At 71.9% G+C, this 111,768-nt stretch carries 108 protein-coding genes (1 of these 108 cut by a window edge); 53 read left to right on the top strand and 55 right to left on the bottom strand.

Annotation, left to right across the window (positions count from 1 at the left end; all coding sequences use genetic code 11):
• On the top strand, positions 1-686 hold the 3' portion of the coding sequence (locus ACIRL2_RS14465; protein ID WP_402232240.1) for a lactonase family protein. 364 nt of this gene lie to the left of the window's left edge; 686 of the gene's 1,050 nt are visible here — the last part of the coding sequence; its start codon lies beyond the left edge, outside the window; its stop codon occupies positions 684-686.
• Between the two features lie 67 nt (positions 687-753).
• Here ACIRL2_RS14465 and ACIRL2_RS14460 read toward each other — a convergent pair whose 3' ends face one another.
• Positions 754-1,200, bottom strand: coding sequence for a MarR family winged helix-turn-helix transcriptional regulator (locus ACIRL2_RS14460; RefSeq protein WP_395865647.1), 447 nt, complete (start codon positions 1,198-1,200; stop codon positions 754-756).
• 170 nt (positions 1,201-1,370) lie between these two features.
• Between ACIRL2_RS14460 and ACIRL2_RS14455 the strand changes: the two genes are divergently transcribed.
• Positions 1,371-2,642: an MFS transporter gene (locus ACIRL2_RS14455; RefSeq protein WP_402232238.1), complete on the top strand. Its 1,272-nt coding sequence runs from the start codon at positions 1,371-1,373 to the stop codon at positions 2,640-2,642.
• 64 nt (positions 2,643-2,706) lie between these two features.
• On the top strand, positions 2,707-3,540 hold the full coding sequence (locus tag ACIRL2_RS14450) for an aldo/keto reductase (RefSeq protein WP_395865642.1): 834 nt from the start codon (positions 2,707-2,709) through the stop codon (positions 3,538-3,540).
• A gap of 8 nt (positions 3,541-3,548) precedes the next feature.
• On the opposite strand, the gene ACIRL2_RS14445 is transcribed toward ACIRL2_RS14450, so the two are convergent.
• The 4 genes from ACIRL2_RS14445 to ACIRL2_RS14430 form a co-directional block, all read right to left on the bottom strand.
• Positions 3,549-4,190, bottom strand: a complete 642-nt coding sequence (locus tag ACIRL2_RS14445; protein WP_395865640.1) for a uridine kinase — start codon at positions 4,188-4,190, stop codon at positions 3,549-3,551.
• Between the two features lie 68 nt (positions 4,191-4,258).
• Positions 4,259-4,714, bottom strand: coding sequence for a nuclear transport factor 2 family protein (locus ACIRL2_RS14440; RefSeq protein WP_395865639.1), 456 nt, complete (start codon positions 4,712-4,714; stop codon positions 4,259-4,261).
• Between the two features lie 68 nt (positions 4,715-4,782).
• Positions 4,783-5,058: a hypothetical protein gene (locus ACIRL2_RS14435; RefSeq protein WP_402232236.1), complete on the bottom strand. Its 276-nt coding sequence runs from the start codon at positions 5,056-5,058 to the stop codon at positions 4,783-4,785.
• A gap of 123 nt (positions 5,059-5,181) precedes the next feature.
• Entirely contained in the window at positions 5,182-6,234 is a 1,053-nt protein-coding gene (locus ACIRL2_RS14430) for a hypothetical protein (protein ID WP_395865635.1), read from the bottom strand.
• 138 nt (positions 6,235-6,372) lie between these two features.
• Here ACIRL2_RS14430 and ACIRL2_RS14425 point away from each other — a divergent pair, with 138 nt between their 5' ends.
• The 3 genes from ACIRL2_RS14425 to ACIRL2_RS14415 all read left to right on the top strand — a co-directional run bounded on the left by ACIRL2_RS14425 (position 6,373) and on the right by ACIRL2_RS14415 (position 9,009).
• Positions 6,373-6,981: a superoxide dismutase gene (locus tag ACIRL2_RS14425; RefSeq protein ID WP_020549884.1), complete on the top strand. Its 609-nt coding sequence runs from the start codon at positions 6,373-6,375 to the stop codon at positions 6,979-6,981.
• Between the two features lie 133 nt (positions 6,982-7,114).
• On the top strand, positions 7,115-7,762 hold the full coding sequence (locus ACIRL2_RS14420; protein WP_395865633.1) for a helix-turn-helix transcriptional regulator: 648 nt from the start codon (positions 7,115-7,117) through the stop codon (positions 7,760-7,762).
• A gap of 278 nt (positions 7,763-8,040) precedes the next feature.
• Positions 8,041-9,009 carry an NADP-dependent oxidoreductase gene (locus ACIRL2_RS14415; RefSeq protein ID WP_402232233.1) on the top strand — a complete coding sequence of 323 codons (969 nt, stop codon included), beginning with the start codon at positions 8,041-8,043 and terminating at the stop codon, positions 9,007-9,009.
• 19 nt (positions 9,010-9,028) lie between these two features.
• On the opposite strand, the gene ACIRL2_RS14410 is transcribed toward ACIRL2_RS14415, so the two are convergent.
• Entirely contained in the window at positions 9,029-10,567 is a 1,539-nt protein-coding gene (locus ACIRL2_RS14410; protein WP_402232231.1) for a class I adenylate-forming enzyme family protein, read from the bottom strand.
• 181 nt (positions 10,568-10,748) lie between these two features.
• On the opposite strand from ACIRL2_RS14410, the gene ACIRL2_RS14405 reads away from it, so the two are divergent.
• From ACIRL2_RS14405 to ACIRL2_RS14380, 6 genes are all read left to right on the top strand, one after another.
• Positions 10,749-11,576: an isocitrate lyase/phosphoenolpyruvate mutase family protein gene (locus ACIRL2_RS14405; RefSeq protein WP_395865626.1), complete on the top strand. Its 828-nt coding sequence runs from the start codon at positions 10,749-10,751 to the stop codon at positions 11,574-11,576.
• A gap of 132 nt (positions 11,577-11,708) precedes the next feature.
• Entirely contained in the window at positions 11,709-12,110 is a 402-nt protein-coding gene (locus ACIRL2_RS14400; RefSeq protein WP_395865915.1) for a pyridoxamine 5'-phosphate oxidase family protein, read from the top strand.
• Between the two features lie 103 nt (positions 12,111-12,213).
• Positions 12,214-12,828 (top strand): DJ-1/PfpI family protein, encoded by a 615-nt coding sequence (locus ACIRL2_RS14395; RefSeq protein ID WP_395865624.1) that lies wholly within the window; start codon positions 12,214-12,216, stop codon positions 12,826-12,828.
• Between the two features lie 577 nt (positions 12,829-13,405).
• Positions 13,406-13,798, top strand: a complete 393-nt coding sequence (locus tag ACIRL2_RS14390) for a hypothetical protein (RefSeq protein ID WP_402232229.1) — start codon at positions 13,406-13,408, stop codon at positions 13,796-13,798.
• 55 nt (positions 13,799-13,853) lie between these two features.
• Positions 13,854-14,915 (top strand): biotin synthase BioB, encoded by a 1,062-nt coding sequence (bioB, locus tag ACIRL2_RS14385; RefSeq protein ID WP_395865622.1) that lies wholly within the window; start codon positions 13,854-13,856, stop codon positions 14,913-14,915.
• 167 nt (positions 14,916-15,082) lie between these two features.
• On the top strand, positions 15,083-16,303 hold the full coding sequence (locus ACIRL2_RS14380; RefSeq protein WP_402232382.1) for an adenosylmethionine--8-amino-7-oxononanoate transaminase: 1,221 nt from the start codon (positions 15,083-15,085) through the stop codon (positions 16,301-16,303).
• Positions 16,304-16,415: 112 nt separating this feature from the next.
• Here ACIRL2_RS14380 and ACIRL2_RS14375 read toward each other — a convergent pair whose 3' ends face one another.
• Complete coding sequence (locus ACIRL2_RS14375) at positions 16,416-17,123, bottom strand: FadR/GntR family transcriptional regulator (RefSeq protein WP_402232227.1); 708 nt, start codon at positions 17,121-17,123, stop codon at positions 16,416-16,418.
• A 144-nt stretch (positions 17,124-17,267) separates the two neighbouring features.
• Between ACIRL2_RS14375 and ACIRL2_RS14370 the strand changes: the two genes are divergently transcribed.
• Positions 17,268-18,536: an MFS transporter gene (locus ACIRL2_RS14370; protein ID WP_402232225.1), complete on the top strand. Its 1,269-nt coding sequence runs from the start codon at positions 17,268-17,270 to the stop codon at positions 18,534-18,536.
• A 74-nt stretch (positions 18,537-18,610) separates the two neighbouring features.
• Here the strand turns inward: ACIRL2_RS14370 and ACIRL2_RS14365 are convergent, their stop codons facing one another.
• The 8 genes from ACIRL2_RS14365 to ACIRL2_RS14330 form a co-directional block, all read right to left on the bottom strand.
• A complete protein-coding gene (locus ACIRL2_RS14365) occupies positions 18,611-20,506 on the bottom strand; it encodes an ABC transporter ATP-binding protein (RefSeq protein WP_395865616.1) in 1,896 nt (631 codons plus the stop codon).
• Positions 20,503-22,236 carry an ABC transporter ATP-binding protein gene (locus tag ACIRL2_RS14360; protein WP_395865614.1) on the bottom strand — a complete coding sequence of 578 codons (1,734 nt, stop codon included), beginning with the start codon at positions 22,234-22,236 and terminating at the stop codon, positions 20,503-20,505. Before ACIRL2_RS14360 ends, ACIRL2_RS14365 begins: the two co-directional genes overlap by 4 nt.
• A gap of 456 nt (positions 22,237-22,692) precedes the next feature.
• Positions 22,693-22,902, bottom strand: coding sequence for a hypothetical protein (locus ACIRL2_RS14355; protein ID WP_402232223.1), 210 nt, complete (start codon positions 22,900-22,902; stop codon positions 22,693-22,695).
• Positions 22,903-23,028: 126 nt separating this feature from the next.
• Positions 23,029-23,949, bottom strand: coding sequence for a branched-chain amino acid transaminase (locus ACIRL2_RS14350; RefSeq protein ID WP_395865609.1), 921 nt, complete (start codon positions 23,947-23,949; stop codon positions 23,029-23,031).
• Between the two features lie 297 nt (positions 23,950-24,246).
• Positions 24,247-25,629, bottom strand: coding sequence for a PLP-dependent aminotransferase family protein (locus ACIRL2_RS14345; RefSeq protein ID WP_402232221.1), 1,383 nt, complete (start codon positions 25,627-25,629; stop codon positions 24,247-24,249).
• Between the two features lie 73 nt (positions 25,630-25,702).
• Positions 25,703-25,987 (bottom strand): SDR family oxidoreductase, encoded by a 285-nt coding sequence (locus ACIRL2_RS14340; RefSeq protein ID WP_402232219.1) that lies wholly within the window; start codon positions 25,985-25,987, stop codon positions 25,703-25,705.
• Between the two features lie 428 nt (positions 25,988-26,415).
• A complete protein-coding gene (locus ACIRL2_RS14335; RefSeq protein WP_395865605.1) occupies positions 26,416-27,288 on the bottom strand; it encodes a PaaX family transcriptional regulator C-terminal domain-containing protein in 873 nt (290 codons plus the stop codon).
• Between the two features lie 38 nt (positions 27,289-27,326).
• Entirely contained in the window at positions 27,327-27,989 is a 663-nt protein-coding gene (locus tag ACIRL2_RS14330) for a GNAT family N-acetyltransferase (RefSeq protein WP_395865603.1), read from the bottom strand.
• A 161-nt stretch (positions 27,990-28,150) separates the two neighbouring features.
• Between ACIRL2_RS14330 and ACIRL2_RS14325 the strand changes: the two genes are divergently transcribed.
• Complete coding sequence (locus ACIRL2_RS14325) at positions 28,151-29,191, top strand: alpha/beta hydrolase family protein (protein ID WP_402232217.1); 1,041 nt, start codon at positions 28,151-28,153, stop codon at positions 29,189-29,191.
• A gap of 13 nt (positions 29,192-29,204) precedes the next feature.
• Here the strand turns inward: ACIRL2_RS14325 and ACIRL2_RS14320 are convergent, their stop codons facing one another.
• A complete protein-coding gene (locus ACIRL2_RS14320; protein ID WP_402232215.1) occupies positions 29,205-29,627 on the bottom strand; it encodes a MarR family winged helix-turn-helix transcriptional regulator in 423 nt (140 codons plus the stop codon).
• Positions 29,628-29,881: 254 nt separating this feature from the next.
• Between ACIRL2_RS14320 and ACIRL2_RS14315 the strand changes: the two genes are divergently transcribed.
• Positions 29,882-30,982, top strand: a complete 1,101-nt coding sequence (locus ACIRL2_RS14315; RefSeq protein WP_402232213.1) for an alkene reductase — start codon at positions 29,882-29,884, stop codon at positions 30,980-30,982.
• An 11-nt stretch (positions 30,983-30,993) separates the two neighbouring features.
• Here the strand turns inward: ACIRL2_RS14315 and ACIRL2_RS14310 are convergent, their stop codons facing one another.
• The 3 genes from ACIRL2_RS14310 to ACIRL2_RS14300 all read right to left on the bottom strand — a co-directional run bounded on the left by ACIRL2_RS14310 (position 30,994) and on the right by ACIRL2_RS14300 (position 34,987).
• A complete protein-coding gene (locus ACIRL2_RS14310; protein ID WP_402232211.1) occupies positions 30,994-31,431 on the bottom strand; it encodes a CBS domain-containing protein in 438 nt (145 codons plus the stop codon).
• Between the two features lie 616 nt (positions 31,432-32,047).
• Positions 32,048-33,829, bottom strand: a complete 1,782-nt coding sequence (locus ACIRL2_RS14305) for an LCP family protein (protein WP_402232209.1) — start codon at positions 33,827-33,829, stop codon at positions 32,048-32,050.
• Between the two features lie 465 nt (positions 33,830-34,294).
• Complete coding sequence (locus ACIRL2_RS14300) at positions 34,295-34,987, bottom strand: TetR/AcrR family transcriptional regulator C-terminal domain-containing protein (protein ID WP_402232207.1); 693 nt, start codon at positions 34,985-34,987, stop codon at positions 34,295-34,297.
• 147 nt (positions 34,988-35,134) lie between these two features.
• On the opposite strand from ACIRL2_RS14300, the gene ACIRL2_RS14295 reads away from it, so the two are divergent.
• The 3 genes from ACIRL2_RS14295 to ACIRL2_RS14285 all read left to right on the top strand — a co-directional run bounded on the left by ACIRL2_RS14295 (position 35,135) and on the right by ACIRL2_RS14285 (position 38,117).
• Positions 35,135-35,551: a cupin domain-containing protein gene (locus ACIRL2_RS14295; RefSeq protein WP_395865589.1), complete on the top strand. Its 417-nt coding sequence runs from the start codon at positions 35,135-35,137 to the stop codon at positions 35,549-35,551.
• Positions 35,548-36,996, top strand: coding sequence for an MFS transporter (locus ACIRL2_RS14290; RefSeq protein WP_402232206.1), 1,449 nt, complete (start codon positions 35,548-35,550; stop codon positions 36,994-36,996). Before ACIRL2_RS14295 ends, ACIRL2_RS14290 begins: the two co-directional genes overlap by 4 nt.
• A gap of 437 nt (positions 36,997-37,433) precedes the next feature.
• Positions 37,434-38,117 (top strand): L,D-transpeptidase, encoded by a 684-nt coding sequence (locus tag ACIRL2_RS14285; RefSeq protein WP_395865585.1) that lies wholly within the window; start codon positions 37,434-37,436, stop codon positions 38,115-38,117.
• A gap of 71 nt (positions 38,118-38,188) precedes the next feature.
• Here the strand turns inward: ACIRL2_RS14285 and ACIRL2_RS14280 are convergent, their stop codons facing one another.
• Positions 38,189-39,037, bottom strand: a complete 849-nt coding sequence (locus ACIRL2_RS14280) for a helix-turn-helix domain-containing protein (protein WP_395865583.1) — start codon at positions 39,035-39,037, stop codon at positions 38,189-38,191.
• Positions 39,038-39,190: 153 nt separating this feature from the next.
• Entirely contained in the window at positions 39,191-39,523 is a 333-nt protein-coding gene (locus tag ACIRL2_RS14275) for a TetR-like C-terminal domain-containing protein (protein WP_395865911.1), read from the bottom strand.
• Here ACIRL2_RS14275 and ACIRL2_RS14270 point away from each other — a divergent pair.
• Entirely contained in the window at positions 39,517-40,470 is a 954-nt protein-coding gene (locus tag ACIRL2_RS14270; RefSeq protein ID WP_402232204.1) for a helix-turn-helix transcriptional regulator, read from the top strand. The genes ACIRL2_RS14275 and ACIRL2_RS14270 overlap by 7 nt on opposite strands.
• 232 nt (positions 40,471-40,702) lie before the next feature.
• On the top strand, positions 40,703-42,253 hold the full coding sequence (locus ACIRL2_RS14265; protein WP_402232202.1) for a PucR family transcriptional regulator: 1,551 nt from the start codon (positions 40,703-40,705) through the stop codon (positions 42,251-42,253).
• A gap of 795 nt (positions 42,254-43,048) precedes the next feature.
• On the opposite strand, the gene ACIRL2_RS14260 is transcribed toward ACIRL2_RS14265, so the two are convergent.
• Both ACIRL2_RS14260 and ACIRL2_RS14255 read right to left on the bottom strand, forming a co-directional pair.
• Positions 43,049-43,273, bottom strand: a complete 225-nt coding sequence (locus ACIRL2_RS14260) for a hypothetical protein (protein ID WP_078974137.1) — start codon at positions 43,271-43,273, stop codon at positions 43,049-43,051.
• A 475-nt stretch (positions 43,274-43,748) separates the two neighbouring features.
• Complete coding sequence (locus ACIRL2_RS14255; protein WP_395865577.1) at positions 43,749-44,876, bottom strand: uroporphyrinogen-III synthase; 1,128 nt, start codon at positions 44,874-44,876, stop codon at positions 43,749-43,751.
• Positions 44,877-45,192: 316 nt separating this feature from the next.
• Between ACIRL2_RS14255 and nirB the strand changes: the two genes are divergently transcribed.
• Positions 45,193-47,703, top strand: a complete 2,511-nt coding sequence (gene nirB / locus ACIRL2_RS14250; RefSeq protein WP_402232380.1) for a nitrite reductase large subunit NirB — start codon at positions 45,193-45,195, stop codon at positions 47,701-47,703.
• Positions 47,700-48,107 carry a nitrite reductase small subunit NirD gene (gene nirD / locus ACIRL2_RS14245; RefSeq protein WP_402232199.1) on the top strand — a complete coding sequence of 136 codons (408 nt, stop codon included), beginning with the start codon at positions 47,700-47,702 and terminating at the stop codon, positions 48,105-48,107. Before nirB ends, nirD begins: the two co-directional genes overlap by 4 nt.
• Before the next feature lie 58 nt (positions 48,108-48,165).
• Here nirD and ACIRL2_RS14240 read toward each other — a convergent pair whose 3' ends face one another.
• Positions 48,166-49,605, bottom strand: a complete 1,440-nt coding sequence (locus tag ACIRL2_RS14240) for an FAD-binding oxidoreductase (RefSeq protein ID WP_402232197.1) — start codon at positions 49,603-49,605, stop codon at positions 48,166-48,168.
• Positions 49,606-49,896: 291 nt separating this feature from the next.
• Between ACIRL2_RS14240 and ACIRL2_RS14235 the strand changes: the two genes are divergently transcribed.
• The 3 genes from ACIRL2_RS14235 to ACIRL2_RS14225 all read left to right on the top strand — a co-directional run bounded on the left by ACIRL2_RS14235 (position 49,897) and on the right by ACIRL2_RS14225 (position 53,532).
• A complete protein-coding gene (locus ACIRL2_RS14235) occupies positions 49,897-51,219 on the top strand; it encodes a nitrate/nitrite transporter (protein WP_395865569.1) in 1,323 nt (440 codons plus the stop codon).
• Positions 51,220-51,612: 393 nt separating this feature from the next.
• Positions 51,613-52,500 (top strand): TIGR03854 family LLM class F420-dependent oxidoreductase, encoded by an 888-nt coding sequence (locus ACIRL2_RS14230; protein ID WP_395865568.1) that lies wholly within the window; start codon positions 51,613-51,615, stop codon positions 52,498-52,500.
• Positions 52,501-52,875: 375 nt separating this feature from the next.
• Positions 52,876-53,532 (top strand): ester cyclase, encoded by a 657-nt coding sequence (locus ACIRL2_RS14225; RefSeq protein ID WP_395865566.1) that lies wholly within the window; start codon positions 52,876-52,878, stop codon positions 53,530-53,532.
• A gap of 181 nt (positions 53,533-53,713) precedes the next feature.
• On the opposite strand, the gene ACIRL2_RS14220 is transcribed toward ACIRL2_RS14225, so the two are convergent.
• From ACIRL2_RS14220 to ACIRL2_RS14210, 3 genes are all read right to left on the bottom strand, one after another.
• Positions 53,714-54,136, bottom strand: coding sequence for a hypothetical protein (locus tag ACIRL2_RS14220; RefSeq protein WP_395865563.1), 423 nt, complete (start codon positions 54,134-54,136; stop codon positions 53,714-53,716).
• 264 nt (positions 54,137-54,400) lie between these two features.
• Positions 54,401-55,072 (bottom strand): response regulator, encoded by a 672-nt coding sequence (locus ACIRL2_RS14215; protein ID WP_395865561.1) that lies wholly within the window; start codon positions 55,070-55,072, stop codon positions 54,401-54,403.
• Positions 55,072-56,295, bottom strand: a complete 1,224-nt coding sequence (locus ACIRL2_RS14210; RefSeq protein WP_402232195.1) for a sensor histidine kinase — start codon at positions 56,293-56,295, stop codon at positions 55,072-55,074. Before ACIRL2_RS14210 ends, ACIRL2_RS14215 begins: the two co-directional genes overlap by 1 nt.
• Before the next feature lie 434 nt (positions 56,296-56,729).
• On the opposite strand from ACIRL2_RS14210, the gene ACIRL2_RS14205 reads away from it, so the two are divergent.
• Positions 56,730-57,047 carry a type II toxin-antitoxin system PemK/MazF family toxin gene (locus ACIRL2_RS14205; protein ID WP_395865557.1) on the top strand — a complete coding sequence of 106 codons (318 nt, stop codon included), beginning with the start codon at positions 56,730-56,732 and terminating at the stop codon, positions 57,045-57,047.
• Positions 57,048-57,116: 69 nt separating this feature from the next.
• Here the strand turns inward: ACIRL2_RS14205 and ACIRL2_RS14200 are convergent, their stop codons facing one another.
• The 4 genes from ACIRL2_RS14200 to ACIRL2_RS14185 form a co-directional block, all read right to left on the bottom strand.
• Positions 57,117-58,538 (bottom strand): ATP-binding protein, encoded by a 1,422-nt coding sequence (locus ACIRL2_RS14200; RefSeq protein ID WP_402232193.1) that lies wholly within the window; start codon positions 58,536-58,538, stop codon positions 57,117-57,119.
• Positions 58,535-60,244 carry an FAD-dependent oxidoreductase gene (locus ACIRL2_RS14195; protein WP_395865554.1) on the bottom strand — a complete coding sequence of 570 codons (1,710 nt, stop codon included), beginning with the start codon at positions 60,242-60,244 and terminating at the stop codon, positions 58,535-58,537. The genes ACIRL2_RS14200 and ACIRL2_RS14195 overlap by 4 nt, the downstream gene beginning before the upstream one ends.
• Positions 60,245-60,437: 193 nt before the next feature.
• The gene (locus ACIRL2_RS14190) at positions 60,438-61,115 is read right to left on the bottom strand and encodes a response regulator (protein WP_395865552.1); all 678 of its coding nucleotides are present in this window, start codon (positions 61,113-61,115) and stop codon (positions 60,438-60,440) included.
• 79 nt (positions 61,116-61,194) lie between these two features.
• A complete protein-coding gene (locus ACIRL2_RS14185) occupies positions 61,195-62,700 on the bottom strand; it encodes a sensor histidine kinase (RefSeq protein WP_395865550.1) in 1,506 nt (501 codons plus the stop codon).
• 96 nt (positions 62,701-62,796) lie between these two features.
• Between ACIRL2_RS14185 and ACIRL2_RS14180 the strand changes: the two genes are divergently transcribed.
• The 3 genes from ACIRL2_RS14180 (at position 62,797) to ACIRL2_RS14170 (ending at position 65,052) form a co-directional block, all read left to right on the top strand.
• Entirely contained in the window at positions 62,797-63,066 is a 270-nt protein-coding gene (locus ACIRL2_RS14180; protein ID WP_395865548.1) for a hypothetical protein, read from the top strand.
• Between the two features lie 112 nt (positions 63,067-63,178).
• Positions 63,179-63,751, top strand: coding sequence for an ArsR/SmtB family transcription factor (locus ACIRL2_RS14175; RefSeq protein WP_395865546.1), 573 nt, complete (start codon positions 63,179-63,181; stop codon positions 63,749-63,751).
• Entirely contained in the window at positions 63,748-65,052 is a 1,305-nt protein-coding gene (locus ACIRL2_RS14170; protein WP_402232190.1) for an MFS transporter, read from the top strand. Before ACIRL2_RS14175 ends, ACIRL2_RS14170 begins: the two co-directional genes overlap by 4 nt.
• A 574-nt stretch (positions 65,053-65,626) precedes the next feature.
• Here the strand turns inward: ACIRL2_RS14170 and ACIRL2_RS14165 are convergent.
• Complete coding sequence (locus ACIRL2_RS14165; RefSeq protein ID WP_395865542.1) at positions 65,627-66,415, bottom strand: phosphotransferase family protein; 789 nt, start codon at positions 66,413-66,415, stop codon at positions 65,627-65,629.
• Between the two features lie 241 nt (positions 66,416-66,656).
• Entirely contained in the window at positions 66,657-66,947 is a 291-nt protein-coding gene (locus tag ACIRL2_RS14160) for a hypothetical protein (protein WP_402232188.1), read from the bottom strand.
• A 395-nt stretch (positions 66,948-67,342) separates the two neighbouring features.
• Between ACIRL2_RS14160 and ACIRL2_RS14155 the strand changes: the two genes are divergently transcribed.
• From ACIRL2_RS14155 to ACIRL2_RS14145, 3 genes are read left to right on the top strand one after another with little or no spacing between them, the layout of a single operon-like run.
• Positions 67,343-68,230: a helix-turn-helix domain-containing protein gene (locus ACIRL2_RS14155; protein ID WP_402232186.1), complete on the top strand. Its 888-nt coding sequence runs from the start codon at positions 67,343-67,345 to the stop codon at positions 68,228-68,230.
• Positions 68,231-68,249: 19 nt separating this feature from the next.
• Entirely contained in the window at positions 68,250-68,435 is a 186-nt protein-coding gene (locus ACIRL2_RS14150) for a DUF397 domain-containing protein (RefSeq protein WP_402232184.1), read from the top strand.
• 57 nt (positions 68,436-68,492) lie between these two features.
• On the top strand, positions 68,493-68,837 hold the full coding sequence (locus ACIRL2_RS14145) for a DUF397 domain-containing protein (protein WP_402232378.1): 345 nt from the start codon (positions 68,493-68,495) through the stop codon (positions 68,835-68,837).
• 71 nt (positions 68,838-68,908) lie between these two features.
• Here ACIRL2_RS14145 and ACIRL2_RS14140 read toward each other — a convergent pair whose 3' ends face one another.
• Both ACIRL2_RS14140 and ACIRL2_RS14135 read right to left on the bottom strand, forming a co-directional pair.
• Complete coding sequence (locus tag ACIRL2_RS14140; protein ID WP_402232182.1) at positions 68,909-69,403, bottom strand: GNAT family N-acetyltransferase; 495 nt, start codon at positions 69,401-69,403, stop codon at positions 68,909-68,911.
• A gap of 18 nt (positions 69,404-69,421) precedes the next feature.
• A complete protein-coding gene (locus ACIRL2_RS14135) occupies positions 69,422-70,318 on the bottom strand; it encodes a helix-turn-helix domain-containing protein (protein ID WP_395865530.1) in 897 nt (298 codons plus the stop codon).
• A gap of 135 nt (positions 70,319-70,453) precedes the next feature.
• On the opposite strand from ACIRL2_RS14135, the gene ACIRL2_RS14130 reads away from it, so the two are divergent.
• Positions 70,454-71,671, top strand: coding sequence for a cytochrome P450 (locus tag ACIRL2_RS14130; protein ID WP_402232180.1), 1,218 nt, complete (start codon positions 70,454-70,456; stop codon positions 71,669-71,671).
• Between the two features lie 135 nt (positions 71,672-71,806).
• On the opposite strand, the gene ACIRL2_RS14125 is transcribed toward ACIRL2_RS14130, so the two are convergent.
• Positions 71,807-72,391, bottom strand: coding sequence for a hypothetical protein (locus ACIRL2_RS14125; protein ID WP_402232178.1), 585 nt, complete (start codon positions 72,389-72,391; stop codon positions 71,807-71,809).
• A gap of 225 nt (positions 72,392-72,616) precedes the next feature.
• Between ACIRL2_RS14125 and ACIRL2_RS14120 the strand changes: the two genes are divergently transcribed.
• Together ACIRL2_RS14120 and ACIRL2_RS14115 are read left to right on the top strand one after the other, a co-directional pair.
• The gene (locus tag ACIRL2_RS14120; RefSeq protein ID WP_395865524.1) at positions 72,617-73,150 is read left to right on the top strand and encodes a DUF6817 domain-containing protein; all 534 of its coding nucleotides are present in this window, start codon (positions 72,617-72,619) and stop codon (positions 73,148-73,150) included.
• 88 nt (positions 73,151-73,238) lie between these two features.
• Positions 73,239-73,646, top strand: a complete 408-nt coding sequence (locus ACIRL2_RS14115) for a VOC family protein (protein WP_395865522.1) — start codon at positions 73,239-73,241, stop codon at positions 73,644-73,646.
• Positions 73,647-73,703: 57 nt separating this feature from the next.
• On the opposite strand, the gene ACIRL2_RS14110 is transcribed toward ACIRL2_RS14115, so the two are convergent.
• Complete coding sequence (locus ACIRL2_RS14110) at positions 73,704-74,249, bottom strand: VOC family protein (RefSeq protein WP_402232176.1); 546 nt, start codon at positions 74,247-74,249, stop codon at positions 73,704-73,706.
• A gap of 139 nt (positions 74,250-74,388) precedes the next feature.
• Between ACIRL2_RS14110 and ACIRL2_RS14105 the strand changes: the two genes are divergently transcribed.
• Positions 74,389-75,378 (top strand): helix-turn-helix domain-containing protein, encoded by a 990-nt coding sequence (locus tag ACIRL2_RS14105; RefSeq protein ID WP_402232174.1) that lies wholly within the window; start codon positions 74,389-74,391, stop codon positions 75,376-75,378.
• 52 nt (positions 75,379-75,430) lie between these two features.
• On the opposite strand, the gene ACIRL2_RS14100 is transcribed toward ACIRL2_RS14105, so the two are convergent.
• Positions 75,431-76,057 carry a MarR family winged helix-turn-helix transcriptional regulator gene (locus ACIRL2_RS14100; RefSeq protein ID WP_402232172.1) on the bottom strand — a complete coding sequence of 209 codons (627 nt, stop codon included), beginning with the start codon at positions 76,055-76,057 and terminating at the stop codon, positions 75,431-75,433.
• Positions 76,058-76,125: 68 nt separating this feature from the next.
• Here ACIRL2_RS14100 and ACIRL2_RS14095 point away from each other — a divergent pair, with 68 nt between their 5' ends.
• Positions 76,126-76,845: an SDR family NAD(P)-dependent oxidoreductase gene (locus tag ACIRL2_RS14095; protein WP_402232170.1), complete on the top strand. Its 720-nt coding sequence runs from the start codon at positions 76,126-76,128 to the stop codon at positions 76,843-76,845.
• Between the two features lie 329 nt (positions 76,846-77,174).
• Positions 77,175-77,999: an alpha/beta fold hydrolase gene (locus ACIRL2_RS14090; RefSeq protein WP_395865512.1), complete on the top strand. Its 825-nt coding sequence runs from the start codon at positions 77,175-77,177 to the stop codon at positions 77,997-77,999.
• Between the two features lie 128 nt (positions 78,000-78,127).
• On the opposite strand, the gene ACIRL2_RS14085 is transcribed toward ACIRL2_RS14090, so the two are convergent.
• Positions 78,128-79,063 (bottom strand): zinc-binding dehydrogenase, encoded by a 936-nt coding sequence (locus tag ACIRL2_RS14085; RefSeq protein WP_402232168.1) that lies wholly within the window; start codon positions 79,061-79,063, stop codon positions 78,128-78,130.
• A 112-nt stretch (positions 79,064-79,175) separates the two neighbouring features.
• Here ACIRL2_RS14085 and ACIRL2_RS14080 point away from each other — a divergent pair, with 112 nt between their 5' ends.
• Positions 79,176-79,793 carry a TetR family transcriptional regulator gene (locus tag ACIRL2_RS14080; RefSeq protein WP_395865508.1) on the top strand — a complete coding sequence of 206 codons (618 nt, stop codon included), beginning with the start codon at positions 79,176-79,178 and terminating at the stop codon, positions 79,791-79,793.
• A gap of 296 nt (positions 79,794-80,089) precedes the next feature.
• On the opposite strand, the gene ACIRL2_RS14075 is transcribed toward ACIRL2_RS14080, so the two are convergent.
• The 3 genes from ACIRL2_RS14075 to ACIRL2_RS14065 all read right to left on the bottom strand — a co-directional run bounded on the left by ACIRL2_RS14075 (position 80,090) and on the right by ACIRL2_RS14065 (position 83,244).
• Positions 80,090-80,851, bottom strand: a complete 762-nt coding sequence (locus tag ACIRL2_RS14075; protein ID WP_395865507.1) for an SDR family NAD(P)-dependent oxidoreductase — start codon at positions 80,849-80,851, stop codon at positions 80,090-80,092.
• Between the two features lie 77 nt (positions 80,852-80,928).
• Positions 80,929-82,509: an MFS transporter gene (locus ACIRL2_RS14070; RefSeq protein ID WP_402232166.1), complete on the bottom strand. Its 1,581-nt coding sequence runs from the start codon at positions 82,507-82,509 to the stop codon at positions 80,929-80,931.
• A 150-nt stretch (positions 82,510-82,659) separates the two neighbouring features.
• The gene (locus ACIRL2_RS14065) at positions 82,660-83,244 is read right to left on the bottom strand and encodes a TetR/AcrR family transcriptional regulator (protein ID WP_395865503.1); all 585 of its coding nucleotides are present in this window, start codon (positions 83,242-83,244) and stop codon (positions 82,660-82,662) included.
• A 227-nt stretch (positions 83,245-83,471) separates the two neighbouring features.
• Here ACIRL2_RS14065 and ACIRL2_RS14060 point away from each other — a divergent pair, with 227 nt between their 5' ends.
• Entirely contained in the window at positions 83,472-83,831 is a 360-nt protein-coding gene (locus ACIRL2_RS14060) for an MmcQ/YjbR family DNA-binding protein (RefSeq protein ID WP_395865501.1), read from the top strand.
• Between the two features lie 113 nt (positions 83,832-83,944).
• On the opposite strand, the gene ACIRL2_RS14055 is transcribed toward ACIRL2_RS14060, so the two are convergent.
• On the bottom strand, positions 83,945-84,973 hold the full coding sequence (locus ACIRL2_RS14055) for a helix-turn-helix transcriptional regulator (RefSeq protein ID WP_395865499.1): 1,029 nt from the start codon (positions 84,971-84,973) through the stop codon (positions 83,945-83,947).
• Between the two features lie 61 nt (positions 84,974-85,034).
• Between ACIRL2_RS14055 and ACIRL2_RS14050 the strand changes: the two genes are divergently transcribed.
• Positions 85,035-86,180: a winged helix DNA-binding domain-containing protein gene (locus ACIRL2_RS14050; protein ID WP_402232163.1), complete on the top strand. Its 1,146-nt coding sequence runs from the start codon at positions 85,035-85,037 to the stop codon at positions 86,178-86,180.
• 239 nt (positions 86,181-86,419) lie between these two features.
• On the opposite strand, the gene ACIRL2_RS14045 is transcribed toward ACIRL2_RS14050, so the two are convergent.
• Positions 86,420-87,529, bottom strand: a complete 1,110-nt coding sequence (locus ACIRL2_RS14045; RefSeq protein ID WP_395865495.1) for a hypothetical protein — start codon at positions 87,527-87,529, stop codon at positions 86,420-86,422.
• A gap of 140 nt (positions 87,530-87,669) precedes the next feature.
• Between ACIRL2_RS14045 and ACIRL2_RS14040 the strand changes: the two genes are divergently transcribed.
• Together ACIRL2_RS14040 and ACIRL2_RS14035 are read left to right on the top strand one after the other, a co-directional pair.
• On the top strand, positions 87,670-88,341 hold the full coding sequence (locus ACIRL2_RS14040; RefSeq protein WP_395865493.1) for a helix-turn-helix domain-containing protein: 672 nt from the start codon (positions 87,670-87,672) through the stop codon (positions 88,339-88,341).
• A 6-nt stretch (positions 88,342-88,347) separates the two neighbouring features.
• A complete protein-coding gene (locus tag ACIRL2_RS14035; protein ID WP_402232162.1) occupies positions 88,348-89,004 on the top strand; it encodes an enoyl-CoA hydratase-related protein in 657 nt (218 codons plus the stop codon).
• A 54-nt stretch (positions 89,005-89,058) separates the two neighbouring features.
• Here the strand turns inward: ACIRL2_RS14035 and ACIRL2_RS14030 are convergent, their stop codons facing one another.
• Positions 89,059-89,718, bottom strand: coding sequence for an MBL fold metallo-hydrolase (locus ACIRL2_RS14030; protein ID WP_395865489.1), 660 nt, complete (start codon positions 89,716-89,718; stop codon positions 89,059-89,061).
• A gap of 144 nt (positions 89,719-89,862) precedes the next feature.
• Between ACIRL2_RS14030 and ACIRL2_RS14025 the strand changes: the two genes are divergently transcribed.
• Positions 89,863-90,750 (top strand): spermidine synthase, encoded by an 888-nt coding sequence (locus ACIRL2_RS14025; RefSeq protein ID WP_395865487.1) that lies wholly within the window; start codon positions 89,863-89,865, stop codon positions 90,748-90,750.
• 132 nt (positions 90,751-90,882) lie between these two features.
• Here the strand turns inward: ACIRL2_RS14025 and ACIRL2_RS14020 are convergent, their stop codons facing one another.
• Positions 90,883-91,278, bottom strand: a complete 396-nt coding sequence (locus ACIRL2_RS14020) for a nuclear transport factor 2 family protein (protein ID WP_395865485.1) — start codon at positions 91,276-91,278, stop codon at positions 90,883-90,885.
• A gap of 108 nt (positions 91,279-91,386) precedes the next feature.
• Positions 91,387-92,544 carry a GlxA family transcriptional regulator gene (locus tag ACIRL2_RS14015; protein ID WP_402232160.1) on the bottom strand — a complete coding sequence of 386 codons (1,158 nt, stop codon included), beginning with the start codon at positions 92,542-92,544 and terminating at the stop codon, positions 91,387-91,389.
• Between the two features lie 155 nt (positions 92,545-92,699).
• Between ACIRL2_RS14015 and ACIRL2_RS14010 the strand changes: the two genes are divergently transcribed.
• Positions 92,700-93,599, top strand: coding sequence for an NAD(P)-dependent oxidoreductase (locus ACIRL2_RS14010; protein WP_395865481.1), 900 nt, complete (start codon positions 92,700-92,702; stop codon positions 93,597-93,599).
• Between the two features lie 74 nt (positions 93,600-93,673).
• A complete protein-coding gene (locus ACIRL2_RS14005; RefSeq protein WP_395865479.1) occupies positions 93,674-94,390 on the top strand; it encodes a hypothetical protein in 717 nt (238 codons plus the stop codon).
• A 138-nt stretch (positions 94,391-94,528) separates the two neighbouring features.
• On the opposite strand, the gene ACIRL2_RS14000 is transcribed toward ACIRL2_RS14005, so the two are convergent.
• Positions 94,529-95,293: a lysophospholipid acyltransferase family protein gene (locus tag ACIRL2_RS14000; protein WP_402232158.1), complete on the bottom strand. Its 765-nt coding sequence runs from the start codon at positions 95,291-95,293 to the stop codon at positions 94,529-94,531.
• Positions 95,294-95,363: 70 nt separating this feature from the next.
• Positions 95,364-96,092: a TetR/AcrR family transcriptional regulator gene (locus tag ACIRL2_RS13995; RefSeq protein WP_402232376.1), complete on the bottom strand. Its 729-nt coding sequence runs from the start codon at positions 96,090-96,092 to the stop codon at positions 95,364-95,366.
• Between the two features lie 217 nt (positions 96,093-96,309).
• Between ACIRL2_RS13995 and ACIRL2_RS13990 the strand changes: the two genes are divergently transcribed.
• Together ACIRL2_RS13990 and ACIRL2_RS13985 are read left to right on the top strand one after the other, a co-directional pair.
• Entirely contained in the window at positions 96,310-97,851 is a 1,542-nt protein-coding gene (locus ACIRL2_RS13990) for an APC family permease (RefSeq protein ID WP_395865474.1), read from the top strand.
• Positions 97,848-99,605 (top strand): amidohydrolase, encoded by a 1,758-nt coding sequence (locus ACIRL2_RS13985; protein ID WP_402232156.1) that lies wholly within the window; start codon positions 97,848-97,850, stop codon positions 99,603-99,605. The genes ACIRL2_RS13990 and ACIRL2_RS13985 overlap by 4 nt, the downstream gene beginning before the upstream one ends.
• Before the next feature lie 166 nt (positions 99,606-99,771).
• Here ACIRL2_RS13985 and ACIRL2_RS13980 read toward each other — a convergent pair whose 3' ends face one another.
• A complete protein-coding gene (locus tag ACIRL2_RS13980; RefSeq protein ID WP_402232155.1) occupies positions 99,772-100,713 on the bottom strand; it encodes a helix-turn-helix transcriptional regulator in 942 nt (313 codons plus the stop codon).
• A gap of 226 nt (positions 100,714-100,939) precedes the next feature.
• On the opposite strand from ACIRL2_RS13980, the gene ACIRL2_RS13975 reads away from it, so the two are divergent.
• Positions 100,940-101,698, top strand: a complete 759-nt coding sequence (locus tag ACIRL2_RS13975) for a dienelactone hydrolase family protein (protein WP_402232153.1) — start codon at positions 100,940-100,942, stop codon at positions 101,696-101,698.
• A 137-nt stretch (positions 101,699-101,835) separates the two neighbouring features.
• On the opposite strand, the gene ACIRL2_RS13970 is transcribed toward ACIRL2_RS13975, so the two are convergent.
• Positions 101,836-102,363, bottom strand: a complete 528-nt coding sequence (locus ACIRL2_RS13970; RefSeq protein ID WP_402232374.1) for a nuclear transport factor 2 family protein — start codon at positions 102,361-102,363, stop codon at positions 101,836-101,838.
• Positions 102,364-102,908: 545 nt separating this feature from the next.
• Here ACIRL2_RS13970 and ACIRL2_RS13965 point away from each other — a divergent pair.
• Positions 102,909-103,931, top strand: a complete 1,023-nt coding sequence (locus ACIRL2_RS13965) for a helix-turn-helix transcriptional regulator (protein WP_402232151.1) — start codon at positions 102,909-102,911, stop codon at positions 103,929-103,931.
• 602 nt (positions 103,932-104,533) lie between these two features.
• On the opposite strand, the gene ACIRL2_RS13960 is transcribed toward ACIRL2_RS13965, so the two are convergent.
• The 3 genes from ACIRL2_RS13960 to ACIRL2_RS13950 all read right to left on the bottom strand — a co-directional run bounded on the left by ACIRL2_RS13960 (position 104,534) and on the right by ACIRL2_RS13950 (position 105,964).
• Complete coding sequence (locus tag ACIRL2_RS13960; RefSeq protein ID WP_395865463.1) at positions 104,534-105,046, bottom strand: GNAT family N-acetyltransferase; 513 nt, start codon at positions 105,044-105,046, stop codon at positions 104,534-104,536.
• Positions 105,043-105,414, bottom strand: coding sequence for a VOC family protein (locus ACIRL2_RS13955; protein ID WP_395865461.1), 372 nt, complete (start codon positions 105,412-105,414; stop codon positions 105,043-105,045). Before ACIRL2_RS13955 ends, ACIRL2_RS13960 begins: the two co-directional genes overlap by 4 nt.
• 82 nt (positions 105,415-105,496) lie before the next feature.
• Positions 105,497-105,964 (bottom strand): MarR family winged helix-turn-helix transcriptional regulator, encoded by a 468-nt coding sequence (locus tag ACIRL2_RS13950; RefSeq protein WP_395865460.1) that lies wholly within the window; start codon positions 105,962-105,964, stop codon positions 105,497-105,499.
• Between the two features lie 650 nt (positions 105,965-106,614).
• On the opposite strand from ACIRL2_RS13950, the gene ACIRL2_RS13945 reads away from it, so the two are divergent.
• Complete coding sequence (locus ACIRL2_RS13945) at positions 106,615-107,262, top strand: nitroreductase family protein (protein WP_395865459.1); 648 nt, start codon at positions 106,615-106,617, stop codon at positions 107,260-107,262.
• A 49-nt stretch (positions 107,263-107,311) separates the two neighbouring features.
• Here the strand turns inward: ACIRL2_RS13945 and ACIRL2_RS13940 are convergent, their stop codons facing one another.
• Positions 107,312-107,911: a TetR/AcrR family transcriptional regulator gene (locus tag ACIRL2_RS13940; RefSeq protein WP_395865458.1), complete on the bottom strand. Its 600-nt coding sequence runs from the start codon at positions 107,909-107,911 to the stop codon at positions 107,312-107,314.
• A 242-nt stretch (positions 107,912-108,153) separates the two neighbouring features.
• Here ACIRL2_RS13940 and ACIRL2_RS13935 point away from each other — a divergent pair, with 242 nt between their 5' ends.
• A complete protein-coding gene (locus tag ACIRL2_RS13935; RefSeq protein ID WP_402232148.1) occupies positions 108,154-109,080 on the top strand; it encodes a zinc-binding dehydrogenase in 927 nt (308 codons plus the stop codon).
• Between the two features lie 1,775 nt (positions 109,081-110,855).
• Positions 110,856-111,617: a group II truncated hemoglobin gene (locus ACIRL2_RS13930; protein WP_395865454.1), complete on the top strand. Its 762-nt coding sequence runs from the start codon at positions 110,856-110,858 to the stop codon at positions 111,615-111,617.
• Positions 111,618-111,768: the final 151 nt, after the last annotated feature.

Genomic DNA, 111,768 nt, shown 5'->3' with positions numbered 1-111,768 from the left:
GCGTCACCGTGCACCCGATCGCCGACGACGGCACGCTGGGCGAGGCGGCGACGCACGTACGGCTGACCGGATCCGGGCCGGTGCGCGACCGGCAGGCGTCCTCGCACGCGCACCAGGTGACCTTCGCGGCCGGCGGCGAGTGGCTCGTGGTCTGCGACCTGGGCTCGGACACCGTGTACCACCTGCGCTTCGACGCCGAGGCGGGCACCATCGCCGAGGGTCCGAAGGTGACCCTGCCGCCCGGCACCGGGCCCCGGAACATCGCCTACGGGCCCAACGATCTCGCGTGGCTGGCGGGGGAGTTGAACGCGACGGTCACGCCGCTGCGCAGCGACCCGCGCACGGGCGCGCTCACCGTCGCGGGCAAGCCGTTCGAGCTCTCCGCGGGCGAGGGCGCGCCGTCCGGGATCGTCGCGGCGGCGGACGGGCGCTTCGTGTACGTGGCGAACCGGGGGCCGGACACCGTGTCGGTGCTCGCCGTGGACGGTGCGGAGTCGACCCTGGTCGAAGAGGTGCCGACGGGCGGTGCCTGGCCGCGGGACCTGGCGCTGGTGGGCGACGTGCTCTACGTGGCGAACCAGCGCGGCGACACGGTCACCGGGTTCCGCCGCGACCCGGAGTCGGGACGGCTCACGGCGCTGGGTGTCGCGCTCGGGACCGGGAGCCCGACGAGCGTGCTGGTCTAGCCGCTCACGAGACGATCCCGTACGCCGGACGGACCGAGCTCTCGGCCCGTCCGGCGCGCGGACCCGACTACAGGCCCAGGGACTTGACCGCCGCGACCAGGGGGGCCAGGTCGGAGCGCTGTTCGGCGTCCGCGAGGGATTCGCGCAGCGCCTTGTCGTGGGTGGGGCGCGCGGCGCCGAGTAGATCGCAGCCGGTCGTGGTGACCTCGGTGTAGATGCCCCGACGGTCGGTGTCGCACAGGTAGCGCGAGAGCAGGCCGCGCTCCTCCAGGCGGGTGACCAGGCGCGTGGTGGCGCTCTGGCTCAGCACCACCGCGTCCGAGAGTTCGTTCATCCGCAGGTGGTAGCCGTCCTGCCGGTTCAACACGTCCAGGACCGAGAACTCGCGCACGCTCAGGTCGTGTTCGGCCTGGAGCGCGCGCTCGATGTGCGCCTCGATCCGATTGTGCAGCGCCGCGAGCGCGCACCAGCCCTGCGCGAGCGGCGGTTCGACGGCCTGCCTTTGTTGTCCCATGCGCTCAGGATACCCCCGAAGCGAAATAGCCCGCGTTTGCATTGATCGGCGTCTGCAAATATTGTCGACGCTTGTAGTCATCGGGAACGCGGCGTTCGCGCCTGCCGTCCGCGCCGGCTCCGCACCGGCTCGTTCCCACCACTCGCAGCACTCCTCGAAAGGGGTACTCCGTGCCTCTCGCACTGCTGGCCCTCGCCATCGGGGCCTTCGGCATCGGGACCACCGAATTCGTCATCCTCGGCCTGTTGCCCGAGGTCGCGGGCACCTTCGACGTCTCGATCACCACCGCCGGGCTCCTGGTCAGCGGCTACGCGGTCGGTGTGCTCGTGGGCGCCCCGCTGATGACCGTCCTGGGCACCCGGGTCTCGCGCAAGCGCATGCTGATCCTGCTGATGGCGCTGTTCGTGCTGGGCAACGCGCTGACCGCGCTGGCCCCCGCGTTCGGGGTGATCATGCTCGGGCGCGTGGTCGCCTCCTTCACCCACGGCGCGTTCTTCGGGATCGGCTCGGTGGTGGCCGCCGACCTGGTCGCACCGGAGAAGAAGGCCGCCGCGATCTCCACCATGTTCGCCGGCCTGACCCTGGCCAACGTGCTCGGTGTGCCGCTGGGCACGCTGATCGGCCAGTCGGTGAGCTGGCGGCTGACCTTCCTGCTGGTCGCCGCGCTCGGCGTACTGGGCGCGGTGGGCATCGCCCGGCTGGTCCCCGAGCAGCCCAAGCCCGAAGGTGTGCACCTGCGGCACGAACTCGCGGTGTTCCGCAACGCGCAGGTGCTGCTCGCGATGGGCATGACGGTGCTCGGCTTCGGCGGCGTGTTCGCCGCGCTGACCTACGTCAAGCCGATGATGACCGACGTCGCGGGGTTCTCCGAGGGCGCGGTCACCTGGCTGCTCGCGGTGGTCGGCCTGGGCATGCTGGTCGGCAACTGGGTCGGCGGCCGGCTGGCCGACCGACACCTGATGCCGTTGCTGTACGGCTCGCTGCTCGCGCTCGCGGGCGTGCTGGCGCTGTTCACCGTGACCGCGCACGACAAGGCAGCGTCGGTGATCACGCTGTTCCTGATCGGCGCGCTCGGCTTCGCCACCGTGCCGCCGCTGCAGAAGCGGGTGATGGACAACGCCGCCGGCGCGCCGACGCTGGCCGCCGCGGTCAACATCGGCGCGTTCAACCTCGGCAACGCGATCGCCGCGTGGCTGGGCGGCCTGGTGATCGACGCGGGCCACGGCTACGAGTCGGCGAACTGGGTCGGTGCCGGTCTGGCGCTGGGCGCACTGGCCCTGGCGGTGGTGGCACACGGCCTGGAACGGCGTGCGCCGACCCGCTCGCGCGTGCCGGCCGCGCACGTCCCCGGTGTGCGGACCGCGCTCAGCGGGCAGAGCGGGCAGGGTGACTCCGTCGTCGCGGATCGAGCGGCCGAGCGACCCGCTCGACTCCCCGGTTGACGCGCACCGCGCACCCCCGCCCCCACCCCCGCACCCCGCCCCCTGACGAAGGACGATTCGAACCATGAGCGCCACCCCCGTGCCCGACATCACCCTGAACAACGGCGTCACCATCCCGCAGCTCGGCTTCGGGGTCTTCCAGGTCGAGAACGACGAGGCCGGCGAGGCCGTGGCGACCGCCCTGGAGGTGGGCTACCGGAGCATCGACACCGCCGCGGTCTACGGCAACGAGGCGGGCGTCGGGCGGGCCCTGGCCGCCTCCTCGGTGCCGCGCGAGGAGGTGTTCGTGACGACGAAATTGTGGAACACCGCCCAGGGATACGACTCGACCCTGGTCGCGTTCGACGAGAGCGTGGGCAAGCTCGGCCTGGACTACGTGGACCTGTACCTGATCCACTGGCCGACCCCGAACCGGGACCGCTACCTGGACACGTGGCGGGCGTTCGAGAAGCTGCTCTCCGACGGCCGGGTGCGCGCGATCGGCGTGTCCAACTTCCAGCCCGACCACCTGACCCGACTGCTCGAACACACCGCCCTGTTGCCCGCGGTCAACCAGGTCGAGCTGCACCCCTACCTCCAGCAGGGCAAGGTGCGCGGCTACGACCGGGCGCACGGGATCGCGACCGAGGCGTGGAGCCCGCTGGGCCAGGGCGGCGACCTGCTCGAGGACCCGGTGATCGCCGAGGTCGCCGGCGCGCACGGCAAGTCGGCCGCCCAGGTGGTGCTGCGCTGGCACCTGCAACTGGGGAACATCGTGATCCCCAAGTCGGTCACGCCCTCGCGGATCCGGGAGAACTTCGAGGTGTTCGACTTCGAGCTGACCGCGGACGAGCTGACCGCGATCAACGCCCTGGACCGGGGCGGGCGGATGGGACCGGACCCGGACACCCTCAACTGAGCCGCGGCTCAGCGGCGTTCCGGCTCCACCAGTGCCGGGTGCGCGGGATGGTCGTAACGCACCAGCAGGTCGGCCTCGGTCGCGGGCGCGATCTCCTCGGCGTAGCGGGCCAGCGCCGGCAGTGTCCACGCCTGCTCGTCGGGAGTGCGCCGGCGCAGCGCGCCCGGGGACAACCACAGGTGCACGCTCAGGTCCAACGGCAGCCCCTTGCCCAGCAGCAGCGGCCCGTCCAGGAGCAACACCCCGCCCTCGGGCAGCGTGGTGTACGCGGCCCGGGTGGCCCGGTCCCGGGCCGCGTCCCACAGGCTCGGCAGGACCCGACCGGTACCGCCCGCACCCAGCGGGTCCAACACCTCCCGGCGCAACCCGGCGTCGTCCAGCCAGCCCCACAGGTAGGACTCCGCGTCGGTGTGCCCGTACTCCAGGCGCACCGACGCGGGGCGCAGGAAGTCGCGGGCCCGCACCCGCAACACCGGCCGGCCGAGCAGCCGCAGCGGGTCGACCAGCGCGTCGGCCAGGACGCCGGGTTCGGCCGCGTCCGCGCCGTCGACGGCGACCCGCGTCCACGGGCGGTCGCCCGCGCGACGGGTGATCGCGTCGACGAGTTCGTCCACCAGGCCGGCCGGAGTGACCGGTCGCGCGCTCACCATCGGCGGACCCGCCGCGGCCCGTTCGGTTCGATCATGGTCACATTCTCGGCCGACCCGGGTGCGCGCCCTCAGTCGCCCCGCGGCTCGCGCTCGAGCGTCGCGTCGACGGTGATCCAGTCCGGCGGCATGTACGGGGGCGTCTTCCAGAAGATGTCCAGTCGGACGATCAGGCCCTCGTCGTTCAGTTCGAGGTAGTTCGCGAACCGCATCACCAGCAGGTCGTCCTCGGGGGCCGGGCGGATCGACTCGACCGCCTCGTTGAACGCGTACCGGCCGTCCTCGCTGAGGAAGGTGAACCGGGAGCGCAGTTCGTGCTGCGCCATGCGGCCGGTGACGGTGGAGACGAAGCGCAGGTAGGCCTCCTTGCCCTCACAGGTGTCCTCGGCGTTGTCGCGCATCCCCACACGTACGAAGTCGTCGGCGAGCGTGGACGCCACCAGGTCCCAGTCGTGCGTGTCCACGCCCTGCCAGAAGTTCTCGACGGTGCGCCTGCGGGCTTCCAGGTCGTGCTGTTTCTCGGTCATGGGCGGACGGTAGTGCGGGTCGTGATCGAGATCCAGAGATATCTGACGGTCCGTCAGTACGAAAGGGGCTACCCGACGGGCAGCGCCGGCATCCGCGGCGCCGGTACGTCGGGCATCTGCACGTTCGGCGGCGGGACCTCGACGAAGCCGCCGGAGATGCCCTGGTGCACGCCGACCACGGCGGGTCGCAGTTCGCCCAGGACGAAGTCCTCGTCGACCTGCCCGAACCGGCTGGTCTCGCTGGTCAGGGTGTCCGCGCGGCCGTCCGCGAGCGCGGGCGCGGCAGCCGCGAGCGCGAGCAGGCCGGCGGTCGCGGCGGTGGCGAGGAGTGTGGTGACGCGCATGGGATCTCCGTTGGTCGGTGCCCGTACGCGGTGTGCGTACGGGCACCAGCGAACGGAACCCGATGCTCCAGGTGGGGGAACCTCACTCGAACGAGGGCGTGTCGCGGGCCGTGGCCCGCCCGGTCACCCGCGCGGCGGCGTCACCAGGCCGGCCGCGAGCACGCCGGCGGACAACGCGCGCGAGTCGCCGGAGCGCGCGTACACGTCCACCGCGGTGTCCACGAGCTTGATCACGTGTTCGTCGCCGTGCGCGTGCGCGAGGTCCATCGCGTCGACCGGATCGCCGGCCGGCGCGGGCGTGCCGGGCGCGTCCTCGCGGGCCATGTACACCGCGAAGACCGCGCCGGCGGTGGCCCACGCGGCCTGGTACGAGGGGATCCACAACTCGGGCGGCAGCGCGGGCAACACGCGCAGCACCGCACTGGGGGCGGTCACGCCGTGCACGTTCATCACCGCGTTGCCGTGTCCTCGACGCAGGTAGCGCAGGGTGGCCGCGTGCACCGTGTCGGCGAGCAGCGCGCGGGCCTCCTCGGGGGTGCCGGCCGGGCGCACCGACAGGGTCGCGGTCAGCCACTCGTCCCAGCCGGCCAGGAAGGTCAGCCGCCGGCTGATGTGGTCCTTCTCGCCCACCGGCAGCGGCGGCACCGCGTCCAGCGCCTCGAACGGCGTGCGGCCCCCCGCGAGCCGCGGCAGTTCGGGCAGGGCCAGGTTGCTCGAGGCGAAGTACGCCATCGCATGCGCGAACTCGGCGAGCCGGACCGGGCTCTCGCCCGCGTCCAGCAGCGCGCGGACCGCGTGTCCGACCCGGATCACACCGTGCGTGGCGCCGCCGGGCAGCCCCGGGAGCAGTCGCGGCCACCACAGCGCGAGCACCTCGCGCCACGGCCGTTCGGCGATCTCGTCGACGAACAGCGCGATCCAGTCCCCGTCGCGGGCGTGGTCGCCCAGCGCCTCACGCCACGCGTCCTTGGCGATCCGCTCGGTCGGGCGGGTCGGCGGTTCCAGCCGACGGGTGTAAACGTCCAGCCAAGCGGGCACGGCTTCCCACTGGCCCGAGTGCACGAGCGCCTCGACGGCCATCGGTCCGTGATTGGACAACTTGTCGTCGAACTCGGAACCGGTGCGATGCAGACGTTCGAACGCTTCGTCCAAGGTTTCGGCGGCCTGCTGATGCATCGTCGACTCCTTCGGTGTGTTTCGAGTGGACCGGGGGGCTCCGGTTAGGACAGTTAAGTCTTGCCTAACTTGCCCGACCTCCGGCGAGAAGCATAGGGTCGAGTACGTCACCGCAACCACTGCGCAGGAGGAACTCCCGTGGCCGACACGGTCTACACGCTCCCCGACCTCACCTACGACTACGCCGCCCTGGAGCCGCACATCAGCGGCGCCATCATGGAGCTGCACCACGACAAGCACCACGCTGCGTATGTGACCGGCGCCAACACCGCCCTCGAGCAGATCGCCGAGGCGCGTGACAAGGAGGCCTACGGCACCATCTCCAAGCTGGAGAAGGACCTGGCCTTCCACGTCTCGGGTCACGTGCTGCACAGCCTGTTCTGGACCAACCTCGGCCCGACCGGCAACGGCGAGCCCACCGGTGACCTCGCCGAGCAGATCGGTGTCGACTTCGGCGGCTTCGAGCAGTTCCGCGCGCACATGACGCAGACCGCGATGACCGTGCAGGGCTCGGGCTGGTCCGTCGCCGCGTGGGAGCCGCTCTCGCAGCGCATCGTGGTCACCCAGGTCTACGACCACCAGGGCAACATCCCGCAGGGCACCGTGCCGCTGCTGGCGATCGACGCGTGGGAGCACGCCTTCTACCTCCAGTACAAGAACGTGAAGGCGGACTTCTTCAAGGCCGTGTGGAACGTCTTCAACTGGGACGACGTCGCGACCCGCCTCGCCGCCGCCAAGGGCGCCTGAGGAACGGCGTTCGGTCCAGGGTCGCGCGGGTGTTCCCCGTGCGGCCCTGTCCGACGTCGGCGAGCGTGCCGGCGCCGCCGGCACGCGTGGGAGTACGCACTCGGGGACTCGGGGTGGACGAGAGGGGCGAGCGGTGACCGAGCAGGACGCGTTCGCACTGTTGCCCGAGACCCGGCGCGAGATATTGCGGCGCCTCAAGGGCGCGGGCGAACTGCGCGCGGAGGAATTGGCCGACGCGGTCGGGATGACCGCGAGCGGCATGCGCCAGCAACTGGCCGGACTGGTCGCCGAGGGCTACGTGACGCACCGGCAGGTCCGACTCGGACCGGGCCGGCCCAAGCACGTGTACCGGCTGACCGCGGCCGGTGAGAATCTGTTCCCCCGGCGCTACGGCGACCTGGTGGGAGACCTCCTGGAGACCGCGCAGGCCGAGGAACCGGGTTTCGTGGACCGGCTGTTCGACCGCCGACGCGAGCGGCGCCTGGACCGGGCCCGGGCCCGGACGACCGCGCCGGAGCTGGCCGACCGGGTGGCCGCGATAGCCGCGATCCTGGACGAGGACGGCTACCTGGCCGCCGCGGAGCCGTTGCCGGACGGCGGCGGATGGCTGATCGTCGAGCAGAACTGCGCGATCTTCGACGTGGCGGTGCGGTGCGGCACCGCGTGCTCCTCGGAACTGGCCTTCCTGCGGGAGGCGTTGCCGGACACCGAGGTGCGGCGGGTCAGCCACATGGTGGCGGGTGCGCCGCATTGCGCGTACGAGATCCGTCCGGTCGAGTAGCGGGCGAGTTCGGTCGATCGGGGCACGGCGGGCTCTCGACGCCCTTCGGTTGCGGCTCTCGGTCGGTTCTCGGTCGCCACTCCCGGTTGTCCCTCGGCCGGCCCTCGATCGCAGCTCTCGGGCGCCTTCGGGTGCTGGCCTCGGTTGGCCCGATCCTTGCGGTGATTGGCTGTCCGGCCGGTAGGTGGGCGGTCGTCGGATCGGCACGCTGGGAGCGCGTCGCCGATCGCCGGCGGCCGAGGCGGGGCCGACCCGTCGAGAGGGTGAGGAGCACGGCCATGACCGAGACCACCGACGCGCCGCGGATGCGGGCGATCAGCCAGGACGTCGCCGGCGGGCCGGATGTGTTGCGGCTGGTCGAGGTGGCTCGGCCGGAGCCGGGAGCGACCGAGGTGCTCGTGCGGGTACAGGCCACGAGCGTGAATCCGGCCGACTGGAAGACCCGCGAGCGGGGTGTGTTCCGAGACGGCACCGAGCCGCCGTTCACCCTCGGCTTCGACGTCGCCGGGGTGGTCGAGGCGGTCGGCGCGGGGGTGACCGTACTCGCCCCGGGCGACGAGGTGTTCGGCATGCCGCGTTTCCCGCACCCGGCCGGCGCGTACGCCGAGTACGTCACCGCGCCCGCCCGGCACTTCGCGCTCCGTCCGGCCGGTCTGGACCCGGTACGGGCCGCGGCGCTGCCGCTCGCGGCGCTGACCGCGTGGCAGGCGCTGGTGGACACCGCGCATCTGCGGTCCGGGCAGCGGGTGCTGATCCACGCGGCGGCCGGCGGCGTCGGGCACCTGGCCGCCCAGATCGCCAAGGCGTGCGGCGCGTACGTGCTGGGCACCGCGAGCGCGGCCAAGCACGAGTTCCTGCGCGGGCTGGGTGTGGACGAGCCGATCGACTACACCCGGGTGGACTTCGCCGAGACGGTGCGGGACGTGGACGTGGTGCTGGATCCGATCGGCGGCGCGTACGCGGCGCGTTCGTTGGCGACCCTGCGCACGGGCGGCACGCTGGTCTCGATCGTGCCGCCGGACGACACGTTCCCGGTCGCGCGGGCCCGGGAAGCAGGCGTGCGGGCGGTGTTCATGCTGGTCGAACCGGACCTCGCGGGGCTGCGCGAGATCGCCGCGCTGGTGGCCGCGGGTCGGCTGCGGGTCGAGGTCGCCGCGACATTGCCGCTGGCCGACGCGGCGAAGGCGCACGAACTCGGCGAGCGAGGGCGCACAGTCGGGAAGATCGTGCTGACGGTGGCCGACTGATCCGCGTGCCGAGGTCGGGTCAGCGGCCCGTCGGGGTGTCCTCGGCGAGTCGTGCGCGCAGGGTGGGCTTGCTGACCTTGCCGGTGCCGGTGACCGGGAGGGCGTCGGTGAATACGACGCGCCGCGGGACCTTGAAGCCCGCCAGGTGTGCGCGGCACAGGTCGACGAGGGTGTCGGGATCGATCGAGCGTCCCGACACCGGGACGACGACCGCGACCACGCGCTCGCCCCACCGGGTGTCCGGTTCGCCGACCACCGCGACGTCGCGGACGTCCGGGTGCGCGCGCAGCACCGCCTCCACCTCGCGTGCGCTGACGTTCTCGCCGCCGGTGATGATCACGTCCTTCTTGCGGTCCAGGACGTACAGGTAGCCCTCGGCGTCGAGCCGGCCCAGGTCGCCGGTGCGGAACCAGCCGTTCGCGAATTCGCCGGTGTCCGTCTGCCAGTAACCGTCCGCGACCTGCTCGGACCGGACCGAGATCTCGCCGGTGGCGCCGGTCGGCAGCGGCCGGCCGGCGTCGTCGACGATCCGGATCTTCACGCCCGGGCCGGGTCGACCGGCGGCGGCGAACAGCTCGGGCCGGTGGTCGGCGGCGCTCAGGAACACCGCGTTGCCGGAGAGTTCGGTCATGCCGTATCCCTGGCCCAGAGCGCAGCCGAGCAGGCGGTCCACCCGGCGGATCAGCTCGGGGGTGATCGGCGAGGCGCCGTAGCTGATCGCGCGGATCCGCTCGCGCAGCCCGTCGCCGGTGCGGACGTGATCCAGCAGGGCGTCGATCATGGTCGGCGCCAGCGACAGGTTGGTGACGTCGAACTCGCTGACCACCGAAGCCAGTTCGGCCGGGTCCCAGCGGTGCAGGACAACCACCGGGCGGCGCGCGATGTGGTGGGCGGGTACCTGGTAGCCGGCCACGTGGGCGAGCGGGAAGGGGGTCAGCACGACGGTGTCGGACTCGACCGGTCGGCATGCGAGCGAGCCGCGCATCGCCGCGATCAGGCTGCGGTGGGTCAGCCGCACACCCTTGGGCCGGCCGGTGGTGCCCGAGGTGAACAGCAGCCACGTCAGTGCGGTCTCGTCGCCGGCGGCGGTGAACTCGGCCCCGTCCGTGGCGGTGTCCGCGACGGCTTCGCCCAGTTCCAGGGTCGAGCCCTCGGGCCGGTCGAGCCGGGCGGTCAGGTCGGCGTCGCCGAGCAGCAGTTCCGCGCCCGAGCGGGCCAACTGGTCGGCCCACTCGCGCGGGTGCAGCCGGGGATTGAGCGGGACCAGCACCCGGCCGGCCCATGGGACGCCGTAGTAGGCGGCCACATACTCGGCCCGATTGTGCGCGAGGATCCCGACCCGGGCACCGGGTGAGGTCCGCCGCGCGACGCGGGCGGCGAGCGCGCGGGAGCGGTCGGCCAGCTCGGCGAATGTCCACACGGTGTGCGCGCCGGCGGGCGCGTGGGAGGTGGGCGCGCCGGATGCGCCGGGCGTGCGGGGGGTGTGCGCGGGGACGATCAGGGCGATGCGATCGGGCACCTCCCGAGCCGCGTCGACCAGGATCTCGTGCAGCAGCATCGGGCCTCCCTCGTTCTCGCGGGGACGCTATCGCAGGCGCGGAGCCGGAACTCGAACGGGTGACCGGGCGATGGGCGTGCCGATCGGGCATGTCGCCCGCCCGGACGTCGCGAATGCGGCAGGATCGGTGGGGTTCGGCCGCGTTCGGCGCGGTCGCCGTCGACTCGGAGGGGCACGCTCGATGAGCACTACGCACCAGGCCGCCAACGCCGATCGCTTCGCGGAGTTCCGGGCCCTGCACCAGGCCGAGGCACCGCTGCTGTTGCCCAACGCGTGGGACCACGCCACCGCGGCCGCGCTGGTCGAGCGCGGGTTCGCGGCGATCGGGACGACGAGCCTGGGGGTGGCGATCGCGGCCGGCAAGCCGGACGGCGTCGGCGGGACGCGGGAGGAGACGGTACGCCTCGGGGTGGGCATCGCGCGGCTGCCGGTGCCGGTCAGCGTCGACATCGAGGGCGGCTTCGCCGAGCGCCCGGAGCACGTCGCGGCGTTGGGCGTCGAGCTGGTGCGGGCCGGGGTGGCCGGCGTCAATATCGAGGACGGGCGGGCCGACGGCTCGCTGACCGACGCGGACCACCAGGTCGCGGTGATCGCCGCACTCAAGGAGGCCGCACCGACGCTGTTCGTCAACGCGCGCACCGACACGTACTGGGCAGGCGGTCCGGGCGCCTCGCTCGACGAGACGACGCGGCGGATCCGGGCGTACCGGGCGGCGGGCGCGGACGGCGTGTTCGTACCCGGGCTCCAGGACGAGGCCGCGATCGAGACCCTGGTGGGCGCCACCGACGCGCCGCTGAACATCCTGTACAGCCCGACCGGCCTGTCCCGGGCCCGGCTCGCGAAGCTGGGGGTGCGGCGGATCAGCACGGGTTCGCTGCTGTTCCGGGTCGCGGTGCAAAGCGCGGTGGATCTGGCCTGGGCGGTCGCGCACGACGAGGAGGCGGCACCCGCCGGTGCGCCGACGTACGCGCAGGCGCAGGCGATGTCGGAGGTCTATCGGGCCGACTGAGCGCTCGGCCGGGGCGGGCCGGCCGATCGCGGAGTGCGTGGGTCGCGGGCGGTGGACGTCATACTGCTGGTCGGCGGGCCGGGAGCGGCCCGGCTCGACCCGGCAGGCCCGATCGTGAAAGACCTGATCTCGATGACGCTGCACGTTCCGCCGTCCACCACCCCGGATTTCCAGGCCTTTTGGCAGGAACGACACCTGTGCCTGCTGGTCACCCACCGTCCCGACGGCACGCCGCACCTGGTGCCGGTCGGCGCCACGTACGACCACGTGTCCGGGATCGCGCGGGTCATCTCGGACGGCGCGAGCAGGAAGGTCCGCAACGTGCTGGCGGCGGGTCCGGGTGCCCGGGTCGCGATCTCCCAGGTGGACGGGAGGCGCTGGTCCACGCTCGAGGGCGGCGCGAGGATCGCCGGTGACGCCGAGGCCGTCGCCGAGGCGGTCCGGCGGTACACCGAGCGCTATCGGGAGCCGCGGGTGAATCCGAATCGTGTGGTGATCGAGATCGTGGTGACGAGGCGGATGGGGACGGTGTAGCTCGCACACGCATCGGGGCGCCCGGCCGTCGGGGCGTAGCCTGCCGGGGAGTGCGGACGTGCCGATGGAGTGCGGACGTACCGATCCGAACGGGGATGCACCGATGATTCAGGTTGCCGTGGTCACCTTCGACGGCTTCAACGAACTGGACAGCTTCGTGGCGGCGGCCATCGTCAACCGCTGCCGCAAGGACGGCCTGACGGCGTACATCACCACGCCCGCCCCGACCGTCACCTCGATGAACGGCGTCGAGATCACCGGGCAACGCCCGCTCGACTTCATCCCCGAAGCCGACGTCGTGCTGATCGGCAGTGGCATCAGGACGCGTGACGTGGTCGCCGACGACGCGCTCCTCGCGGCGCTGCCCCTGGACCCGACCCGTCAGCTCATCGGCTCCCAGTGCTCGGGCGCCCTGGTCCTGGCCCGCCTCGGCCTGCTGACCGACCTGCCCGCCTGTACGGACGCGACCTCCCGCCCCTGGGTCGAGGCGGCCGGAGTCGAGGTCCTGGACGCCCCGTTCCACGCGTCCGGCAACATCGCCACGGCCGGCGGCTGCCTGGCCTCCCAATACCTGGGCGCCTGGGCCATCACCCGCACCCTGGGCGAGTCCCACGCCCGCGCCGCAATCGACTACGTGGCGCCCGTCGGCGAAAAACAGACCACGGTCGACCACATCTTCACCGTCCTCACCGCAGCCGAACCCCTGACCACCACCTGACGGCCCCCGCGCCCCGAGCGCGGTCGGCCACGCTCCCGCGCCCCGCGCGTAGTCGGCCGTCGTGCCGCGCTCGCCCTGCGGGCACCCAGCCGCGCTCGGGCGACTCGCGCGTTCCGGCGACCCACGCGTGGTCTGCCTCCGGGCCGGCCCCGCGCGTGCCCAGCCGCGCCCCGCGACTCGCGCGTAGTCGGCCACCGGGCCGCGACCCGTGCGTGCGTACCTTGCCGCTCCTGCCGCCGCGCCCGTCCCCGGCGGCCCGTTCCCGCCCCGCCTGTCCCGGGCCCGTCCGTCCCCGGCCCGTGCGTCCTCGCTCGCTTGTCCTCGACTCGCGCGTCCGGCCCGTCCGACCTCGATTCGGTCGTCTCGGGCCGCCCGTTCCCGAGCACTGGTTCCGGCCCGCGCGTGGCCGCCCGGCCATCCCCGATCCCTTGTCCCGGTTCGCTCTTCCCCGGTCCGTGCGCCCCGGGCCGTCTGACCGCGACCGCCCCTCCCGCCCAGCGGCCCGCCCGGTTTCGACTTCCGCGCCTCCAACCGCTCGTCCCCGATTTTTGCCCGGCCCGGGCTCGCGCGTGGTCGGGTGCGCGTCCTCGCTCTGCGCGACCCACCCAGCCCGACCCCGGCCGCGCGTTCCCGATTGATCGACCCCGGCCGCGACCCGTGTGCTCGGCCGACCGGACCCGACCCGTGCCCGCTCCCCGCGTTCCCCGCGTCCGCCGCGTTCGCCGCGTTCGCCGCGTTCGCCGCGTTCGCCGCGTTCGCCGCGTTCGCCGCGTTCGCCGCGTCCGCCGCGTTCCCCGCGTCCGCCGCGTCCGCCGCGTCCGCCGTGTTCCCCGTGTTCGCCGTGTTCGCCGCGTCCGCCGTGTTCCCCGTGTTCGCCGCGTTCGCCGCGTCCGCCGCGTCCGCGGTCTCCGTGCATACCAGGTATGGGTGGGTGGGGTTTGGGGGAGTCGGGACAAATGCTTGGGGGTGATCTTGTGGGGTCGGGGGATTGGGGTGGGTGCCGGGGGCGGGCGAGGGTGGGGCGTATGGACTTGGATCTCGATGAGTTGACGGCGAAGGCATTGCGGCGGGAAGTACCCTCCCGGGACGAGGCGTTGGCCGTTCTGGGCGGAGCGCACGAGGTACTGGACGTGGTGGCCGCCGGGGCACGCGTGCGCCGGCACTTCTTCGGCCGGCGGGTGAAGCTGAACACGATCATCAACATGAAGAGCGGGCTGTGCCCGGAGGATTGCTCGTACTGCTCACAACGGCTCGGGTCGGCGGCGGAGATCCTCAAGTACTCGTGGATCACCCCGGAGGAGGCCGCCAGGACGGCCGATCAGGCGGTTCAGGCGGGGGCGAAGCGGGTGTGCCTGGTGGCCAGCGGGCGAGGGCCCGGCAACCGGGACATCACCCGGATCGAGGACACCATCGCCGCGGTCAAGGAGGGCAGCCCGGACGTGGAGATCTGCGTCTGCCTGGGTCTGCTCGCCGACGGCCAGGCCGAACGCCTCGCTGCGGCCGGGGCGCACGCGTACAGCCACAACCTCAACACGAGTGAGGCGCGGTACTCCGACATCTGCTCCACGCACACCTTCACCGATCGCACGGACACCCTCCGACGCGCCGGTACGGCGGGTCTGTCGCCGTGTTCCGGGGCCATCTTCGGGATGGGTGAGTCGGATTCCGATATCGTCGATCTGGCCTTCGCGCTGCGCGAGTTGGATCCGGATTCGGTTCCGGTGAACTTCCTCATCCCGTTCAAGGGCACGCCGCTGGCGGAGAACTGGGAGCTGACCCCCGAGCGTTGCCTGCGCATCCTGGCGTTGTTCCGCTTCTTCTTCCCCGATGTCGAGGTGCGGTTGGCGGGTGGACGGGAGATCCATCTGCGGAGCATGCAGCCGCTCGCGCTGCATCTGGCCAACTCGATGTTCCTGGGCGACTACCTGACCAGCGAGGGCCAACCGGGCGCGGACGACCGGCAGATGATCGCCGACGCGGGCTTCGTGATCGAAGGTGCCGACGAGCAGACCCTGCCGGACGCCCGGCACGACCTGGTGGCGATCCGCCGCCGGGGCGCGGGCAGCGACCTTCCGCCGAACGCGTGAGGGCCGACAGCGGGGGCGGCCCGGACGCGATGGCGGGCGTCGGTGGGCAGGCCGCATCGGGGACCGAGTACCCGGACCCGGCGCCGAACCGAGCCGGGCGGGCGGACCTGACCCCCGGTGAACTGCTCGACCTCGACCGTGAACACGTGTGGCATCCGTACGCGCCGATGCCCGGCACCGGACGCCCGCTGCTCGTCGAGTCGGCTGCGGGAGTTCGCCTGCGGTTGGCCGAACCGGTGGGTGGCGTCGGCGAGTTGGTGGACGGCATGTCGTCGTGGTGGGCGGCCGTGCACGGCTACGCGCATCCGGTGATCGACGCGGCGATCCGCGAGCAGATGGGGCGCATGAGTCACGTCATGTTCGGCGGCCTCACCCACGAGCCCGCGATTCGACTGGCACGCACCCTGGTCGAGATCACCCCGGAGCCGCTGCGGCACGTCTTCCTGGCCGACTCCGGATCCATCTCGGTGGAGGTCGCGATGAAGATGTGCCTCCAGTACTGGCGGGCCCGAGGTCGCGGCGACAAGCGGCGCCTGCTCACGTGGCGCGGCGGGTACCACGGCGACACGTGGCATCCGATGTCGGTGTGCGACCCGGAGGGCGGGATGCACCGGTTGTGGCAGGGGAGGTTGGCCGAGCAGGTGTTCGCCGACGCCCCGCCGAGCGGGTTCGACCCGGCCTACGTCGAGCACCTGGACGCGCTGCTGACCCGTCACCGGGACGAGGTCGCGGCGGTGATCGTCGAGCCGATCGTGCAGAACGCGGGTGGCATGCGCTTCCATCCCCCGGAGTACCTGCGCGCGCTGCGCGACCTGTGCACCGCCCACGACGTGCTGCTGATCTTCGACGAGATCGCCACCGGATTCGGCCGCACGGGCGAGCTGTTCGCCGCCGACCACGCCGGCGTCAGCCCCGATGTGATGTGCCTCGGCAAGGCGTTGACCGGCGGCTACCTGAGCATGGCCGCGACGTTGTGTACGGAGGAGGTGGCGGCCGGCATCGCCGCCGGCGAGTCCCCGGTCCTGGCCCACGGGCCCACCTTCATGGGCAACCCGCTGGCCGCCGCGGCCGCGAACGCCGCGCTGGGCCTGCTGCTCGACCAGGACTGGCGGGCGAACGTCGGCCGCATCGAAGCCGGTCTCGCCGAGGGCCTGGCCCCGGCCCGCGCGCTCCCGAGGGTCGCGGACGTGCGGGTCCTGGGTGCCATCGGCGTCGTCCAGCTCGACCATGAGGTCGACATGGCGACGGCTACCCGGGTGGCGGTCGAACACGGCGTCTGGCTCCGGCCGTTCCGCGATCTCGTCTACACGATGCCGCCGTACATCACCTCGGACGCCGACCTGCGACGGATCACCGCCGCCGCCACCGCCGTTGCCGCGGTGGCCTGATCCGATCCCGATCCCGATTCCGAGCGCGTGCGGGGCATCCACGTCCCAGGCCCCACCGGGTCGCCCCGCACGCGCGACCCACCCCGCGCGGATCGGCAGGTGCCCATCGAGCCTACGAGCCGGTTCCCCTCGGTGGCCGCACCGCGTGCCAGTCGTGGGTGTCGGTCAGGTTGGCGTCCGCCTGCCGGGCGGCCTCGACCGGGTCGCGCTCGCGCAGCGCCCGCAACAGATCCTCGTGGCCGCCCGGATTCGCGCCCTGGTAGTCGGGGTCGGTCCAGGAACCGGCCACCGACTCGCGCACCGGCCCGGACAGGTTCCGGTACAGCTCGGCCAGCAGGGGATTGTGCGCCGCGTCGGCAACACCGAGATGGAACTCCCAGTCGGCGGCCAGCCACGCCTCGAAGTCGCGCTCGTCCCACGCGGCCCGGCGCCGGCGCAGCGCGCCCTGGAGCACGGTCAGGTCGGCCTCCTCGGCGCGGATCGCGGCGAGTCGGGCGGCCTGGAGGTCGAGCGCCTGGCGCACCTCCAGGACCTGCCCGATGTCGCTGCCGCCGTACAGCCGCTCGACGGCGCCGGAAAGCTCGCTGACCGCGCGCACGTAGGTGCCGTCGCCCTGGCGCACGTCGAGCAGGCCCGCGTGCGCGAGTGCGCGGACCGCCTCGCGGACCGTGCCCCGGGCCACCTGGAGTCGGGTCATCAACTCCGGCTCGGGCGGGATGCGGCTGCCCACCGGCCAGTCGCCGGAGGTGATGCGCTCCCGCAGCCGGGCGATCACCTCGGCGGACAGCGCCGGTCGGCGCACCGATTCGAGGCTGCTCATCGGGCGGGCTCCTGACCTGGGACGTCGACGCGACCTGCGACGTCGAACCGAAACAGGACCAGGATACATCCGATGATCGGACGTCACTCGATGTCAACTCTCCGTCACCTAGACAGGATTCATCAGACGTCTTACCTTTGATCCATGACTTCCGCAGCCTCCGTAGCCGCCGGCGCGCCCCTGGCTTCGACCACCGATCCGGCCGGTCGTACCCGTGCCGCGTGGCTGGCCGGCGTGGGCATCGTGCTGATCGCGTTCAACCTGCGGCTGGGCATCAGCAGCGCCGCCGCGCTCCTGGAGGCGCTGCGCGACACGCTCGGCTTCGGCTCGGTGACCGCGTCGCTGCTGCCGACCCTGCCGACATTGTGCTTCGCCGCCGCCGGGCTGACCGCGGCACCGCTGGCCCGCCGGTTCGGCACCGAACGAGCGGTCCTGGTGGCGCTGTTCGCGCTGGCCGCCGGGCTGGGCATCCGGGTCGTGCCGACCACCTGGGCGCTGCTGACCGGAACCGTACTGGGCATGTCCGGCCTGGCCGTGGGCAACGTGTTGCTGCCCGCGTTGCTGCGCGCGCACTACCCGCACCGCGTGTCGGTGCTGACCGGGGTGTACACCACGGTGATGGCGCTGGGCGCGACGCTGGCCGCCGCGATCGCGGTGCCGGTGGCGGACGGCCTGGACTCGCCGTCGCTGGGGCTCGCGGTGTGGGCGCTGCCGGCCGTCGCCGCGCTGCTGGTGTGGTCGCTGGTCCGGGCGCCGCACGCGCTCACCGCCGAGGCCGGCCCCGCAGCGTACGTGTCGCCGTGGACGATGGCGCGCACCCGGCTGGGCCGACTGGTCACGGCCTACTTCGCGCTCCAGGCGCTGAACTGCTATGCCCTGGTCGGCTGGTTGCCGACGCTGCTCTCGGACGAGGGGATGAGCAGCGGCAAGGCGGGCGCGATGCTCGCGATCACCCAGGGGGCGGGCATCCCGGCGACCTTCGCGCTGCTCGCGTTCGTGCGGGCCACCGGGCGGCTGCGGCCCGCGTTCGTGGTGGTGTCGGTGAGCATGCTGATCGGCTTCGTCGGCCTGCTCGTGGCCCCCGTCGCGCTGCCCGCGGTCTGGGCGGCGGCGGTCGGCCTGGGCTTTTGCTCGTTCCCGCTGGTGCTTTCCGTGATCGGCGGCAGCGGCACCGGCGCCGCCGAGACGACCGCGCTGTCCACGCTGGCCCAGTCCCTGGGCTACGCGGTCGCCGCGACCGGCCCGTTCGCACTGGGCCTGATGCACGGCGCCACCGGCGGCTGGACGGTGCCGATGGCCGCACTCGTGGTCACCGCCGTCGGCCAACTCCTGGTCGGCCTGGTCCTGTCCGGCAACCGCGGCGCGCACGCCGCGCCCGAACCGGCGCCACGATCCGCCCGATCCGCCGGCTGACCGCGGAACCGCAGGAAGCGCGCGGATGCCCGAGGTACGCGACCTCGGGCACCCGCGTGGCGGGTTCGGCCGATCTAGAGGATCTCCGCCGCCGGCTGGGCGAACTGCGAGGCGTACAGCCGCGCGTACGCCCCCTCGGCCGCCAACAGCGTCTCGTGCGTGCCCTGTTCGACGATCGAGCCGGACTCCATCACCAGGATCACGTCCGCGTCCCGGATCGTGGACAACCGGTGGGCGATCACGAAGCTGGTCCGGCCCCGGCGCAGCGAGTTCATCGCCTTCTGGATCAGCACCTCGGTGCGGGTGTCCACCGAACTGGTCGCCTCGTCCAGCACCAGGATCTGCGGTTCGGTCAGGAACGCCCGTGCGATGGTGAGCAGTTGCTTCTCGCCCGCGCTGAGGTTGCCGGCCTCGTCGTCGAGCACGGTGTCGTACCCGTCCGGCAGGGTGCGCACGAAGCGGTCGGCGTGGGTGGCCCGGGCCGCCGCGACCACCTGCTCGCGCGAGACGTCGCCGACGCCGTACGCGATGTTGTCCGCGATCGTGCCGCCGATCAGCCAGGTGTCCTGGAGCACCATGCCGATCGGGGCGCGCAGATCCTCGCGGGCCATCGTGGCGATGTCCACGCCGTCCACGGTGATCCGACCGCCGGTCACCTCGTAGAACCGCATCAGCAGGTTGACCAGGGTGGTCTTGCCCGCGCCGGTGGGACCGACGATGGCCACCGTCTGGCCCGGGTGCACCTCCAGGTCCAGGTCCTCGATCAGCGGCTTGGCCGGGTCGTACCGGAACGAGACGCCCTCGAAGGCGACGTGCCCGGTCACCTTCTCGATCCGGGCGGGCGGCTCCGGGTCGGGGGACTGCTCCTTGGCGTCGAGCAGCGCGAACACCCGCTCGGCCGAGGCGACGCCGGACTGGAGCAGGTTGGCCATCGAGGCGACCTGCGTGACCGGACCGTTGAACTCGTACGAGTACTGGATGAACGCCTGGATGTCGCCGAGCGTCATCGCGCCGGAGGACACCCGCAGGCCGCCGATCACCGCGATCAGCACGTAGTTGAGGTTGCCGACGAAGGCCATCGCGGGCTGGATCAGGCCGGAGATGAACTGCGCCTTGAAACCGGCCGCGTACAGCGCCTCGTTGTGCTTGTCGAAGACCTCGGCGGACTCCTTCTGCCGACCGAACACCTTCACCAGCGCGTGTCCGGTGTACATCTCCTCGATGTGCGCGTTGAGCTTGCCGGTACTGGACCACTGCTTGACGAACTGCGGCTGTGCGCGCTTGCCGATCAGCATCGTGACCAGGATCGAGGTGGGCACGCTGATCAGCGCGACGAGCGCGAGCAGCGGCGAGATCCAGAACATCATCACCAGCACACCGACGATGGTCAGCACCGAGCGCACGATCTGGCCCATCGCCTGCTGGAGGGTCTGCGCGATGTTGTCGATGTCGTTGGTGGTGCGCGAGAGCACCTCGCCGCGCGGCTGCTTGTCGAAGTAGTTCAGCGGCAGCCGGGACAGTTTGGTCTCGGCTTCCTCGCGCAGCCGGTAGGTGGTGCGCTGGACGATCGTCGCGGTCAGCCGGCCCTGCACGAAGGCGAACAGCACCGAGCCGACCACGACCGCGAAGGTGGCCAGCAGGATGGTCCGCACGTGCCCGAAGTCGATGCCGTCGCCGGCGACGCCGGTGAAGATCGCGTCGGTGGCCTTGCCGAGCAGCCGCGGGGTGAGCACGGCGAGGCCGACGCCCGCTATGCCGCACATGAGCAGGGCGTACAGCCGGGCGCGCTCGGGGGCCATCATGCCCAGCAGGCGGCGACCGGACGCCTTGAAGTGCATCGACTTCTCGGTCGGCGCGCCGCCCATCATCCGCGCGGCCGGTCCGCCGCCGGGCGGCGGACCGGGGCGGCGTTGCGGGACGGCGGCCTCGGTCGAGTCGCCGGATTCGGTGGTCTCCTCGGTGGTGGTCACGCCGCCTCCTCCTCGGTGAGCTGGGACAGCACGATCTCGCGGTAGGTGTCGTTGCCGGCCATCAACTCGCGGTGCGTGCCGGTGCCGACCACGCGGCCCTCGTCGAGTACCACGATCCGGTCCGCGTGCCGGATGGTGGCCACGCGCTGCGCGACGATCACCACGGTGGCCTCGGCGGTCTCCTCGACCAACGCCGCGCGCAACGCCGCGTCGGTGGAGTAGTCGAGTGCGGAGAACGAGTCGTCGAACAGGTAGATCTCCGGCTTGACCACCAACAGCCGGGCGATGGCCAGGCGTTGTCGCTGGCCGCCGGAGACGTTGCCGCCGCCCTGGGCGATCGGCGCGTCCAGTTGCTCGGGCAGTGCCTCGACGAACGCGCGGGCCTGTGCGATCTCCAGGGCCCGCCACAGGTCCTCGTCGGTGGCGTCCGGGTTCCCGTAGCGCAGGTTGGAGGCGATGGTGCCGGAGAACAGGTACGGCTTCTGCGGCACCAGCCCCACCGTGCGGGACAACAGCGCGGGGTCCAACTCGCGGGTGTCCACGCCGCCGACCAGGACCGCGCCGCCGGTCACGTCGAGCAGGCGCGGGATCAGGCTCAGCAGCGTGGTCTTGCCGGCGCCGGTGCTGCCGATCACCGCGGTGGTCTCACCGGGACGGGCGATCAGGTCGATGCCACGCAGTACCGGCTCCTCGGCGCCGGGGTAGCAAAAGCTCACGTCGCGCAGTTCGAGCCGGCCGTGCGCGTGCAGCGCGGTCACCGGCGCCTCGGCCACGGTCAGGCTGGTCTCGGTGTCCAGCACCTCGGCGATCCGGTCCGCGCAGACCGACGCGCGCGGGATCATCATGGTCATGAAGGTGGCCATCATCACCGACATCAGGATTTGCGCGAGGTAGCTGAGGAAGGCGACCAGCGCGCCGATGTCCATCGAGTCGGCGCCGATCCGGTGGCCGCCGATCCACACGATCACGATCGCCGAGGTCTCCCACACCAGCAGGACCGACGGGTACATGAAGGCCATCAGCCGGCCGAGCGAGAGCGACACGTCGCGGATCTCGGCGTTGGCGTCCGCGTACCTGGCCTGTTCGTGGCCGTCCCGGCCGAACGCGCGGATCACCCGGATCCCGGTGATCTGCTCGCGCATGATCCGGTTCACGTTGTCGATCCGGCCCTGCAGGACGCGGAACAGCGGCGGCATCGCACGCACGATCCAGCCCACGGCCAGGACCAGCGCGGGCACGATGATCAGGAACAACAAGGACATCGGGACGTCCTGGTTGACCGCCATCAGGATGCCGCCGAAGCACATGATCGGCGCGGACACCATCAGGGTCAGCGCGAGCAGGGCCAACATCTGGACCTGCTGCACGTCGTTGGTGGTGCGGGTGATCAAGGATGGCGCGCCGAACTCGCCGACCTCGCGCGCGGAGAAGGTCTGCACCCGGTTGAACACCGCCGCGCGGATGTCGCGCCCCACGCCCATCGCGATCCGCGCGCCGAAGTACACCGCGATCGCCGCGCAGACGATCTGGACCAGGGTCACCCCGATCATCGCGGCGCCGACCCGCAGGATGTAGCCGGTGTCGCCCTTGACCACGCCGTTGTTGATGACGTCGGCGTTGAGGGTGGGCAGATACAGGGTGGCGAGCGTCTGCACGAGTTGCAGCAGCACCACCAAGGCGATCGGTTTGGCGTACGGGCGCAGGTGCGCGCGCAGCAGGCGGATCAGCACGAGGTCCTCTTCGGGTCGGAGGAGTACAGCCGACCTGGGGCACGAGCCGTACACGGGCGCGGGGTGGGCCCCGTGCGGGGCACCGGACCCGGGTGCGGGTCGAGGGCGCGGCGCCGAGGCGGATTCCGTCCTCGACCGTAGTGCCCATCGATGGGGTGGTCGATCGGATTGTGCCGACCGGTCGGTCGATGCCGCGCCGAGTCGGCGGCTGCGATCGAAGAGGTGTGCATGGTGGTTCTCCCCGAGTGCGATCCAAGGTGGCGAACACGGCCCGTCGGCGGTGGTTCGGGCGGCGTAAGAACACCCTAGAATTTCAAGTTGACTTGAGGTCAAGGTCGACGATCCGGACGTGTCGATGCCCTCGGACCGTCGACGACCCGTTCGGAACCGTACACAGCGAAACGGCCCGTCCACCCCGAGGGGTGGACGGGCCGTTTCGGTGCGAGTCGCGAAACGTCAGTCGATCGCGACGAACGAGTTCGTGGAGTGCCACACGGCGAAGTCGCCGCCGTGGTGGCCGCAGCCGTCCGAGAACTTCACGCCGGAGCTGGTGTGGTGACCGACCACGAGGCCGTCGTCGTGGTCGCCCGCCTGAGCGGTGCCGGCACCGGCGAAGGCGAAGAGCGCGGCGCCGGCAACGGCGATCAGCGAGGTACGGAGGCGCATTGTCATCTCCCATGAAATGTGGGTGAGCGGGACGTAAATCCTGATATCCACAAAATCACAGCAATATGGGTAAGTTCGCCCATTAGGGGCGTGTCGTGCGCTCGTTACGACCCGTTCGGCCCGTCGTCACTGGTGCACGAGGGTGAGCCAGTGCGCGTACCGCTCGTCCGTGCCGGTGATCGCCGCGGTGTAGGCGTCCTGGATCTTCCGGGTGATCGGCCCGGTGGCTACCTCGCGGTCGTCCAGCGAGGCCACCGCGACCACGCCCGCGGCCGTGCCGCAGACCATGATCTCCTCGGCGGTGTACAGATCCGAGCGGAGCAGGTTCTCGGTACGGACCGCCAGACCCAGATCCGCGGCCAGGGTGAGCACGGTGTCCTGGGTGATCCCGCGCAGCGCGCCGGCGCTCGGCGGCGGGGTGAACAGCACGCCGTCGCGCACCGCGAAGACGTTGGCCGCGCTGCACTCGCTGACGTAGCCGTCCGCGTTGAGCAGCAGCGCCTCGTCGTAGCCCGCCCGCAGCGCCGCGGTCTTGGCCAGCGCCGCGTTGAGGTAGCCCGCGGTGGCCTTGGCCGCGGGCGGCAGCGCGTTGGGGTCGTTGCGCCGCCACGAACTGGTGGCCAGGCGGATGCCGCGCTCGGCCGGCGCGTCGCCGAGGTAGGCGTGCCACTCCCACCCGGCGATGCTCACCTCGACCGCCATCTCGGGCCGCAGGGCCGGACCCATCTCGCCGTAGCCGATGTGCGCGAGATGGCGCAGGTAGCACTCGGAGTGCCCGTTGGCCGCGATCAGTTCCAGCGTCGCGGCGCGCAGTGTGGGCAGGTCGTAGGGCAGTTCGAAGCCCACGATGTGGGCGCTCTCGCGGAACCGCCGCAGGTGGTCGTCGAGCCGGAACACCGCGGGGCCGCGCGGGGTGAGGTGGGCCCGGGTGCCCTCCAGTACGCCGGTGCCGTAGTGCAGTCCGTGACTGAGGACGTGCACCTTCGCGTCCGCCCACGGCACGAGCGTGCCGCCCATCCAGATCCGGTCCGCTTCGGTCAGTGCCATTGCTGCTCCCGCCCTCGTGCGCTCGTGCGTGGTCGCCTTCGGCCGCGGGCGCCGTGCGGCGCCGCCGTCGGGCGTGCTCGACAAGTGGATCACCGAGAGACACTTCGATGGGCCACTTGATGAGTGGCACATTAGCCCGATCGCTATTGGTCCACTAGTGCCGATCCGCCATCCGGACACGCCCGAGCCGCCCCTCGGCGCGGGCCGGGGGTGCGGGCCGGGGTGCGGGCGGGCGGCTTACCGGACAAGGGAGTTCATCACCGCCCGGAACGGACCCGGGCCCGCCCTGGTGCGGCACTAGCGGACCCGACGGGCCTCGCGCCAGGCCGCGGACAGGAGTTCGACGGCCTGGGACAGCACCGGTTCGGGCCACGCGAAGCTCAGGCGGATGTGCTCGGCGGCGGTGTCCGGGTCCGGCGCGAAGACGGCGCCGGGGGAGACCGCGACGCCGTGGCGAAGGGCGCCGGCGACGAAGTCCTCGCCGTCCACGCCGGGCAACCGGGCCCACAGGGACAGGCCGCCGCTTGGCAGGGTCCACTCCCACTCGGGCAGGTGCCGGGTGAGTTCGGCGGCGAAGTGGTCCCGGCGGGCGGCGAGCGTGTCGGCCCAAGCGCGGACCCGCCTCGGCCGGTCGGGGTCGCGCAGCAGGTGGATCGCGAGTTGCTGGTCCAGCGTGGAACAGGCCAGGTCGGTACGCTGCTTGGCCTCGATCAGCAGGGTCCGCACGGAGGTCGGCGCAGCCACCCAACCCAGCCGCAGACCGCCCCACGTGGTCTTGGACAGCGAACCCAGGCACACCGTGCGCTCGGGCAGGTGTTCGGCCGCCGAGGCGACCGGCCCGTCGGCGAGCTCGGCGAGGGTGCGGTCCTCCACCAGCAGCGCGCCCTCCTCGGCGGCCACCCGGGCGACCGCCTTCGCCCGCCGGGCCGAGACCATGGCTCCGGTCGGGTTGTGCACGGGCAGCGAGAACGCGTACGCGGGTCGATGCCGGCGGATCGCCGCCCGCAACTCGTCCGGATCGAAGCCGTGCCGATCGCCCGGCACCGGGATCGCCTCGGCGCCGAAGCGGTACGCCGCGGCGAGCATCCCGGGATAGGTGGTCGGCTCGACCAGGATCCGGTCGCCGGGCGCGAGCAGCGCGTCGGCGACCAGGTGGATCGCCTGCTGTGCGCCCGAGGTCACCACGATGTCCTCCGCGCCGAACCCCGCGGGCAACGCGTGCGCCGCGACCAGCGCGCGCAGTCGCGGGTCGCCGGCCGGCGCGTACCCGTCCTGTGGTCGGGCGTCGAGCAGGTCCTCCACGCGCAGCGCGGTGTCCGGCAGCAGCGAGGCGTCGGGTACGACCGCCTTGGCCAAGTCGACCACGATGGCGCCCTCGCGCAGCCAGCGGGAGAAGGTCGGCCGACCGCCGGGACGCACGTACGAGCCGCTGCCGTGGCGCCGTTCGACCAGGCCGATCCGGTTCAGCGAGAGGTAGGCCGAGGCGACCGTGCCGCGACTGAGCCCGAGCGCCTCGGCGAGCGCGCGCTCGGACGGCAGCCGGGTCTCGGCGAGCAGGTCGCCGCCCTCCACCAACTCGCGCAGCGCGTCGAACAGCCGCTCGCCGCGCGAGCGGCGCTCGTTGCGCCGGGGGCGCCCCATGCGCTCGGCGACCACGACCGCGAACTGCTCGACCTCCACGACCACTCCCTCGACCCACGTTCCGTCGGATGGCTCGACGATATGGGGTCGCGCGGGCTCGGCACGCCGCCCGCTACCACGGCAGCGGGTGGGTGTCCCGGAAGAAGCCGCCGGTAGGGCCGTTGTCGGGAAGGGTCGCCGCCCAGACGATGCCCGCCGCGCCCGCCGCGACCGGGCGCCCGCCCGGGCCGCCCATCTCGGTGGCCACCCAGCCCGGGCAGATCGCCTTGACCAGGACGCGGTCCGGGCGCGGTTCGGCCGCGAGCATCCGGGTGAGCGCGTTGAGACCGACCTTGGAGATCGTGTACGCGGGCGTGCCGCCGCCCATGTTGGTCAGCGACGCGGCCTCGCTGCTCACGTTGAACCACCCTGGGATGGGCCGAGCGGCGCGGCAGCGGCAGGAACGCCTGCACCGTGCGCCAGGGCCCGTACAGGTTGGTCTCGCCGGCCTCGGCCACCACGTCCAGGTCCGCGTCGGTCGCGCGCTGCCAGGTGTCTTAGGTGATCGCGGTGTTGTCGACCTAGCTTCGCGGCGCGTGGGTTCCTTTTGTCCTCAAACGCCGGACAGGCTGATTGTGGCTGGGCTTGGTGAGTTTGCTGGACTTTTGGGGTGTCCTGGGTGTCCTCAAGCGCCGGACGGGCCGGAGGGGTTGGGTGAGCTTCATGGATGCGCTGCGGTTTTCGGGTGCCCTCAAGTGCCGGGCGGGTTGAGTTTGGGTCGGCTTGGGGCGTGTGCTGGGGTTTTGGGGTGACTTCGAGCGGGGGTGGGGGCGAGTTTCGGGTTGGTTAGAGGGGGTGGGGGTCGGGTTCGTATAGGCGGTATAGGCGGCGGGTTGTGTGGGTGTGGTCTCGGGCCGTTACCGCGTTCCAGGCTCGGGAGAGGAGGTTGCGGGCCTGGTGGCCGGGCCAGGGGGTGGGGAGGAGTTCCGGGGGGAGCAGGGGGTCGGGTTCCATTGCTCGGCTGAATTCGACGGTCAACTCGACGCCGATGGTGAGTAGTTCGACGTCGTCGATGTCGGCGTTCGATTCCAGGCGGGCCAGTCTGGGGCGGGTGGTCTCGATCAGGCGCTCGTAGCGCTCGGCCAATTCGGTGAGCGGCCACAGGTGGGCGGCCAGTTCCGTCGGGCGATCGAGCGGGCCGATGCGCAGGTCCCGGCTGGTGAGCAGGGTTACCGCGTCCGATACGCCCAGGCGGCCCGCCTCGGCCGAGACCAGGTCGGTCCACTCGTTCGCGGACACGTACAGGCCGCCGTGCAGCGCCGCGCCGCCCAGTCGCAGGATCGCGTCGCGCAGCGCGTCGCGCGCGGATCGCGCGGACTCCGGGATCGCGAACGCGACCAGTCGCCACGTGCCGTCCCACGGTTCCAGGCCGCGATCCTGGCGGAACGCGTAGCGGACGAACTCGACGTTGGGTTCGATGGTGCGCAGGGTGTCCTCGGACGCGCTCAGCACCGCCTTGCGACCACGACCGTGATGGGTGAACCGCCCCTCGGCGATCAGGCGTTTGACGCACAGCCGCACCTGCTGGTCGGTCATCCCGAGCTCGCCCGCGACGGTGTACAGCTCGCCCGCGTCCACGCTGCCGTCCGGCCGCACCAGCGCGTACACGAGGGTGCGGGTCGGGATCTCGACCGGGTCGACTCCTGGCGTTCCTGGCATGGCCCGAGCATACGAGCGCGCGGGGCGGCCCATCCCGCTCACCCGCGCGCGGGCGTCGAGGCGGGCCCGATCCTGCGGATCATGGTGGTCACGGCCCCGAAGCCCAGCAATGGGCGCAGGTAGGGCGTGTGCTCGGTCCTGGTCGCGACGAAGCCGTGTCGTTCGTAGAGCGCGCGGGCACGCGGGTTCACGTCGATCACGTCGAGCCGGATCCGTCGGCAGCCGAGTTCGCGGGCGAGCACGGCCACCTCGTCCAGCAGCAGGCTGCCGATGCCCGTGCCGCGCTGCGACGGGTCGACGGCGATCCCGTCCATGACCAACTCCGATGACCCGGGCCTGCGTTCGAGCAGGGCCAGGATGGCGACGCGGTGCAGGCCGCCGAGTCGGCCGTACGCCCGCAGCACATCGCGCGCCGTGCCGCCGGTGAGGCCATGGCCACCGTGCGTGTAGCCGGCCAGGCCGACCAGTACGCCGTCCCGGGTCGCGGCGATCGCGCGGTCCGCGTGCAGGTGCTCGGCGATGAACGCCGTCCCGGCCTCGGCCGGGCCCAGCGCGGTGCCCAGCTTGCGCCCGAACGCCTCCCAGTACAGCTCGGCCGCCCGCCGGCGCGCGTCGGGCGGCAGGCCGCGGCGGATCAGCAGCGCGCCCGGGTGCCGGTGATCCGAACCGCGTCGATCGTTCGGCTCGCTCGCCTGGTCCATCGCTGCCTCCGGGTGGTGGGTCGTCCTCGGCGTCGTGGTCGATCATGCCGGGCATCCGGAGACAGCATACTTGAAACGTTCGTTTGACAGACGAGCGTTTGCAATTCGATAGTTATTGCGGATGAGGGTGCGATACGCAGCCGGATGAAGGAGACGAAGGCATGAAGCTCGGATCGGTTGTTCGACGCCATCGCGGGCTCACGATCGGCGCCGCGATCGTCGCGCTGCTCCTGTTGGTCGGCCTGGGCGCGGTGGTGTACGCGGACCGTGCGAACACCTACGACCTCGACGAGGAGCGGATCTCCTTCCGGGACGGCGCGCAACGGCTGGACGGTGTGCTGGCCAAGCCCACGCGCGGGCGCGGTCCGTACGGGCTGGTCGTGTTGGTGCACGGCGACGGGCCGAAGAACACCACCAACGACGGGTTCTACCGGCCGCAGATGGAGGCGTACGCGCGGGCGGGCTACGCGACGTTGTCCTGGACCAAGCCCGGAGTGGACGGCGCGCCGGGGAACTGGCTCGACCAGAGCATGGAGGACCGCGCCCGGGAGACCGAGGCGGCGATCGCGTGGAGTCGCTCCCGGCCGGACGTGGACCACGCGCGGGTGGGCCTGTGGGGTGCCAGTCAGGCGGGTTGGGTGTTGCCGAAGGTGGCCGCGCGCACGCCGGACGTACGGTTCCTGATCGCCGTCTCGCCCGCGATCAACTGGTTGCGTCAGGGCCGCTACAACCTGCTCGCCGAACTGCGCGCCGAGCACGCCTCGGCGGAGCGGATCGAGACCGAGGTGCGGCGCAGCGACGAGACCCGACGGCTGCTCCAGGAGGGGGCGAGCCACGAGCGGTACCGCGCGGCCCTGGGGGACGCCGCGGACATGCCGGCCGACCGGTGGGCGTTCGCGCGCAGGAACTTCGCCGCCGACGCGAGCGCGGACCTGGCCGGGGTGCGGGTGCCGGTGTTGTTGATGCTCGCCGGGCACGACGTGAACGTGGACGTCGCGGAGACCGAGGCGGAGTATCGCCGACTGCTGGGCGGGCGGGCCGAGTTGACGGTCCGGCACTACCCGGGCGCGGCGCACTCGATGGTGGAGAAGGACATCGAGGACTCGCGGATCGACACCTGGTTCACGGCGGTCTTCGCGCCGCGTGACCTGTTCGCCGCCGGGTACCTCGGCGACCAGCGACGCTTCCTGGCCGGGCGCTGAGCACCGCTCCGGGTCAGAGGGCGACCGGGATCGCGCCCAGGGCCGTCGTCGCCTCCGCCAGGTGCGGATCGGCGGCGGCCTTGGCCAGTGCGGCGGTCAGCGCCTCCGCGTAGGTGGCGTCGGCCTGGGCCAGCCGGGTGCGCCCGTCGTCGGTGATCACCGTGTATACGCCTCGGCGGTCCTTGGGACACAGGTCGCGTCGGGTGAGTCCGTCGGTTTCCAGGCGGACCGCGAGGCGGCTGACCGAACTCTGGTTCAGACCGATCGAATCGGCGAGTTCCTGCATGCGCAGCTCGCCGTCGGGCGCGACCGAGAGCCGGGAGAGCGCGCGGTACTCGGACAGGCCGATTCCGTGCCGCCGTTGCAGCGTCCTGCCGAGGTCGTGCTCGACGCGCGCGTGCAGTACGACGACCTGTTCCCAGAGTTTCGCGTCCATGGCCCGTCCCCTTTCGCCGTGTGGGCGAGTCGCCCGTGCGGGCGGGTCGCCGGTTCGGTGGAGTCCCGGCGGCCGGTCCGGCGGAGCGTACGACCGCTGTTGACAGCAGGTTACATGCAGTGCCAGATTATGCATGCACAAGCAAACAATGTATGAGCATACACCTTCCTGGTGTACGCAGATCGAGGTCACCGTGCTCGACCGCCGGCCCCGATCCCACCGGAACCGATCGACCCGATGAAACGGATGACGCGTTGACCTCTCCCACCGCCACCGCGAACCCGCTGCTGACCCCGCACCGGCGCGGCCTCCTGGACCTGCCCAACCGGATCGCGATGGCCCCGATGACCCGGGGCCGCGCCGACGACACCACCGGTGTGCCGAGCGAGCACGCCGTTGCCTACTACACCCAGCGCGCCGGCGCCGGGCTACTGATCACCGAGGGCATCTCGATCCACCCGCTCGGCAAGTCCGGCCCCGGCATCCCGGGACTGCGCACCGACGAACAGGTCGCGCGCTGGCGCGAGATCACCACCGCCGTGCACGACGCGGGCGGCCGGATCTTCGCCCAGCTGTGGCACGTGGGCCGGATGACGCACCCGGTGACCCTGGACGGCACGACGCCGACCGCGCCCTCGGCGGTGCCGATCACCGAGGCGCCGATCTTCACTCGGGACGGCCTGCTGCCGCACGTGACCCCGCGCGCACTGACCCTCGCCGAGATCGAGGAGGTGATCGCGGCGTTCGCGCGCGGTGCGCGGCGGGCGATCGAGGCCGGGTTCGACGGCATCGAGATCCACGGCGCCAACGGCTATCTGTTCCAGCAATTCCTGGCCGAGAACACCAACCTGCGCACCGACCGCTACGGCGGGTCGCGGGAGAACCGGCTGCGCTTCGTACTGGAGGTGGTGGCCGCGGTCACCGCCGAGATCGGCGCGGATCGGGTGGGCCTGCGCATCTCGCCGGACAACCCGGAGAACCAGATCCGCGAGGCGGACGCGCGCGGGACCTACCGGGCCCTGGTCGACGCGCTCGACCCGCTCGGCCTGGCCTACCTGCACGTGCTGGAGCGTGGCGACTACGCCGCCCTCGCGGATCTGCGCCCGCGCTGGACCGGCACGCTGATCGCGAACCACAACGGCCCGACGCCGGTCGACCCGGCGACGGCCGAGCGGTTGCTGGCCGCCGAACTGGCCGACGTGGTGGCCTTCGGCCGGCTGTTCATCAGCAATCCGGACCTGACCGCGCGGATCGCCGAGGGGCTGCCGTTGGCCCCGCCGCCGGTGGCGGACGTGTACGGCGGGGGCGCGCGCGGCTACGTGGACTACCCGGCGGCCTCGGGCGCGGCCGGTTAGGCGTCCGGGCTTCAGGCAGCAGCGTCGAGCGGGCCGCGCTCGCCGGTGAGCACGGTGCGCAGCGCGTCCGGGGTGAGCAGGCCGACGGCGCGACCGGCCTCGTCGGTCACCGCCCACACCCGCATGCCCCGGGCACGCATGGTGGCCAGCGCCTCGCCGGCGGGCATCTCCGGCCGGGCGAACGGGCCGCCGTCGTGCGTGATGTTCCCGATCGGCGTGCGCGCGGTGTACCACGAGCGGTTCTGGTACGGCGCGAGCTGCGCCCGGCGCACGACGCCGAGGCAGCGGCCGTCCTCGGCGTGCAGGATCACGTGGTCGGCGTCGGCCACCCGGATGATGTCGACGGCCTTGTCGACCATGGTGTTCACGTCGATCCGCAGCTCGGCCGGCCGCATGGCCTGCGCGACGGTGAGCGGACCGACGGGGCGATGGTGGGGTATGGCGGTCATCGTGGGCACCTGGTTTCCAGTCGTCCGGATCCGGGGTTCGCACCCGGGTCGCCGGTGGTTCGGGTCATGGGGGACCGCGGCCGGTGGGGACCGGTCGCGGGTCGGACCGTGCGCGCACCGTCTTCGGACGACACGCCCCGGCGGGGCGGCGGAAGTTCGGCGCTGAAGCCACCCGGGACGCGGCCGGCGCGCGACGTCGAACCTGCCGGGAACGGGCCGGGAAATACCGGCGTGCCGGGGCTCGACGCGGGCGTGACCGCCTGCGGTGGATGGCGACGCGAGAGTCGCGATGGCGCTGTGCGCTCGGTCGGCGGGCGAACCGCGGTCGCCGGAAACCCGGTTCACCAGTCCTGCGGATCCGGCCGCAATGGCCGACGTCCTCGCCCACCGAGGACGGCGTCGGCGCGCAGGCCGACGTACGACATGTCTTCGGTAGGGCCACCTTACCGTCTTTTTGACGTCTTTCCGACGGGCGGTCGACCCGGCGTCGGGACGATTGGGGGCGAACCGGCTTAATCCGCCCCACAGTTCGGGCGTGCCGGCGCCGCCGAGTCGGGTACCGGCGCCGGCCGAGGCCCCGAATCGCTCGGCCTGGGCCGGTGCTCCCCGGCGGTTGCTACCAGGTGTAGATCGGTTTGCCGTTGCGGTCCTTGGCCTCGGTGTAGACCTTCATGCACGCGCCCTCTTCGGAAGCGTTCAGGGCGGAGGAGCCCTTGGGGAGTTCACCGGCCGGCGGGGGCGGCGGGGCGGACGGCGGTGCCGAGGGGGTGCTGCTCTTGCCCGCGCCCTTGAAGGTGGCGCCGGAGCCCCAGTCCGCGCCGATCTGCACCGTCACGTGGGTCGCGTTCGGCTGGGGGGACAACGCGGTGGCGGGCAGGCCGAGCGCGTCGGCGACGGCCTGCGCCTGGACCCGGTCCTTGGCCGGGAAGATCACCGCGCTGGTCTGTCGCTTGATCGGGTTCGGGTCCTTCGTGGTCTTCGTGAAGCCCTGTGCGATCAGGCCCTCCGTGACAGCGGAGGGCAGGCTCGTCCTGGTCGTGCCGTTGACCACGGTGATCCGGATCGCGGCCTTGTCCACCGCGGGCGGCGGGGGCGGTTGCGGTGCCGAGGGCGGCGCGGTGGTCTCGGTGCCCGGCGGCGGGCCGTTCTTGTCGAACGCGACGTCGGAGCGGACCATCTTGAACAACGTCTCGGCGGACGCGGCCGGGACCAGATGCTGATCGGGGGCCTGCGGATCCGCGTCGTGCGGCATCGTGGTCATGGTGATCCGGTTGGTGTTCACCTTGTTCAGCGTGGTCGCCAACGAGGTGAGTTTCTGGATCCCGTTGAGGCCGTCGTCGACGGTCAGCGACCTGGTCGCGGCGTCGGCGACCTTGAACAGTTTGATCGGGTTGGTGATGGTGCTGTTCGACTTGAGCGTGCGCACCATCGAGTTGAGGTACATGTGCTGCGCGTGGGTGCGCCCGACGTCGCTGCCGTCCTCGAAGGCGTGCCGCGTACGCAGCCACTTGAGCGCGTCCTCGCCCTGGATCTTGTGCGTGCCGGCGGTCAGCCGCAGGTGCGAACCGATCACGTGCCGTTCGCCGTTGACGTACTCGACCGCCTCGTCCTGGATGTTCGACTGCACGCACACGTCGACCCCGCCGACCGCGTCGGCCATCGAGACCACGCCGGAGAAGGTGACCATCATGAAGTGATCGATGTGGACCTTGGTGAGCAACTGCCACGTGCCGACCACACAGCCGGGCCCGCCGCGACCGAGGCTCTCGTTGATCGTGGCGTTGATCGGCGGGAACTTCTGCTTGGTCTTCGGGTCGGTGCAGGCCGGTATCGCCACGCGGGTGTCGCGCGGGATGCTGATCACCGAGGCGTTGCTGCGGTCCGCCGAGACGTGCAGCAACATCTGCACGTCCGCCCGCGGCGCGCCGCCGTCGCAGGCGCCACCGAGCTTGCAGTCGGTCGGGTCGTTCCGGCCGTCCGAGCCGATCATCAGGATGTTCATCGGGGTGCGGCCGAACTCGTCGGGCGCCTCCTTGGGCACGTCCACGTCGCTGGTGTTGAGCTTGCTGTGCTTGATGTTGGCGTTGAGCTTTTGATAGATCACGTAGCCGGTGATCCCGAGCGCGACCAGCACCAGCGACATCACCAGCGCGGTGATCTTGAGCTTGCGGAAGCGGCGCGGCTTGCCGTGCCCGGTGCCCTTGGCCCGTCGGGCGGCCCGACCGCCCGAGGCGTCCTCGCCTCGGCGGGCGCGCGGTACGGCGGGCGCTTCGTCGGCGGGCTCGGCACCGAGTTCCTCGCCGTCCGCCGCGGGAGCGGTCGAGACCGCGTCGGAGGAGGGTGGTCGCGACGCGTTCGCGCGCCGACGGCGACCACCGGACTCCGGTGCGGAACTCAAAACGACCCCCGAGAAAGATGTCGTCGAACCGATGCCGCGTTGCCGCGGACTGGCTCGACACCGTACCGGGCGGCCGGAACGGACCGAACAGGTGCCGGCCGCACGTCGTCGTGACGGCGGCCTCCTCGGAAACGGACGGCTTCGCGCACAGGTTGGTTGCGGCGCGGACGATCGGTTCGGGTATGGCATGGGTCACGGCGCGGCGCGCGTGCCGCGCGGGGCGGGAAGCGGTGGCGAACGACAAGGACGACGCCGCCCTCGGGGGGAGGGGGCGGCGCCGTCGTTCAGGCGTCGGTGAGCGGGATCACCTCTCGGCGGGGGGCACGCCGCGACTCCAGCCGAACGGTAATTCGCGGCGGCAAAGGTTGGGCCCGGGGACACCCGTTCACCGACTGTTCGGTACAACGAGCGAACGCCGGCCACCATTCCCGGACATAGCGGTTGATCTTCCGATCACGTCTTCGATCACGTCCCCTCCGGCCCCGAAGACGGGTTCGGGCGCGGGCCGGCCGGGTGCGCGTCCAGGCCCGCGATCAGCAGGTCGAGACCGGCGTGGAACTCGGTCTCGGGCGTGCTCTCGGCGGCGGCCCCGGCGATCTCGATCAGGTACGGGAAACGGTCGGTGGGCAGCGCGCGGGCCCGGTCGGTGATCGCCCGGACGTCCTCGTCCGGCGCGATCGAGAGCGGGCCGGCAAGTTCGGCCTGGGCGAAGCCGGTGACGAAGCCGGTCACGGCGCGGAACGCGTACAGCAGGTCGGCCCCGCGCCGGCCGCTGCGGGCGAGCGCGCGCAGCAACGCCTCGCCGTGCGCCAGCGTGGACCCGTCGGTGATCCGGCGGGTGAGGATGAGCGGGATGACGTCCGGATGGGCGCGTACGGCACGCCAGTTCGCTTCGGCGAGCCGGCGGGTGTCGACCCGCCAGTCGTCGTCCTCGGCGTGCTGCTCGTCGAGAGCCGGCAGCGCGTCCGCCATCACCGCCTCGACGAGCAGCCCCTCCAGGCCCTCGCGCCCGTCCACGTAGTTGTAGATCGTCATCGCCCCGGTGCCCAGCGCCGCGGCCAGGCTGCGCATGGTCAGCGCACCCAGGCCGTGTGCGTCCACCAGGGTCAGGGCCGCCGTGCGCAGTTGCTCGCGGCTGAACTTTCGGGGCGCGGGCACGATGCTCCTCCTTGACTTACGTACAACGTACGTGTTCGATGGGTGTTGTTCACGTACAGAGTACGTCAACGCGGCTCCGGCGGCTCGCGCCGAGCCGGACGGGCGCGCCCGGATGCGCCCGATTCCCTTTTGTGGCAAGGAGCTTCGATGACTCACATCGATGTGTTCGAGGACGCCCTCCGGTTGGCCGAAGGCGGCCGGATCAGCGCCGGGGAGCGCCGGATGAGCGGCGCCGACGGTGCCGACGGCGTCGATCAGGGGTGGCAGTTGGCCGCCTTCCATGTCGAGACCGACGCCGACCTGCACGCCGACCACTGGGAGATGCATCCCGAGTCCGACGAGGTGGTGTGCGTGTGGACGGGCGCGCTGCGGATCGTGCTGCGCGCCGAGGAGGGCGCCGGTGAGGAGTCGCCGGTCACCCTGCGGGCCGGCGGCGCGTTCGTGGTGCCGCGCGGGCGTTGGCATCGACTCGAGATCGAGGAGCCCGCCGATCTGATGTCGATCTCCCGGCGCTCCGGCACCCGCCTGGAGCGGCGGGCCGGGCGGGCGGGGGAGCGGGCATGACCGGGACGATCGAATCGGCGGCCGTTCCGGTCCGGATGCCGCGTGCGACCCGGATGTTGCTGGTCGTGGTGCTGACCGTGCAGTTCACCGTCGCGCTGGACATGTCCGTGGTCAACGTGGCCCTGCCGGACATCCGCGACGATCTGGGCTTCGGCGCGGACGGGCTGCCGTGGGTGGTGAACGCGTACGCGCTGAGCTTCGGTGGGCTGCTGATGCTCGGCGGCCGGATCGGTGACCTGGTCGGGCGCCGTCGCACACTCCTCGCGGGCCTGGCCGTGTTCGGCCTGGCCGGTCTGGGCGGCGGCCTGGCCACCACGCCCGGCGCGCTGATCGCCGCCCGCGCGGTGCAGGGGATCGGTGCCGCCGCGCTCGCGCCGGTGGCGTTCGCGCTGATCACGGTGACCTTCCCGGCCGGGCCCGCGCGGTCCAGGGCGCTGGGGTTGTGGGGTGCGACGGCCGCGGCGGGCGGTGCCTTCGGAGTGCTGATCGGCGGGCTGCTCACCGAGTCGGTGGGCTGGCAGGCGGTCATGTTCATCAACGTGCCGATCGTCGCGTTCGCCATGTTCGCCGCGCGCGGACTGCCGGCGGATCGACCCGTGCCCGGCGCCACGCCCAGGCTCGACCCGGTCGGCGCGCTCTTGGTCACCGCGGGTGCGACCACATTGGTGCTGGGCGTGGTGCGGGCCGAGCGGCAGGGCTGGGGATCGGCCGTGACGATCGGTACGCTCGCCGCCGCCGCGGTCCTGCTGGCCGCCTTCGTTCTGGTCGAACTGCGGGTCGCCGAGCCGCTGTTGCGGATGGGGTTGTTGACCCATCGGCCGGTGCTGGGCGCGAACCTGTTCATGATGCTGCTGTTCTCCGGCCAGTTCGCGGCGTTCTACTTCACGTCGTTGTATCTCCAGCAGGTGCTCGACTACGGACCGGCCGCCGCCGGCGCGGCCTTCGTGCCCTTCTCCGGCGGGATCGTGATCGGCTCGGTGCTCGCCACCCGGACGATGGCCCGGATCGGCCCGGGACGGCTGCTCGCACTGGGCGCCGTGCTCGCGGCGGTGGGCTTCGGCTGGTTCGGGCTCGCGTTCGACGTCGACGGCACCTTCCTGCGCTCGATCCTGGGTCCCTCGCTGGTCGCGAGCATCGGTGCGGGGCTGTGCTTCGTGCCGCTGGGCACCGCCGCGACCGCGGGAGTCGCCGCGCACGAGGCCGGGATGGCCGGCGGACTGATCAACAGCTCGCGACAGATCGGCGGTTCGATCGGCCTGGCCGGGCTGGTCACGCTGGCCGCGTCGGTGATCGGACCGGACGGCGGCGGGTCCGAGCGCGAACTCGCACACGGGTACGCGGTCGCGCTGGAGACGGCGGGCGGGCTGCTCGTGTTGGCCGCAGTGGTCGCGCTGGTCCTGGTGCCGGCCAAACTCGGGGGTGCGCCCGCCGGCGAGCGGGGATAGCCGCCGGGGCGGGAGCAGAGCCGGGCGCCCGGTGGTGTGTCGGTGGCGGCTTCGCTCGGCTCCCGGCCGGGGTCACGAGGGGGCCTCGGCGTTCGGCCCCGCCCCGGGCCTGTCAAGTGGACTCCATGGACGCCTTGTTGCGTCGGTCACAGGCGAACCAGTCGGCTGCATAACGTCTTTCGGGCGGGGTCGGCCGCGCCGCGCGATGCTCGTCGGTGCCGGCCGGCCGCGAACTCGACGGCCCTCCCACGTATATCGCTGCTTTCCACCGGGTAGCGTCGGGTCGTCGTGACCAACCGGTACGGCGACAAGCGTGCGTCGTTGTCGACTCCGCGCCGGACCGACCGAGTGTGGAAGCCTGCGTACCCGCCGGCGACCGGCGTACGGGCGTGCCGCACCAGGCTGCGGGCGAGCGTACGACGCGAAGGGGAGAGCCGATGAGTGTATTCACACGTACGTGCCGGCGAGCGGGGGCGGTGGCGGCCGCAACCGCCGTGGCGGTTCCGCTGACCGTCGCCCTGGCCGCGCCCGCGAGCGCGGCCCCCTCCGCGTGTACCGCGCGGACCGGGCCGTATCAAAGCCAGGTGGAGAAGGCGTTGGGGCTCAAGGTGGACGGCCGGCAGTCCACCGCCGACTGCCGCGCCATCCGTACCTATCAGGCGCAGAACGGCATCCGCCCGGCGGCCGGCTACGCCGGGCCCGTCACCTACGGCGTGATCAAGCGCAAGGCCGGCGGCGGGGAGGGCGGTTGCCCGACCGATGTCGGTCGGATCGCGTGCGTGGACCTCGGCCGGCAGGTCAGTTGGATCCAGGACGGCGCCAAGCAGGTCTACGGCCCGGTCGCCATCCGCTCCGGGCGGGACGGCTTCGAGACCCGCACCGGCCTGCACAAGGTCTACTACCGCGCGATGAACCACTGGTCGACGCTGTACGACGTGGCGATGCCGTACAGCCAGTTCTTCGACGGCGGCATCGCGTTCCACGCGATCGACGGTTCGGTCACGTCGCCGCCCGGCTCGCACGGCTGCGTCAACATGCGGCCGGCGGACGCCCAGGCGTACTGGGGACTGCTGCACACCGGCGACGAGGTGTACGTGTACGGGAACAAACCCGGTACCTGACGGGCCGGTTCGGGTCGTCGGCCCCGGTCGCCGGTCGGCCGGGCGGGTGTGCCCGGTCCCGGCGGGCGCGGTCAGACCGCGCGCAACGCGCCCGGATGCCGGCCGGTGAGGTGGTCCAGGGCCGCGGAGGTGGGCTCGTCGAACGGGAGGTAGACGACCAGGGTCTGGTCGACGTCGGCCAGGTCGAGGATCTCGCGTTCCAGGCGTAGTTCGCCCGCCTCGGGGTGGGCCAGGTGCTCCACGCCCACCCGGCGCGGCGGCGTGGCGGGCGCGGCCAACCGCTCGGTGAACGCGGTGCCCGCGGTGACGGCCATGCCGTCGAGGAAGTCCTGCACGTGGGGATCGCCGAACGAGGACGCGAACCGCAGGATCGCGGCGTGCTCGTCGGCTATCCGCTCCCAGTTCGGGTAGGCCGCGCGTGCTCGCGGATCGGTGAACACGTAGCGCGCGAGGTTGGGTTCCTCCTCGTCCAGGATGCCCAACGGACGGGCGAGCCGCTCGTACCCGTTGGTGAAGGCAAGCACGTCGCCGAGCCGGTTGACCAGCAGCGCGGGGGCCGGTTCGAGCCGGTCCAGGAGCGCGCGCACCGTGGATCGCACGGTCCGGGCGGGCGGTTCGCCGCCCGTGCACGGGAACATCTCGCCGGTGGCGGCCTTGGCCAAAAGGCGCACGTGCACGCGCTCGTCCGCGGTCAGCCGCAGCGCGTCGGCCAGCGCCGCCAGCACGTGGCCGGACGGGCGGCGGTCGCGGCCCTGCTCCAGCCGCGCGAGGTACTCGGCGCTGACTCCGGCGAGGGTCGCCAACTCCGACCGGCGCAGGCCCGGGGTACGCCGCCGGGCACCGTCGGGAAGCCCGACGTCGGCGGGCTTGACCGCCTCGCGGCGGTCGCGGAGGTAGGTACCAAGTTCGTTCTCGCTCACGGCCCGCAGTCTAGGGCGCGCGCAAGCCCCGATCGTGGCCCCGGTGCTGCCCGTCTGGGAACGGGCTTCCTCGGCCCCGGCCGACCGAGCACGGTGGGCGGGGTGTCGGCCGCGTCCCGGTCGGACGATCGGCGGACGCGCGCGGGCCGGTGGTCAGTTCGGGTCCGCCGCCGGTGTGGCCGAGCCGATCAGGGCCGCGGTGGTCGCCGAGGTCAGTCGGTCCAGGTGGTCGTCGGTGAGCGGGGTGCGGGTGACCGCCAGGCGCCAGTAGAGCGGCCCGACGATCAGGTCCAGTGCCAGGTCGACGTCGACGCCCGGCGGGAGTTCGCCGCGTGCGCCCGCGGCCCGCAGCACGGCGGTGCCGATCCGGCGCTGGGTGCCGTGCAGCACGGTGTCCAGGCGCCTCGCGGGGTGAGCGACCCGCGCCGCACGGGGTGCGCCGGCCGCGGGCGAGCGGGTGAGGGAGCATCCTGGGTGGTGTGAAATCCGATCGACTGCTCTCCATCCTGTTGCTCCTGCAGACTCGTGGCCGGGTACCGGCGGCCGAGTTGGCCGAGCGGTTGGAGGTGTCGACGCGGACCATCTACCGCGACGTCGAGGCGCTGTCCACGGCCGGTGTGCCGGTCTACGCCGAGCGCGGTCGGCACGGCGGGATCTCGCTGCTGCCCGGGTTCCGGACCGACGTCACCGGGCTGACCTCGGACGAGGCGCGTGCCCTGTTCGTGCTCGCCGAGCAGGGCACGCACGCGGCACTGGGCCTGGACGGCGCGCTCGGCTCGGCGCTGCGCAAGGTGATGGTCGCGCTGCCCGCGCCACATCGGCCCGCCGCCGAGGAGATGACCCGCCGGGTGCTGATCGATCCACAGCGGTGGATGTCCGGGCCGAGTCCGGCGGTGGACGTGGCCGCGTTGCAGGACGCGGTGTTCGCGGACCGGCGGCTGCGGATCCGCTATCGACGCAGCGGCTCGACCACGCCGCGCACATACACCGTCGACCCCTACGGGCTGGTCGCCAAGGCGGGTACGTGGTACCTGGTCGCGGATCGCGGTGGGACGCCGCGGCTGTTCCACACCGATCGGCTCACCGGGCTGACCGTCACCGAGGACCCGGTGCGCCGTCGGCCCGGGGTCGAACTGGCCGAGGTGTGGCACGCGTTGCGCCGAGGCATCGACGAGCAGCCGGTGGCGGTGCGGATCCGGGCCCGGGTGCGGCGGACCCGGGTCGACATGTTCGTCCGGATCGTCGGGGCCTGGCTGACCGGGCCGCCGGCGGATTACGACGACGAGTGGGTGACGGTCGAGTTGGGGTACCCGGCACTGAGCGCTGTGCGCCAACTGCTCCAGTTCGGCACCGACGTGGAGGTCCTGGATCCGCCGCAGGCGCGCACGGCGATGGTCGAGACGGCGGCGGCGATCGTCGGCGCGTACGGATGAGATCCGCGCGCGCGTCCCGGGCGCGGGCCGGTCCCGGAGGAGGCCCTGTACGCCTCGCGCGCGCTTCGGTCGGCGGGGGTGCGGGCCCTTCGGGTCGGCGCCTTTTCGGGGGCGGAGGTGTGGGGAACCGGCGGAAGCGCCGTGTCCGCATCGCTCCGTGTTCATACGATCATCGGAACACGATGAACGAAGGCTTGGGGGCACGGCGGTGCGGGTCGAGGATCTGTTGGGCATGCCCGAGCTGCGATTGGCCCTGTTGGCGGGTACGGAGGGACTCGCTCGCGAGGTGCTTCGGGTGTCGGCCGCCGATCCGGTCGACCCCGGCGGGGGCACGATCGCCGGCGAACTCGTGGTGCTGCGCGCGGACGGATACGGGGTCGACGGCGCGGTACCGGTGCGGGCGCTCGTGGCGGGCGGTGCGGCGGCGGTCGTGGTGTTGCCGGAGGCGCGGGGTGGGGTGGATCGGGTCGAACCGGCTCCGGACGAGGTGCCGTACGCGCTGGTCGAGGTCTGTGGGCAAGCCGGCCTCCCGCTGTTCCTGGCCCCGATCGGGGTCACGGCGGTGCGGATCGCCGAGGTGGTCGCGCACCGGGTCGCGGTCGAACGCGGGCCGACCACGGGACACCTGTCCGGTCGCCAGCGCCGGCTGATCACGGCGCTGGCCGAGGGGGCCGACACCCAGGACCTGCTGGATCTGCTCGCCCGCGAACTCGGCGCACCCTGCCGGGTGTCGACGCCGGCCGGCCGCGTCCTGGCGAGCGCGACGGGAAGTGGGCCGGCGCGGGGGCCGGCCGTGGCGGGCGACGTGGTGGACGCGGTCGAGACGGTGCGCGGCGCGCTCGCGGCGGAGCGGCTGCCGGCACTGATCGAGGGCGAGACGGTGTTCGCGCTAGGTCGGGGGCCGGCGTTCGCGGGATACCTCGTGTGTGCCGGGGACCGTACCGGCGACGAGGCCCTCGCGCAGGCCGCCGACCTGCTGCTGCTCGGCGGCGCCCGGCGTGCGGAGCGGCTCGCCGTGGAGCGCGCGCACGCGTGGGAACTCGTCGACCTGGTCGAGTCGGACACGGCCCCGGACGCGGTCCGGGCCCGACTGGGCGCGGCGGGGATCGGACCGGACGCGGCGCCGATCGTGTGTTGTGCCGCGGGCGACGGGGCCGACCCGGCGATCGGGCGGCTGGTCGTGGACCTGATCGAGCGGGTGTTCGCGGCGGATCCGGCGACGCGGTGGGTGGTGGCCTGCGGCAAGGCCGAGTCGGTCGTCTTCGCGTCGGCCGGGACCGGGGCGGGCGCGGCGGCCCGGATCGCCGAAGAGTTGGAGCGGGCGGCGCACTGGTGGGAACCACTGCTCGGGTCCGAGCGGGTCGCGATCGGCATTGCCGGGACGTCACCCACGTGGGCGACGGCCTTGGCCGAGGCCAGGGGCGCGCGGGACATCGCGTGGGCGCGCCCCGGCCGGCTCACGGTGGCCGCGGGCCCGGGGATCGACGCGTACCCGGCGCTGTTGGCGGCCGTACCCGGGCCCGTGCGCAGCGCGTTCGCCGATCGGGTCCTGGGCGGCCTGCGGGCGTACGACGCCGAACACGGCACCGACCTGATCGGCACGCTCGCCGCCTTCCTGGCCGCCAACGGGGCCTGGCAGCGCTGCGCGGCGATGCTGGACGTGCATGTCAGCGCGCTGCACCAGCGGATGGGCCGGGTCCGGGACCTGACCGGCCGGGACCTGTTCTCGGCCCGGGACCGGGTGGATCTGCTCCTGGCCCTGGAGAGCGACCCCGGCTGCTGAGACCGGCCCCGGGACGAGGGCGGCGGCGCGGTCGGGAGTGGGACGGGTGCGGTGGGACCGCGGGGACCGGGCGGGCGTGGCGGTGCTGTCGGGGCCGGGGCGAGTGCGGTGGCACGGTCGGGAGTGGGACGGGTGCGGTGGGACCGCGGGGACCGGGCGGGCGTGGCGGTGCTGTCGGGGCCGGGGCGAGTGCGGTGGCACGGTCGGGAGTGGGACGGGTGCGGTGGGACCGCGGGGACCGGGCGGGCGTGGCGGTGCTGCCGGGCCGGGGCGAGTGCGGCGGCACGGTCGGGAGTGGGACGGGTGCGGTGGGACCGCGGGGACCGGGGGGCGTGGCGGTGCTGCCGGGCCGGGGCGAGTGCGGTGGCACGGCGGGGGCTGGGACGAGGGTCGCGGTCCCTGCCGGGGCCGGGGCGAGCGTGGTTGCACGGCGGGGGCCGGGGCGGGTGCGGCGGTACTGCCGGGGCCAGGGCGGGTGTGGCGGTGCTGCCGGGGCCAGGGGCGAGTGCGGTGCTACTGCCGGGATCGGGGGCGAGTGCGCTGGTACGGCGGGGGCCGGGACGGGGCTGCGGTACCGCCGGGGCCGGGGCGAGCGTGGTTGCACGGCGGGGGTCGGGGCGGGCGTCGCGATGCTGCCGGGGGCAGGGCGAGTGGGGCTGCACGGCGGGGGCGGGGCGGGCGTCGCGGTGTTGCCGGGGTCGGGGCGAGTGCGGTGGCTCTGCCGGGCCTGGGCGCGGACCCGTGCGGTGGCTCCGTTCGGCCGGGCGCGGGTCCGCGTGGATGTGGCGTCGGGGGTTACTTGGCGCCGCTGTCCTGGAGGTCGGCGAGCGACGCGGCCCAGCGGAAGTACTTGTTGCGGCCCAGGTCGCCGATGGTGGTGATCTTCAGCGAAGCCAGGTGCTCCGCGTGCGCGTCGGTGATCCCGGCCAGTCCGGCGACGGGGGCGGCGAGGACTTCGCTCAGGGTCTTGTTCTCGTAGGCCTTGTCGAGCAACTTGTCGAGATCGGCGGTCACGGGCATGCGTGCTCCCTGTGGGATCGAGGCGGCTGACATCCGCGTTCGGCACCCATGCTGCGTCGGGCTTGTCATGAATTCCGACATTTGCCGCGTTGTGCGTGTCGCCCGCCGCGGGACGCGTCGACGCTCGACGGTCCGGCGTCGGAGCCGGCGCTCCAGGGGTGCGAGCGCGGCCAGGATCAGCACCGCGCACAACAGCGGCAGCGGTACCGGATGCGGCAACGGCCAGATGCCACCGGACATTTCGGGTGCGGCCCATGGCGTCACGTCCATGACGCCATCATGGCGCCATAGTTACGCCATGGCAAGCCTGGTTGACTCCATTCGTGACGTCATGTGACCCGGTTGGTCTCATCGGCGGTAGGGACGCCGGCCGGATTCGAGGTGCGATCGGTGGCGCCGTGGATGGCCGTGGACGGCGGTGGATGGCGCACGATCGCACGGACGCGACGGTGTGCCCGCCGGGTGCGAGGCGCGCTCAGCCGGTGACGCTGAGCCGGTAGCCGCGCTTGGTAACCGTCTTGATCAGGCCCTTGTGCGGGCCCAGCGCGGTCCGCAGGCGGGCCACGGCGGCCTCGACCGCGTGCTCGTCGGCGCCGGCCCCGCGCCAGACGCGACGCAGCAACTCCGCGCGGCTCAACACCCAGCCGGGCTTCTCGGCCAGCGCGCGCAGGACCGCGGCCGGAACCGGGGACAGCGAGATCACGCCGCCGCGCACCAGCACCGCGTTGCCCTGGATGATCAGCCGTTCGGTACCGGTGTCCAACTCGCGCCGGACCCGTGGGGGCAGCGTCTCGGTGACCGTGCGCACCAGCGAGCCCAGCCGTCCGCGTTCCGGCCAGACCGCGGGCACACCCTCGTCCAGCAGCGGCTTCGCGCAGATCGAACCGATGCACACCGGCAACACGTCGGTCCGCAGCGCCGCCAACACCTCCTCACGCCGCCCGAGTTCGCCGGCCGTCTCCAGGAACGCGCCGATCGCCGGCGCGCTGGTGAAGGTCAGCGCGTGCAGATCGCCGCGGATCACCTGCTCGACCAGGCGCCGGACCGCGGCCGGGTCCTCCGGCGGGCCCCACCGGTACACCGGCAACTCGATCACCTCGGCGCCACGCTCGCGCAGCGCCGAGGCGAAACCCTCCAGCGGCGCGCCGTGCTCCTGGATCGCGATCCGCCGCCCGCGCAGGTCCCGGGCCAGCAGCCAGTGCAGCAACTCGTCGTTGGCCTCCGAACCCGGCGAGTACATCTCGCGCAGCCCGGACGCGCGGACCGCCCCGGTGGCCTTGGGCCCCCGGCTGATCACCGTCGCCGCCGCGCAGGCCTGCCCCACCGCGTCCGCCCGCCCCCACCCCTCGGCCGCGTTCATCCAACCGCGCCAGCCCAGGCCGGTGGTGGCCACCACATAGTCCAGCGGCTCGACCAGACAGCGCTCGGTGGCCCGGCGCAACGCCTGGTCCTCGCGCAACGGGACGATGCTCATCGTCGGAGTGCCCACGACCTTCGCGCCCCGACGTTCCAGCAGCGCGACGAGTTCGTCGCGACGCCGGGCGGCCGTGACGCCGACCGTGAGCCCGACGAGGGGTTCGGCCGCGCCTGTACGAGTAACCATGTCGTGAGGTTGCCGGGTCGGCGTTACGGCGATGTTGCCGGGCGATCACCTCGGGGTAAGGCCTCGAACCGGGATGGGGCCCGATCGTGTCGCATTGCTCACCGCGTCAGCGGCGCCGAGTGAGCCGGCCGTACCGCTCGCGCAACATCGGGGACCAGGCTGCGTAACAGCGGCTCGGGAGGCTTCGGTGACGCGGTCGCCGGCCGGCGCGTCGGGCACGGCGACCCGCCGACCGTGCCCGCACCCTCGCCCCACCCCGAAGGAGTCCCTCGTGACCGACGCCAAGCAGACGCACGTGGTCCTGGTCGGCCACGGGATGGTCGGGCAGCGCTTCCTGGAGGCGCTCACCACGACCGGATCCGGACCACCGGGACCACGGATCACGGTGCTGGCGGAGGAGCCGCGGCGGGCCTACGACCGGGTGCACCTGACCTCGTGGTTCTCCGGGACCAGCGCGGAGGACCTGTCCATGTGCAGTGCGGAGTTCGCCGCCGAGCACGGGATCGACATCCGACTCGGCGACCCGGTGGAGACTCTCGACCGCGCCGCGCGCACCGTGACCACCCGGGCCGGTCACACCGTCGACTACGACACGCTCGTGCTCGCCACCGGGTCCTATCCGTTCGTACCGCCGGTGCCGGGCCACGACACGCCGGGTTGTTTCGTGTACCGCACGATCGAGGACCTCGAGGCGATCAACGCCGCCGCCGAGACCGCTCGGATCGGTGTGGTGGTCGGCGGCGGACTGCTCGGCCTGGAGGCCGCCGGCGCGCTCGTCGCGATGGGCCTGGACACCCACGTGGTCGAGTTCGCGCCGCGCCTGATGGCGCTGCAGATCGACGAGGGCGGCGGCAAGGTGCTGCGCCGTAAGATCCAGGACCTGGGCGTGACGGTGCACACCGACGCGGGCACCCGGGAGATCCTCGACCGGGACGGCCGGGTCGCCGGCATGGTGCTGTCGGACGGCACGGAACTGGCCGCCGACCTGGTGGTCTTCTCCGCGGGGGTGCGCCCGCGCGACGAGCTCGCCCGCGCGGCCGGGCTGGAGATCGGCGAGCGCGGCGGGATCGTGGTGGACGAGTACTGCCGCACCGGCGACCCGCACGTGCTGGCCATCGGCGAATGCGCGCGCACGGTGGACGGCCGGGTGTACGGGCTGGTCGCGCCCGGCTACGCGATGGCCGAGGTGGCCGCGCGCGGGATCCTGGACGAGGTGCCCGACCCGACCGTGTGCTTCACCGGCGCCGACCTGTCCACCAGCCTGAAACTGCTCGGCGTGGACGTGGCGGGCTTCGGCGACGCGCACGGCACCGCCGAGGACTGCGTGGAGGTGCTCTACTCCGACGCGCAGGCGGGCGTGTACAAGAAGCTGGTGATCGGCGCCGACGGCAGCCTGCTGGGCGGCGTCCTGGTCGGCGACCCGGACGCGTACGGCGTGCTGCGCCCGCTCACCGGCGCCCCGCTGCCGGTGCCGCCCGAGCAACTGCTGATGCCCGCCGCGATCGGCGCGCCGGTGAAGTTCGCGCTGCCGGACACGGCCGTGGTGTGCTCGTGCCACGCGGTCACCAAGGGCAGCATCCGCGCCGCGGTGTGCGCGCCGGACCGGCTCGACCCGGCCGCCGTGCGCCGACACACCAAGGCCGGTACCGGTTGCGGCAGTTGCGTCAAGCTGGTGGGCACCATCGTCACCGAGGAACTGGCCGCCGCCGGCATCGAGACCGCGCGCGGCCTGTGCGAGCACTTCGACCGGTACACGCGCGCCGAGTTGTACGAGATCGTCCGGGTCAAGGGCATCACCACGTTCGCCCGCCTGATCGACGAACACGGCAGCAACCGAGGGCCGGACGCGGACGGCTGCGACGTGTGCAAGCCCACCGTCGGCTCGATCCTGGCGAGCCTGTCCGGCGGGCACATCCTGGACGGCGAACAGGCCGCGCTCCAGGACACCAACGACCACTTCCTGGCCAACATCCAGCGCAACGGCTCGTATTCGGTGGTACCGCGCGTCCCGGGCGGCGAGATCACCCCGGACGGCCTGATCACGATCGGCGAGATCGCCCGCGACTTCGGCCTCTACACCAAGATCACCGGCGGCCAGCGGATCGACATGTTCGGCGCCACCGTCGACCAACTCCCGCTCATCTGGCAGCGGTTGGTGGAGGCCGGCTTCGAGTCCGGGCACGCGTACGGCAAGGCGCTGCGCACCGTGAAGTCGTGTGTCGGGCAGACCTGGTGCCGCTACGGCGTGCAGGACTCGGTCGCCCTGGCGATCGAGCTCGAACTGCGCTACCGGGGCCTGCGTTCGCCGCACAAGCTCAAGTCCGCGGTGAGCGGATGCGCCCGCGAGTGCGCCGAGGCGCAGAGCAAGGACTTCGGGGTGATCGCCACCTCCGAGGGCTGGAACCTGTACGTCGGCGGCAACGGCGGGATGACCCCGCGGCACGCGGACCTGCTCGCGAGCGACTTGGACCACGACACGCTGATCCGCACGATCGACCGCTTCCTGATGTTCTACATCCGCACCGCCGACCGCCTGGAGCGCACCGCGCCGTGGCTGGAGCGGATCGAGGGCGGACTCGACCACGTGCGCGCGGTGATCATGGACGACTCGCTGGGGATCTGCGCCGAACTGGACGAGTTGATGGGTCGGCATGTGGCGACCTACGCGGACGAGTGGGCCGCGACCCTGGCCGACCCCGACCGGGTGCGCCGCTTCGTGTCCTTCGCCAACGCGCCCGGCACCCCAGACCCGACCGTGCGGTTCACCGCCGAGCGGGACCAGATCAAGCCCGTGCTGCTCGGGCCCTTGGAGGTACGCGGCCGATGACCGTCACCGAGACCATCACCCAGACCACCACCGAGACCGACATCGCCCGAACGGGCACGCGGACCATGGTGGAGATCGCATGCGGCACCGGCTGGGTCGCGGTCTGCCCGTACGACCGACTGATCCCGGGCCGAGGCGTCGCGGCGCTGATCGACGGCGAGCAGGTCGCGATCTTCCGGGACCGCACCGGCGCGCTGTACGCGCTCGCCAACCGGGACCCGTTCAGCGGCGCGTACGTGATGTCGCGCGGCATCGTCGGCCGTCGGGGAGAGGTGCCGACCGTGGCGTCGCCGATGTACAAACAGGTCTTCGACCTGCGCACGGGGGAGTGCCTGGACGAGAGCACCGCCCCGGACGGCACCCCCGCGGTGCTGCGCACGTGGCCCGTCCGCGCCCACGGGTGACCGACGACCGGTGGGATCACGGCCGGGCATCAGCCGCGATCCCACCGGCGTCGGAGGTTCAGCGCGAGGCGGGGTCCGGGTCGACGCCGCCGAGGTTGTGATTGCCGGCGAACAGGTTGCCCGGATCGTACGCCGCCTTGAGTTCGGCCAGGCGCGCCCGGGTCGACGGGTCGTACACCTCGGCGACCCGGTCCGGACCGGGCGCGACGCCGTCGCCGTAGACGAAGTTGAGGTTGCGGCCGAGGGACAGCGGCTTCAGGACGGCCTGGACGTCGGCCTGGAGCGCGCGGGCCGCGTCGAGATCGGCGCCGTCGATCATCGCCACGACCCGGACGATGTAGCGCGCGTCGCGCCCGCCGACCGCGTTGGGCACCGCCGGCTGCCGGGACAGCGCGCCGCCGAGGTGACGCACCTCGTGCATGACCATCATCGGCGCGCTCGGACCGGCGAGTTCGTACACCGCGCGCAACGCCTCCGGATCCAGGTCGCGGACCAGGACGTTGTCGCCGAGGTAGGCGTGCGGGTGGGCCGGGTCGTTGTGGATGGTGTGCGACCGGGCGTACGGCAGATCGGCCAGGTCGTCGACCAGGCGTGGTCCGACCGCGCGCAGCGGGGCCACCAGGCGCTCGCCGTCGGCGGCATCGCCGGTGTACACGATCTTGATGCTCGCGGTGTGTCGCCCGCGCAGCGGCGCCGGCACCTGCTCGATGTCGGGCAGGCCGATGAACGAGATCGACGAGGTGACCTGCTCCGGCACGTTCTCGGTCCAGGCCAGGTAGGCCGCGGTGGCGGCCTCCACCAGATCGGTGTCGAAGACCAGTGAGCCGCCGTAGACCCGGGCCACCGGCATCAGGTCGAACTCGATCGAGGTGACGATGCCGAAGTTGTCCCGGCCGCCGCGCAACGCCCAGAACAGGTCGGCGTCACCGTCGGCGGTGACCCGCCGCAGGGTCGCGTCGGCGGTGACCACCTCGATGGCCCGGACGTGGTCGGCCGCGTAGCCGAACTCGCGGGCCAGCAGGCCCAGTCCGCCGCCGAGCGTGTACGCGACCACGCCCACGTGCGGAGCCGAGCCGTTGAGCGGGGCCAGGCCGTGCGGCGTACTCTCGGCGACCACCCGCTCCCAGCGGGCACCGGCCTGGGCCCACGCGGTGCGCGCCGCGGGGTCGACCCGGACCTCGGCCATCCGCCGGGTGGAGATCAGCACGCCGCCGGGGGACGCGTCCGCCGGGGCGTGTCCGGTGGCCCGCACCGACATGGACAGGCCGTGCGCGCGGGCGAATTCGACCGCGAGCCGGACGTCCTCGGCGTTTGCCGCGCCCACGATCACGTCCGGGCTCGGTCGAAACGCGGTCTGGAACCCGGACCGCTCGTCGTCGTAACCGGGGTCGCCCGGTGCGTACACGACCCCCTGGACCCGCGCGCCCAACTCGGCGAGCGCGGCGGCCCGGGACGCGTGGTCGTCTTCCGGCTTCCCGGCGGCGTTGTTCGCGGTCATCGGTGTCTCCCATCCTCGGGGACGCCACATGTGCGTCCCGTGTTCGCTCTCTCGCCTTCCGTGGGACCCACTCTCGCTCGATAACTTGACATCCGCCGTCAAGTTTTCCGGCCGGTTCGCGGGGCCTCGGGTCGCCCGGTGGGTACCTGACGCCCGATTCCTCACATCACCCGATCGCCGGATTGAGCGAGATGTAGCCCGACCGACCGGGACGACGCACCGGGCGGAAATCTGGCATTCCTAGCGTGACGGAACGTCAGCAAGCACGCCCTCCCGGACAGGCAGGTCCCCGTGACGACAACCGTCAGCGCACCGACCCAGGCCACGCGCCCCCTCGACGACTGGCAGCCCGAGGACGAGATCTTCTGGGAGCAGGCGGGCGCCAGGATCGCCCGACGCAATCTGATCTTCTCGGTGCTCTCCGAGCACATCGGCTTCTCGGTGTGGAGCCTGTGGTCGGTCATCGTGCTCTTCCTCGGCCCGGCGTACGGGTTCGACCCGGCGCAGAAGTTCACCCTGACCGCCGTGCCGACCCTGGTCGGCGCCGCGATGCGGATCCCCTACACCTTCGCCGTGGCCCGCTTCGGCGGTCGGAACTGGACCGTGGTCAGCGCGCTGCTGCTCCTGCTGCCCACGGCGCTGATCGCGATCGTGCTGGAGCCGGGCGTCTCCTACAACACGCTGCTGCTCGTCGCGGCGGTCGCCGGAGTCGGCGGCGGCAACTTCGCCTCGTCGATGGCCAACATCAACGCCTTCTACCCGCAGCGGCTCAAGGGCTGGGCGCTGGGCATCAACGCGGGCGGCGGCAACCTGGGCGTACCGGCCGTGCAACTGGTCGGCCTCGCGGTGCTCGCGACCGCCGGCGCCGCGCATCCTCGGCTGCTGATCGCGGTGTACATCCCGCTGATCGTGATCGCCGCGCTGCTGTCCGCGCGGTACATGGACAACCTCCCCGGGTTGCGCAACGACAAGGGCGCGATGCGCGAGGTCGCCCGGGAGCCGCACACGTGGGTGATGTCGCTGCTGTACATCGGCACGTTCGGGTCGTTCATCGGCTTCGGGTTCGCCTTCGGTCAGGTGCTCCAGGTGCAGTTCCACGCGGAGTTCGCCACGCCCGTCAAGGCCGCCTACCTGACCTTCCTGGGGCCGCTGCTCGGCTCGCTGGTACGTCCGATCGGCGGCCTGCTCGCGGACCGCTGGGGCGGCGCGCGGGTCACCTTCTGGAACTTCGTCGCGATGGCCGGCGCCGCGCTCGTGGTCTACCTGGCGTCGCGGCAGGAGTCGCTCGGCCTGTTCCTGACCGGCTTCGTGCTGCTGTTCGTGTTCAGCGGCGTGGGCAACGGCTCGGCGTACAAGATGATCCCGGCGATCTTCGCGGCCAAACTCGGCCCGGGCCCGGCCGCGCGGCGCAAGTCCGGCGCGCTGATGGGCATCGCGGGCGCGATCGGCGCGCTGGGCGGAGTCCTGGTCAACATCGCGTTCCGCGAGTCCTTCCTGAACTCGGGCCGCGGCGACGCCGCCTACCTCGCCTTCCTCGCATTCTACGGCCTGTGCCTGGTGGTCACCTGGGCGGTCTACCTGCGGCCTTCGGCACGGCACCTGACCGGGGTGTAACGCCCCCGCCCCAGCCCCCGACCCCTCCCACACTCGCCCCCAAGCCCCGCTCGGCCCCCGGCACCAGCCCTGTGCCGAGCGGGGCTCCCCCGACCCACGTCCTTGCCCACCCCGACTCATCGGCAGCCCCACCCGGACCACCCTCGGCGCGTCAGCGCCCCCGACCCCAGCCCACCCCAGTGATCGACGCGCGAAGCGCGGAGAGCGGCGGAGCCGCAGAACTTGGGCTTCGTGACCCGGAGCGAAGCGGAGGGACACGAAGCCCCGAGCGAGGCACCGCTTTTTCTTGGAGGAGCGAAGCGGAGGAAAGAAAAAGCGGCGCCTCGCGAGCCGGCGACGAAGTCGCCCAACAAAAGCGGAGCCGGCGACGAAGTCGCCCAACAGACTTACTCCATGAAACTCCGTATCGGCGTAGGCATGAGCCCGCGCAACCCCGCCGACCCCGCGACGTTCGGCGAACTCGTCCGGCACATGGAGGACATCGGCGTCGACTCGCTCTGGCTGCCCGATCTGATCGGCGGCGACCTGCCCGACCCCCTCGTCGGCATCGGCTACGCGGCCGGTCGTACCGAGCGGCTCAAGCTCGGCAGCGGCGTCACCGTGCTGCCCGGCCGCAACCCGGTCGCCGTGGCCAAGGAGCTCGCCACCCTGGCCGCGCTCGCGCCGGGCCGCATCCTGCCGGTGTTCGGCGTGCAACACGCCACCGCGCGCGAACGGCCGCTGTTCCCGATTCCGGGCCCGCGCGGCGAGGTGATGGACGAGGCGCTCACCGTGGTCCGCCTCCTGCTCGAAAACGACGACGTCTCCTTCGAGGGCAAGTACCACAGTTACGAACACGCCACCGTGCGCCCGCGACCCACCCGGCCACTGGACCTGTGGCTCGGCGGCAGCGGCCCGAAGTCGCTGCGCCGGGTGGGTCGGCTCGCCGACGGCTGGCTGGGCGCCGCGCTCACCCCCGACGAGGCAGGCGCGGCCCGGCGCGCGATCGAGGCCGCCGCGGCCGAGGCCGGGCGTACCGTCGACGACGACCACTACGGGATGAGCCTGGTGGTCGCGTTCGACGGGGCTCCGGGCCGCGAGTTCGGGGCCTTGCGGCGGCAACGACCGGACGTGGACCCCGCCGAGCTGGTGCCCACCGGTTGGGCCGCCGCGCGCGAGCTGATCCGGCAGTACGCCGATGTCGGGGTGAGCAAGTTCGTGGTGCGGCCGGCCGGTCCACCGCTCTCGTGGACCGCGTTCCTGAACGAGTTCGCCACCGAGCTGTTGCCGCTGGAGACGTGAACGATCTTGCCGTACCCGCGAACTGACGCTCCGTAAGCAAAATATTGCGCACACTCGGGCCTGCCGGAATCGTACGGCCGGCCGAGCGGTCGGGAACCCCGGACCGCCGACCGGCCGCCCTTGCTCCTCGCGCCCACCTGCACCGCAGCGTCGGTCGACACGTGAACAGTCCCCGTATGCCCGGGAGTCGGTCCTGCCCTCCGATTGGCCGGATTCCGTACCTCGACACCGATCGAATCCGGCCGGCCGTCGCGCGGCGGCCGCCGCGACGGAGGGTTGCGCCCGGTCTGACAGTCAGTCAGGATCGCCCCCGTTCCCCTCCGGACGGCGCGCGCCACCGAGCGCTGCCGCCGGCAACGAAGGATGGAAATACACGTGTCGACTTCCCCCGCGACTCCGCTCTGGCTTCAGGGACGGGACGCCGTCGTTGCCGCCGCGGCACCCGGCGACTGGCGCGAAGAGGCCCCCGACTACCACCTCTCGCACACTGTGATGCCGGGCCAGCGCAGCACACGGCACGCCCCCGACTCGCTGGAGGCGATCGTCGAGAGCATCGTGCAGGTCTTCGAAATGGAGGTCTCGCACAAGAAGGACCCCAAGACCTGGGTCTCCATGGTTACCGAGCGATTCCGCACGAACGTCAACGGCGGCCCGTGGGCGAGCGCGCAGGACATCGTGGACCGAGGCAGCTACAACATCCTGATCGGCGACAGCATCTTCTACTCGCCGGGCGGGGAGAGCTTCGAGTCCTCGCACCACATCTTCCACACCGCGTTCCCCGAGGGCTTCTACTGGGAGGTCCTCGAAGTCCTGTCCCCGCCGCCCGTGGTTGCCTTCAAATGGCGGCACTGGGGCAGCTACACCGGCGAGTACAAGGGCTTCCGGCCGAACGGCGAGACCATCGAGATGTTCGGCATGAGCGTGGCCAAGGTCAGCGACGACCTCAAACTCGTCGAGGTCGAGCACTACTACGACCCCAACAGCTTCCTCGCCCAACTCACCGGCGGCTGCCCGGTCGCCCACGGAAGCTGACCCCACCCGACCCGCCGGACACCGAAGCCGAAGCACACCCCACCAGCGCCCGGGTGCCGAGCCCCTCCCCAACCCCCACCCGGCACCCGAGCCTGGGCTCTCGCCCCCTCGGCCCGACGCGTCGCGAATTCGCGCCCGGGTTCGAGCGTGTGGTCGATCGTCGGTGGGCTCGTCTGGCGGGTTACAGGCGGGGGGTGCGCATGCGGGTGAGGCGGCCGCCCTCGGTGGGGGTGGTGTCGCCGGTGTCGACCGTCAGGGAGCGGTAGGTGCCGGGGACGGTGGCCACCCAGAAGCGTTCGGCGAAGATCGTTGCCGGGGCCGGGAGTGTGAACCGGCCACGCCGGAACTCGACTCGCGGCGGTACGCCGTCGTTCGGCAGCACACCCCACGCGAGTGCCCACGACGGCTCGCCGCGCCCGGAACGCAGCGCGCCGCGCAGCAGCGTGCGACCCAGTGTGGTCCCGGCCACGGCCACGTCGATCAGCCGGTACCCCGTGTAGACCTCGAGCGCCGGTCGCCCGCGCGACCCCTTGCCCACGCGCATCGTGCAGTCGCTCAACCGCAGGTAGAGCTCGGTACTCGACTGCTGTAGGACATCGCTCATGGCGCGCTCCCCCGTTCGAAGCGCCCGATGGGACAGTCCCTCGGGCCCCACCAGGATTCGCTGTGGGGGCGGTCCCGCGCATCCACTGAACGAACCGTTTCCGCCGCCTCGCGTACTCCCTCTGTAGGACGGAGAAACCTTTCCCGCCTCACCCGAGCGAGCGAGTGACCGGCCCGCGCACCGTTCGCGCGAGCATGCGGGTCGTGTCCGAAACGGTCGGGCGGACTCCGTGGGCGCGCCGCCCGCGCCGCCGGTACAGAGCCTTCAGGCCGTACCCGGAACGGCCAGCCCGGTCTCGTACGCGCAGATCACCGCGTGCACCCGATCCCGCAGCCCGAGCTTGCCCAGGATGCTGCTGACGTGCGTCTTCACCGTGTGTTCGCTGACCACGAGCGCCTCGGCGATCTCCGCGTTGGACATGCCCAGGGCCAGGCAGCGCATCGTTTCCCGCTCGCGCGTCGTCAACACCGCGAGCCGCTCGGAGGGTTCGGCCGGGGCCTCCGTACGGGGCAGTCGGCGGGTGTAGTCGGCGATCAGCCGCCGGGTCACCGACGGCGCGAGCAACGCCTCGCCGCTCGCCACCATCCGCACCGCGTGGACGAGGTCGTCCCGCCGCACGTCCTTGAGCAGGAAGCCGGCCGCGCCCGCGTACAGCGCGTCGTAGACGTACTCGTCCACGTCGAACGTGGTGAGCATGACGATCCGACACGCCGGTGCCTCGGCGGAGACCGTGCGGGCCGCCTCTATGCCGTCCATCCTGGGCATCCGGATGTCCAGAAGCAGTACGTCCGGGCGGTGCGCGCGAACCGCCTCGATCGCCTCCACGCCGTCGCCCGCCTCGGCCACCACGCTGATGTCCGACTGCGCGTCGAGGATCATCGCGAAGCCGCTGCGCACCAGGCCCTGATCGTCGGCCACCACCACGCGGATCGACATCACGGAGCCCGTACCGCGTCGAGCGGGATCCGCAGCGCGACCTCGAAGCCCGGTCCGGTCACCCGCGGCCCGACCGTCACACTGCCACCGCACGCGCTCGCCCGTTCGCGGATGCCGACCAACCCGTGTCCGCCGCCCGGGCGCGGCCGCCCGCCCCGGCCGTCGTCGGTGATGGTGATCCTCATCGTGTCCTCGCCCCATTCGAGCCGCACCGTCACCGTGGTGGCCTGTGCGTGTCTGACCGTGTTGGTCAGTGCCTCCTGGACGACACGGTACGCGGCGATCTCCGCATCCGAACGCAGCGGTCGGCGCTCGCCGATGCTCTCGTACACCACCCGCAGGTCGGTCCGGCCGACCTCGGCGACCAGGTCGGCGATGTTGGCGACGGTGGGCTGCGGGGCCCGGGCACCGGCCTCGGCGTCCTCCTTGAGCGTGCCCAGGATTCGGCGGAGCTGCACCATCGCGTCGCGCCCCGCGTCGGCGATCGCGTCGAACGCGGCCTCCGCGCGAGCCGGATCGCTGCGCACCACCACCGGGCCGGCCTCGGCCTGCACGGTCATCAGGCTCACCGCGTGCGCCAGGATGTCGTGCATGTCCCGGGCTATCCGGGCCCGTTCCCGCGCGGCGGCGCGGGCCACCTCGGCGTCGGCGCGGCGGATCTCCAGGTCGCGCTCGTGCTCCAACCGCCGGGTGCGCTCCTCGATCCCGGCGATGTACGCGGTGCGGTGCCGGGTGGCCAGGCCGAAGGCGGCGGCCGCGGTCAGCGCCAAGACGTCGAAGGTGGCCTGTTGCGAGGGCTGATGCTTGGCGTACTCGACGGTCAGCGTGATCGGCAGGATCATCGCCGCGACCGTGATCCGCTCCCAGCGCCGGCCGAGCGCGAAGACCGTGTAGATCGCGATCGTCATGCCGAACTGGAACGCCTGCCCGGGGCGATGGTGCAACGAGGCCGGGACCGCGAACATCGCGACCACGCACGCCACCACGAACGGCCGCCGGCGCCGCCAGATCAGCGGGATCGCCGTACCGGACAGCAGGAAGAACCCGATCCGATACGGCGAGCGCCAGGCGACCAGGAACGGCAGCGACACCATGAACTGCACCATCAGCGCGATCAGGATGTCCACGAGTCGCGGATCGGTCCGCCGCAGGATGTCCAGCGTGTGTTTGGCCCGGTCACGGACGTGCCGGTCGGCGCCGCGCTCGGCGGGATGGTCGGACATGCGGCCTACTCCAGGGTGGTGTGTACCGACAGTGTCGCGGGTGATCGTCCATCGCCGCCTCGCTCGCGCGAGGGATACGCGCGGAAGGCGCGAGCGTCTCGCGACAGGCCCGCCGAGTGTTCCCGCGAGGCCCGCCGAGTGTTCCCACGAGGCCCGCCGAGTGTGCGTGCGAGGTCCGCGAGCGTTTCCTCCGGACCCCGCCCGGCCCGTTCGGCCGATGCCCACCCAAGTGCGCCGCGCCCCCGGTGAATCGGGCGAATCGCTCCGCCGGCGGCGAACGCGCACCCCGTTGGCAATTCCGGTGGCGTCGCGTCTGGTACGACTGGTGCCATGGCTACCGGCAACCGCTTCGTCCCCGACCCCGACCGTCCGACGCCGGCAGCGCGTCGCGGCCTGCCGGCCATCGCCGTCTCGGGCCGGACAGGGGCGGAGCCGTGCGGCCGCTGAGGCGCGGCCAGGTGTGGACGATCCCCACCGTCGGCCGCGACCGCACCTTCATGATCGTGCAGAACGACCACGTCGCCGCACTGCACCCGGGCGCCGCCCTGTGCGCGCTGGTGGACACCATCGGCGACCGGCAGGAGTCGCTGGTCACGGTCCGGATCACCACGCCGGTCAACGGCGTCGTGCTCGCTCCCGACCTGTACACGTCCCGGCATCGCCGGTTCGAACAGGGCACCTATCTCGGCGATGTCGCGCCGGACGAGATGGAGCGGGTCGACGTCGCGCTGCGCGCCGTCCTGGGTCTGTGAGGCAGTCGGTGACGTCGTCGGCGCATCCGACGGCCGGCACCACCCGGGACGGCGCGCGGCCGGGCCGCGCTATCTGGGCAGCGTGATCCGAAACGTGGTGCGCCCGGGTTCGGAGTCGACCGTGACCGTGCCGTCGTGCCGCTGGACGATGATCCGGTAGGAGATGTCCAGGCCCAGGCCGGTGCCCTCGCCGAGTGCCTTCGTGGTGAAGAACGGCTCGAAGATCCGGTCCTGGATGTCGGGCGCGATGCCCGGCCCGCTGTCCTCGATCTCGATCACCACCGACGCCGCGTCCGCGTGGGCCCGCAGGGTCAGCGTGCCCTTGCCGCCCATCGCGTCCGCGGCGTTGTCGATCAGGTTGGTCCACACCTGGTTGAGCTCGGCCGGGTACGCCTGGATCTTCGGCAGGTCCGCGGCGTACTCGCGCTCGACCCGGATGTCGCGCAGCGGGCCGGCCAACATCGCCACCGTGCTGTCCAGGCCCTTGCGCAGGTCGGTCTCCTGGTACGGGGCCCGGTCCATCTGGGTGTACTGCCCGGCGGCGGCCAGCAGTTCGGTGATCCGGCCCAGCGCGTCGGCGACCTCGTCGAGCAGCGCCTCGCCCTCCAGGTTGGCGGCGAGCCAGGTCAACCCCGGGCGCGCCGCCGGGCCGAGCGCGGCACCCGCGTCCCGCGCCCAGTCCTCGTACAGGCCCACGTTCACGAACGACGGCGCCGTCTCGTACGCGTCCGCGATGTCCAAGTCCTCGAAGACCTCGGCCACTTCGTCGGTCCGATCGGAGAACTCCAGCGGGCGCAGCCGAGGCGCCTCGCCGGCCCGGTGCGCCAGTACCTCCTCCTGTAGGCGCTCCAGCGCCGCCAGCGCCTCGGCGCTCGCGCCCGTGCGGGCCAACTCGGCCCGGGCCGAGCGCAGTTCGCCCAGTCGGGTGCGCAGGTTCGCGGCTGCCCGCTCGGCCGCCGCGGCCGGGTTGCCCAACTCGTGGGTGAGCCCGGCGGTGAGCGTGCCCAGGGCCACCATGCGCTCGCGCTGCCCGACCACCGAGCCATTGCGGCGCGCGCCCAGGAACATGCCCGCGACCAGGTGCGCGGCCATCGGGAACCACTCGGTGAAGGCTTGCGCCAACTCGGCCGCGGGCAGCACGAAGAAGGTCGAGTCGACGTGAGTGCGCGCGGTGTTGCCGTACGCGTGCACGGCCGGTGTCGCGTCGTCGTCGCCGTCCAGCGCGAGCGCGGCGCCGACGTAGGCGCCGCGCATCGACGAGCGGTGCACCTCCAACTCGCCGCCGCGCACCATCCGGTTCATGGTGACCTCGCCGGAGAGCAGCACGAAGAAGCACTCGCCCGGGTCGCCCTCGTGGTACAGCGTGGTGTTCGCCGGGAACGCCTTGACCTTGCCGTGCGCGCACAGCCAGTCCAGGTGCTCGTCGGCGAGCTTCTCGAACAGGAAGAGCGTGCGCAGTTCCTCGGGCGGCAACACGTCGCACACACTCATCGCGAGCCCTCCGTCGCCGGGATCCGGGTGTTCAGGGTGTCCAGGTAGCGGTGCACCAGCATCACCGTCATCGCGCCCTCGCCGACCGCCGAGGCGACCCGCTTGACCGAGGCCGCGCGCGAGTCGCCGGCGGCGAACACGCCCGGCACGGCGGTCTCCTGGACGAACGGCGGTCGATTCCAGCCGTCGAGCTCGCCGTCGCAGTCGTCGAGGAGTTCGCCGCCGGTGAGGATGTAGCCGTCCCGGTCGCGGCGCACGCCGCTGCCGTCCAGCCACGCGGTGCGCGGGCTGGCGCCGATGAACACGAACAACCACGACGCGGGCACCGTCTCCTCCTTGCCGGAGTCACGGTCACGCAGGGTGAGTTCGCGCAGCCGGCCGGTGCCGTGCGCGTGGGTGATCTCGGTGCGCACGCGCACCTCGACGTTGGGGATCTGCGCCAACTGCTCGATCAGGTAGTGCGACATGGACGCCTCCAGGCCCGCGCCGCGCACCAATATGATCACTCGGCGGGCATAGCGGGCGAAGAACACCGCGGCCTGACCCGCCGAGTTGGCCGCGCCGACGATGTACACGTCCTGGTCGCGGGTGTCCGGGCCGGTGGTCAGCGCGGCGCCGTAGTACACGCCGCGGTCGGTGAGCTCGGCCAATCCGGGCGCCTCCAGGGTGCGGTAGGACACACCGGTGGCAAGCACGATCGCGTGGCCCCTGGCGACCACGTCGCCGTCGCACGAGATGGTGCGCACCTCGCCGTCCACACCCAGTTCGGTCACATCGCGCGTACTGACTATCTCGGCGCCGAACTTGAGCGCCTGACGACGTGCCCGGCCGATGAACTGCGATCCGGAGATGCCGTCCGGGAAGCCGAGATAGTTCTCGATCCGCGAACTCTGGCCGGCCTGCCCGCCGGTGGCCTGGCGCTCCACCAGCAGCGTGCGCAGTCCCTCGCTGGCCGCGTATACCGCGGCGCCCAGGCCGGCCGGGCCGCCGCCGACGATCACCACGTCGTACAGGTCGCCGGAGGCGGTCACGGACAGGCCGACGTACTCGGCCAGTTCGCCCTTGGACGGGCCGCGCAGCACGGTCGAGTCCGGCGCGATCACCACCGGCACGTCGGCCTCGGTGGTACCGGTCTCGCGCATCAACCGCCGCGCCTCGGCCTGGGTCACGTCGTACCAGCGGTAGGGCACGCCGTTGTTGGCGAGGAAGTCGCGCAGTTCGAAGGACGGCGCGGAGAAGCGTGCGCCGATCACCGTGGCCCAGCTCTCGTCCGGCACCGGCGCGGTCTCCCACGCGGTGATCAGCGAGTCCAGGACCGGGTACAGGCGTTCCTCCGGTGGATCCCACGGCTTGAGCAGGTAGTGGTCGATGTCCACGTCGTTGATCGCCCGGATCGCCGCGCCGGTGTCCGCGTAGGCGGTCAGCAGCACCCGTTTCGCGCGTGGGTAAAGGTGTGCGGCCTGTTCCAGGAACGCCACGCCGTCCATCTGCGGCATGCGCTGGTCGGCGATCAGCACCGCGACCTGCTCGCCCCGCTCGTGCAGTTCGGCCAGCGCCTCCAGGGCCTGTGCGCCGGATTCGGCGCGCACGACGCGGTGTCGGTCGCCGTACTGTCGCCGCAGGTCACGGGCCACGGCGCGGGACACGGCCGGATCGTCGTCGACGGTGAGCAGGACGGGCTTGTCCACGGATTTCCTCACGGGCATGGGCGGAAGACGGAAGGGAGCCACTGCCCGGAACCGGCCTCGACCATGCCCCGGACAGCGCGCCCGCCACGTTATCCTCTCGCCGAAACCCGCAGGTGGAGAGTGTCCGCGCGGGTCCGCCGCGACCGGGTGGGCCCGGCGCCGGGCGATGCGGTGCGCGAAGGCGGCGGTCCCGCGGGTGTCGCCCCGCGGCTCAGTCGACCATGCCCGCCTCGTAGGCCACGATCGCGGCCTGAACCCGGTTGCGCACCCCCAGGCGGGCCAGGATCGCGCTCACGTGCGTCTTGACCGTGCCCTCGACCAGGTGCAGTCGACGGCCGATCTCCGCGTTGGCCAAGCCGGCGCCGACCAGCGCCAGGACCTCCCGCTCGCGCGCGGTCAGCAGCGCCACGCGCGCCCCGGCGTCCACCTCGCGCGCGGGCCGGCCCGGGACGATCCCGCTGATCACCCGCTTGGCCACCTTCGGGGACAGGTACGCGCCACCCTCGGCCGCCGCCCGCACCCCCGCGATCAGTTCGCGGGGATCGCCGGACTTGAGCAGGAAACCGGTGGCGCCGCTGTCCAGCGCGGTCGCGATGTACTCGTCCTCACCGAACGTGGTCAGGATCACCACGGCCGTGCCCGGTACCGCGCGGCGCAGTTCGGCGGTCGCGGCCAGGCCGTCCAGGTTCGGCATCCGGATGTCCATCAGCACCACGTCCGGGCGCCATCGCCGGGCCTGCTCGATCGCCTCGCGGCCGTCGGCGGCCTCGGCCACCACCTCGATCCCGGGGTCGGCGGTCAGCACCATCCGCACGCCGGTGCGGATCAGCCGCTCGTCCTCGGCGATCAGGACCCGGATGCTGGTAGTGGACTGCTCGGTGGTGCTCAACGCGGTGGCTCCTCGGGTGGGTGCGTGGACGGGGTGCGGTGGGGTGCGTGGGATGGGATGGATCGGGCCCGCCCGGTCGTCAGCGTGTGTCGTCCCGGTCGCGTCGCTGTTCGAGCGGCACGTCGTCCTTGGCGACCAGCACACCGCGGACGAAGCACAGGCGGAACAGCCGGCTCGGCAGGAAGTCGCCGTTCGTGTAGTACTCGCACGCGGCGCCGGTCGGGATCGGCGGTTCCCGCTCCGGGCGTTGGTCGCTCGGGTCGTCCGGCAACATCGAGGCCAGTTCGGCGCGGGTCTGGCCGATCCGCATCCGGTCGAAGTCGCCCGGCGCCACCGCCTCGCCCTGGGTGGTCAGCGCGTACGCCGATCCGGCGAGCAGCACGCCCGCGCCGGTCCACACCAGCGCCTTGACGAACCGGCGGCGGATGCGCCGACCCTGTTCCACGTGGCCGGCGGTGTCCGGACGGGCCGGCGCGGCGTGGTGCGGGAGGTGGGCCAGCACCCGGAACCCGTCCGCGTCCGGCTCCGCGGTCAACGTGCCGCCCAGGAGTCGGGCCCGCTCGCGCATCCCGACCAGGCCGTGGCCGCTGCCGACCGGCGCGGACTCGGCCGGACGCGGGGCGGGCCCGTTGGCGACCTCTACGGTGGTGCGCTCGCGGCCGTGGGTGACCGTGATCCGCACCACCGCGCCCGGCGCGTGCTTGGCCGCGTTGGTCAGCGACTCGCGCACGATCCGATGCAGCGCGAGATCGACCATCGGCGGCAGCGCGACCGGCTCGGCGGTCGGCTCGACCGTGTGGCGGATCACCATGCCCGAGGCGCGGCAGCGCGCGACGAGGGTGTCCAGGTCCTCGTGCACCGGGTCCACCGGCGCCGGTTCGTCGCTCTCCCGCAACACGCCGATGATCTCGTGCAGCCGCTCGGTCGCCGCGCCCGCGCCCGCCCGCAGTTCGCCGGCCCGCTCGCGCTGCGCGTCGGTGAGCGTCGCGTCGAGTTCGAAGGCTGCGGCGCGCAGGGCGATCAGGCTCAGGTCGTGGCCGAGCGAGTCGTGCATGTCCTGGGCGATCCGGGCCCGTTCGCGCAGCCGGGTGCGCTCCTCGACCAGGTCCCGCTCGCGTTGCAGCCGTGTGGCCTGTTCCCAGCCGCGTCGATGCAGCGCGAGCCACTGATAGCGGTAGCGACCGATCAGCCAGGGCATCGCCGCCAGGCCCAGCAGTTCGGCGGGCAGCACCGAGAGTTCGGCCGTGTTCGGCGACTCGAGCCAGGCCCCGAGCGCGGCCGGCACCAGCACCGAGACCAGCCGCCACGGCAGGCCCGGTCCGTCCGCGGAGCGCCGCCCGGCCAGGAACGCGGCGAGGGCCACGGCGGCGTAGCAACGGGCGTCCTGCTGAGCAAGGAACACGGTCAGCGCGAGCGCGGCGGGCGGATACGTCCGGCCCAGCACGGCGCCGCCGACCAGGCAGATCGCGAGCGTCGCGGCGTGCGTGGCGGACAGCGGCAGTGGTGCGTTGACGGTCAGCATGCCGATGCCGAGCAGGGTCCACAGGGCCAGGTCGGCGGCCCAGGCGGCGGGGGTGGTGCGCATGGTTGTGACGGTATCGACCCGCAGGGTCGCGACACCTCCGTCGAAAGTCGTGTGCCATGTCTGCCGGCGCACGCCGAACATGCCTAACGTGGCGCTATGTCCGAGAAACGACGCCGCCCGCACCGCGAGACCGTCCAGGCCCTCGTCGGCGTGGCCGTGATCGTGATCGGCTTGGTGGCGACCCTCGTCCTGCACTTCACCCACGACTCGGACGGGCCGCGGCCGACCCCGGTCCCGGTGCCGATCAGTCCCACGGCGCCCGCGGTGCCGGGGTCGAGCGAGGTGCCCGGCGAGCCGGCGGTGCCGGGGGAGTCGTGTTGCACGCCGCCGCCGGGGCCGGTGGCTCTGGACGACGGCGCGCCCTGAGGTCGGGCAACCTGCTCGGCCGACCCGCCGTGGCGTTTGCAGAGAACCATTTGCAGAGACTTCTTTGCCAAGAGTCCTTTGCAGAGAAGTCTCTGCATATTAGAGTCGAGCCATGCCCAATCCACTTCCGCGGATGGACGCCCGCAGCCTGCGTGGCCTGGCCCACCCGCTACGCATGCGCATCGTCGAACTTCTCAAGCTGGACGGCCCCGCGACCGCCACCCGGCTCGCCGCGCGACTCGGCGAGAGCACCGGCACGGTCAGTTGGCACCTGCGCACGCTGGCCGAGCACGGCTTCATCGAGGACGACCCCGACCGCGGCACCAAGCGCGAGCGCTGGTGGCGGGCCGTCTACAACCCGCGCCAGCTCAACACCAGCGACTTCCGGGACGACCCGGAGACGAGCGGCGCGCTGGCGGTCTACGAGGACGAGGCCCTGCGGCAGCAGGCCGAGCGCATGGTGGCCACATACGCCGACGCCCAGGAGATGGGCCCGGAATGGGTGCGGGCCCGAGCCGTCTCGGACTGGAGCGGCGCGCGACTGACGGCCGATCAGATGGCCGAGCTCAACGATCGTGTGGTCGCGCTCGTGAGCGAGTACACGCAAGCACCGGAGCAGCCCGGCGCGATCACGGTGGTGCTGCAGTACCAGGCCCTTCCGCGCCGATCCCAGGAACCGACATGAGTGGACTGCTGCGCCGGCACCGCGACTTCCGACTGTTGTGGTTCGGTGAGACCGCGGGCAAGTTCGGCGCCTCGGTCACCAGCGTCTCGATGCCGCTGATCGCGGTCTCCACGCTGGACGCGAGCACGTTCCAGGTCGGCCTCCTCAGCGCGGCGGCCTGGTTGCCGTGGCTGCTGATCGGGCTGCCGGTGGGCGTGTGGGTGGACCGAATAGCGCGACGTCCGATCATGCTCGGCGCCGCGGCGGCGTCCTGCGCGCTGTTCCTGGCGGTTCCACTGGCGCACTTCGCGGGGTTGTCGAGTGTCGGCCTGCTGCTGGCGATCACGCTCGCGACCGGGGTGTCCGCGGTCTTCTTCCAGACCGCGTACACCGCCTACCTGCCGAGCCTGCTGGGGCCCGCCGACCAAGCCGAGGGCAACAGCAAGTTGCACGGCAGCGCGTCCGCCGCGCAGATCGCGGGGGTCGGTGCGGGCGGCCTGATCGCGCAACTGGTGGGCGCGGTCAACGGGATGTTCGTCAACGCGGGCACGTTCCTGACCTCGTTCACGTGTCTGCTGGGCATCCGGCACCGCGAACCGCCGCACGAGCCGGGCGGGATGGCCGGAGCGGCCGGGGCGGCCGACTCGGGGACCGGACGTTCGCTGGTGCGCGAGATCGGCGAGGGCCTGCGGTTGGTCGCGCACGACCGGTGGTTGCGTACGTTCGCGCTGTTCGGTGGCGCGTCCAATCTCGGCCTGGTCGGGCTGCAATCGATCCAAGTGGTCTTCCTGGTCCGGACCGTGGGGGTCAGCCCCGGCGTGGTCGGCGGCCTGATCGCGATCGGTTCGCTCGGGGGCGTCGCGGGGGCGTTCGTCGGGCGCCGGGTCGCGGCGCGGATCGGCACCGCGCGGGCCACGATCGTGTTCGAGTTGGGCCTGCCGGTGCTTGTCCTGCTGGTGCCGCTGACCGGTGGGGGCGTACGGCTCGTGCTGTTCATGGTGGGCAACTTCGCGATGGTGGCCGGCGTCGTGGCGGGCAACGTGATCAAGGCGGGCTTCCAACAGCGCTACTGCCCGCCGCGGTTGCTGGGTCGGATGACCGCGAGCATGCAGTTCGTCAACTACGGCACGATCCCGCTGGGCGCGGTCCTGGCCGGCACCCTGGGCTCGACGATCGGGGTCCGTCCCACGGTCTGGGTGATGGCGGCGGCGATCCCGGCCGCGGCCCTGATTCTGCTCTTCTCGCCGATGGCCCACCAGCGTGATCTGCCCACGGCCAGGGAGGACGACGTCGACACGCGCGTGGCGCAGCGGGTCGCGTGAGATCGCGCGTCGGTCCGGAACGCACTGCCGGTCCGGAGCCCCGGGTGGGACTCGGGACCGGCGTGCGCGTCCGTCGTGTCAGCGGTAGGGCGGGGCGGGGATCAGGCTGTTGCCCCCGCGCCACGGGCCGGGCGGGGGCGGCGGTGGGACGCGGGTCGGGGGTGGCATCCGGGGACTGCGTCGGCGAGGTGCGCTTGTCCGGCTTCGGCGATCCTGCGCCTGCGCTCGGCGACTTCTCGGGGCGTCATCAGGTACGGCGGGACGACCGTCGCCGAGTCCTGCACGGGCGGGCCGTCGTCGATGGCGGGGGAAAGGGCAGGCGGTACGAAGGTGCGCCACTGGGGGTGGGTCTGCGGCTTCGGGTTGGCGGGACGGCTCGGTCGGGGGCGCTTCGGCGCGGTAGGTCGGGCGGGCTGCCCGTCCGGCGTCGGCGGGGTGCGGCGTCGGCGCAGCCATCCGAAAACGGCAGCGATAAAGTGGGTCACGTCGTCAGCTCCTCGTAAGCTGTCGGCCGATCCCGGGACCGTTCCAGCGGTCGCCGGGGCTCTTTCATGTGTGGGTCACGACGGGGTCGTTACCGGGCGAGTAGCGATTTCCATCGCTGGGCTTGGTCGGGTAGGTCTCGGGCGTTGGCTTCCGCCGTCGCCCCGGTGACGAATGCGCGGATGCCGGCGTTGGATGCCGCGCGCCATGCCGGGAATTCGCGCAGCCACGCGTGTGCGGATTCGGTGGTGTGTTCCGACCAGAGCAACAGCAGGTATACGTACGCGAGTTCGGCCCAGGCGGGACCGATGGCGGACATCCCCCAGTCCACGAAGTAGGCGCGTCCGCCGGCACTGTCGTCTTCGATGAGCACATTCCAGGGGTTCAGGTCGGTGTGCAGCAGGTGTGTTCCGCCGAGGAGGGCGCGTTCGGTCGGTGTGAGGTGTTCGGCCCAACGGTCCGCGAGACAGGGCAGGGCGAGTCCGTGCGGCGGGCGTACGCGGCCGGCTCGGCTCAACGCGTAGGCGAGGGGCGACAGGTCGGATCCGCCGGGGGAGACGTCGGCGTAGCGGCCTTGTACGTGCGTGAAAAGCAGTACGTCCCAGCCGGGCGGCGTGAGGTGGGCGAGCAGGGTCGGGGCGACACGTCCGCCGACCGAGGGGGCGGCCAATGCCTCTCGTCGTTGGTGGTCGAGAGCCTTGCCGTTCGTGGTTGGCGTGCCCTTGACGAACACCCGGCGTCCGGGGGCTCGCAGCACGGCCGTGAAGGGTGATGTCAGGCCCTCGCCGGGTGGTTCCGCGGTGCGTACGGGCCCCGTGACCGTCTCGATGTCCGCCCGGACCGTGTCGGGTAGTTCGGTCCATGTCCAGCGGCGTTCCATGGGTTGCCTTTCGCTTCGGTCACGGGGCCGATCGTCTACTTCTTCCTGCGGACCGCCGGGCACTTTCGGCAGCGGTCTTCCCCCGACCAGTGCCACCACTCGTGCGAGCAGTTCTCGTTCCCACCTGTGATTTCGTAGTCGTCGTCTGCCATGTGCCCCACCTTGCGCGTCGGTAGTGCTCGGATGGTGCGGACCCCGCCCGGTGTCCTTCCCAAACATTCGGGCGGGGCGAACATGAGGGTCAACGTGGCGACTTGACCCGGTACAACTCGGAGCCCTTCAGCAGGTACGGCATGCCGGTCGGTGGACACACCATGACCACTTGGTCGTTGTCGAGCCCGGCGGAGTCCTCGGCCCGTTCGACGCATCCGGCGGGATGGGCGTCGTGGCCGAGCCCGGGGCGCGGTGCGACCCAGTCGCCGACGGAGTGGCGCAGGGGCCCGGGCCGTTCTCGCGGGGGCAACTCCCGTGCCACGACGATCGGCACGGCTTCCCCGTCCAGGCCGACCACGAAGCCCGCTCCACAGCTCACAACAACCGTCCGCAGGGTGCACCCCGAACGACCAACCGGGGATACCGAGCACGAACCCGACGGATGATCCACCGCCGAATGGCGTACTGATCCACGCTCAACGTCCGCACCCCACCGGGCGGATGCATCGACTTCGTCATGCCACTCCCTTGCAAGAGCACACGCCCCGGCGCCGGGACCACACGCGACCGAGACCGACGCCGGGGCAGTTCAAGGCGCGACGGATCGGCCGCGCGACAGGGCGCGGCCGACTCCCAAGATCACCAGTGAGTGTCGGTGATGTCGCTTTGAGTAGCGTGCACCCGCAAGCGTCAGTGATGCAACCTTGCTGGAGAAAAGGTTGCACGGATTGGATCACGGTAGGCAGTGCAAGACGGAAGCGAGAGACTGAGCGCATGACAGCGGCAGAGCGCTACATCCCGCGTAGGCCCACGGTGCAAGGACGCAACCTGGGCGCACAGTTGCGGCGGCTCAGGGACGAATCCGGCGTGTCCGCCGACGTGGCGGCAGCGTGTCTCGAATGTTCACGCGCCAAGATCTCCCGGATGGAAACCGGGCACGTTCCCGTGCGTACCCGCGACGTCCGGGACTTGCTTGATCTCTACGGCGTGGATGATGAAACCCTGCGCTCTCACCTGGAGGGGCTGGCAAAAGGCAGCACGGCACCCGGTTGGTGGTGGACGTATGACGACACGTTGCCACCGGCCTACGCCGATTATCTGGACTTGGAACGCAAGGCGAGCGAAGTCCACACTTGGCAAACTGTCCTGGTTCCCGGTCTGCTTCAGACTCCGGATTATGCCCGCGCGATCACAGGCGTCAACCCTGCGGCTGCCAAACCCGAGAGTGTCGAAACCTTCGTAAAGGTGCGACAGGAACGGCAGGAGCGATTTTGGCGCGATCCCAAACCGGGAGAAGAGCCAACGCGTCTTTCCGTGGTTCTCTGGGAGCCGGTCATCATGGCACCGATGGGCGGTAGGGAGACGATGCGAGCACAGCTCAAAGCCTTGATCACTCGTTCCGAAGACCCACGAGTGAACCTGCAAGTGCTGCCTTTGTCGGTAGGGGCACATGCCGGCGTCAGCGGTTCGTTTGTTACGCTGCACTTTCCTTCGGATCTGGATAGCGATGTAGTGTACTGCGAAAATCTAACCAGCACTCTTTTCATGGAAAAGACAGTAGAAACGGATGGCTATCGCCAAAGTTTCGAACTTCTTTCCTCGGCGGCTGAAGGGCCGGCGGAAACTCGTGCCCGACTGAAGCGCATACTGGATTCACTGTGATCGAGGGGCGGTAGCGTTCGTGCAGAATGGCCAAATAGGGAAATGGCGAGTGTCCAGCTACAGTGGACCGAACGGCGAATGTGTGGAAGTGGCTCTCTGCTGCAACTCGACAACGGCCGTGCGCGACAGTAAGGACCCGGGTATCGGTCACCTCGTGATCACACCGGCCGCGTGGACAGCTCTTTCGGTCGCTCTCCGCGCCTAGCTGTGCCCCTGACGCCCCGTCATCCCGACTGGCGGATTCCAGGGGTCGTTGCAACACGTGGTTGATCGGGCTGCGAGAGACGCAGGCGCTCGGCTGGGGTTACCCGGTCGAGCGTTTTGCGTGGGCGGGCCTGGCCGGGGCCGTTGTAGCCGTCTACGATCCTTGCGACTTCATTGCACGCATCGTGAAGGACCTGAGTTGAATCACACCGACGGGCGCGACGCGACAAGTACGCCTTATGCGTGGCGGAAGAGCACCCACAGTGCCAACCAAGGGGACTGCGTAGAGGTCGCGCCGGGCTTTGCGGTCGTCCCGGTCCGTGACTCGAAGGACCCGAGTGTCGGGTGCCTCGTTGTCGGCGCGTCCTCCTGGGTGGCCCTGACCGCAGCCCTTCGCGCATAGGCATCCCCGGGCGCGGGTAGTTGCTGCGAGCACATGCCTCAGGGCCCAAGCCGTGACGGCCCGGAGCGCAATTACGAGCGAGTGCCGGTCGGTTGGGAAGGCGAGGCGTCGAACGGCAGGTCTCGGTGGAAGACGGCCATCGGCTGGTCGGGGCCGTTGTAGTCGTCGACGATCCTCGCTTCGAAGCCGAGGCTGCGATGGAAGGCGATCGAGCCGGTGTTCCCGACCGACGTGATCGCCTTCAACCGCCGTGCACCCTGACGTTCCGCCGCTTCGGCGAACGCCGCATACAGACGACGTCCGAGACCGCTTCCGCGAGCATCGTCTCGCGTGGCGATCAGGTGCACGTACCCGGTGCCCTCCGGGGTGACGAACCCGAAGACGTACCCACGGATACCGTCCTCGGCTCGGGCGACCAGGCAGGTCGCACCGAACTCCTGTACCAGTGCGAGTAGATGCAGCGATCGGAGATCGCGTTTGCCCCAATAGCGGGGGTGGTCGGCCAGGACCCGGTGGTAGTCGCCCACCTCGGCCGGTGTGATGCGGATACCCATGACGAGGATCATGGCAGTGTCACCGAGCGTTCAACGGCGTGGGCCCGAGTCCGAGGCGTCGACGTGCCGGGGGTGGGCCATCGTGGAGAGGTGGGCCGCTGTCGCGCGTAGCTCCGTGATGTATGTATGGCGCTCCGTCGGGCCTACGGCATTGCGTAGGGGCCCGATTTGCAGCTCGTGCGTTGGGCGGCCCCGGGGGTCGCGGACGGGGGCGGCCAGGTAGCTCAGGGGGAGGGGTTCGTCCGAGGTCAGGTCGGCGTCCGTGTACGGGTGGGCGCTGATCGAGGCGAGTTGGGTGCGGACGCGTGCGCGGAGGGCGGTTCGGCCCGGGTGTTCGTCCAGGAGGCCCACCACGTCCCGCAGGACGGCCAGCAGTTCCGTCGAGTCGGTGCGTGGGCGCCACGCGGCGACCCCGTGGGAGCGGATCGTGTCCAGGGCCGGCGCCAACTCCGGTGCGTGGGCGAGCCACGCGGCCCGTTCGGCAGCCGGCCGCCACGGCATCACCGACGCGCCCGCGGGTGGTCGCAGCGGAAGCCGGGTGCCCACCTCGATCCCCGCCGGCACCAGTCCCGGACCCGGCTCCACCACGAGGAAGACCACGTGGTCCGTACCGACCAGGGACAACGCCGCCCCGCAGCCGACCCGTTCCGCGAGCCCCGCCAACACCTCCGCCGCATCGTCCGGCGGCCGAACCCGCGCGTGTACCGCGTCGGCGACCGCCAGCAGACCCGGCCCCAGCGTGTAGAGGCGATCGGCCCCACGCTGCACCCACCCCGGCGACTCCAAGGCGGCAAGCACGGCGGTCGCGGTGGACCGGTTCAGGTCCAGGCGCGCGGCCACCTCCGACACGCTCAACCCGACCGGCGCGGCGGCGGCGATCAACTCGACGACGGCCACGACCCGATCGGTGGGTGGCGAAGCAACCATGAGGACCTCTTGTCCGCGCTCGACGTCATGCCTAGAGTCAATGAATATACGTCACTTCGGCGACGAATATTCGTCAACCACTCATCGACGACAGGTGGTTGCGATGCGACGCCGAGGGCTGACCGGGGAGTCCGGATGAGCGATGTGCCCGTGGTGCGTGACTTGGACGCGCCCTTCGACATCGAGGGATACGACTTCGCCTTCGACGACATTCCGAACCCGCACGAGTTGATCGCGGCGGCTCGGGCGCGGAAGCCGTACGCGCTCGTGCCGTTTCTGGGGACGCGCGCGGTGATGTTCCTGACCCACGATCTGGTGAGTGCGGCGTTCAAGGACGAGGAGTCGTTCCCCGCGGCCGCGATCTACTCCGCGACCACCGAACCCGTGCTCGGGCACACCATCCAGTGCATGCGCGGCGCCGAGCACCGGATCAACCGCAAGCTCGTGGTGCCGGCCTTCCGCCGCAAGATCGTCACCGACCAGGTCGAGGCGATCCTGGAACCCCTGGCGCATGAACTCGTCGACCGCTTCGAGGCGCGTGGAGAGGCCGACCTGGTCACCGAGTTCACGCACGGCTACCCGGTCCAGGTGATCACCCGGCTGCTCGGGCTGCCGGTCGACGACGAGGAACGTTTCCGCCGCTGGGCCGTCGACCTGTTCCACTTCCCGATGGCGCCGGACGCGGCCGAGCGCGCGTCGCGCGAGTTCACCGAGTACGTCACGCCGATCGTCGCGCGCCGCCGGATCGACCCGGGCGACGACCTGCTCTCGACGCTGGCCGGCACCGAGGCCGAGGGCCGCCGGCTCACCGACGAGGAGATCCTGTCCTTCCTGCGGCTGCTCTTCCCGGCCGGTGCCGACACCACCTACCTGGCCCTGGGCAACGCCCTGTACGCACTGCTCACCCACCCCGAGCAGTTGGCCCGCGTGCTGGCCGACCCGGACACGGAACTGGAGTGGGCGGTCGAGGAGTCGCTGCGCTGGGAGCCGCCGGTGGGACTGCTGCCCCGGATCTGCCCCGCGCCGGTCCGCGACTGGCAGGGTCTGGGACTGGACATACCGGCGGAGACACCGCTGATCTTCGCGATCACGGCGGCGAACCGGGACCCGGCGCACTACCCGGACCCCGACGTGTTCGACATCGGCCGTCGGGTCCGGCCGACGCTCGCCTTCGGCGACGGTCCGCACGTGTGCCTGGGCACCTGGCTGGCGCTCGCCGAGATCCGGGCCGCGCTCAAGGTGCTGCTGCAACGCCTGCCGACGATGCGACTCGCCGAGCCGACCCGAATCCGGGGCCTGCTCGGCACCGCGCTCCGCGGCCCGGAGTCGCTACGGGTGCGCTTCGACCGCTGAGGCGCGCGCGGGCCCCGGACGGCGGCGGTCGGTACCCCGTCCCACCCGACCGGCGCCGCGACCTCCCCGGCCCCGCCGGGGAGAGCGTTCGTCGTGACGACGGCCGCCGACACGACGAGGTAGTCCGCCGACTACCTAAACCGCCTGCTCGGCCGGGGTTGTCGGGTCGGTTGCCGCGTCGAGGCGGGTGACGTTTTGGAGGAGGCCCCAGACGAAGTCCAGGCGGTAGGTCGCCGCACCCTCGGTGATCAAGCTCCCCCACCGACTCGGCGCCGATCCCTCCACATGGCGCAGTTGCGGGAACGCGAGGGCGACGTCGCCGATCACGAACTCCCACGGCCGCAGGTCGGCCACCGTCTCGACGGGCGGAATGCCGGCGGGATCGGCTCTGACCAGCCATTCCTGCCAGACCCGCCCGTCGGGGCCGGTGAGCACCTCGAAACGCAGCCCCGGCCACAGTGGCAACACCCACCACTGGGCGTCGGCGGTGAGATCCCCGATCCTGCGCTCGGCCCGGCCGGCCGGTTCGCCGAGCGCGGCCCGGTACGCGCGGCCCGAGCCGCCGACCGAGCGGGAGCGCACCATGCGCTGCCATTGCGCGTTGACCTCGCGCATCCGCGTGCGGGTGAACTCCAACTCGCGGACGGCGTCGGCGACCAGGTCGGGTTGGTAATCGCTCATGCGTCGCAACAACACCAGACAGAATTGATCCGGTCCCACGGTGCTCTCCGTACTCGTTCGCAGCAGACCTCGACGCTATCCACAAAGCGGACGACCATGCCGTCATTCCCCGCATTGTGATCGTCGGGCCGAACCCGAACACCTCGCAAGGTGTATTCCGGAGCCCCTGGGATCTGACGGTCCGTCAGCGCTATCGTGAACCCGAGGTCATCGGGCGGCCACCGAACCATCGGCGCCGACCCATTACATGGCAAGGGGTGGCACATGATCGTCGACTACATCCGCATGCTCGGTGGGGACCGCATCGAACATCCCGGCGGAACCCTGCTCGCCCATCTGAGCCGGGTCGAGGCGCTGCTGGAGACCTGGGGCGCCCGCCCCGAACTGCGCAGCGCCGGCCAGTGCCACGCGTTCTACGGCACCGACGGCTTCGCGACCGCGCTGCTCCCGCTCGACCGCCGGGCCGAACTCGCCGGCCGGATCGGCGTGGACGCCGAGCGCATCGTGTACTTCTACGCCAGTTGCGACCGGGCCGCCAGCCACGGCACGCTCGTCGACGGCACCTTCCGGGATCGATTCACCGGCCGGACCTACCGGCCCACCGAGGCCGAGCGCCGCGACTTCGCCGAGCTCACCGCGGCCAACGAACTGGATATCGTCAAGATCGACCCGCAGGCCCACGCGCGCTGGGGTGCGGCCCTCCTCGACCTGCTCACCGGCTTCCGCCCGCTGCTCAGCGCCCCCGCGTGGGCCGAGTGCGAACGCGTGCTCGCGAACACGAAGGCCGGCAGCCGGTAGGACCGGCGACCGGATGGTAGTGATGGGGAGCCCGCCGGTCCGGCGTCGGGTCGCCGGCCCGACGGGCGAACGGTGTCGAGGGAGAATCATGCGTATCGAACGGCTCGACCATCTCGTGCTGACCGTCGCCGACATCGGCGCCACGATCGACTTCTACGCCGGAGTGCTCGGCATGAAGCCGGTGACGTTCGGCGACGACAGACACGCTCTGCGGTTCGGCGCGGGCAAGATCAACCTGCACCGGGCGGGCGCCGAGTTCGAGCCGAAGGCCCGCGCCGCCACCGCGGGCAGCGCGGACCTGTGCTTCGTCGCCGAACCCCCGCTCACCGCGATCACCGCCGACCTGCTCCGCGCCGGAGTGCCGATCGAGGAGGGGCCGGTGCGGAGGACGGGCGCGCTGGGGCCGATCGACAGCGTGTACGTGCGGGATCCGGACGGGAACCTGGTGGAGATCTCGGTGTATCCGACCGATCCGCAGGCCGGCGCGGTGGTGTGACGCCGGGATCCGGATGCCGAGACCACGTGCGGGGGATCCCGGACGGCCCGGTGTGGTTCAGCGACCTTCCGGCGTCGGGCGGTGTTCCACGTACTCGACGATCGTGCCGTCGGGGTGCCGCGCGGTGAGGCCCGCGCCGGTGGGTACGCGGCGCGGCGGCTCGGTGATCTCCGCGCCGGCCGCCGTCAGGCGTTCGAGGTAGGGGGCCAGTTCGGGAACGAGCAGGGTGCCGGTGGTGGACCGGAACCGCTCGACCGTCTCGGCCTCGCCCTCGATCAGCAGGAAGCCGCCGACCGCCGAGAGCGCGATGCCGAACTCCCGGAAGGTGAACCACATGTCGCGCTCGACGCCCTGGAGCTCCTCGTAGAACGTGGTCGCCCGCTCCAGGTCGCCGGGTTCCACGAAGACCCGCAGGAACGCGCGGGGCGTGGCGAGCGTGGACGAGTCGTTGCTGCGGCGCCACATGATGTCGGCGGCGGCGGCGGCGGGGTCGGGTTCGGTGGTCGGTCCGGTCGTCTGTCCGGTTGTTTGTTCGGCAGCCGGTCCGGCAGCCGATCCGGTCGTCGGTCCCGTGGTCGGTCCGGTCGTCGGTTCGGTGGTCATCGGTATCGGGGTCCCTTGGCTGTGTGCCGGGCCGATCGGCGCCGGCGGCGTTCATCGGTACATCCACCACCCTCGCGGCGTCGCCGCGGTCGGGGCAGGCTCCGGTTCATACGGTGACCAACGGTCATAGGCTGGGCCGATGGCCACCGAGGACGAGCCGGATCGCCGGCGCGAGTTGGGCGGGTTCCTGCGCGCCCATCGCGAACTGCTCACCCCCGAAGCCGTCGGACTGCCCCGATCGCCGCGCCGCCGGACACCGGGCCTGCGCCGCGAGGAGGTCGCGGCGCTGTCGGGGGTCGGGGTGGCCTGGTACACGTGGCTCGAACAGGGCCGGGTGGACACCTCGCGCCAGGTCCTCGAAGCGGTGTCGCGGACGCTGCGCCTGGACGCCGACGCGCGTCGGCACGTCCTGGAACTCGCCGGTTTCCACGTACCGGCCGGCCCGAGCACGACCCCGGCCGACGGCCTCCGAGCGATGGTCGAGAGCTGGCCGGCCACCCCGGCGCTGGTGCTGGACCGGGCGCTGGACGTACTGGCCTGGAACGACGCCTGGCGGGCGACCTGGCCCGACCCGCGCACGGTGCCGACCGAGCGCCGCAACCTGCTGCTCATGCTGCTGACCGATCCGGCGTACGAGCCGGGGTTCCCCGAGCGGGAGACGGTCGCGCTCGACCTGGTCCGGCACCTGCGCACCCGCCCCGACGACGCACGCGACCGCGCGATCACGGCGGACCTGCGCACCGCGCGCCCGGATCTGGCGGCGTGGTGGCACTGCCGCGCGGTGGGCGTGTTCGCGGCCCGGACCGTGCGGGTGTGGGGGCCTGCGGCGCGGGCCGACGGCGGATCGCGGGCGGCGGGTCGCGTACCCGCGCTCGCGGAGGCCGAGCGGTCCGGCGCGGTCGACGGCGGCCGGGCGGGCCGAGTTCGGGATCCGCGAGGTGTGCCGTTGCGGTTCGCGATGTCGCTGCTGGTGCCGGCGGAGGCTCCGGAGACCACGGTGCTGGTGTGCACGCCGGCGGACGTGGAGACGATCGCGTACGTGACGGGAGGGTCGACCGATACGCGACCGGTGGACGCGGCGTCGACGACTCCGGGAGCGCGCGTGGCGGCGACAGGGGCGCGGGGGTAGGCGGATCCACGGCGCCGCGCGCGGGGCGGCGGCGTTCGAGGGCGCGGTCCGGTCAGGCGTGCTCGTCACCCACTTGGCTGAGCCGGTCGTCGCCCAGCCGGTGCTGTACATCACGGAAGAGGATCGCCAGCAGACCCGCGAGCTGCGTCTGCTGATCGGGGGTGAGCCCGTCGATCAGCGCGGCCTCGCGGGTCAGCACCCGATCCACCGTCGCCTCGACCAACGCGTGCCCCGTCTCGGTCAGTTCGACCTCGACCGACCGGGCACGACCGGGCCCGGGCCGCCGCACGACCAGCCCCTCGCGTTCGGCGCGGGCGACCCGCTGCGAAACGGCGCCCGCGGTGACCAGCGAGCGTCGACCGAGTTCGCGGGTGCCCAACGTGTACGGCGGCCCACTGCGGCGCAGCACGCTGAGCAGGTCCAGCGTCGCGGTGTCCACCCCGGCCCGGGCCAGCACCCGGCGCCGGTCGTCCCCGAGCAGCTTGGCCAGGCGCCAGATCGGCGTGACGATCCCGATCGAGGACACCGGCGTCCCGGGCCGCTCCCGCTCCCACGCGGCGGCGATCTCCTCGACGCTGTGTCCGACCCGTTCGTCGCCGTCCCGGACGCTCGCCGTACCCGCCGACACGCCCGCCTCGGTGCGGGCGTCGGGCAGGTCCTCGGGATTCTCGGTTGCCATCGGGCCTCCTTCGGGTGTTACGTTCAGACCTGAATTTAGATCTAAACGAAAGACATGGAGGTCATCCTATGGCACGCAACATCCTCGTCACCGGTGGCGGCACCGGTATCGGGCTCGCGGTCGCTCGGCACTTCGCCGCACTCGGGGACGCCGTGACGATCACCGGTCGGCGGGCGGAACCGTTGGCCGTCGCCGCCGAGGAGACCGGCGCCCGGGCGCTGGTCTGCGACCACACCGACCCCGAGGCGCTGACCCGACTGGTGGCCGAACTGCCCGAGCGCATCGACGTACTGGTCAACAACGCGGGCGGCAACACCGACTTCGACCACGGCGCGACCGACGACCTGGCCGGCTTCGCCCGGGCGTTCCGGGCCAATCTGGACGCGAATCTGGTCGGCGCCGCGCTGACCACCCGGGCGGTCGAGGACCGGTTGGCCGCCGGCGGCGCGGTGATCGGCATCGGCTCGATCGCCGCCGACACCGGGTCCGGCTCCTACGGCGCGGCCAAGGCCGGACTGGCCGCCTGGAACGTCGGCCTCGCGGACGCCCTCGGCCCGCGCGACATCACCGCCAACGTGGTGTCCCCGGGCTACATCGCGGACACCGAGTTCTTCCGGGACAACCTCACCGACGAGCGGCGCGGCCGGTTGGTCGCCGCGACGTCGGTCCGGCGGGCCGGCTCGCCCGCGGACATCGTGGGCGCCGTCGCGTTCCTCGCCTCACCCGCCGCCAGGCACGTCACGGGCCAGGTGTTGAACGTCAACGGCGGTGCGTACAAGAGCCGTTGAAGTCGGCGGTCCTTGGTCGTGGGCGACGGACGACGTGCCGCGCCCGCGATCCCGCCGAGCGCCCCGACCGTGCCGGGCGAGCCTTGAGCCACTCTCACCCGCAAGGAGCCGGCATGGCGAAAGCAGTATCGACGACGGCGGCCTGATCGTCGAGATGGAGGGCCTGGACGAGCTCTGGGCACAAGCCTCGACAGGTCCCGGTGTGGTGAGGAATCGGCCGGGAGCGGGCCGCGATCGGGTCCGGGTGGGAAAGTCGGTTCGCCGGACGGGGCGTCGGTGGCATCCGTAGCGTTGGTCTGTAAGGGGTTCTCGTACGGAAGGCAGATCTGATGAATTCCGGCACCCTGGCCGTTCCCGGAGCCGACCTCTATTACGAGGTGCGCGGCTCCGGGCCGGTCCTGCTGATGATCAACGGCAGCAACGGTGACACCGCCCTGTACGCGGGGCTGGCCGATCGCTTCGCCGACCGCCGTACGGTCGTCACCTACGACCGACGCGGCAACTCCCGGAGCCGGCTCACCGGTCCGCCCGAGGAGCAGCGGGTCGAGCTGCGGGTCGAACAGCACACGGACGACGCGTTCCGGCTGCTTCGGGAGCTCACCGCCGAACCGGCGGCGATCTTCGGGAGCAGCACCGGCGCCGCCATCGGGCTCGACCTGCTCGCCCGTCATCCCGAGCGCGTCGAACTGCTGGTCGCCCACGAGCCGCTCGTGCTCGGCATGTTGCCCGAACCGAAGCAGTGGCACGCGAGGTTCGACGCCGTGTGCGACCTGTTCGTGACCGCCGGTGCGAGGGCCGCGATGGACGAACTCTGCGCGTTGTTAGGGGTGGCCGCCCCGCCCGAGCCCGCGGCGGAGATGCCGGCGTCGATCCGGGAGTTGCTCGAACGCGTGCAGGCCAACGTGGAGTTCAACTTCTCCTGCGAACTGCGCGCGTTCAGCCGCTTCGAACCGGACCTCACCGCTCTGCGCGGCGCCCCACTGGTGACGGCGGTCGGAGCCGAGGGAGTCCAGACGCTGCTCTACCGCACCACGGCGCTGCTCGCCGAGCGCCTGGACCTGCCGGTCACCGAGTTCCCGGGCGATCACATGAGTTACGCGATGCGGCCGGAGGAGACCGCCGAAGCCCTGGCCCCGATCCTCGAGCGCAAGTAGGGGCCGGGCTCCGGGCCGCACGACGTCACGGGGTCGGGCCGCCGGTGTTCACGAGGTCACGGGGTCGGGTCGCCGGTCGTCACGGGGCCGGCCGGCCCTCATGAAGTCACGGGCCGGGCCGCCGGCTCTCAGGAAGTCACGTCGAGGACCGCCTTGCCGCCGAGCCTGCGGTCGGCGAGCAGTTCGGCGGCTTCGGCGATCTTGGTCCAGGAGTCGTGCCAGGAGATCTGCGGGTCGAGGTCGCCGCGCGCGGTCCGGGCGGCGAGCCAACCCAGATCGGCGTCGATGCCCTCGATGTCGTCGAGCAGGTAGTAGGTGACCAGCGAGCGGTTGTGCCGACCCTCGTTCCCGAACAGCGCGCCGAACGCGAACTCCTCGCCCACTCCCGACGCGTGGCCGAGCGCGACCAGCGTTCCGCCACTCGCCAGCAGGTCGTACGCGGCGGTCAGGTGCGGTCCTCCGACGTTGTCCAGGACGCCGTACACCGGCGCGGTCGTGTACGGGAGCCCGTCCGTGAGCACCTCGGCGGCGCCGAGCGCGCGCAGATCGTCGGCCTGGGCCGGATTCCCGGTGGCCGCGATCACCTCGGCGCCGCCGAGCGCGGCCAGTTGCACCGCGAACCGGCCCACCCCGCCGCCCGCGCCGGTGATCAGGATCCGTCGACCCAGGATCGGACCGATCCGCCGCAGCGCCCGCAACGCGGAGAGCGCCGCCACGGGCAGCGGCGCGGCCAACGCTGCGGGCATGCCCTCGGGCAGCACACCGAGCCGACTCGTCGGCACCGCGCGCAGTTCGGCCCACGCGCCGCCGTCTCCGAGCGTGGTCACGGGCGTTCCCGCCGCGGGCCCGGAACCGTCCGCGGCGGCGCGCTCGACCACGCCGGCCGCGTCCCAGCCGGGCACGGTGCCGTTCTCGCCCAACGGCACGGTGAAGTGGACCTCGCCCGCGTTGAGCGAGATCGCCCGCACGCGCACGAGCGCCTCGTGCGGTGCGGGCTCGGGGTCCGGCACGTCGGCGAGGGTGAGGTGACCGGGGGCGGTGTGGTCGATGACGAGGGCGCGCATGGTGATGGCTCCTGTGCGGAGGTGGATGGGAGACGCCTACTGTGCCACTGAGTGGCGTTTGCGTACAAGTGGCTTTAGCGGCCGATAGGCGAATCGAGGTAGGCTGGCCCGCATGACCACCGAACTGCCGCTCCGGGAACGCAAGAAGCTGCGCACGCGGCAGGCGTTGGCCCAAGCCGCGCTGGAACTGTTCACCGAGAAGGGCTTCGACGCGACCACGCTCGACGAGATCGTGCGCGCGGTGGAGGTCTCCAAGCGCACGTTCTTTCGCACCTACGCGTCCAAGGAGGACGTGGCGCTCGCCCCGGAGCGCGAACTGTGGTCCGCCTATCTCGCCGACCTGGCCGAACGCCCGTTGCGAGGGTCTCTCCTGGCGATCCACCAGGCCGCCTTGACGGACACCCTGGCGACCATGCCCGACGACTGGGCGGACCGGTTCACGGCCAGTCGACGGATCGCCGAGGCGACGCCCGCCCTGAACGCGCACAGCCTGCGCTTTTGTGCGGACACCAGCGACGCCGCCGTCGACACGGTCATCGACCGGCTCGGTCCGGCCGCGCCGGACCGGATCCTGGTGCACCTGTCGCTCGACACGATGATCGCGGCGTGGCACTGGGCGCAGCGCGCATGGACCGAGCAGGGGGCGGGGCCGGGCTTGGCGGAGCATGTGGAGCGGGCGTTCGCGGCGATCCGGCCGAGTCTGGACCTGGTGGTGCCGGCGGCGGGCTGATGCGCCGCCCGGCCCGCGGGGACGGTTTGTGGCCGGCATGGCCGGCGTGGCGTCTCGGGCGTACGGTCTCCCTCGGCCCTGTGGCGCTCTCGGGTCTTCGACGGCCGGAGCGCGGGAGATTTTCACGGCGCGGGCACGGTCGCGGGCATGGGCGCGGGCAGGGGGACGGTCGCGTGTGGGCGCGCGCGATCGCGGGTGCAGAGCGCAGCGCAGTGCCGGAGCGTGCCGAGGCGGCCCGGCCGGGTCGGTGGGACGGCGGCCGGGCCGGAGCTCGGAGCGGGCGGGGGCGAACTGGGTCAGGCCGATGCGCCGCCGTCGAGGACGAGGTCGGTGCCGACCGCGAATCCGGCCTCATCGGAGGCCAAGTACAGGACGGCCGCCGCGAATTCGGTCAGCGTGCCGATCCGACCGGACGGGTTCTCGACCTTCATCCGGTCCGCCCGGCCGGCCTCGGTCTCACCCGGACGCAGCGACATGGTGGTGTCCAGCGGACCCGGGCTGACCGCGTTGATCCGGATACCGTCACCGATGTGGTCCAGCGCGGCGTTGCGGGTGAGCGCGCTGACGGCGGCCTTGGACGTGACGTACGCGCCGACATTGGCCAGCCGGGAGTGCGCACCGAGGTTGGACGATATGTTCACGATTGCCCCGCCGCCGTTGGCCCGCATGTAGCCGATCTCGTGCTTCATCGACAACCAGGTGCCGGTCACGTTGACGTCCAGGACGGCCCGGAAGTCCGCCTCGTCGACGTCGCCGAGCGGGCCTATGCCCAGGATCACACCGGCGTTGTTGACGGCGACGTCGAGGCCGCCGAACAGTTCGACGGTGCGGGCGACGAGCGCGGCCAGGCTCGCCGAGTCGGTGACGTCGGCGGTGACGGCCGCGGCGCGGCCGCCTTCGGCCTCGATCAGGCGAACGGTCTCCGCCAGCGGCGCGGCACCGCGGCCCGCGACCACGACGGCGGCGCCCTCCCGGGCGAAGGCGAGTGCGACCTCCCGGCCGCCACCCGAGCCGGCGCCGGTGACGAGGACGGTCTTGGCAGTGAAACGTGCGGACATGGTGGGTCTCCAGAGTCTTGCGGGTTGTGTGGGTGGTGAGTGGGTCGGGGAGTCGACGGGTGCGGGTGCTCCGCCGGTCAGGTGCGTTGCGGGTCGGGCTCCGGGATGTGGTCGTGGTCCCAGTCGGGAGCCCGGTCGTGGTTCCAGTCGGGGGCCCGGTCGTGGTCCCGGCCGCGGGCCGGGCGGAAGGCCGCGAGGGCCGCCAGGGCCGCCACGAGGAAGACCGCTCCGGCCGTGCCGAAGGCCCACGCGTAGCCGACGATCACGTCGCCGCGGGTCGCGGCCACCGACATCAGCGCGGCCAGGCCGACGGTGGGTCCCAGTTCCATCGCGGTGTTCAGCACGCCGCCGGCCAGGCCCGCCTGGTGGACGGGTATATCCCTGGTGGCCAGGACGGCGGTGCCGGCGAAGATCAGGGCGGCGCCGACGGGGAGCAGGACCAGGCCCGGGAGGAGGTCGAGGGCGTAACGGCTGCGGTCGTCCAGGCGGGCGAGCAGGAGCAGGCCCGCGCCGCCGATCAGCAGTCCCAGCACGGTGACGCGGCCCGGGCCGTACCGGGTGATCAGCGGGCCGGCGGCGCGACCGGTCGCGATCAGCGCGAGGGTGAACGGTACGAACGCGCCTGCCGTCGCGAGCGGCGACCAGTCCCGTCCCTGCTGGAGGTAGAGCGAGATCAGGAAGCTGATCAGGCCGGTGCCGGTCGCCGCGAGCAGTACCCCGACCAGCCCCAGGATCCGACGCGGATCGCCGACGAAGCCCGGCGGCAGGAGCGGATCGGTCACCCGGCGCTCGACTGTCAGGAACGCGACGAGCAGGCTCACGCCGACGCCGAGCGGGACGAGTACGGCCGCCGACGCCCACGAGTGGTCGCCGGTCACGGTCAGGCCGTACCCGGTGACGGTGATGCCGACCGTGGCCAGGATCGCGCCGATCGGGTCGAGCCCGGGGCGACGGCCGGACGGGGCCGCCGTCCCGTCGGCGGCCTCGCCGAACGGGGGGCGCCCGGCCGGCAGCAGACGCGGCGTCAGGAGCAGACCCAGGACGGCCACGGCGACCGGTACGACGAACATCCAGCGCCAGGACACCCACGTCGTGAGCACGCCCGAGGCCAGGTTGCCGGCGGCGGCGCCCAGTACGGACAGGCCGCCCCAGGTCGCCATCGCCCGCCGATACGCGCCCGGTTCGGGGTACACCGCGCGCAGCACCGCCATCGCGGCCGGCGCGGTCAACGCCGCCCCCAGGCCCTGCCCGAAGCGCACCGCGACCAGCACCGCGAAGCCCGGCGCGAACGCGGCGACCATGGACGCGAGGCCGAACACGACCAGGCCCGTCGTGAACATCCGGCGCCCGCCGTACCGATCCGCGAGCCGACCGCCGAACAACAGCAGTCCGCTGAACGGCAACCCGTAGGCGGCGCTGACCAGCACCAGATCGGCCGACCCCAGGCCGAATTCCCGGCCGATGTCGGGCAATGGCACACCGATGATGGTGATGGTGAAGATCAGCGTGGCCTGCACGGTGCCGAGCAGGACGAAGGCGAGGGTGGCGCGTGGGGCCGAGGCGGGGGAGGGGACGGGGGCGGGGGCCAGTGTGCTCGTGTTGCTCTTTGAGCCGAGGCCCGTGGTCGGGGCCGTTCTCGTAGCCGTTTCCGTGTCCATTTCCCTGTCCGTGCCTCTGCTTCCGGCCATTCCGGTCAGACCTGTCATGCCGGTACCCCCCGTCGCCGTCAGCTTTTACAGATCGATCGTTCTGGAATCAAGGCGTGCGTGTCCGGTGGTGCGACGAGTGCCGCGCCGTTCGGGGGCTGTTCAGGTGAGCAGGGCGAACGCCTGCTGCGTCGCGTCCCGCAGGCGCAGCGAGTCGGGGCCGGCCTTGCCGACCACGCGCATTCCTTGCAGAAGTACCAGCAGGAAGCGGGCGAGGGCCTGCGGGTCCCGATCCGGACCCAGCTCGCCCTGCGCCCTGGCCCGGGTGAGCGCGACGGTCAGATTGGTCTCCATCTGACTCCAGCCGTGCTCGACGATCCGCGCCGCGCGCGGGTCGTGCGCGGCCAGCTCGGCGGCGGTGTTGGTGAGGAAACAGCCGCGCAGCCGGGTCGGCTCCTCGCACGCCTGCCGGGCGAACCGCTCGACGAGTGCCCGGACGGCCGGCAGTACCGGGCCCGGCTGGGACAACTCCTCGAACAGCTCCGGGTTGCGGCTCTCGCGGTAGCGGTCGAGCGCCGCGAGGTAGAGGTCGTGTTTGTTGCCGAACGTCGCGTAGATGCTCGCTCGGGCGATGCCGAGGCGAGCCACGAGGTCCGCCATCGAGGTCGCCTCGTAGCCGCGCTCCCAAAAGAGTTCGAGAGCGGCCTGCAAGGCGGCGTCGGGATCGAATTCCTTGGTCCTGGCCACGAGGGCGACTCTAGAACATTCGAGAACGAGTGGTCAAGAAAGTGCGACACCTCTTGCGCTCGGCGGGCCGGTGTCGGGTCGTTTACATAGGGTGCGAGTCGGTCGTCGGAGCGACCGTCGCGTGCCGTCGGCCCTGTCGCGGGCACGGCCGACCCGCCCGGACCGGGCGGCAGTCGGCGTCCTCGGCGGCGGGCGGGCCGGGGGAACGGGTTGATGGAGGTAAGGCGATGGCAGCCACCGCGGACGACGTGCGTCGACTGGCGCTCGCGTTGCCCTCGACGACCGAGAAGCTCGCGTGGGGCATGCCCACGTTTCGGGTCGCCGGCAAGATCTTCGTCTGGCTGGGCGAGGACGACGCGTCGATGGGCATGAAGTGCCCGATCGAGGAGCGCGCCGAGCTGATCCGGGCCGAGCCGGAGAAGTTCTTCCTGCGCGACGGGCACGACGACACGGGCAACTGGATCCGCGTGCACCTGTCGGCGGTGGACGACGAGGACGAACTGCGCGCGATGGTGGTGGACGCGTGGCGGCTCACCGCGCCCAAGCGACTTGCGGCGGAGCACGGTGAGCCGGGCGTCGGTTCCTGAGGCGAGCCGCGGGCTCGGGCGGGTTTCCGGGCGGGGGCCGGAGCCCGTCGGGCCTGCGGCCGTCGTCGGGTGACCGGGCACCTCGGGCCTGTGGCCGTCCCGGGTTTCGGCGCTCAGCCGGCCGCCGCCCGGGTCCAGCGTCGGCCCAACTCGGCGATCCGGGACACGAGTTCCGGTGGGCTCTCGACGGTGAAGTCCAGGTCGAGGAGCACGAGGCGGAACGCCAACGTGTCGATCGAGGACGATCCCGTGGTCAACCGGCACGTGTTCGCGTCGATCGCCGCCAGCACACCGTCGGTCGCGCCGATCCGTGCCGCGGCGACCTCCGGGGCGGCCCGCAGGAGCACGCTCGCGCGGTGCGGGTAGGCGCGGGTGGAGATGCCCGCCGACATGTACGCGACGACGTCCTCGTCCGGAAGCGGACGCGGCTCGAACCGCGGGCCGTTCGGCGTGCGCAGCCGGATCCGGTCCACGCGATAGGTCCGCCAGTCGTCCCGGTCGAGGTCCCAGGCCAGCAGGTACCAGCGACGTCCGGTACAGGCGAGCCGGTGCGGCTGGGCGCTGCGCACACCCTCACGGCCGTCGTGGGTGCGGTAGTCGAAGCGCAGCGTCTCGGCGGACCGGCACGCCGTCGCGATCGTGCTCAGGTCGGCGGGCGCCACCGTCTCACCGGCCACCGGCAGCACCACGGTGACCGCGTCGAGCGCGCCCACGTCCTGTCGAAGGCCGGTCGGCAGCGCCTGTTCCAGCTTGGCCAGCGCCCGGGCCGAGGTCGCCTCGATCCCGGCGACGGTGCCGCCGACGGCGGTACGCAGGCCGGAGACGATCGCGGCCGCCTCGTCGTGGTCCAGCAGCGGCGGCAACGGGCCGCCCGGGTCGAGTCGGTAGCCGCCGGACGAGCCCGCGGTGCGGACGTGATAACCCGCGTCGCGCAGTCGCCGTACATCGCGCCGCAGCGTGCGCGGGCTGACGCCGAGGCGGGCCGCGAGGCGGGGGCCGGTCCAGACGGGTGCTTCGGAGTGGCCGGCGGGGTCGGGTCGGTCGGTGCGATCGGGGTCGTCGGCGCGCTCGTGCGGCTCGGGTCGGGATTGCAGGAGGGACAACAGACGAAGCAGGCGGGTCGTACTCTCCAACGAGTCCATGTCTTCAGGGTGACGTCGAATGAGGCAAGTTTCCGACCGCATTCGCTCCTAGTCTGGGCGCATGGAGATCACCACCCTCAGCACCCGCCGGCTCAACCGCGTGCTGCTCGAACGCCAATTGTTGACCCGGCGGCACGCGATCTCGGCGGAGGCGGCGATCACGCACCTGGTCGGCATGCAGGCGCAGGCGCCGCACCCGCCGTACATCGGCCTGTGGACCCGGCTCGCCGACTTCCGGCCGACGGAACTGGCCGACCTGCTGACCGAGCGCCGGGTGGTGCGGCTCGGCCTGATGCGCGGCACGGTGCACCTGGTGACCGCCGACGACTGCCTCGCGCTGCGGCCCGTCGTGCAGTCGATCTACGACGCGGACCTGTACCGGAACGTCCTGCACGGCCTCGGCGACTCGACCGTCGACGTTCGCGAACTCGTGGCCGCTGGACGCGAGTTGATGGAAAAGCAAGCGCTGACGGCGAAGGGACTGGGCCTCGCGCTCGGCGAACTGTTCCCCGGCGAGAACCCGAAGGCGCTCGCACACGCGCTGCGCAGCCAGGCGCCGCTGGTCCAGGTCCCGCCTCGCGCGCTGTGGGGCCGCAGCGGCCAATCCGCCTGTACGACCGCCGAACACTGGCTGGGCCGCCCGCTGTCGACGACATCGACACCCGACGCGATGCTGCTGCGCTACCTGGCCGCCTTCGGCCCGGCCACGGTGGCCGACATGCAGGCCTGGTCCGGCCTCGGCGGGCTGCGCGAGGTGGTCGACCGCCTGCGCCCGAGCCTGCTCGTGTACCGGGACGAGTCCGGCCGTGACCTCTACGACCTTCCCGACGCCCCGCTCCCACCCGAAGACACCCCGGCCGCGGTCCGGTTCCTCCCCGAGTTCGACAACATCCTGCTCTCCCACGCCAACCGCACCCGGATCATGTCCGAGGAGGACCGCAAGCGCCTGTTCACCGTCAACGGCATCATCCGCGCGACCTTCCTCGTGGACGGCTTCGTCGCCGGCATGTGGCGCCTCACCCGAGCCGGCAAACCGGTCTCGCCCGGCTCCCCGGCCGCCACGACCAACCCCGCGGGCCCACCCCTCACCCTCGAAATCCAACCCTTCCGCCCCCTCACCCCCGCCACCGAGTCCGCCCTCACCACGGAAGCCGCCGACCTGATGACCTTCACCACCCCCAACAACCACGACATCCGCGTCGTCTGACCCGAACCCCTCCCACCACCCCGGAGTCCGCCCCGGCGCCGACCCCCGAAGGCACGCCCGTCACGCGGCTGTCGGGACCCTCTGCGAAGGTGCGGGCCGTGACCTTGATCGAGCATGGCGTTCGGACATCGTGGGATCGCATCGACGCATGGCTCGAGAGCCATATTCGGAGAGCCCCGGCCCGGCCCGCCGCGGATGCCGAGCTTCTCGACGCGTTCGCGCGGGAGGCGGGCGTGGAGCTACCCGCCGACGTGCGTGCGTGGTGGGCCCTCACCGGCGTCGGCTTCGAATGCCGGCTCCCCGGGACCTACGGTCCGGTGGACCGGGCGCAGGCGCTGGAGGCGAGAGAGATCGGGCTTTGGGTCGCGCCGAGTGCGGCCGACGGCGCGCGCGGGCGCGGGGGTGAGGCCGAGGGTGGTGGTCAGGGTGTGGGAGAGGTCGTGGGCCGGGGGTGGGGTGGTGAGGGAACGGGCGGTTCGGGTGAGGAGGTGGGTGATGCGGGGGGAGGCGATGGTGGAGTGGGCCGGGAGGATGCGGGAGTGCAGGAGGGTGGCGGCCTCGGGCCAGGTGCGGGTTCGGGCGAGGGCGTGCAGCAGGTAGGCGTGGTCGTTGAGGGCGGTGCGGCTGCCGGGGATGCGTCCGGCGGCGGCCTGTTCGAACAGGGGGATCGCGCGGGTCCAGTGGCCGTTGTCGGCGTGGATCATCGCGTGGTGCCAGGTGATCTCGGCCGTGTCGAGCCACCAGGCCCAGGCCGGATCGCGGGGACCGGCGCCTTGCAGGTGTCGGCTGTGGGTCTCGTGGATGAGGTCGAGCGCCTTGGCGTGCTCCCCGTATTGGTTGAGCGCCCGTGCCCGGCGCATCACGAACAGGGTCCGTACGCCGGGCGGCAGGTCGTCCGCCAGGACGGTCGCGCAGATGCCCAGTGCCTGGTCGGGGCGGCGCAGGTGGATGGCCTGCATGGCGAGTTGGGACAGCGCGAAGTGTTCGGCGGAGCGGTCGCCCGCGCGGCGCGCGGTATGCACGGCGTCGGTGCTCAGGCGGCGGGACAGGTCCTGCCGGTCGGCGTCGAAGGCCAGCCACCCGGCCACCTGTTGTGCCTCGGCCACGGCGGCCAGCCGGTCGCGGGAGGCCGGGCCGATCAGGGTGGCGCGCAGTGCCGATCGGGCCGAGCGCACGGCCGATTCGAGGATGGCCCCGGCGCCGTGGCGGGTGTCGAGCGTGACGATGTGGGCGTTGTGCTCGCGCAGTTGCCGTGTTTCGTCCAGGTCGCGGGCGCTGTACGGCCGCGCCGGCGGGAGGGCTTCGGCCGGGTCGACATGTGGCGTCGCGGGTAAGGGGGCGTGGGCCACGGGCCGACTCTCCGTCTTGGTTTCCGTGTCGTGACTTCCGTTCTCCGAGCCTGTCGCCATGAGATCACGGTGTGCCGTCCGGCAGGGCGGTGGGGCGGCGGAGAGCTGTTATGGAGCAGATGCTCTGTTATTGTTCCGGCATGCCTCGTCCTCGGGTTCACGATCTCGATCTGCTGCTGGACGCGGCCGAGCGGTTGGTGGCCGACGTCGGGCCGGAGCGCTTCACCGTGCGGGGGCTCGCGACGGCCTCGGGGGTGTCCAACGGGGCGATCTATCACGCGTTCGGGTCGCTGCCGGTCCTGCTCGGGCGCGTGTGGCTGCGCGCCGCGGGCGACTTCCTGGACTTTCAGGTCGAACTCGTCGACGCGGTGCGCCTCGACGACCCGGACGGCGGCGTCCGAGCGGTGCTGGCCGCGGCGAGCGCGCCGGCGGCGTTCGCCGACCGGCGACCCGAGGCGGCTCGGATGCTCATGGGCGTCCACCGCGATCGGCTGCTCGGCCCCGACCTGCCGCAGGAATCGGCCGAGGCGATGTTCGCGCTGGACAAGCGGGTTCTGGCGCTGCTCACCCGACTGGCGCGGGCGTTGTGGGGGCGGGCCGACGGGCCGAGCGTCGAAGTGGTGACGCTGTGCGTGGTCGACCTGCCGACGGCCGTGTTCCGCCGGGAACTGACCGGGCCGTGCACCGACGGCCGCCCCCGGATCGGCGCCGACAGCCGCGCACGACTGGAGGCCGCGGTCCGCGCGGTCCTCACCCTCCCGCCGCCGCTGCCGCCGCATGGCGGGCGGACGACGGGTTCCGGAAAGGAATGACCGACCATGCCCGAACTGCGCCACGAGGACCACGTCTTCGTCCTGGACCTCGGCGACGGGGAGAACCGTTTCGCGCCGGACTGGGTGAAGACCGTCGACGCCCTGCTCGACACCGTCGTCGAACACCCCGAACCGGCGGTGCTGGTGACCACGGGACGAGGCAAGTTCTACTCCAACGGCCTCGACCTGGACTGGTTGGCCGAACACGCCGACGAGTTCGGCCCGTACGTCGCCGACGTGGAAGCCCTGTTGGCCCGCGTGCTCACGCTGCCCGTGCCCACGATCGCCGCGGTGAACGGCCACGCGTTCGGCGCCGGGGCGATGTTCGCGATCGCCCACGACTTCCGGATCATGCGGGCCGACCGCGGCTACTTCTGCTTCCCCGAGGTCGACATCCGCATCCCCTTCTCGCCCGGCATGGCCGCGCTCGTCCAGGGCAAGACGACCCCCGCCGCGGCCGTCGCCTCGATGACCACCGGCCGACGCTTCGGCGGCGTCGAGGCCCGGGAGATCGGCCTGGTGGACGACACGGCCGAGGAGGCGGCCCTGGTCGCCGCGGCCTCGACCCGCGTACGCCCCCTGGCGGGCAAGGACCGCGCCACACTCGGCGCGATCAAGTCGACCATGTACGCGACCGCGGTGACCGCCCTCACGACACGCTGACGTCGACGGGAGCGGGGCCGGCTGAGCGCGGCTGCTCCGCCGCGCAGCCGCGGCTCACCCGCTCGTGGCGAGCGTGGTGGTGTAGCCGGGGCGCGGGTGGTGGATGGGGCGGGTGTCGGAGCCGGCCAGTTGGGTCAGGAGGCGTTCGGCCAGGGCCAGGCCGGTGTCGTTGTACAGCCCGTCGTGGATCAGGAACGCCTGCTCCGGGGCCACTTCGCGGATGTAGTCGGCGGCGTCGCCGAGTTTGAGCCAGGGAGCGCCGGCCGGCACGAGCAGGGTGGGGGTGGCCTCCTCCGGAACGGTGAAGGCGTCGCCGGGGTGGAAGACGCGGCCGTCGATCAGGAAGCCGACGTTGTCGATGACGGCGATGTCCGGGTGGATCACGGCGTGCTTCTCGCCGTACACGTGCACGGACAGACCCTGCGCGCCGCCGATCTCGAACGTGTCGCCGTGCGTCACGGCGCGCACCCGACCGCCCAGGTCGGGGAACTGGGCGGCGACGGCCGGGTTGGTCCAGATCTCCAGGTCCGGGTTCGCCGCCGCGGCGGCCCGGAGCGTGTCGGGGACCACGTGGTCCACATGCTCGTGGGTGATCAGTACGGCGTCCGCGCCCACCATCGCGTCGGGCTCGCTGAAGGCGCCGGGGTCGATCACGACGGTGGCCGCGTCCGTGGTCAGTCGTACACACGCGTGGCCGAGCTTGGTGAACCGCATGCCTGTTCTCCCGGGGGTTGCGCTTGGTGATGGCCGATCGGGTGCCGGGGCGTCGCCGTCGCCGGCGACGCTCCCCGCGTCTCTTGCCGCTTCCCGGGTCGATCATGCCAAGTCGACCCCGGAGCGGCGGCGGGGAGGGCGCCCATGCTGCGAGACAATCGATTCATGTACGACGACCAGCAGGAACCGACCGAGTCCATTCCGGTGGGGCGGGCGACGGATCTCGGTGCGGCGTTGCTGATGCCCGACATCGACCTGCCCCGCGCGTGGTTGCTGACGCTCAACGATTCGCCGCAGTCGTACGTGGATCTCGACCGGCCCGAGCACCTGGAATTCGAGTACACGCGGCGCCTGGGCCATGTGGTGGATCTCGCGGCCGAACCCGGCGAGCCGCTCGACGTGCTGCATCTGGGCGGCGGTGGGCTGACCCTGCCCCGCTACGTCGCGGCCACCCGGCCGGGTTCGACGCAGACCGTCGTCGAGCTCGACGGGGAGTTGATCGCGCTGGTCCTGGAGCATCTGCCGTTGCCGGCGGGCGCGGCGATAGAGGTGTGCACCGGCGACGCCCGGGAGGAGTTGGCGGCGCGCCTCGACGATTCGGCCGACCTGGTGATCGCCGACGTGTTCGGCGGGGCGCAGGTGCCCGCGCATCTGACGTCGCGGGAGTTCGCCGCGGAGGTGGCCCGGGTGTTGCGGCCCGGCGGCGCGTACGCGGCCAATATCGCCGACGGCGGCGACCTCGACTTCGCACGCGCCCAAGTGGCCACCCTGCGCGCGGTGTTCCCCCAGGTGGCGTTGATGGCCGAGCCGGGCGTACTGCGCGGGCGGCGGTTCGGCAACCTCGTCGTGGTGGCATCCACGGTCGCGCTGCCGGTGAGCCAGTTGGCCCGGCGTACCGCCTGCGACGAGACACCGGCGCGCGTGCTCTCCGGGATCGAGGCCCGGGTGTTCTCCCGCGACGGGGCGGCCGTCACGGACAGGACGGCGATTCCGTCGCCGGCTCCGCCCGGGGGGACGTTCCGGATCGGGTGAGCCATGGGTCGGGTGCGCCAAGGGCCGGGTGGGTCACGGTTCGGGTGAGCCACACGTGGGGTGAGCCGGGCCGGGTCGGCCCGGAAGTCGGAGCCGGGTCCGGAAGCCGGGTGTCCGGCCCGGATTCGGGTGTCAGGCCCAGAAGTCGGCTGCCGCCGTCATGTCCTCGACGCATTCGTCGAGGTCGGTGATCTTCTCGCCGACGAGGCGGAAGACGATGCCGCCCATCTGGTCGAGGTGCCTGCCCGCTCGCTCGCCGGTGGCCCGGTGCACCGAGACCACATGGCCGCGACCGTCGACGAACAGATGGCGCAGCTCGACGCGGAAGCTGCCGCCGGTCTCCGTCGCGAGTCGCTCGTAGTAGCCCAGCACCGCGTCCACACCCTTGAAGTCGCCCGACAACATGTGGTCGCCGGGGACGTGGTGCGTACAGTCGGTCGTCATCATCGCGCGCAGAGTGCCCAGGTCACCCTGTGCGAACGCCTGGTAGCCCCGGCGAACCAGGGCGGCGTGTGGGTGTTCAGCCATGGCGTTTCGCCACCTTCCGCCACGAACATGGATGGATGGCTGACCTCTCCACCCTGTCACTCCGTACGCCGCCGGTCCACCCGCCGGCGGCGCGGCGCGGGGCGGGCGTCAGGCGGCGGAGTCGGTGCCGATCCGGATCGGCGCGGGTGCGGGCGCGGGTGTGTTGAAGGCGCGGCGGTAGTCGGCGGGGGAGACGCCGAGCCGGGTGGCGAAGTGGTGGCGGAGGTTGGCGGCGGTGCCCAGGCCGCAACGTTCGCCGATCTGCTCGATGGGGAGGTCGGTGGTCTCCAGCAGGGATTGGGCGCGGGCCAGGCGCTGGGTGAGCAGCCATTGCAGCGGGGTGGTGCCGGTGGCGGCCTGGAGGCGGCGGAAGAAGGTGCGCGGACTCATCCGGGCGCGGCGGGCCAGGTCCTCGACGGTGAGCGGGCGGTCCAGGTGGGCGCCGGCCCAGGCCAGCACGGGGGCCAGGCCCTCGTCGTCGGTGGCGGGTATGGACAGGTCAACGAACTGCGCCTGGCCGCCCGGGCGATGGGCTTGGACGACCATGCGGCGGGCGAGCAGGTTGGCGATGTGGGCGCCCAGGTCGGCGCGCACGATATGCAGACACAGGTCGAGGCCGGCGGTCATGCCGGCGCTGGTGAGCACGGTGCCGTCGTCGACGTAGAGGACGCTGTCGTCGACGGTGACGTTCGGATACCGGCGGGCCAGATCCTCGGTGTGCGCCCAGTGCGCGGTGGCCCGGCGTCCGTCCAGGAGGCCGGCGGCGGCCAGGGCGAACGCGCCCGTGCACAGCGAGACCATCCGCGCGCCGGCGTCGGCCGCGGCGCGCAGGGCGGCCAGGAAATCGGCGGGCAGTTCGAGGTCGTGGTCGACGCACTCCTGCGGCACTGCCGCCACGATCACCGTGTCCGCGCCGGCCAACGCGTCCCATCCGTAGGGGGTTCGGATGCCGAACGCGAAGCCGGAACCGGAGCCGGATCCGGAGCCGAGGCCGGATCCGGAGCCGAGGCCGGATCCGGGGCCGGGGCCCGAGTCGGCAGCGGCGTCGGGTCCACAGTCCGGACCGGTTGCGCCGCCCGTCGGCCGTTCCACGCAGACGCGGAAGTCGTACCAGCGGTCCGTGAGTTCCGGTTGGGGAGTGCCGAACACCGCGCAGGCGATCGAGAGTTCGTACATGTCCCACGGCGGGATGTCGCCGTCGTCGATCACCGCGACGGCCACCGATCCCGGTCCCGTCGCCCGCGTGTTCCCCGCTCGGTCGTTCATGGGTGGACAGCCTAGATCATCGATGGCGCGAATTTTGCGCCGATAGGCATTCCTGCCACTGTCGGCGCGGTTTCGGCGCTGCGAGGGTTGTCCACGTTCGGCCGGGAGGACGGCCGACCAAGCACGGAACGACGACGCGTGAGCACGGGTGTCCCGTGCCGCGCACAGAGCACGAACGAGGGACGAAGATGAACCACGAAGCCGTGACGGTCATCGGTCTGGGATCGATGGGCGCCGCCCTGGCCGAGGCGTTCCGGGCGGCCGGCCATCCCACCACGGTGTGGAACCGCTCCGCCGCGAAGGCCGACGACCTGGTCGCCCGTGGCGCGGTGCGCGCCGACACCGTGGCCGAGGCGATCGCCGCGAGTCCGGTGATCGTGGTCTGCGTGCTGGACTACGACAGCACGCACACCATCCTGAAGGCCGACGAGGCGGCGCTCGCCGGCCGCACCCTGGTCAACCTCAGCTCGGGCTCGCCCGAACAGGCCCGGTCGACCGCCTCGTGGGCGGCTGAACTGGGAGTTGCCTACCTCGACGGCGCGATCATGTCCACGCCGCCCGGAATCGGCTCGCCCGAGTCGATGCTGCTCTACAGCGGCGACCCGGCCGCGTTCGCCCGGCACGCCGCGACCCTGCGCGCACTCGGCGATCCGGTCGACCTGGGCCCGGACGCCGGCGTCGCGAGCCTGTACGACACCGCGCTGCTCGGCGTGATGTGGGCGACGCTGACGGGTTGGCTGCACGGTTCGGCCGTGGTCGGCGCCGACGGGGTGGGCGCGGCGGAATTCACGCCGATCGCGAACCGTTGGCTGGCCCACGCCGTGACCGGATTCATCGACCTGTACGCGGGACAGGTCGACGCGGGCGCCTACCCCGGCGACGACGCCACGCTCGACGTGCACCTGGCGACGATGGACCACCTCGTCCACGCCGCCCGGGCACGCGGCGTCGACACCGCCCTCCCGGAGCTGTACCGCACGTACACCCGACGCGCGATCGCGGCCGGCCACGGCTCGGACGGCTACGCCCGGCTGGTCGAGGAACTCCGCAAGTGAACCCGGGAGCGGGGATGACAACAGGGGCGGGAACGGGAACGGGGATGTGGATGGGGACGGGAACGGGGACGATCGTGCGAGGCGCCACGACGACGGAGACGGCGGCGACCGCCCACGACTGGCCCGCGTTGGTTACCCGAGCGACCGAGGTCTGCGTGGCGACCCTCGCCCGAGCCGCGGCGGAGACCGGTGGGACCGCGGCCGCGGGCGCCTCCACGGCAGTCGATCACCCGGCAGTCGTTCACTCCGCGGGCGTTCACTCCGCGGTCGTCGACCCCGCCTGGGGCCGACCCGCCGACGGCGAGCGGTCCTGCCGGCAACTGCTCGACCACCTCGCGTTGGGCCTGGTCGGCTATACGGGCCTGCTGATCGCCCGGCCGACGGACCGCTACATCACGCTGTTCGCGTCGCTCGACCCGGCGGCCCCGATCGACGCGTGTCTGGACGGCCTCGGGATCGCCGGCACCGTACTCGCCTCGACCGTGCGCGACACCCCACCCGAGGTCCGCGCCTGGCACCCCTGGGGCCACTCGGATCGCACCGGTTTCGCCGCGATGGGCGTGGTCGAACTGCTCCTGCACACGTACGACATCACCCGCGCGCTCGGCCAGGTCTGGTCGCCGCCGGACGAACTCGCCGCCCCGGCGCTCGCCCGGCTGTTCCCGGACGCGCCGACGGGGACGGGTGACGCCCCGGCGGACGTGTTGTCGTGGTGCACGGGTCGGGGCGACCTGCCGGGCCGGCCGCGGGTTCCGGCCGGCGAATGGCAGTGGCAGGGCTCGCTGCGCTGAGGAAGGGGCGCGTTCGCCGAAGCGCGGCCGGGTTCGGCGAGCCGCGGCCCGGGTTCGGCGAGGCGACGGCCGGGATCGCCGGGTCGCAGCCGGGTTCGCCGGGTCGCGGCGTCGGCCGAGGGGCCCGGGCTCAGACGCTCAGACCTCCGCCGGCGTCTCGTTGTACACGCCCGCGTAGTCCTGACCCGACAACTTCTGGATCGCTTCCATGATCTCGTCGGTGATCTCGCGCCGCGCCCGGGCCACGTCCGTGCGTCCGAAGTGGCGCGAGAAGTCGAGCGGCTCACCGAAGCGGATGAGCGCGCGCGGCGACAACCTCGGGATGTTCGAGCCGATCGGCTGGACCCGGTCGGTGTCGATGATGCCGACCGGCACCACCGGGCACCGCGCGGCCAGCGTGAGCCACGCGACCCCCGTCCGGCCGCGGTAGAGCCGGCCGTCCCGAGAGCGGGTGCCCTCGGGGTAGATCCCGAACGCGTCGCCGCGTTCGAGTACCGAAAGCGCCGTCTGCAGGGCGGCCTTCGCCGCGCTGTGCGCACCTCGGGGCACCGGGACGGCGCCGATTCCGGAGAAGAAGGCATTGCTGACCCGGCCCTTGAGCCCGGGGCCGTCGAAGTACTCGGCCTTCGCGAGGAACGACACCTTGCGCGGCATGACCACGGGGATCGCGACGCTGTCAACGAACGACAGGTGGTTGCTGGCGATGATGACCGGGCCGGTCATCGGTACGTTCTCGCGGCCCTCGGTACGCGGGCGGTAGATCGCCTTCGCGGTGGGCGCCACGACGCCATGCATGAACTTGTCGATCAGCACGGATCCCCCGTGGGAGTGGGTGAGGTCTGGAAACACGCGCCACCTTATCGAGTCTGCGGCACCCCCTACGACACACGTACCCGCCTGCATTGTTGACGTAGCGTCAAATGTTCGTCACGGCACCGATCGTGGCGATCGGTGACGCTGTGTCCGACCGCATTCACACCCGTCGGGCGAGCGATTCCAGCAGCAGGTCGAGCACGTCCTCGAAGGGGCTGCCCGCCATCCCCTGGGGCAGGTGCCGACGGACCGTGCCGATGGCCGGATAGTCCGCGCCGGACAGCCTGTTGTACGTCTCCTCCCAGGAGCGGTCGTCGGCCTCGCGCACCTCGGGCGCGAGCGCGGCGTACGACGCTTCCAGGGCCGCGTGCGCGAGCACGGTGTCGATGAACACCCGGTAGTAGCGCACCGCGTCGGCGGGGGAGAAGCCCGCCGAGAGCAGCAGGGCCACGCCGATCTCCACGGCCCGGAACTCGTTGTGCCGCCGGGTCACCCGGGACGCCGCGACGGCGGCCACGCGCGGGTGCCGCAGGTAGCCGTCACGGACCCGCAGGCCCAGCTCGCGCAGCGAGGCCACCCAGTCCGGGCCCGGCCGGTAGCCGGCCAGCGTCTCGCCGATCAGGAAGTCGGCGATCGCGAGCAGCAGGTCGTCGGTGCCGCGGAAGTATCGGTAGATGGCGGTGGGGTCGCACCCGAGCGCGGCGCCGAGCTTGCGGACCGTCAGCGCCTGCGCACCGTGGTGTCCGATCAGGCGTACTGCACAATCGACAATGACATCCTCGGACAAAACGCTCCCCGACTTGGTCGGCCTGCGCCGGCGACGTTCACCCACCACGCGGTCCGTGCGGTCCGTGCGGCCCACGTGGTCCGTGCGGTCCGCGCGATCCACCCCGTCCACTCCGTCTGCTCCGTCCACACGATCCTCCGAAGCTTGTCCGGCTGTCCGGCCGGCTGCTGTCCGGCCGGCCGCCCCCGCCTGCCCGCCAAGGTCCCGCGTGCCGGCGTGTTCGCGCCACACCTTATGTCAACACCATTGACGTAATTCTGACGCAGGCTGTTTCATCGGCGTCCACCCCCCGTCCGCTTTAGCCTCCCTTGGAGCGCCGATGTCCACGAACCTGCCCCGGGACGATCAACCGCCCGCGCTGCGCAAGTCGCTCGGTGTCGTCGACGGCATTGCGGTGGCCGCGTCCAGTACGGCGGCCACCACCAGCATCGGCGTCGGCATGGGCAGCCTGGCCGCCACCGTCGGGTTGGCCACGCCGGCGATCATCCTGATCGCCTTCCTGCCGATGCTCGGCATCGCCGGAGCGTACGCCCGACTCAACCGGGTCGAGCCGAACTGCGGCAGCGGCTATGTCTGGGTCGGCAAGTCGATCGGCCCGTGGTCGGGCTTCCTCACCGGCTGGGTCGCCCTCGCCGGGTCGATCATCTTCCTCGCCTACACCAGCGCGATCACCGGCTCGGTGCTGCTCCAATTCGCCAACAAGGCCGGTTGGCACGAGTTCGCGGGGCTGGCCCTGGACCCGAACTCGACCAAGCTCAGTACCGTCCTGGGCCTGATCGTCCTGGTGGTGGTCACCGTGCTCGCGATCACCGGCGTGCGTCAGGCCACCCGGTTGCAGACCTTCCTGCTGGTCTTCGAGTACGCGGTGCTGCTGGTCTTCTGCGTCTGGGCGATCGCCTCCGGCGACCAGCCGTTCTCGTTCTCGTGGTTCAACCCGTTCGAGATCGACTCGGCCTCGGACTTCGCCCAGGGCCTGGTGCTCGCGGTGTTCTTCTTCTGGGGTTGGGACGCGGCGTTCAGCGTCACGGAGGAGACGAAGAACCCCGAGGACTCGGCCCGAGGCGGGCTGATCGCGCTGTTCGTGATGCTCGGCATGTTCCTGCTCGGCGCGATCGCCTTCCAGCGGGTGATGACCGTTCCGGAACTGACCGAGAACGGACCGCAGGGACTGACCTTCCTGGGCGCGCACCTGGCCGCCGACCCGTGGGCGAGCCTGCCGCTGCTCGCGCTGATCTTCTCCGCGATCGCGTCGTTGCAGTCCGGCGTCATCCCCACCGCGCGCGGCATGCTCGCGATGGGCCGCGACCAGACGCTCGGCAAGGTGTGGACCCGGATCCACCCGACCTTCGGATCGCCCGCGATCGGCACGGTGCTGATCATGGCGATCGCGGCCGGCACCGCCGTACTGGCGATCGGCATCCCCAAGCTCAACGACATGATCCTGGCCGCGGTCAACTCGATCGGCCTGATCGTGGCGTTCTACTACGGTCTGACCGCGATCGCCTGCGCGGTGCGGTTCCGGCCGACGCTGCGCACCGACCGACGCGAGGCGGTGCGCGCCGTGGTCATCCCCGGGGTGAGCGGATGCGCGCTGCTGGGCGTCGGCGCGTACCTCGCCTACGACTACCTGACCATGAGCGACAGCTTCGAACTCAGCCCCGACAACGGCTGGTTCATGTTCTCCGTGCCGATGGTGGTGATCCTCACCGGTCTGGGGTTCGCCGCCTACGCCAAGTACGTGCGCAAGTCGGCCTACTTCGAGACCGGTCGGGGCACCGACGGCGACTCGATCGAACTGCCGATGGACCGCTACAACGACGCCGCCGACTTCGACGCCTTCAAGTCCAAGGAAAACGCATGAGCACCACCGACCACATCGTTCACACCTCCACCGGGGCGTCCGCCGCTGTTTCCACCGCGGTGTCCGCTTCTGTCTCGACCGAGGTGTCCACCGCTGCTTCGACCGCGGTGTCCGCTTCCGCGTCCGCCGGTGCGGACGTGGTCTTCACCGGCGGCGCGGTGTACACGGTCGACGCCGGGCGCAGCCGGGCGAGCTCGGTGGCCGTGCGCGACGGGCGGATCGTCGCGGTCGGGCACGACGAGGTGCGCGCGTTGATCGGCGCCCGTACGGAGGTCGTCGACCTCGCGGGGAAGCTGCTGATCCCGGGCTTCCAGGACGCGCACGTGCACCCGGTGGGCGGCGGCGTGGAGATGGGTCAGTGCGACCTGTCCGAGCACGAGACGCTCGCCGAATACCGGCAGGCCGTGCGGGCCTACGCCGACGCCCACCCGGACCTGGAGTGGATCACCGGCGGCGGCTGGTCGATGGAGGCATTCCCGGGCGGCCTGCCGCACCGGTCGATGCTGGACGAACTGGTCCCCGACCGCCCGGTGTTCCTGCCCAACCGGGACCACCACGGCGCGTGGGCGAACAGCATGGCGCTGCGCCTGGCGGGCATCACCCGGGACACCCCGGATCCGGCCGACGGCCGGATCGAGCGCGACGCGGACGGCGCGCCGACCGGGGTGCTTCAAGAGGGCGCGGCGGACCTGGTCGGCCGGCTGCTGCCCGCGCTCACTCCCGAGGACCAGGTGGCCGGCCTGCTCCGGGCCCAGCGGTTGTTGCACTCGCTCGGCGTCACCGCGTGGCAGGACGCGCTGCTCGGCGCGCACGCCAACATCACCGACGCGAGCGCCGCGTACCTGACGGCGGCGGACCGAGGGCAGTTGACCGCGCGCGTGGTCGGCTCGTTGTGGTGGCAGCGGGACCGCGGGATCGAGCAGATCGAGGACCTGCTGGCCCGACGCGAGGCGGGCACGCGAGGGCGGTTGTCGTGTACGACCGTCAAGATCATGCAGGACGGCATCGCGGAGAACTTCACCGCCGCGATGCTCAGCCCGTACCTGACGGCGTGCGGATGCGCGTCGGACAACAGCGGGATCAGCTTCATCGAGCCGCAGGCGCTGCGCCGGTATGTCACGGCACTGGACGCGCACGACTTCCAGGTGCACTTCCACGCGCTGGGCGACCGCGCGGTGCGCGAGGCGCTGGACGCGGTGGCCGCGATGCGCGCGGCGAACGGGTGGAAGGACACCCGGCCGCATCTGGCCCACCTCCAGGTGGTGCACCCGGCGGACATCGGCCGCTTCCGCGAACTCGGCGCGAGCGCGAACATGCAACCGCTGTGGGCCGCGCACGAGCCGCAGATGGACACGCTGACCATCCCCTTCCTGGGCGCGGAGCGGGCCGCGTGGCAGTACCCGTTCGGCGAACTGGCACGTAGCGGTGCGACGTTGGTCGCGGGCAGCGACTGGCCGGTGTCCAGCCCGGATCCGATTCAGGGCATCCACGTCGCGGTGAACCGGCGCATCCACGGGTCGGACTCGCCGGTGTTCTTCCCGGAGCAGCGGCTCGACCTGCACACGGCGCTGGCGGCGTACACGGCGGGCAGCGCGTACGTGAACCACCTGGACGACACCGGAAGCATCGTGGTGGGCAACCACGCGGACCTGGTGGTGCTCGACCGTGATCCGTTCGCGGCGCCGGAGAGTGAGATCGGGGCTACGCGGGTGTTGGAGACGTTTGTGGGGGGTGAGCGGGTTTTCGGGGCGTAGTGGGGTGGCGGGGGGCGTGGCGGGGTGGTGGCGTAGCGGGGTGGTGGCGTTGCGGTGCCGGTTGGTCGGGTCGGGGGCGGGGGTTGTCACCTACGTGGGTGACGGGCGGCGGGCCTTGTCACTTACGTGAGTGACAAGGCCGGCGCCGCCGCCGACCCCGGCTCGGTCAGCGCGCGTCGTCGGCGTTCCGCGCGTCGCGCTCGGCTTCGCGGACGAGCTCGGCGATCCGGGCCTGGTGCGGCGGGTCGGCGGTGAAGGTGACGAGCTTCTGCTCCGGGGCGTCGGCGACCCGCAGGACCACGTGAGTCAGGTCGAGGCGGCCCAACCTCGGGTGGTACAGGCGCTTTCGACCGGAGGACAGGTCGCGCACGTCGTGTCGGGACCACCACGCGTCCGCCTCCGGACCGGCGGCGCGCAGGCGTCGGATCAGGTCCGCGATGGCCGGATCACCCGGGTGGCGGTCGGCGGCGGCACGGAAGCGGGCCAAGGCGCCGACGGCCTCGGCCTCCCAGTCGACGAGGCGGGTGCGGGCTTCCGGGGCGACCAGGGTCCACCACACGATATTGCGTTCCTCGGGCGGCAGGCGCGGCCAGTCGGCCCACAAGGCGCGGGCCGCGCCGTTGGCGGCGAGCACGTCGAAGCGGCGGCCGGTGACGTAGGTCGGGTGCGGGTCGAGGCGGTCGACCAGCGCCGCCACCGCGGGGTCGAGAACCTCGTCGGGCCCTTCGGGCCCGTCTGCGCGGGCGGTTGCGGGTACGCCCTCGGCGAGCCGGATCAGGTGGGCGTGCTCGGCCGGTTCGAGCCGCAGCGCGGTGCCGAGCGCGTCCAGGACCTGGCGGGAGGGATGTACGTCGCGGCCCTGTTCGAGGAACGTGTAGTACGTGGTCGAGATCGCGGCGAGGCCCGCGACCTCCTCACGGCGCAGGCCACCGGTGCGGCGGCGGGTCCCCGGCGGCAGACCGACGTCGGCGGGTCGCAGCCGAGCGCGGCGCGAGCGTAGGAAGTCGGCGAACTCGCGGGCGGGGCGATCGGGAGCGGGGTGGCCGGGAGCGGGGTGGCCGGGAGTGGGGCGATCGGGAGCGGGGTGGCCGTCCGGCGTTGCGGGCATTCTGGGGGTTCCTTGGTGGGGCTTCGGCCGGTGGCGGGGTCGGTGGTGGCCTGGAGGTCGGTGGCGGCCTGGGGTCGTGCCGCTTCGAGGGCGACTCGACTTCGGCGGCCGTCTCGACTTCGGGCCGATCTCGGTATGGGTCCTGGTGCGGATGGGTCCTGGTACTGCTGTTACCAGTAAAGACGACGCATGGATGCCGGAGTGGAACGGATCTACGGTCGGTGGCATGAGCAAAATCGTCACCGAGTGGATCGAGATCGACGTACCCGGCGCGGCGGCGCCGATGTCGGGGTATCTGGCCCGACCCAGCGGACCCGGACCGCATCCGAACGTGCTCGTGGGCTTCGAGATGTTCGGCGTCACCGGCTATGTGCGGGGCGTCGCCGACACGCTCGCGGGCCTCGGCTTCCGAGCCCTGGTACCGGACTTCTACCATCGGGCGGGCCACCGGATCGAGTTGCCCGCCGACCCCGACGGGCGGGCTCGCGGACTCGAACTGGTCGGCGGGCTGACCCGGGCCGGCGTCCGCGGCGATGTCACCGCGACCATCGCGGAGTTGAGCCGACGCTTCGGCGACGACGCGCCGACCGCGATGTTGGGGTTGAGCGCGGGTGGGCACATCGCCTACTACGCGGCGACGCAGGTGCCGTTGGCGGCGCTGGTCGTGTTCTATCCGGGTTGGCTGACCGGCGGCGAGATCACGTTGGGGCGGCCGGAGCCGACAGTGGAGCTGACTCCTCTGTTGACCCGGCACAACACCTTGGTACTGGTGCTGATCGGCGCGGACGACCACCTGTACACGGCCGACCAGCGGGAGTCGATCGCGGGCCGGCTGGCCGAGGCGGGCGTGCGGCACGAGTTCGTGGTGTACCCGGACACGCCGCACGGCTTCTGCTGCCCGGAGCGCGATACGTACCGTCCGGTGGCTGCGGCGGATGCCTGGTCGCGGGCCACGGCGTTGTTGGGAGAGGCGCTGAAGGGTTAGGGCCCGGCTCAAGGGCGCGGTTTTGTACGGGGATCCCGGCCGGTCGGCGGTGGGTGCGTGGCGGGGCCTCGGGTGTCGAGCGTCGCGGGGCAGGGCGCGGTGCGAGTGCCGCCGACCGGGTGCGGGACGTCAGGTCGTCAGGTCGTTGGGGTGTCGGTCGGTCGGTTGCCGACGGTGTGGGCGCGGGCCACGGTGAGACTGTCCTCGTATACGTGATAGCGGCTGATCAGGCCCGCTTCGACGGTGACGTGGACCGCGCACATGGCTCGGTAGGCCGTTCCGGTGGACGCTGCGGTGCGGCGGATTTCGGTGAGCAGGACCGCCTCGGGCCCGTCGAGCAGGATCCGCGGGTCGGGTCCGGCGGTGGGGACGTCGACGTCGGTATCCGTATCCGTATCCGATTCCGTGTCCGTGTCCGCGTGCGTGTTCGGGGCGTGGTCGTCGGTGTGCGCGGCGGCCAGTTCGCGAAAGTGCGCGGCGACGTCTGCTCGGGTCGAGCGCGACCGGATCCACGGCGTCGCCGGGTGGCCCTCGGCCGGCCAGTCGAGCAGCCAGTCCACCCGATCGGCGAACAGTTCGGCGATCCGGTCCGGGTCGCCCGCGCCGACCCGGCGGACGAACTCGGCGACCACGGCGCCGGTGCCGGGCGTCGGATCGGTCGGCACGGTGAACTGCCGGTCATGCCGGATCCGGCCGTCCGGGCCGAGCCGGACCACCATGCGCCCGGTCCACGCGACATCGCCGCCGGCCGCCGGGATCATGTACGTCGTGAAGGTGATCGTGCCGTTGTGACCGACCGCGTCCTCGGCCGAGCGGAAGACGAACCCGCCCCCGGCGACCAACTGCTCGTACGCCTCGGTGACCCTAGCCAGCAGTGCCTCGTGCCCGACGTATCGCCCGGACTCGATGGTCTCGATTCCGTCCGGTGCCCACAGCCCCACCACGGCGGCCCGGCGGGCGGTCGGGTCCGGTTCGTTCCACACGGCGACGTAGCGGTCGACGAACTCGTCGATGTCGATGTCGACGTCGATGTCTCTGTCGAGGGGGAAGAGGGCCTCGTTCGTGTCGGGGCCGGCGCCGGTGCCGGGCGCGGAGGTAGGCGCGGGGGTGGGGTCCGAGGCGATGTCGGTGGTGTGGGTCGCGTTCATGGTCGGACCGTAGGTGGACTGCACTGACACGTTATGTCAGTGGAGTTCGGCAGAATGCGCGCATGCGGGCGAGTCGGCTGGTCTCCATCCTGTTGTTGTTGCAGACCCGAGGGCGGGTCACGGCTCGGGAGATCGCGGACACCTTGGAGGTCTCGGTGCGCACGATCTACCGGGACATGGAGTCGCTGAGCGCGGCCGGGGTGCCGTTGTACGCGGATCCGGGCCATCGCGGCGGGTACGAACTGCTCGACGGCTTCCGTACCCGGCTGACCGGGCTCACCACGGGCGAGGCCGAGTCGCTGTTCCTCACCGGCCTGCCGACCGCCGCCGCCGACCTGGGTCTGGGCTCGGTGCTGACCGCCGCGCATCTCAAGCTGATGGCGGCGCTCCCGGCCGAACTGCGCGACCGCGCCGGGCGGATCGCCGAGTGCTTCCATCTCGACGCGCCGTCCTGGTACGGCGCCGCCGACCCCACACCGCACCTGGCCGAGGTCGCGGACTCGGTGTGGAACCGCCGGCGGTTGCGAATCCGCTATCTCCGCTGGGCCGAGCCGAGCGAGACCACGCGGGTGGTCGATCCGTACGGCGTGGTGCTCAAGGCGGGCGCCTGGTATCTGGTCGCCGCACACGCGGAGTCGGCCGAGGGCGGCGGCCCGCACGGTGACGGGGGACGGGAGGCGATCCGTACGTACCGGGTGTCCCGGATCCTGGACGTCGAGGTGCGATCGGGGTCGTTCGAGCGGCCGGCCGGGTTCGCGTTGGCGGCGCATTGGCAGGACTACCTGGACCGGTTCGACCGCCGCCGGCTCCGCGCGTCGGCGACCGTGCGGATGTCGCCGATTGCCATGGACCGGCTGACGCACCTGACGGAACCGGCCGTGGTGCACGCGGCCCGGGCGAGCGCCACCGGGCCCGACGCGGACGGCTGGGTGGAGGTGGTCGTCCCGATCGAGTCGGTCGAGCAGGCGATCACGACGCTGCTGCCGTTCGGCGGTGAGGTGGAGGCGCTCGAACCGGCGGAACTGCGGGCCGGGATGCGGGCGGCGGTGGCGGCGTTGGCCCGGGTGTACGGGGACGGGGGGTGAGTGGGCGGCCGGGCGGTCTTGTTGCGGTGATCCGGAGGTGCGGAGGCGCGGCGGTGCGGCCTGCGGCCGTGCGGCGGTGGGCGGACGCGGGGGCGCGTGGGGTCGTGTTCGGTCACGTGGGGGCGGGTGAGGCCGGGTGAGGCGAGTGAGGTTGGGTGGGGTCACGTGCGCATGTGGGCGGATGTGTGCGGGGGTTGATGGTGCTTTTTGTGACGATGTATCCGGATAGCCGACGCCCGCCAAGCGGATGGAGGGCTTCCGGAAATTGCATTCTTCACCGTAGCTATAGGAATCTCGGAGATCGCATGACAGTTCGACGGGCAGAATCGAGCCTTTGCCGTGGATCATGAGGGCTCCGGACGCGGTGCGCACGTGACCGCGTGATCGACGGGATCGAGGGGATCGACGGGATCGAGGGGTCACCAGATCGCGTGGTTGGACGCCTGGGTGATCAAATGTCCGAGTGACTCTGCGGGGCGCACGTCCGATTCGCCCGCGTCCCGCAGTCGGCCCGATGATCGGGCCGGGCCAGGGCCCGTCCTTCCCGATCCCGCCGCGTCGCGCCCGGCGGGATCGGGGGACGGGCTCGGGTGTGTCCGGCGTCAGCGCGCGGGCGTACGCCCCGGGCTCAACTCGCGGGACCAGGCCACCTCGCGGTCGAGTTGCCCGGTCGCGCGAAACAGGCAGACCTGATGGGTCTCGGCCAGTACGGTCGCGAGTCGGGTTCGGTCGGCCGGTTCGAAGCCCAACTTCCGCCAGAACGGTCCCGATCGGCGACTGAACAGCCAGGCCCGACGGGCGCCGGCGTCGGCGGCCCGGTCGAGCGCGTAGCGTGCCAGATCGAGACCCAGTCCCTGCCGCCGAGCGTCCTGATCCACCGCGACGCTGCGGATCAGGGCGTGCTCGCCGGCAGCGGACAACTCGAACCCGGTACTGCCGCGCACGACCCCGGCGGCGTCCCGAAGCAACCACAGGCGCACGGTGGGCGCGTCGAGCCCGCTGAGGGTGAGGTCGGCCCGGACCAGGAAGTCGTGCAGGTCGGATAGGTCGGCGGAAGTCAGTGGCGCGAGGGCGGCCTCGGTGCCCGCTTCGTTTTCGGCGCGGTTCGTCGTCATCGGCCGAGGAGGCAGAAGGGGTGGCCCGCCGGATCGGCGTACACCCGCCAACCACGAGGGTCGACACGGAGCAACACGGCGCCGAGTCCGAGGACCTGCTCGTGCGCGGCGTCGAGGTTCGGGACGTCCACGTCGAGGTGAAACTGCTGCGGACGCGCGGCGTCGGACCACTGCGGCGGCCGGTAGTCGGCGACGCGCTGAAACGCCAACACGAGCCCGGCCTCGGTATGAACGGTCGCGAAGTCGGAGTCGACCGCCCAGCGCGGATCGGGTCGGTCGACGGCGCCGCCGAGAAGCGCCGCGTAGAACCGGGCGAGTTCGTGGACGTCCGGGCAGTCCAACACGACGCACTGCAACCTGCCGACCATCGGCGTCTTTCCGGTCCGTCCGGTCCTTGGGTCCTACCGGTCCTGCGGTCCTGGGCTCCTCGTCCTCCCGGTACTCGTTGTCCTACTTCGCGAGGAGTTTGCCGAGGAGGGTGGTGAGTTGCCGGCGCTCGGCGGCGGTCAGTGCGGCGAAGCTGCTGTCGAGGAAGTCGGGGATGTCGCGCTCTGCCTCGGTGAGTACGCGGGTGCCGGCGGCAGTGATCGTGACGGCGTACGCGCGGCGATCGACCGGGTCGCGGTCACGGCGGACCAGCCCGGCCTTTTGCAGCGAGTCGACGATGCCGACCATGACGCTGCGGTCGATGCGCAGTTCCTCGGCCAACGCCTGCTGTGCACTCGGCCCGACGGCGTCGAGCATCTTCAGGACGAGGTGCTGACCTACACCCACCTCCTGACCGGCGGCGTGCGCGTCGGCCGCGCGGGCCATCGCGGCGGCGGCGCGACACAGCGCGATGTCCACGCGCTCCTCGGCGAGCCGCGGGAAGTAGTGAGGTTTGGCCTGGGTGGTGTGCTCGACGGCGGCCTTCTTCATGGCGCAAGGCTATCGCACGCCGAAAGATTGTTTGACGCAAGACGATCTGTAGGCATACGTTTTCCTTCAATCATCTGGCCCCAGATCATCTGCACAAAATCATTCTGCACCCAACTCGTCCGTGGCCAATTCGTCTGTGCCCAACGCATCTGGGCGCCGCGCATCTGCGTCCGAATCGTCTGGGTGCAGAGCATCTGTGTCCGACTCGTCTGCACTCAACTCGTCTGGGCCCAACGCACCAGCGCCCGAATCATGTTCATCCAACTTGTCTGGACGCAAATCATCTGTACTCGGTCCTTATGCGTCCAATCCGTCTGTGCTCAGTGCATCCGCGTCCGATTCGTCCTCGCTCAACTCATCTACATCCGACTCGTCTGGACGCAAAGCGTCTGCGTCCGATTCGTCTGGGCGCAACTCGTCTGCGCTCAATGCATCTGCGTCCGACTCGTCTTGGCTCAACACATCTGGGTGCGGCGCATCTGCGTTCGAATCGTCTGGGTGCAAAGCATCTGGATCCGACTCTTCTGCGCTCGACTTGGCTGCCCTCAACTCGTCTGCGTCCGAACCATCTTTGCCCGAATCATCTGTGGCCAACTCATGGGCGAAGCGCTCTCCCGTGCAGGTTGGCTCCCTCTCGAAGGAGTTTGATCATGACCGTTCTTCCTCTCTCGCCCGACGAACTGCTCGGTACCACAAGGGCCGTGCGGTTTCGGTTGGATCTGGGGCGCGAGGTTGATCGGGGGTTGATCGAGGAGTGCGTCGAACTCGCGCTCCAGGCCCCGAACGGTCGAAACCGACAGCGCTGGAGCTTCGTCGTCGTCACCGATCCCGAGCGGCGGCAGGCCGTGGCCGACCTGGTGTGGAAGGGCCTGCGCGAGGTGCCGGGTACGCCGGTGCCGGCGGCGGACGCGGCGCGGGCTTGGGCGAATCCGCAGTCCATGCAGCGGGTGATGGCGGGTGCGGGTTACCTGTTCGACCACCTGCACGAGGTGCCGGTGCACGTGATTCCGTGCATCACCGGTCGTACGGACGCGGTCGGGGTGCCGGAGCAGGCCCGGACGTGGGGTTCGGTGCTGCCGGCGGTGTGGAGTTTCATGCTTGCGGCGCGAGCCCGGGGGCTCGGTACGACGTGGACCACGCCCGACCTCTTCTACGGCCCCGAGGGCACCCGACTGCTCGGGCTGCCGGCCGACGTGATGCCCGTGGCGCTGATCCCGCTGGCGCACACGATCGGGACGGACTTCAAGCGGGGCCCGCGAGTCCCGAGTTCGGAGGTGCTGCATTGGGACACGTGGTGAGAAGCCCGGGCTTCGCCGGAGTCGGGGTCGGAGGTGGGTGGACTCGGAGCTAATCCGGCCGGGCGGCGTGGGTGGCCGGTTGCAGGAGGGCTGCGGTTAGGGAGCGGACCGATGTGGTGAGGCGGGCCGGGCCGCCGTTGTCGGTGATGTGGCGGACCAGGTCGGCGTCGAACATGCCCAGGAGGGTGTGGGCGACGAAGTCGACGTCCAGGTCGGGGTGGGATTGGGCGAGCAGGCCGGTGATGTGGTCGTGCCAGCGCAGGTAGGTGGGGTCGGCGTACTTGTCCTCGGCGCAGGCGCGTTCGTGGGCGGCCAGCAGGACGATGTTGCCGGCGGCGAGTTCGGCGAGGGCGTCGAGGAAGGCCGGCAGGCGTACCTCGGCGGGAGCCTCCGGGCCCAGGGGCGGCGGGCCCGTGACGATCGCCTCGCTGAGCAGGCGGGCACGTTCCTCCAGTAGCGCGCGGAGCAGGCCCGTGCGGTTGCCGAAGCGGCGGAACACCGTGCCTTTGCCGACGCCCGCCGCCGCCGCGACCTTGTCCAGCGATACGTGCTCGAAGCCGTGTTGGGCCAGGAGGTCCTCGGCGGCACGCAGGATCGCACGGCGGTTGCGCGTGGCATCGGCGCGTTCGTGGACCGGCTGGGACGACACGGGGCCTCCTTGAACAATCGGACTGACGGTCCGTATATTACCCGAGAACCATCCGGACTGGCGGTCCGTATGGCGAAGTGGCGTGCTGTGTGCGGCCGGAGCCGATTACCGATCGCTTGGTTGCCCGATTGCCCGATTGCCCGATTGCCCGGTTGCCCGGTTGCCCGGTTGCCCGAGCGCCCGAGCCCGAGCGCCGGGCTCATCCGGCACGGCCGCCGGATCGATCAATCGAGGGAGCGGATATGACTGTTCGAGCGCTGGTCGTGGATCCCGAGGCGCCGGCCGGGGTCCGGGCGGCGGAGATACCCGAGCCGGAACCGGGGCCCGGGCAGGTGCTGGTCGACGTGCGGCACGTGTCGGTCAACCATGGCGATCTGCGTACGGATGTGCGTCCGGCGGGGACGGTGCTCGGCTTCGACGCGGCGGGCGTGGTGGTGCGGGCGGCGGCCGACGGCGGTGGGCCCGAGGTGGGCAGTCGGGTCGTGGCCTGTGTGCCGGGTGCTTGGGCGCGGCGGGTGGCGGTCGACATCGACGCCTTGGCGGAACTGCCCGACTCGGTGGCCTCGGCGACCGCCGCGGCACTGCCCGTGGCCGGCGTCACGGCGTTGCGGGTGCTGCGGGAAAGCGGTCCGGTGGCGGGTCGACGTGTCCTGATCACCGGTGCGTCGGGCGGTGTCGGGCGCATGGCGGTGCAACTCGCCGCACGGGCGGGTGCGTACGTGATCGCCTCCGTCGGTGCGCCGGAGCGTGCCGCTGGACTGGTCGACCTCGGCGCGTCCGAGGTCGTCACCGGCCTGGAGGGTGTCGAGGAGCCGTTGGACCTGGTGCTCGACAACGTCGGCGGGCCGCAACTGGTTGCCGCGTGGGGGCTGTTGGCGCCCGGAGGCGGTATCCGGAGCGTTGGCTGGGCTTCGGGGGAGCCTGCGGTGTTCCCGCCGTATTCGACGTTCGCGCTGGGGGCGACCCAAACGCTGAGTTCGTTCGGCGACGCGAGCAGTCCGGGAGCCGATCTCGCCACGCTGGTCGCGCTGGTGGCCACCGGGGAACTCGTGGTCGAGGTCGGCCTGCGCGAGCCGTGGGAGCGGGTGGCGCGAGCGTTCGAGGCCCTCGCGGGCCGACGCGTCGCCGGCAAGGTGGTGCTCGACGTCGGGCCGACCGCGACGGACTGAAGCCTCGCCGGCCGTCCGCGCGCTGGACGGAGTTCGGCCCGCCGGCGAGGGCGCCGGGGAACACACCGACTGTCGGCGCGGGCCGGACGGCGCTCACCGGACGGAGTGCACACCGGCTGCGGCGCGAGCCGGATTGCACTCGCCCGGGCTGCTCGGTTGGGCTCCCACGCCCGCCCGGCCGGCTCGGTTGGCTCCCACGCCCGCCCGGGTGCCCGGTCGGGCTCCCACGCCCGTCCGGGTGCTTGGTTGGGCTCCCACGCCCGTCCGGGTGCTTGGTTGGGCTCCCACATCCGTCCGGGTGCCCGGTCGGGCTCCCACGCCCGCCCGGGCGCTTGGTTGGGCTCCCACGCCCGCCCGGCCGGGTTCTTGAACCGACGCGAACAAGCTCCCCGTCCTTGGCCCGGGGGGTTCTTGCCTCCGAGTTGGCCGGACTCCCACGCCCGCTCGGTCGGGCTCCCACACTCGCTCGGCGGGCTCTTGCTCTCGCTCGGGCGGCTCTTGGTTCTCGGTGGGGCGAGTCCTCGCCCCTGGCCTGGCCGAGGCTTTGCCACCTGGTCGGGCAGGCCCCTGCTCCCGCTCGGACAGGCTCTTGCCCTCGGTCCGGTGGGTTCTTGGTGCCTGCCTGGCGGGGCTGCCGTGCCTGGTCTACCGGATTCCTGCGCCTGCTTGGCTTGGCCGGGCTCCCGCCCCGGGTCGGCTGGGCTCTTGCACCGACTGGGGCGGCTCTTGTTCTTGGTGGGACGAGCCCAAGCCCCAGCTTGGCCGGGCTTTGCCATCTGATCTGCCCGGGCCCCTCCTGCTCCCGCCCGGCTGGACTCTTGCCTTCGCGTGGTCGGGCTCTTTCACCGATACGGCGGCAGGCTCCTGTCCTTGGCCCGGCGGGTCTTGGCCGCCTTGCCCGGGCTCCTCCTCCCGCTCGGCCGGGCTCTTGCTCCTGCTCGGGAGGGCTCCTGCCATCGGCGGGGGTGGGTTCTTGCCCCCGGCCCGGGCTCGTGCTCCCGCTCGGTCGGACTTCCGCATTCGATCGGCTGGGATCTTGTACCTGTTCGGGTGGGCTCCTGCCGTTGATGGGGCAGGTTCCTGCCTTCCGCTCGGATAGGTTTTTGCCCTCGGCTTGGCCGAGTTCCGGCTCCCGTACCCGGTCGGCTGGGCTCTTGCGGGTATTGGGGCGGGCTCCTGCCCTCATTCCAGCGGGTTCTTGCCTCCAATCAGCCGGGCTCCTGCCCCCGCTCGGCGGACTCCCGTACTTGGCTGGGTACTTGCACCCGCTGTTGCGGGCTCTGGCTTTCCCGCTCGGCCGGGTTCTTGCTCCCCGCTTGGGCGGGCTCCCACGCCAGATCGGCCGAACCGCTCCCGCTCGGGCGGGTTCCTGCCTCCATCGGGCCGGGCTTCTGTGCCTGGTCGGCCGCGCTCCCGTACTCGCTCGGCCGAACCCCTACCGCCGCTCGGGCGGGTTCCTGCCTCCATCGGGCCGGGCTCCTGTGCCGGGTTCGGCCGGACTTCCGTAGTCGCTCGGCGGACCCGTGCCGCCGCTCGGGCGGGGCCTCCACCGGGCCGGGTCTCCGTCTCCGCTCGGCCCGACCCCCGTCCCCGCTTGGCCCGACGCCCGATGCCACCCGGGTGGGCTTCCCTGGTCGGGGCCTCGGTGGTGTCTGGTTGAGTGAGTGGATTCGCTTACGCGGATGGCGAAATCGGCTGGCGTCGATGATCGCCGGGCGGGCGATCATGCCTATGGTTGACGCGATCGAACCAGCGTCTTGCATGGGGGACCGTTCATGATCGTCGAATACATCCGCTACACGATCGCCGAAGCGGACGGCACCGAATTCGAGGCCGCGTACGCGCGGGCCGCCGAGTCGCTCGCGGCGGCGCCGGAGTGCGTGGACTACGAGTTGAGCCGATGTCAGGAGGAGCCGTCCGCGTACATCCTGCGCATTCGCTGGACGTCGACGGACGCGCATCTGAACGGCTTCCGCAAGGGTGAGCACTTCGCCGCGTTCTTCGCCGCGATCCGCCCGTACGTCACCGCGATCGAGGAGATGCGGCACTACGCGGTGACCGACGTGGTGGGTAAGGGCGGTTCGACTCCATCGCTGTACGAGTGGGCCGGCGGGGCGCCCGCGTTCGAGCGGCTCTTCGGGACGTTCTACGAGCGGGTGGCCAAGGACGAGATCCTCGCTCCGGTGTTCGCGGACATGGATTCGCATCACGCCGAGCACGTGGCGTCCTGGCTGGGCGAGGTGTTCGGCGGGCCGTCCCGCTACAGCACCGAGTTGGGCGGGCATCGGCATATGGCCTCGAAGCACCTCGGCCGGGGGATCACCGAGACGCAGCGGCGCCGATGGGTCGCGCTGCTGCTGGAGACGGCCGACGACGTGGGCCTGCCCGCCGACCCGGAATTCCGCGGCGTGCTCGCGTACTACCTGGAGTGGGGCACCCGGATGGCGATCATCTACTCCGGCCCCAACCCGCCGCCGCTGCCGGAGACTCCGATGCCGCGTTGGGATTGGGGCCAGACCCCGCCCTACCTGGGCTGAGCGACACACCGGATCGGGCCCGCGCCGCGGCCCGATCCGGCCTCGCGGCTTCGCCCCGGCCTCGCGGCTTCGCCCCGGCCTCGCGGCTTCGCCCCGGCCTCGCGGCTTCGCCCCGGCCTCGCGGCTTCGCCCCGGCCTCGCGGCTTCGCCC

Source organism: Embleya sp. NPDC127516 (assembly GCF_044765325.1).
In the GTDB taxonomy this organism is placed as follows: domain Bacteria; phylum Actinomycetota; class Actinomycetes; order Streptomycetales; family Streptomycetaceae; genus Embleya.
Note: the sequence above shows the minus strand (reverse complement) of the source record. Positions and strands in the feature narration are given on the sequence as shown.

Coding starts and splice junctions, on each gene's coding strand:
- ACIRL2_RS14460 (WP_395865647.1), bottom strand. CDS start 1,200: ATGGGACAACAAAGGCAGGCCGTCGAACCGCCGCTCGCGCAGGGCTGG.
- ACIRL2_RS14450 (WP_395865642.1), top strand. CDS start 2,707: ATGAGCGCCACCCCCGTGCCCGACATCACCCTGAACAACGGCGTCACC.
- ACIRL2_RS14445 (WP_395865640.1), bottom strand. CDS start 4,190: ATGGTGAGCGCGCGACCGGTCACTCCGGCCGGCCTGGTGGACGAACTC.
- ACIRL2_RS14440 (WP_395865639.1), bottom strand. CDS start 4,714: ATGACCGAGAAACAGCACGACCTGGAAGCCCGCAGGCGCACCGTCGAG.
- ACIRL2_RS14435 (WP_402232236.1), bottom strand. CDS start 5,058: ATGCGCGTCACCACACTCCTCGCCACCGCCGCGACCGCCGGCCTGCTC.
- ACIRL2_RS14430 (WP_395865635.1), bottom strand. CDS start 6,234: ATGCATCAGCAGGCCGCCGAAACCTTGGACGAAGCGTTCGAACGTCTG.
- ACIRL2_RS14415 (WP_402232233.1), top strand. CDS start 8,041: ATGACCGAGACCACCGACGCGCCGCGGATGCGGGCGATCAGCCAGGAC.
- ACIRL2_RS14410 (WP_402232231.1), bottom strand. CDS start 10,567: ATGCTGCTGCACGAGATCCTGGTCGACGCGGCTCGGGAGGTGCCCGAT.
- ACIRL2_RS14405 (WP_395865626.1), top strand. CDS start 10,749: ATGAGCACTACGCACCAGGCCGCCAACGCCGATCGCTTCGCGGAGTTC.
- ACIRL2_RS14400 (WP_395865915.1), top strand. CDS start 11,709: ATGACGCTGCACGTTCCGCCGTCCACCACCCCGGATTTCCAGGCCTTT.
- ACIRL2_RS14395 (WP_395865624.1), top strand. CDS start 12,214: ATGATTCAGGTTGCCGTGGTCACCTTCGACGGCTTCAACGAACTGGAC.
- bioB (WP_395865622.1), top strand. CDS start 13,854: ATGGACTTGGATCTCGATGAGTTGACGGCGAAGGCATTGCGGCGGGAA.
- ACIRL2_RS14380 (WP_402232382.1), top strand. CDS start 15,083: ATGCCCGGCACCGGACGCCCGCTGCTCGTCGAGTCGGCTGCGGGAGTT.
- ACIRL2_RS14375 (WP_402232227.1), bottom strand. CDS start 17,123: ATGAGCAGCCTCGAATCGGTGCGCCGACCGGCGCTGTCCGCCGAGGTG.
- ACIRL2_RS14370 (WP_402232225.1), top strand. CDS start 17,268: ATGACTTCCGCAGCCTCCGTAGCCGCCGGCGCGCCCCTGGCTTCGACC.
- ACIRL2_RS14355 (WP_402232223.1), bottom strand. CDS start 22,902: ATGCGCCTCCGTACCTCGCTGATCGCCGTTGCCGGCGCCGCGCTCTTC.
- ACIRL2_RS14350 (WP_395865609.1), bottom strand. CDS start 23,949: ATGGCACTGACCGAAGCGGACCGGATCTGGATGGGCGGCACGCTCGTG.
- ACIRL2_RS14335 (WP_395865605.1), bottom strand. CDS start 27,288: ATGCCAGGAACGCCAGGAGTCGACCCGGTCGAGATCCCGACCCGCACC.
- ACIRL2_RS14330 (WP_395865603.1), bottom strand. CDS start 27,989: ATGGACCAGGCGAGCGAGCCGAACGATCGACGCGGTTCGGATCACCGG.
- ACIRL2_RS14325 (WP_402232217.1), top strand. CDS start 28,151: ATGAAGCTCGGATCGGTTGTTCGACGCCATCGCGGGCTCACGATCGGC.
- ACIRL2_RS14320 (WP_402232215.1), bottom strand. CDS start 29,627: ATGGACGCGAAACTCTGGGAACAGGTCGTCGTACTGCACGCGCGCGTC.
- ACIRL2_RS14310 (WP_402232211.1), bottom strand. CDS start 31,431: ATGACCGCCATACCCCACCATCGCCCCGTCGGTCCGCTCACCGTCGCG.
- ACIRL2_RS14295 (WP_395865589.1), top strand. CDS start 35,135: ATGACTCACATCGATGTGTTCGAGGACGCCCTCCGGTTGGCCGAAGGC.
- ACIRL2_RS14290 (WP_402232206.1), top strand. CDS start 35,548: ATGACCGGGACGATCGAATCGGCGGCCGTTCCGGTCCGGATGCCGCGT.
- ACIRL2_RS14285 (WP_395865585.1), top strand. CDS start 37,434: ATGAGTGTATTCACACGTACGTGCCGGCGAGCGGGGGCGGTGGCGGCC.
- ACIRL2_RS14265 (WP_402232202.1), top strand. CDS start 40,703: ATGCCCGAGCTGCGATTGGCCCTGTTGGCGGGTACGGAGGGACTCGCT.
- ACIRL2_RS14260 (WP_078974137.1), bottom strand. CDS start 43,273: ATGCCCGTGACCGCCGATCTCGACAAGTTGCTCGACAAGGCCTACGAG.
- ACIRL2_RS14255 (WP_395865577.1), bottom strand. CDS start 44,876: ATGGTTACTCGTACAGGCGCGGCCGAACCCCTCGTCGGGCTCACGGTC.
- nirB (WP_402232380.1), top strand. CDS start 45,193: ATGGTCGGGCAGCGCTTCCTGGAGGCGCTCACCACGACCGGATCCGGA.
- nirD (WP_402232199.1), top strand. CDS start 47,700: ATGACCGTCACCGAGACCATCACCCAGACCACCACCGAGACCGACATC.
- ACIRL2_RS14240 (WP_402232197.1), bottom strand. CDS start 49,605: ATGACCGCGAACAACGCCGCCGGGAAGCCGGAAGACGACCACGCGTCC.
- ACIRL2_RS14230 (WP_395865568.1), top strand. CDS start 51,613: ATGAAACTCCGTATCGGCGTAGGCATGAGCCCGCGCAACCCCGCCGAC.
- ACIRL2_RS14220 (WP_395865563.1), bottom strand. CDS start 54,136: ATGAGCGATGTCCTACAGCAGTCGAGTACCGAGCTCTACCTGCGGTTG.
- ACIRL2_RS14215 (WP_395865561.1), bottom strand. CDS start 55,072: ATGTCGATCCGCGTGGTGGTGGCCGACGATCAGGGCCTGGTGCGCAGC.
- ACIRL2_RS14210 (WP_402232195.1), bottom strand. CDS start 56,295: ATGTCCGACCATCCCGCCGAGCGCGGCGCCGACCGGCACGTCCGTGAC.
- ACIRL2_RS14200 (WP_402232193.1), bottom strand. CDS start 58,538: ATGAGTGTGTGCGACGTGTTGCCGCCCGAGGAACTGCGCACGCTCTTC.
- ACIRL2_RS14195 (WP_395865554.1), bottom strand. CDS start 60,244: ATGCCCGTGAGGAAATCCGTGGACAAGCCCGTCCTGCTCACCGTCGAC.
- ACIRL2_RS14185 (WP_395865550.1), bottom strand. CDS start 62,700: ATGCGCACCACCCCCGCCGCCTGGGCCGCCGACCTGGCCCTGTGGACC.
- ACIRL2_RS14180 (WP_395865548.1), top strand. CDS start 62,797: ATGTCCGAGAAACGACGCCGCCCGCACCGCGAGACCGTCCAGGCCCTC.
- ACIRL2_RS14175 (WP_395865546.1), top strand. CDS start 63,179: ATGCCCAATCCACTTCCGCGGATGGACGCCCGCAGCCTGCGTGGCCTG.
- ACIRL2_RS14170 (WP_402232190.1), top strand. CDS start 63,748: ATGAGTGGACTGCTGCGCCGGCACCGCGACTTCCGACTGTTGTGGTTC.
- ACIRL2_RS14165 (WP_395865542.1), bottom strand. CDS start 66,415: ATGGAACGCCGCTGGACATGGACCGAACTACCCGACACGGTCCGGGCG.
- ACIRL2_RS14155 (WP_402232186.1), top strand. CDS start 67,343: ATGACAGCGGCAGAGCGCTACATCCCGCGTAGGCCCACGGTGCAAGGA.
- ACIRL2_RS14140 (WP_402232182.1), bottom strand. CDS start 69,403: ATGATCCTCGTCATGGGTATCCGCATCACACCGGCCGAGGTGGGCGAC.
- ACIRL2_RS14135 (WP_395865530.1), bottom strand. CDS start 70,318: ATGGTTGCTTCGCCACCCACCGATCGGGTCGTGGCCGTCGTCGAGTTG.
- ACIRL2_RS14130 (WP_402232180.1), top strand. CDS start 70,454: ATGAGCGATGTGCCCGTGGTGCGTGACTTGGACGCGCCCTTCGACATC.
- ACIRL2_RS14120 (WP_395865524.1), top strand. CDS start 72,617: ATGATCGTCGACTACATCCGCATGCTCGGTGGGGACCGCATCGAACAT.
- ACIRL2_RS14115 (WP_395865522.1), top strand. CDS start 73,239: ATGCGTATCGAACGGCTCGACCATCTCGTGCTGACCGTCGCCGACATC.
- ACIRL2_RS14110 (WP_402232176.1), bottom strand. CDS start 74,249: ATGACCACCGAACCGACGACCGGACCGACCACGGGACCGACGACCGGA.
- ACIRL2_RS14105 (WP_402232174.1), top strand. CDS start 74,389: ATGGCCACCGAGGACGAGCCGGATCGCCGGCGCGAGTTGGGCGGGTTC.
- ACIRL2_RS14100 (WP_402232172.1), bottom strand. CDS start 76,057: ATGGCAACCGAGAATCCCGAGGACCTGCCCGACGCCCGCACCGAGGCG.
- ACIRL2_RS14095 (WP_402232170.1), top strand. CDS start 76,126: ATGGCACGCAACATCCTCGTCACCGGTGGCGGCACCGGTATCGGGCTC.
- ACIRL2_RS14090 (WP_395865512.1), top strand. CDS start 77,175: ATGAATTCCGGCACCCTGGCCGTTCCCGGAGCCGACCTCTATTACGAG.
- ACIRL2_RS14085 (WP_402232168.1), bottom strand. CDS start 79,063: ATGCGCGCCCTCGTCATCGACCACACCGCCCCCGGTCACCTCACCCTC.
- ACIRL2_RS14080 (WP_395865508.1), top strand. CDS start 79,176: ATGACCACCGAACTGCCGCTCCGGGAACGCAAGAAGCTGCGCACGCGG.
- ACIRL2_RS14075 (WP_395865507.1), bottom strand. CDS start 80,851: ATGTCCGCACGTTTCACTGCCAAGACCGTCCTCGTCACCGGCGCCGGC.
- ACIRL2_RS14070 (WP_402232166.1), bottom strand. CDS start 82,509: ATGGACACGGAAACGGCTACGAGAACGGCCCCGACCACGGGCCTCGGC.
- ACIRL2_RS14060 (WP_395865501.1), top strand. CDS start 83,472: ATGGCAGCCACCGCGGACGACGTGCGTCGACTGGCGCTCGCGTTGCCC.
- ACIRL2_RS14055 (WP_395865499.1), bottom strand. CDS start 84,973: ATGGACTCGTTGGAGAGTACGACCCGCCTGCTTCGTCTGTTGTCCCTC.
- ACIRL2_RS14050 (WP_402232163.1), top strand. CDS start 85,035: ATGGAGATCACCACCCTCAGCACCCGCCGGCTCAACCGCGTGCTGCTC.
- ACIRL2_RS14040 (WP_395865493.1), top strand. CDS start 87,670: ATGCCTCGTCCTCGGGTTCACGATCTCGATCTGCTGCTGGACGCGGCC.
- ACIRL2_RS14035 (WP_402232162.1), top strand. CDS start 88,348: ATGCCCGAACTGCGCCACGAGGACCACGTCTTCGTCCTGGACCTCGGC.
- ACIRL2_RS14030 (WP_395865489.1), bottom strand. CDS start 89,718: ATGCGGTTCACCAAGCTCGGCCACGCGTGTGTACGACTGACCACGGAC.
- ACIRL2_RS14025 (WP_395865487.1), top strand. CDS start 89,863: ATGCTGCGAGACAATCGATTCATGTACGACGACCAGCAGGAACCGACC.
- ACIRL2_RS14020 (WP_395865485.1), bottom strand. CDS start 91,278: ATGGCTGAACACCCACACGCCGCCCTGGTTCGCCGGGGCTACCAGGCG.
- ACIRL2_RS14015 (WP_402232160.1), bottom strand. CDS start 92,544: ATGAACGACCGAGCGGGGAACACGCGGGCGACGGGACCGGGATCGGTG.
- ACIRL2_RS14000 (WP_402232158.1), bottom strand. CDS start 95,293: ATGCAGGCGGGTACGTGTGTCGTAGGGGGTGCCGCAGACTCGATAAGG.
- ACIRL2_RS13990 (WP_395865474.1), top strand. CDS start 96,310: ATGTCCACGAACCTGCCCCGGGACGATCAACCGCCCGCGCTGCGCAAG.
- ACIRL2_RS13985 (WP_402232156.1), top strand. CDS start 97,848: ATGAGCACCACCGACCACATCGTTCACACCTCCACCGGGGCGTCCGCC.
- ACIRL2_RS13980 (WP_402232155.1), bottom strand. CDS start 100,713: ATGCCCGCAACGCCGGACGGCCACCCCGCTCCCGATCGCCCCACTCCC.
- ACIRL2_RS13975 (WP_402232153.1), top strand. CDS start 100,940: ATGAGCAAAATCGTCACCGAGTGGATCGAGATCGACGTACCCGGCGCG.
- ACIRL2_RS13965 (WP_402232151.1), top strand. CDS start 102,909: ATGCGGGCGAGTCGGCTGGTCTCCATCCTGTTGTTGTTGCAGACCCGA.
- ACIRL2_RS13960 (WP_395865463.1), bottom strand. CDS start 105,046: ATGACGACGAACCGCGCCGAAAACGAAGCGGGCACCGAGGCCGCCCTC.
- ACIRL2_RS13955 (WP_395865461.1), bottom strand. CDS start 105,414: ATGGTCGGCAGGTTGCAGTGCGTCGTGTTGGACTGCCCGGACGTCCAC.
- ACIRL2_RS13950 (WP_395865460.1), bottom strand. CDS start 105,964: ATGAAGAAGGCCGCCGTCGAGCACACCACCCAGGCCAAACCTCACTAC.
- ACIRL2_RS13945 (WP_395865459.1), top strand. CDS start 106,615: ATGACCGTTCTTCCTCTCTCGCCCGACGAACTGCTCGGTACCACAAGG.
- ACIRL2_RS13935 (WP_402232148.1), top strand. CDS start 108,154: ATGACTGTTCGAGCGCTGGTCGTGGATCCCGAGGCGCCGGCCGGGGTC.
- ACIRL2_RS13930 (WP_395865454.1), top strand. CDS start 110,856: ATGATCGTCGAATACATCCGCTACACGATCGCCGAAGCGGACGGCACC.